The sequence below is a fragment of the Pseudomonas sp. MPR-R2A5 genome (genome assembly GCF_058793055.1).
Window position 1 is genome coordinate 71,236 of the sequence record NZ_JBXAFK010000009.1, and the last position, 86,570, is coordinate 157,805.

Consider the following 86,570-nt stretch of genomic DNA (forward strand, 5'->3'; position numbering starts at 1 on the left):
GCATTTGTTGCCGCGCATTATAGGCCGTTCAATCTCTATGTAAAGCGATTTTTTCGAGTAATTTCAACAACTTACCGATAAATCCAGATTGCAACGTACTAAGCAAATAATGGCGGAGAACGGGGGATTCGAACCCCCGACACCCTTTTGAGGTGTACTCCCTTAGCAGGGGAGCGCCTTCGGCCACTCGGCCAGCTCTCCGCAACACGGGGCGTATATTAACCACGTTCATCCCCGTTTGCAAACATAAAAAACGATAAAAATTAAAGGCTTGGTTCTTCGTCCTTCTCTTTCTTGATCCGCAGGTAGATTTCCTCGCGGTGGACCGCTACCTCTTTCGGAGCGTTAACCCCGATACGCACTTGATTGCCTTTGACGCCGAGCACGGTCACGGTGATTTCGCCATCACCAATAATCAGGCTTTCTGCGCAACGACGAGTCAGAATCAACATACCTTTCTCCTCACGCATTTCAGTTCAGGAACAACAGTCTGCAAAAAAAAGGCATTCGACCTACAACCAAAAGGCCGTAGCCCTACCTGCCTAAGTATTGTCGAGCACAGGTAAAAGAACATGGGCCCGACAAAAAAATGAAAGGCGCGGTAAACCGCGCCTTCCTGGCATTGCATCACTCGCCCTGTCGGGCCGGAGCGTCCAGCTCAAAAGCGGTATGCAGTGCGCGTACAGCCAGTTCCAGGTACTTCTCTTCAATCACCACCGAGACTTTGATTTCCGAGGTGGAGATCATCTGGATGTTGATGCTTTCCTTGGCCAGGGCCTCGAACATACGGCTGGCAACGCCGGCATGGGAACGCATGCCCACACCTACGATCGACACCTTGGCGATCTTGGTATCGCCGACCACTTCACGCGCGCCGATCTCGCTCGCGGTGTTCTGCAGGATACGTTCGGCCGCATCGTACTCGTTGCGGTGTACGGTGAAGGTGAAATCGGTGGTGTTATCGTGCGAAACGTTCTGCACGATCATATCGACTTCAATGTTCGCGCCGCTGATAGGCCCGAGGATCTTGAAAGCCACGCCCGGGGTGTCTGGCACGCCACGGATCGTCAGCTTGGCTTCATCGCGATTGAAGGCGATGCCGGAAATGATCGGCTGTTCCATGGATTCCTCTTCATCAATAGTAATAAGGGTGCCCGGACCCTCTTTGAAGCTGTGCAATACGCGCAGCGGAACGTTGTACTTGCCGGCGAATTCCACCGCGCGGATCTGCAACACCTTGGAACCGAGGCTGGCCATTTCCAGCATCTCTTCGAAGGTGATCTTGTCCAGGCGCTGGGCCACGGACACCACGCGCGGATCGGTGGTGTAGACGCCATCCACATCGGTGTAGATCTGGCATTCGTCAGCCTTCAGGGCTGCGGCCAGCGCTACGCCGGTGGTATCGGAACCGCCACGCCCGAGGGTGGTGATGTTGCCCTGCTCGTCAACGCCCTGGAAACCGGCGACAACCACGACACGCCCTTCCTTCAGATCAGCACGGATCTTCTGATCGTCGATCTGCAGGATACGCGCCTTGGTGTGCGCGCTGTCGGTGAGGATGCGCACCTGGCTACCAGTGTAGGACACCGCCGGCACGCCACGCTTGTTCAGCGCCATGGCCAGCAACGCAATGGTGACCTGCTCGCCGGTGGACACGATCACATCCAGCTCGCGCGGCAGTGGTTGTTGATCGCCACTGATTGCCTTGGCCAGATCGATCAGGCGATTGGTCTCGCCGCTCATGGCGGACAGCACCACCACCAGGTCATCGCCGGCATCGCGGAATTTCTTAACCTTGTCGGCAACCTGCTCGATTCTTTCGACAGAACCGACCGAGGTACCTCCAAATTTCTGTACGATCAAAGCCATTTCTAAGCCGCCTCAGCCCGTAAAGGGGCGCCCAATAAACCAATCTTCCAGCAACCGAGCGAGCCCATGACTAGACCATGGGCCCGTTACCAGCGCCTTAAATACCTGCCTCGACAAACGGCACGGTCAGGGCCAGGGCCGCGTCCAGGGCACCAGCGTCTACACCACCGCCTTGCGCCATGTCCGGACGACCACCGCCCTTCCCGCCCACTGCCGCAGCGGCTTGCTTCATCAAATCACCGGCCTTGAGTTGACCGGTCAGGTCCTTGGTTACACCGGCAACCAGAACGACCTTATCCTCATGGACACTGCCGAGCAGGATCACTGCGCGGCCGAGCTTGTTCTTCAACTGATCGACCAAGGCCAACAACGCCTTGCCATCCTGACCGTCCAGGCGCGCTGCCAGGACTTTCACACCCTTGACGTCCAGGGCGGAAGCAGACAAATCGTCACCTGCCGCGCTGGCAGCCTTGGCTTGCAACTGCTCCAGCTGTTTCTCCAGCACGCGGTTGCGCTCGAGCACGGCCGACAGCTTGTCGATCAGATTGTCGCGGCTGCCCTTGACGAGCGTAGCCGCTTCCTTGAGTTGTTCTTCAGCCGCATTGAGATAGGCCAGGGCCGCAGCACCGGTCACCGCTTCGATACGACGTACGCCCGATGCCACACCGCCTTCGCTGATGATTTTCAGCAGGCCGATGTCGCCCGTACGGTTGGCGTGGATACCGCCACACAGTTCCACCGAGAAGCTGCCGCCCATGCTCAGTACACGCACGTTGTCGCCATACTTCTCGCCGAACAGCGCCATGGCCCCCTTGGCCTTGGCGGTCTCGATATCGGTCTCTTCGGTTTCCACCGGGGTGTTCTTGCGCACTTCGGCGTTGACGATGTCTTCCAGGGCCTTGATTTGCTCCGGCTTGATCGCTTCGAAGTGGCTGAAGTCGAAGCGCAGGCGCTGACTGTCGACCAACGAGCCCTTCTGCTGGACGTGCTCGCCCAATACCTGGCGCAGTGCAGCATGCAGCAAGTGAGTGGCCGAGTGGTTCAGCGACGTGGCGTGACGCACATCGGCGTCTACCTGGGCGTCCACTGGCGAACCGACGATCAGGCTGCCCGACGCCAATACACCGTGGTGCAGGAAGGCGCCGCCGGTCTTGGTGGTATCGCGCACATCAAAACGACCGGAGGACGCCTTGAGGAAACCGCAGTCGCCAATCTGGCCACCGGACTCGGCGTAGAACGGCGTCCGGTCCAGGACCACCACGCCGTCGTCACCTTCGTTCAAGACGTCGACCGACTGGCCGTCCTTGTACAGCGCAACGACCTTGGCCGCACCGCTGGTGGCCTTGTAGCCGGTAAATTCGGTGGCCACGTCAACCTTGACCAGGCTGTTGTAGTCCATGCCGAACGAGCTGGCGGAACGCGCGCGCACACGCTGGGCCTCCATCTCACGCTCGAAGCCTGCCTCGTCCAGGGTCAGGTTACGCTCACGGGCGATGTCGCCGGTCAGGTCCATCGGGAAGCCGTAGGTGTCATAGAGCTTGAACACCACGTCGCCCGGCACCACGCTGCCTTGCAGGCCGGCGAGGTCTTGCTCGAGGATTTTCAGGCCCTGCTCCAGGGTCTTGGCGAACTGCTCTTCTTCAGCCTTGAGCACGCGCTCGATGTGCGCCTGGTTCTGCTTGAGTTCCGGGAATGCATCGCCCATCTCGGCAACCAGGGCCGCGACGATCTGGTAGAAGAAGCTACCGCTGGCGCCCAACTTGTTGCCGTGACGGCAAGCGCGACGAATGATACGGCGTAGCACGTAGCCACGGCCTTCGTTGGACGGCAGCACGCCGTCGGCAATCAGGAAGCCGCAGGAACGGATGTGGTCAGCCACCACTTTCAACGACGCCTGGTCTTCATTGGCACAACCAATGGCCTTCGCAGCCGCGGCCAGCAGGCTCTGGAACAGGTCGATTTCGTAGTTGGAATGAACGTGCTGCATCACCGCACTGATCCGCTCCAGGCCCATGCCGGTATCTACCGACGGCGCTGGCAACGGATGCAACACACCATCGGCGGTGCGGTTGAACTGCATGAACACGTTGTTCCAGATTTCGATGTAACGGTCACCGTCTTCTTCCGGCGAACCCGGTGGGCCCCCCCAGATATCGGCGCCGTGATCGTAGAAAATCTCGGTGCAAGGACCGCACGGGCCGGTATCGCCCATGGTCCAGAAGTTGTCGGAGGCGTACGGCGCGCCTTTGTTGTCGCCGATACGCACCATGCGCTCAGGCGGCACCCCGACTTGCTTGGTCCAGATGTCGTAAGCCTCGTCATCGCTGGCGTAGACGGTGACCCAGAGCTTTTCCTTCGGCAGTTTCAGTACGCCGGTCAGGAAGGTCCAGGCGAAGTTGATCGCATCCTGCTTGAAATAATCGCCAAAGCTGAAGTTGCCGAGCATTTCGAAAAAAGTGTGGTGACGGGCGGTGTAGCCGACGTTTTCCAGGTCGTTGTGCTTACCACCGGCGCGCACGCACTTCTGGCTGCTGACGGCACGGGTGTAGGCGCGTTTTTCCTGGCCCAGGAAGCAGTCCTTGAACTGGTTCATCCCCGCGTTGGTGAACAGCAGGGTGGGGTCGTTGCCTGGGATCAAGGAGCTGGAGGCGACACGGGTGTGACCTTGCTCTTCGAAGAAGCGAAGGAAGGCTTCACGGATTTCTGCGCTTTTCATTAGGTTCTTCCACGGAGTCTGCGGCCAAAGGCCAGTGCGCAACATCATCAGACGGAGCGACGGCAAAGGGCCGCATTATATCGGCCCTTTGCCGGTGGTACAGCGTGTTTATGTGATAGAAACAGTCAATTAGACGGTCTGCACGCTCATTTGCGCGAAAACTCGACGAATGTTTGCACGACCTGCTCGATTTGCGCCCGGCTGACATCCAGATGCGTGACCATGCGCAGACGCGGTGCGGCGCTCAATTTGACCCCGCGTTCAGCGGCAAAGGCTTTCAAGGCTTCGGCCCGCTCACCGATCTGTACGTAGACCATATTGGTCTGCACCGGCTCCACGGTATAACCGGCCTTGCGCAACTCCTCCCCCAGCCATTGCGCATTGGCGTGATCGTCGGCCAGGCGCTGCACCTGGTGGTCCAGCGCATACAGCCCCGCCGCCGCCAGGGAGCCGGCCTGGCGCATGCCACCGCCGACCATCTTGCGCAGGCGCCGCGCCTTGGCGATCAGCGCCGTGGAACCACACAGCACCGAGCCAATCGGCGCGCCGAGGCCCTTGGACAGGCACACCGACACCGAATCGAAGTGCCGCGTGATCTCCCGCGCATCCACCTCCAGCTTGACCGCTGCGTTGTAGAGCCGCGCGCCGTCCAGGTGCAGGGCCAGGCCATGTTCACGGGTAAAGGCCCGGGCTTTCGCCAGGTATTCCAGTGGCAGCACCTTGCCCTGCATCGTGTTTTCCAGGGCCAGCAGGCGGGTGCGGGCGAAGTGGAAATCGTCGGGCTTGATCGCGGCCAGCACCTGGTCCAGGTCCAGGGAGCCGTCCGCCTGGACTTCCAGCGGTTGCGGCTGGATCGAACCCAGCACCGCCGCGCCGCCGCCTTCGTATTTATAGGTGTGGGCCTGCTGGCCGACGATGTATTCCTCACCGCGCTCACAGTGCGCCATCAACGCCAGCAGGTTGCTCATGGTGCCGGTCGGGACGAACAACGCCGCAGGGAACCCCAGGCGCTTGGCCAGTTCGGCCTCCAGGCGGTTGACGCTGGGGTCTTCACCGTAGACATCATCGCCACTGACGGCGCTGGCCATCGCGTCGAGCATGCCGGGGGTGGGTTGGGTCACGGTGTCGCTGCGCAGGTCAATCACGGTCATGAAACAGGCCTCTGGCGGATTGGATAAGTCCCTTTGTGAGTGATTACTGCGGGCAAAGCCACGGAATATCAAGCCCCACTCGCATTCAATCGAATACCAACCAAACAAACCGATATAGGTTATCGATACAGCGATCGTGCAGTTTTTGAAAAACCATGTTAAAAACTCTCCGCCGCCAGGGTTCTGGTGGCAACGTTCTCAGGGCGGGGTGCAATTCCCCACCGGCGGTAATTGCGCGCAATGTGCATAGCCCGCGAGCGCTTGGCGCCTCGAACTGCTCACGCAGGACGGCGACAAGGTCAGCAGACCCGGTGTGATCCCGGGGCCGACGGTCATAGTCCGGATGAAGAGAGAACGGGATTGGCACCTAAGGGCCGCACGCTGACCGCATGCCTGCATGACTCAGCGGTTCGTACCCTTAAATCCCATTCGATTCATAACGCCCTGTTTTTTTCTTAAACAGGAGTCAGAACATGCAACCCACCGCAATCGACAGCAAAAGCAAAAACCACCACGGCGAGCGCGTCGCGTTTATCCAGGCCTGCTGGCACAAGGATATTGTCGACCAGTCCCGTAAAGGCTTCCTCGCCGAAATGATCGCCCTGGGCTACCAGGAATCGGACATCGACTTCTTCGAAGTCGGCGGCGCCTTTGAAATGCCCCTGCACGCCAAACTGCTGGCCAAGACCGGCCGTTACGCCGGTATCGTCGCCGCCGCGCTGGTGGTGGATGGCGGCATCTACCGTCACGAATTCGTCGCCCAGTCGGTGGTCAGTGGCCTGATGCAGGTACAGCTGGAAACCGAAGTGCCAGTGTTCTCGGTGTCCCTGACCCCGCATCACTTCCATGCCGGCAGTGAGCACCACACGTTCTTCTACGAGCACTTCGTACACAAAGGCCAGGAAGCTGCGCGCACGTGCGCCGACACCCTGCACAAGGTGCGTGCGATCCGTCGCAGTGAGCCGCGGGCACTAGCGGTCTAAGCAACAAATGTGGGAGGGGGCTTGCCCCCTCCCACATTTGGATCCGGATACGCCTTGAGACCTATGCCAGGCCCACGTCCGTGGTCGGCACAATCAATATCCCTGCCCGCAAGCCATTCTTCACCTTCGGGTTGGGGAAGATGATGCGTGCACCCTCCTCCTCGATCACCCAGCGGGTCTTGGCGACGTCTTCGGCCAGCAGATAACCCTTTTCCAGTTCCGAAAAGTTTTCCACGTCCGCCGGCAGGTGCAGCAGGAACGCGTCGCTGTGCTTAATGACTTCCCGCGACACGGCGAACAGTTTCAAGCCGTCCAGGCTGTCAGTCTCAGGCTCGCTGCCTTCGATGATCTGCTTGAGGCGCAGCTCCAGGCGGGAAACATTGACGCCCTGGTTCTGCCCGAACGGCCGCGCCTTGCCCAGCTCCAGGGTGAAGGCTTCGGCACCGAGTTGTTCGTAGGTAAAGGCAGTGAAGGTGATCGAGGTCTTGTTCTGCAGCAGCACCGCCTGCATGCCGGCAGCGCTCAAGCGGGCCAGTTCGCGCCGCGAGTGCTGGCGCCCGTCCTTCCATGGATAAAGGGCGAACTGCTCGATCTTCGAGCCGCGAATCGCAGTGTGCAGGTCGTAATGCAGGCGCGAACGGCCAGGCACGCTGAAAAAGCTGCGGGCCAGTTGCTCCAGCTCGGCGGCACGCATGGCCTCGGGGCCGATGTTTTGTTCATGACGGCCGTTGAACAGCCGGTTGACGTCCAGTTCGAGGTAACGTTCACCGCGACGCATGGCCTCGGGGTTGCCGAACAGGAACAGAATACGGGTGCGGGGCTTGATCTGCCCACGGGCAATGCCATGCAACAGGCGGTCGAGCAATTCGATCGGCGCGGTTTCGTTGCCATGGATACCGGACGACAGCAGCAGGTCGCCGCCGTTGTCGCGGGCTTGCGGCGGGCGTACTTCGAGTGCGCCCTCGCTGAGCCAGCGCATCTGCACGCCGTCGACAGTCAGTTGAATTTTTTGCGCCGGTTCGCGACCGGCGAGGGTCAGTTCAAGCAGTTTGCCGAGGGCGAGCATACGCAGCTTCCTTAGTGGTTGCAGCCTGGGCCGTGGACGTGATCGTCATCATCACCTTCGACGTCGGCCGGTTCCATTTCCAGTTGCAGGCTCATCAGGTTGGTAGCCAGTGGGCGCATCAGCAGGTTGGCGTATTCGGAGTCGCCTTCTTCCACATCCACACCGATCAGCAGCTGGCCACGGCCGTCGTGCTGGATCCAGATTTCCTTACCCTGCCAGACCACGGCGACGCGGGTGCAGGAGGTTTCCAGCTGGGTGCCGTCGGTGTCTTCAAGGATCAGTTGCAGGGTGTCGGTGCTCATAAATAACTCTCAGCCGTACGGCGTTAATTGATCTGGAAAGGATAAACCGAGCCCAGTTTAAGGATTTGCGTCAGTTCATCCAGTGCCGTCCGGCACTCAAGCAGCAATTGCGGGTCAGCCAGGTCGGTTTCGCGCAGGCTGTCGCGGTAGTGCTTGTCGACCCATTGGGTCAGTGTGTCGTACAACGGCGCGGTCATGATAACCCCTGGGTTCACCGCTGCCAGCTCGGTTTCGTTCAACGCCACGCGCAAACGCAGGCACGCCGGCCCACCGCCATTCTGCATGCTTTGCTTGAGGTCGAAGACCTTGACTTCGCGAATCAACCCACCGGACGCCGTCAGGCCTTGCAAGTAGTGCCATACGCGCTCGTTGGCGCGGCATTCTTCGGGCACGATCAGCAACATCGAGCCATCGGCGCGGCTCAGCAGTTGGCTGTTGAACAGGTAGGAACGCACGGCGTCCTCGACACTGACCTGGGCGCGCGGCACGCAGATGGACTGGAAATTGCCGCCCAACCGGCCCAACTTGCCCTGCAACTCGGCAAGCATCTGCTCGGTATTGAGGAACGCATCCTCGTGGTAGAACAGCACTTCGCCGTTGCCCACCGCGATCACATCGTTGTGGAACACGCCGGCATCGATCACGGCTGGGTTCTGCTGGGCGTAGACCACGCCTGCATCTTTCAAACCGTGCAGCCGCGCAACGGCTTGCGACGCTTCCAGGGTTTGACGCGCCGGGTATTTCTGCGGGGCGGGGTAACGGCTGTCGAACGCGCTGCGGCCGTACACGAAAAACTCCACACCGGCCTGGCCATAGTCGTGGCAAAAACGCGTGTGGTTGGCTGCGCCTTCGTCACCGAACTGCGCCACCGCCGGCAGTGCCGCGTGGTGGGCAAAGTGTTTCTGGTCAGCAAACATCGCCCCCAGCACGCGGCTGGTCGTGGGGTGTTCGATGCTGCGGTGGTATTTGCAATTGAGGTTGGCGGCGGTGAAATGCACGCGGCCATCCGCGGTGTCGGCGCTCGGGCTGACGGTGGCGGCATTGGCCACCCACATGCTCGATGCCGAACAACTGGCCACCAGCAGCGGCATGGCGTGCTTGGCCGCCTGCTCGATCACTTGGGCGTCGCTGCCGCTGAAGCCGAGGTTGCGCAAGGCGGCCACGTCCGGACGTTCCTGAGGCGCGAGCACCCCTTGCACGAAGCCCATGTCCATCAGCGCTTTCATCTTCTGCAAGCCCTGCAACGCGGCTTCCTTGGGGTTGGAAGACTGCTGGCTGTTGCTCTGGGACGCGACGTTGCCGTAGGACAAACCGCCGTAGTTATGGGTCGGCCCCACTAGACCGTCAAAATTGACTTCATAGGATTTCATCGGCGAGGCTCCACGAACATCTGTTTTTATAGGCTTCAAAAGTCTTCAACACACCACAAATCCAGTGTGGGAGGAGGCTTGCCTCCGATAGCTGACTGTCAGTTGATAAATCAGATGACAGACACACCGCCATCGGGGGCAAGCTCCCTCCCACAGTCAGATCAGTGTGATGCCGGGGGTTAGCGTGGCAGGCACCACCAGGCTCGGGGTCTCCAGCGACGCCACCGGGTACGCACAATAATCCGCCGCATAATAGGCACTGGCGCGATGGTTGCCCGACGCCCCTACCCCACCAAATGGCGCGGTACTGGCGGCGCCGGTCAGCTGTTTGTTCCAGTTGACGATCCCGGCACGGCTTTCCAGCCAGAATTGCTGGTAACGCGCTTCGGAATCGGACAACAAGCCAGCGGCCAGGCCGTACTGGGTGTTGTTGGCTTCGGCAATCGCCGCGGCGAAATCAGCGTAGCGGATCACCTGCAACAGTGGGCCGAACAGCTCTTCATCTTCGCGCTCGGTCACCCCGGTGACGTCGATGATGCCCGGCGTCAACAAGGCGGCCTGCTCCTGGGGCTGGGTCATTTCCAGCAGGGCCACGGCACCATTGGCCAACATCAGTTCCTGGGCTTGCATCAAGGCTTTGGCCGCCGCCAGGGAAATCACCGAACCCATGAACGGCGCGGGTTGCTGGTCGAAGGCACCGACGCTGATCGATGCGCTGACCGCCACCAGGCGCGCCAGCAACGCATCGCCCCAGGCGCCTTCGGGCACCAGCAGGCGACGGGCACAGGTGCAGCGCTGGCCGGCGGAGATAAACGCCGACTGGATAATGGTGTAGACCGCTGCGTCCACATCGGCCACTTCATCCACCACCAGCGGGTTATTGCCGCCCATTTCCAGGGCCAGGATCTTGTCCGGACGCCCGGAGAACTGCTGGTGCAGATGGTTGCCGGTGCGGCTGGAGCCGGTGAAGAACAACCCATCGATGCCTGGGTTGGCCGCCAACGCAATGCCAGTTTCCCGCGCGCCTTGCAGCAGGTTGAGTACGCCCGCCGGCAAACCGGCGTCGATCCAGCATTGCACGGTCAGCTCGGCGACTTTGGGGGTCAGCTCGCTCGGTTTGAACAATACGGTGTTACCCGCCAGCAGGGCTGGGACGATATGCCCGTTGGGCAAGTGACCCGGGAAGTTGTAAGGGCCGAACACCGCGACCACGCCGTGGGGCTTGTGGCGCAATACGGCGGTGGCGTCGCCCAGCGGGCCGCTCTTCTCGCCGGTACGCTCGCGGTAGCTTTGTACCGAGATGGCGATCTTGTTGGCCATGCTGGTGACTTCGGTGGCCGACTCCCACAGCGGCTTGCCGGTTTCTTCGCCGATGCAGCGGGCGATTTCATCGGCGCGGCTTTTCAGGGTATTGGCGAAGGCTTCCAGCACGCTGATGCGCTCCTCCAGCGGGCGCCGGGCCCAGCCCGGAAACGCCTGGCGCGCCGCCTGCACGGCGGACTCAACCTGTTCGACGCTGGCGCCATTGCCGGCCCACAGCACTTGCTGGGTCACCGGGTTGCGCGATTCGAACAGCTCACCCTGGCCTGCCAGCCAGCTACCTGCGATATACAGCGAATTCATTATTTCGACTCCCGAGCAGCAGACAACGGTACGGCACGCACTTGATCACCCACTACCAGTTGCAGGCGCTTGGCGGTCAACGGATCCACCACCAGGGTGCCCGCCGCCAGGCGCGCCGGTGCGGCGGTGATGCGGCAGTCTTCGCGCTTGCGGTTATGGATCAGGAACGGCGTGGCGTCGTCACCTGGCGTGCCAATGGCCAACACCAGGGACTGGCTGTCGCGCACCGCACGAATCTTGCTGGTTTCACACTCCACGGCCGGGCCGGCGTCGAAGATGTCGACATAGCCCTGGTAGCTGAAGCCTTCGCTCTTGAGCATGCTCAGGGCCGGCTCGGTGTCCGGGTGGACCTTGCCGATCACGTTGCGCGCGTCTTCGGAAAGGAAGCAGCTGTACAGCGGGAACTTGGGCATCAGCTCGGCGATAAAAGCCTTGTTGCCCACGCCAGTGAGGTAGTCGGCCTGGCTGAATTCCATCTTGAAGAAATGCCGGCCCAGGCTTTCCCAGAACGGCGAACGCCCGGCGTCGTTGGACACCCCGCGCATCTCGGCAATGATCTTGTTGCCAAACAGCTGCGGGAATTCAGCGATAAACAGCAGGCGCGCCTTGGCCAGCATGCGGCCATTGAGGCCAGAGCGGTAATCGGCATGCAGGAACAACGAGCACAGTTCGGAATTGCCGGTGAGGTCGTTGGCCAGGAACAGCGTCGGGATCTCACGGTAGATATTCAGTTCCTGGGAGGCGCTGACGGTCAGGCCCACACGGAAGTTGTACCAGGGCTCACGCAGGCCGACGGCGCCAGCGATGGCGGAAATCCCCACTACGCGGCCTTCGTCGTTTTCCAGCACGAACAGGTAGTCGGCATCGCCGCGCCCGGCTTCGCCACGAAAGGTTTTTTCCGCCCAGCCGACCCGGTGGGTCAGGCGCTCTTCGTTGGCCGGCAAGGTGGTCAGGCCGGTGCCGGTGCTGCGCGCCAGATCAATCAGGGCCGGTAAATCGCTGCTGCGTACGGGACGAACGATCATGCTATCTCCTCAAACGGGCCGCTTTGCAGCCACCCGCGAAACTCTATTTATACCGCTACCAGGCGCACACTCGCGCCGTCGCCGACACCCAGGGCTTCGGCCGCGGCCAAGTCCAGGGTCACCGGTTTGCCGGGGGCGTAATCCAGTTCCAGCATCACCGCGCGGTAGTCCTGCAACTGGCCGTTGCTCACCAGGTACTGGCGGCCGACGCCCTTGACCATTTCACCGATCTTCACCGGCACCACACGGCTCTGGGCGATCGAGCGAATCCCCGAGACCCGTGCGTGCAACGTCGGGCCACCGTCGAAGATGTCGATGTAATGGTCGGTCTCGAAGCCTTCGCGCATCAGGATGTCGAAGGTGATCTGCGCCCGCGGGTGCACCTGGCCCATGGCTTCCTGGGCTTCGTCCGGCAGCAGCGGTACATAGATCGGGTAATGCGGCATCAGCTCGGCGAGGAAAGTGCGGCTTTTCAGCCCGCACAGGCGCTCGGCGGCGGCATAGTTGAGGTCGAAGAAATTGCGCCCGATCGCATCCCAGAACGGCGAGTCACCGTTCTCATCGCTGTAGCCGACAATCTCGGTCACCACCGAGTCGGCAAAGCGCTCGGGGTGGCTGGCAACGAACAACAGGCGGCCACGGGAATTGAGTTCCGACCACGGCGAACCGACCAGCTCGGGCACCACGTAGAAGCTGGTGAGCAGGCTGTTGCCGGTGAGGTCGTGACACTGGGAAAGCACGTGGATCTTGTTGTGAATCTTCAGCTCACGGGAGGCGTGCACGAAGGTTTCGTTGCGAAAGCTGTAGAACGGCTCCGAGTAGCCGGCCGAAGCGACGATGGCCGAGCAGCCCGCCAGCTTGCCGGTCTCGGTGTCTTCCAACACAAAGAAATAGCTCTCTTCACCGTTGAAACTGACCTCGGCCGCGAAAGACGCTTCGCTGGCCGCGATCTTGTCACTCAGGCGTTCGACATCATCCGGCAAGGAAGTGACACCAATCGGGCTGTCCGCAGCCAGACGCTGTACCTCGCCCAGATCAGCCATTTGCGCGGGGCGCATCACCAGCATGGTGTCACTCCTTAACTCGAAAACTCATAGGAAAAAAAATACCGGACAGGTCAGGAACACCACCTATCCTCTTGTGGGGCAAATTTCAATGTGGGAGGGGGCTTGCCCCCGATAGCCGTCTTCCAGTTGTTGCATCAGTGACTGATACACCGCTATCGGGGGCAAGCCCCCTCCCACATTTTTGACCCGGTTCAGCCAGCAAAATGTGTCGCTATCAGGCTTGGGTCAGGGTTTTTACCGCACGTTCGAAGCGATCCAGGCCTTCGTTGATGTCCGCCTCGTCCACCACCAGGCTCGGCGCGAAACGCACCACGTCGGGGCCGGCTTGCAGGATCATCAGGTTTTCTTTCTCGGCCGCGTTGAACACGTCCTTGGCCTTGCCTTTCCAGGCGTCGCTCAACACGCAACCCAGCAGCAGGCCGAGGCCGCGCACTTCGGTGAAGATGCCGTACTGCTTGCCGATCTGTTCCAGGCGCGCCTTGAACAGGTCGTGCTTGGCGTTGACGCCAGCCAGCACTTCAGGCGTGTTGATCACATCGATCACCGCCCCCGCCACCGCACACGCCAGCGGGTTGCCGCCGTAGGTGGTGCCGTGGGTGCCGACCACCAGGTGCTTGGCCAAAGCTTCCGTGGTGAGCATCGCGGCAATCGGGAAACCGCCGCCCAGGCTCTTGGCACTGGTGAGAATGTCCGGCACCACACCGTAATGCTGGTAGGCGAACAGGTGGCCGCTGCGGCCCATGCCGGTCTGCACTTCGTCGAAGACCAGCAGCGCGTCGTGGGCGTCGCACAGTTCGCGGGCGCCTTGCAGGTAGGCCAGCTCGGCCGGCAGCACGCCGCCCTCGCCTTGCACCGGCTCCAGCACCACGGCGCAGGTCTTGTCCGACACGGCGGCTTTCAGCGCGGCCAGGTCATTGAACGGCACATGGGTGATGCCGGTGATCTTCGGCCCGAAGCCGTCGGAATACTTCGACTGGCCACCGACGTTCACGGTGAACAGGGTACGGCCGTGGAAGCTGTTCAGCGCGGCGATGATCTCGTACTTCTCGCTGCCGAAACGGTCGAACGCGACACGACGGGCCAGCTTGAACGCGGCCTCGTTGGCTTCGGCGCCGGAGTTGCAGAAGAACACGCGCTCGGCAAAGGTGGCGTCGATCAGCTTGTGCGCCAGGCGCAGGGCCGGCTCATTGGTGAACACGTTGGAGACGTGCCACAGCTTGTTGGCCTGTTCGGTCAAGGCACCGACCAGCGCCGGGTGGGCGTGGCCCAATACGTTGACCGCGATGCCGCCGGCAAAGTCGATCAGCTCGCGACCCGCCTGGTCCCACACGCGGGAACCTTTGCCACGCACGGGGATGAAGGCAGCAGGTGCATAGTTGGGCACCATCACCTGGTCGAAATCGGCACGTTGCACCGGGGCTTGCTCAACGGACATCGGAGTCTCCTGAAGAGGAACGCCTGCCTGGAACTGGCGGGCGATGCAGGGATTGTAAGGACAGTTTTCAGTGCGGCCTTGTCGCCAAGCGACAACTTCTTATAGCGCCAACCCGCGATTTTCGCGGGTTTACGCCAATGCGACAAATAGCATCGCAATGGCGCAGTTTAAACGCTGGCGCGTCACAACGGCAGATGGTCAAGCCGGATAGCTGCAACGTAACGGGCGGCCGGTTATCTATCTACCCCCGATGGGCCCACCGAAATTGGTCTGCTCTCACGCCTGTTCATCACACCAAGGCGTCCCCCCCATGACCCAACCGACCTCATCCCTCCAACTTCCGGACCTGGCGGTTTATCGCGACCCGCACATGGACATCCTCACGCAGGCCGTTCCCGACTGGCTGCCCAACCTCTCCCCAGCCAGACGCACCGCGCTGAGCAACGTCCAGCCGGACCTCCCCGCGTGGTACAAAACCGCCACCCCTGAAGCCCATGACACCCTCAAAACCCTGGTGAGCGCTGCCTGGAAGGCGAAGACCGCGGTCGATCAGGCCATGGGCAACCTGAAGTCGCCGCAAGACTTCGCCGCCCCATTGCTCCAAGCGCGCCTCAAGCAACGCTTTGGCGTTGAGCCAGATGTCAGCGCCACCTACTTGCGCCTGTACATTCCCCAAACCATCCCCTGGTTCCCCGTTCGCTCGGGGGCGGCAAGAACCTGGACCGTTTCACTGGTAGACGCCGCCCTGCACAACTTTGAAGCAGGCGAAGTATTCGAAGCGTCATCCGGTTTCATCACCCAGCCCACCCGTACCGGTCAATTCGACAGCCTGCCTTCTCTCGACGCGCACATCGCGGTCGATCAGTTCACTGCCCTGTGCCGGGAACTGGACATCGGCGCCCAGTACCAGCGCTACCTTGAACAATTCTTTGATTTCAAAAACCCGGTGGCCGCAACCCGCCTGCGATTGAAGCTCAAGCAAAGCCAGGTGGCGGACTTGAGCGTCGCGTTGCAGATGGCCCGGATGAAAGGCGATCTGCCTGACGATCAGTCCTTCATACGCTTGCAACGCCTGCTCAACACCGACGACAGCCACAGCACCTGCTACCCGCTGCTGTGCTACAGCCTGAGCATCATGTCGACCACGCTGACCGGCATCGTGCTGTTTGCCGAAAACATTGGCAGTCGTCACCCGGTAGGTGTGATTGCCTATATCCCGGACGACCCCTACGCACCGCTCAAACAGTACCCCACACTCGCCGACTTCATGAGCGCATTGGGCAACCACCTGCGCAACGCCGAGTACCAACAGTTCTTCAGCCGCTTCGTCAATCACGAAGAGCGCGGCCCCTTCTTCGCCGACCTCAACCGCCGGCTCTCCAAGGTCACCTGGCACCCGCACACCCACGGCGACCCGCTGCCGTCCTGGCGTGAGACCCCCATCGACCATCCACACCTGGCGTTCCGCGCCAGCGGCATCAGCGGGGACCTGTTCAGCCACCTGTTCCAGGCAACGCTCAGCAAGGTGTTCAACGATGCCCGCGCCATGGCCGTGTCCACGGCAAGCGTCGATCAGAAAGTACGCTGGGAGCGCTGGGCCATCGTGCAAAAAGTCGCGTCGGCGATCCTGCAAATCGCAGCGTTCATCGTCGCCCCATTCGTCCCTCCCGTGGGCCTGCTGATGCTCGGCTACAGCGCCTATCAAATGCTCGACGACGCCTTTGAATGGATCATCGACTGGGCGGTGGGCGACGTGACCGAGGCATTCGGGCACTTGTTATCGTTCGTGGAGCAAGGCGTGGAACTGGGCTTGTTCATCGCCGGCGCGCCCATGGCCGCCGGCGCCCTACGCGCCTTGCTGCCCTCCGAAGCGGTGAAGTTTTTCAACCGCCTCAAGCCCGTCATGCTGCCCAATGGCAAGGCACGGCTCTGGAAACCGAACCTCGCGCCCTACGCCCACGATATCCAACTGCCCAGCCACGCTTACCCCGGCCCAGAAGGGCTGCATCCCCATAACGGTAAAGATATCCTGCTGCTGTCGGACAAACCCTTCGTGGTACTGACGGATCCGAAGACCCAACAGCCCTACCTGAAACATCCCACCCGAACCAACGCCTACCGCCCGCCCCTGCTGACCAATGGCAAAGGCGCCTGGCTGAGCGAGCTGGATACCCCCTTGAGTTGGGACAGCGCCACGCTCATGACACGCCAGGGGCCGAAAACGGCCGGGCTCAACGATGAGCAACTGGCCATGGCTCGCCATATCAGCGCCATCGACGACGGCGCCTTGCGCAAGATGTACGTCAACCAGCACCGACCGCCCCCGCTGCTGACCGATACCCTTGAACGCTTCCAGATCGACCGGGCGCTGCAGGACTTCATCGACCAAATGAACAGCGATGACCCAGCGATTTACAAACGGGCCGATGCGCAAACCCAACTGCACCTGCTTGCCAACCTGAGCCTTTGGCCAAAAGCCAAGACGTTGCGCTTCCTCGATACCCAGGGCAAAACGCTCTGGGAACTGCCCGGTGAAAAAAACGCCAGCGTGGTGCAAGTACATGAAGCCCAATTGAAAAACGGCGACCTGCTGAAAACCTTGCTGGAAGCGCTGGACGAACCACAACGCAAAACCTTGTTGGGGGAAGCGTTCGGTGATCCGGTCACCTCCATGTCCAATCGGGCGCTCAAACTCAGGAAAAAACTGGGCGCACTGGCCCAATCGCATCGCCGCGAGTTGTTCGAGACCCGCTACCTGCTGCTCGATAAACCGGGCAACCCGCGCCAGCAAACATTGATCGACAACACCCCAGGCCTGCCACTCAGCGCAGCCGACGCCCTGCTGGAGAGCGCCAGCAGCACAGAACTCAAGGACGTCGACCAAGGTACCGTCCCGGCGCGCTTGACCCAGCTGGCTCAAGCGCTGCGCGACGAGGCACAGGTCAACCATGCCTATGAGGGCCTGTATCTGGATTCGACGGACGACCTGGGCACCCATCGACTGGCCTTGCACTCCCTGGAGCGACTGCCTGGCTGGTCAAAAAAAATACGCCTCGAGATACACGACCAAACCGGCATCCTCATGGATGCCATCGGCCCACCGAAGGCACGGATCAAGCGCACCCTGGTACGTTCCCCCGAAGGGCGATACACCCCCCAAGACAGCCGCGGCCCACTGTCTGGCGAAACAGACCTGTACAACGCACTCCTCCAGGCCCTCCCGGATGCCAGGCGCGACGCCCTGGGCCTGCACATCGGCCAAGGCCCGGCACTCAAGCAGGCATTGCGCAAGCATGCCTTGGAACGCCAACCCTTGCGCAGGCTGCTCGGCGCCCAGCCGGCCCACCCGCCCGCCGATAGCCGCACCCACCTGCGCTTGCTGGGCATGGATGCCTACCCACCAGCGCCTGCGGGGCCGGCCGCACAACCCGACCTGCGGGGCATGGCACGGGAACTGTTTCCCGCCCACACCGACGAACAAATCGCCGATCTGATCGAGGACCTCAACAGACGTCCGGGCGGGGCCATGCCGATCTTGACCGCGCTACGCCTGGAATACCTGCAACTCGATCTCGACCTGGCCGCCTGGGTAGCCGACACCCCCAGGTACTCCGCCGACGCGGAGGTGAATATCAGCCACCAGGCACACAACGATGCGCGGCAAAATCGCCGCCTTTTCCGACAGGCGCTGCTACGTGGCTGGCGCCGGGAAACCGAGGCTGACGCATACTTCGCCCCTCCTGCCCGTAACGGCCAGATGCTCAAACTTCCCTACCCCCTTTCCGGGGAGCTGCCGGCCTTGCGGGCAAACTTCGAACACATCTCCTACCTGGAACTCAAGGGCGATCAAACGGCCCTGAACGTCGATAGGTTTTTGCGCAGTTTCCCCAGGCTGCGTTACCTCAGCATCAGCAACGCTCAGTTGGGCGACCTACCGTTGGCCATCAACACCTCGCCCACCCTCAATACCTTGATTCTCAGCGAATGCAACATCACCCTGACGCCCGCGAGCCTGGCCAGGCTGACCGCCATGAACGCGCTTCGGACCCTGGACTTGTTCAATAATCCGCTGGAGCGGGTTCCCAGTGTCGAGAACATGGTTGACCTGCAGTTTCTGGACTTGTCCAGCACGGGCATATCCGCGATGCCTGCCGGCTTGCTCAGCCGACCGGCGCTGGAACTGGCGGTGCTCTCCAGCAACCAAATCACTCAAGTGCCGCCCGCGCTGTTTGAGCTGCCGGCCGATACCACCAAAACGTTCGACCTCTCCGACAACCCGCTGTCACGAGCGACCCTGGAGCAGGCCAAGACCTACTACCAACGCACGGGCATCTATTGGGGGATCGACGCTTCAGACGTGGATATCCGCCAAGTCAAATCGCTGTTCCCTGACTTCAGCGTGGATGAAGTCAACCGCTTTATCTTTGGCCTGCCCGGGAATCTGGAAATGGGCCAGATCGAATTGGCACGATTGGAAACTGAATACGCGGACCTGTCCGACGGGCTCGACACATGGGCCAGGCAAACCACGCTGCCCGAGGAGCAAACCCGGCGACAAGCGTTCAAACAGACACTCCAAGCCTGCTGGCGTCGGGAGGGCGAATTGGATGAGCAGAGCCTGCAGGTCATCCCCACTTACACCCTGGAAAACTCGCAACCCTTCGAGGGAGAATTCCCCCCTCTCAACAGCACGTTCAACCATGTTTCGTCGTTGCGCCTGCAAGGGTCGGGGGCGCCGTTTCCGTTGCAGTCGCCACTGTTTTTCAAAGGGTTTCCTTCGCTCAACCATCTGGCTATCGAGCACTACGGGCTCAGTGATATCCCCGATGCGGTGTTCGATCTCCCACAACTCTCGTCATTGCGCCTGCCCCACTGCCGCCTCACGCTGTCAGCCGAGAGCGCCGCATCACTCGCCACACTGGCCAACCTGGAGGAGCTGGACCTCAGTCATAACCCACTGGCTCGGTTCCCGGACTTTGCCCTGCCTCCCAGGCTTACCCACCTCAACCTTCAAAAGACGGACCTGACGCAAATCCCCTCAGGCCTGCTGACCTCCGTCGAACGCAAGCGCATCGACTTGAGCGACAACCTGATCACCCAGGTTCCCGAGGTAGCGTTCACCTTACCCGCAAACGTAACGGCGGCATTCGACCTCTCGCGCAACCCGCTGTCCAGGTCGACGCTGATGCAGATCAAACGCTATTGCCAGCGCACCGGCGAACATTTCCAGGCCGACGCGCCCACGCCAATGCGCGACAGGATCAAAGTGCTGTACCCCACCTTTGCCGAAGGTGAAGCCAATCGCTTTTTCTTTGAGCTGCCAGGCGGCCTGGACGAAGCCGCGCCGGCGCTTGAACGTCTTGAGGCCGAATATGAAAAACTGCGCGCCGATCTCCAGCAATGGGCGCTGGACACTCCCCAGCGACACCCGATTCTGGATGTGCCCCTGGATGAGCAAACACGAGCACAGGATCAACTCAATCGCATGGCCTTCAAGACATTACTTGAAGACGCCTGGCGCCGCGAAACCGAACTGGATGACAACAACGGCAGCCTTGAGGTCACCCACAGGCTGGGGTTCGACGCGCCGATCCTGGGCGAGCTGCCAGAACTGAGCGCACGCTTTGACCACATATCGTCCTTCGAGCTCGATGGAGAGGGCACGACGACCCGGGTCGATGGCCTCCTCAAGTGCTTTCCCAAACTCAAAAGCCTGACCCTCTGCAAACTCAGCCTGGGCACGATTCCACCCACGGTGTTTACACTGACCGGGTTGAATACCCTGAGCCTGACCGAGTGCGCTATCGGATTAACCCCCATCAGCGTCGACGCGCTGTCAGGGGTCACGAACCTAGTGTATCTGGACTTGAGCGAGAACATCCTGGGCATCCCCCCCGATGTCAGTCACCTGACCCAACTGGAGTCGCTGTACTTGCAAGACACCGAGATCAGCGAACTACCACGAGGACTGTCCGCCTTGCCCGAGCTGCGCACCCTGGACTTGAGCGACAACCTGATCGAAGTGCTGCCCGCCGACTTTCTGGAACTGGCCTCGCCACTCGACCATACATCCGATTTGAGCGGCAACCCCTGGTCGGCGCAAAGCCTCAGCTACCTCAGGCAGTATTACCTGCAAACCGGCAACGACTTGGCAGTTGCACAGGCCCGCCTGGACACGCAGGGCAACCCGCTGGTCAGGCCCGCTTCGCCGGATAGCATGGAGGAATGAAGCGCGCCTGATCAGCCGCGCTCGGACGGTACCGACGACAACTCGAAAGGGCTGCTGCTGCGCCGTTGGTTGCGGTCTTCGCGAGGGGTGGCGCCGAAGAAGTTGCGGTAGGCGCTGGAGAAATGCGGCCCCGAGGAGAAGCCGCAGGACAGGCCGATCTGGATGATCGACTTGCTGGTTTGCATCAACATCTGGCGGGCCTTGTTCAGGCGCAGTTCCAGGTAGTACTGGCTGGGGACGCGGTTGAGGTATTGCTTGAAGATCCGCTCCAGTTGTCGTCGCGACACGCACACATGCTGGGCGATTTCATCAGTGGTCAACGGCTCTTCGATATTGGCTTCCATCAGCAACACCGCCTGGGTCAGCTTCGGATGGCTGGAACCCAGGCGGTTTTGCAACGGGATACGCTGGCGCTCGCCACCTTCGCGAATGCGCTCCACCACCAGTTCTTCGGAGACCGCACCGGCCAGCTCGGCGCCGTGGTCGCGGGCCAGTACCGCCAGCAGCAGGTCAAGCACCGACATGCCACCGCAGGCGGTCAGGCGATCACGGTCCCAGTCGAACAGATGGCTGGTGGCGATGACCTTGGGGAAGCGCTCGGCGAAATCGTCCTGCCAGCGCCAGTGCACGGCGGCACGGTAGCCATCGAGCAGGCCCAGTTGCGCCAACGGGTAAACGCCGGCCGACAAGCCACCGATCACGCAACCGGCGCGAACGAGCTGCTTGAGCGCGGTGCTCAGTTGCGACGCGATCACGGTCGGCGGTTCGTCCGCCAGCAGGAACAGCTTCTGGAAGCCTTCGAGCTTGCCGGCCCACGGCTCGCCTGGCAATTGCCAGGCACCCTGGGTTGGCGGCTCGGCCAGCAGAAACGAGAGTTCGTAGACCACCTCCGGATGCACCCGTTGAGCAACGCGCAAAGCCTCCTCAGCCAGCGCAAGCGTGAGTGCTTTTGTGCTGGGCCAAATCAGGAAACCAATTTTGTGGGCGGTCATGGAGTGCTATCCGAAGCCTGTAACAGTAATAAAGACAAAGGCCAATGCTAGCCCGTAAACCAACACAAAGCTTAAAAACGATGAAGACCTGCTTTCCTGTAGGAGCGAGCTTGCTCGCGAAAAACCTGAGAACCCCACGGGGTATCAGGCTTCCCGCGTTACCGTTGACGATCTTCGCGAGCAAGCTCGCTCCTACAGGGGGGAGCAGCGGCCTTGATTATTTCAAGCTGCCGGACAAGAACTGCTGCAACCGCTCGGACTGCGGGTTGACCAGTACTTCCCGCGGGTTGCCGCGCTCTTCCACGATGCCTTTGTGCAAGAACACCAATTGGTTCGACACTTCACGGGCAAAGCCCATTTCGTGGGTGACCACCACCATGGTGCGGCCTTCCTGGGCCAGGTCCTGCATCACCTTGAGCACTTCGCCCACCAGTTCCGGGTCCAGCGCCGAGGTGGGTTCGTCGAACAGCATCACCTCCGGCTCCATCGCCAGGGCACGGGCAATCGCCACGCGCTGCTGCTCACCGCCAGACATATGGCCAGGGAACGCATCCTTACGATGGCCCACGCCCACCTTGGCCAGGTAGTGCTCGGCCTTTTCGCGGGCGTCTTTTTTCGACATGCCCAGCACATGCACCGGGGCTTCCATCACATTTTCAAGCGCTGTCATGTGCGACCACAGGTTGAAATGCTGGAACACCATCGACAGGCGCGAACGCATGCGTTGCAGTTGCTTGGGGTCGGCGGCCTTCATGGCGCCGTCCTTGTTGGCCACCAGTTTCAGCTCTTCGTTATTGAGCAGGATCTTGCCGGCGTGGGGTTGCTCCAGCAGGTTGATGCAGCGCAAAAAGGTACTTTTGCCCGAACCACTGGAACCGATGATGCTGATCACATCACCGGCCGCGGCGGCCAGGGACACGCCTTTGAGCACTTCATGACTGCCATAGCGTTTATGCAGGTCTTGGACTTCAAGTTTGTACATGCGGTCGGTTCTCACAAAAACAGGTGGTCAGTCGTTGAGCAAGCGCCCGTGACGCAGCGCTTCGCGCCCCGCCACCTTGGCCAGCCAGAAACCCGCTTGGGCATAACGTAGCCGTTCAACGGCAAACAACACCCCCGAGGTGCCCGCGCAGATCGTGCTCACGCGGTCTTCCAGGGGATCAATCACTTCAAAAATCGGCTCGCCCTTCTCGATCCAGTCCCCGGCTTTACGCAGGTAACTGATCACCCCGGCGTGGGGCGCGAACAGCAATTCGGTGCCTTCGAAGGGCACGCCTTCGCACGGTTCATGTTGCGGCGCCGGCCATTCGCCCTGGATCAGGCCTTGTTCGGCGAGAAACGCGAGGATGCCTTCGGCGTGGAAGATCGCCTCGTCACGCCCCGTGTCCGCCTGGCCGCCCAACTCCAGGGTGGTCGCCAGGCAGGCCAGCGGGATCTGCGCCTCGGGGAAGGCACGAGACAAGCGCAACCACGGCAACGAGCAGGCTTCATCAAACGAGCTGCCACCGGAATCTTCCGCGAGCAAACCGACTTTCACATTCAAGTGCGCCGACAACGAACGCCACTGCGGCCAGTGCTGGGGCAGCGCGTACATATGCAGCGCGGCTTCGGCGTCGCAGTGCAGGTCGAGGACGATGTCGGCGGTGCAGGCGTGGCCGAGCAGGATGCGCTGCATGCCTTGCAACTGGCTGCTCGGCTCAGGCAAGGCGTTGAGCGCATCGGTCATCGCCTGGCGAATCATGCGCACATTGGCGTGAGGATCATCCCCCAGCCTACCGGTGAGCAACTCGGCCACCGGCTCGCTCAACTCAACGAAATCGCGGTTGAAATTCTTGCCGCTGCCCACCTCGAAACGGCCCTGGTGGCTGCCTTGTAACAGTTGGCCCAAGCCCATCGGGTTGGCCACCGGCACCAGCTCGATCACGCCGTTCAAGGCACCTTGCCGTTCCAGTTCGGTGAGGCGTTTTTTCAGCTCCCAGGCGGCACGCATGCCGGGCAACTCATCGGCGTGCAGGCTGGCCTGGATATAGGCCTTGCGCTCGCCGCTGCCGAAACGGAATACGCTCAGTTGGCGCTCGCAGCCCAGGTGACCCCAGGGCAACAGGTGATCGATGCGTTCCATATCAGTGCTTCCGTGGAGCCAGGTAGCTCAGCCAGCGGCGCTCGGCCAACTTGAACAGGCGCACCAGGATAAAGGTCAGGCACAGGTAGAACGCGCCAGCGGTGATATAGGCTTCGAACGGCAGGTAGTACTGCGCGTTCACCGTGCGTGCGGCACCGGTGATGTCGATCAGGGTGACGATGGATGCCAGGCTGGTGGTCTGCAGCATCATGATCACTTCGTTGCTGTACTGCGGCAGTGCGCGACGCAGGGCCGATGGCAACAGGATGCGGCGGTACAGCTTGTAGCGCGACATGCCCATGGCCTTGGCCGCTTCAATCTCGCCATTCGGGGTGGCCTTGAGGCTACCGGCAATGATTTCGGCCGTGTAGGCACTGGTGTTGATTGCAAAGGCCAGGCACGCGCAGAAGGTGGCGCTGGACAGCAGCGGCCACAGGAAGCTCTCGCGTACGGCTTCGAATTGGGCCAGCCCGTAGTAGATCAAGAACAGCTGCACCAGCATCGGCGTGCCGCGGATCACGTAGGTGTAGAGCCAGGCAATGCCGTTGACAATCGGCTGCTTGGACACACGCATCAAGCCCAGGGGCAAGGCGGCGAGCAGGCCGAAGAACAGCGACAAAGCCAGCAATTTCAGGGTGGTCACCAGGCCGCCGAGGTACAGCGGCATGGCCTCCCAGATGACGTTGTAGTCGAAGATCATAGATCAGCCGCCCTTACGCCTACCGAGTAGCGCTTCTCAAGATGACGCAAGGCCAGCAACGACACGCTGGTGATCACCAGGTACATCGCCGCCACTGCGAGGAAGAAGGTAAAAGGCTCGCGGGTGGCATCTGCCGCCTGCTTGGCCTTGAACATCATGTCTTGCAGGCCCACCACCGAAATCAGCGCGGTAGCCTTGGTGAGTACCAGCCAGTTGTTGGTAAACCCGGGGATCGCCAGCCGGATCATCTGCGGCACCATCACCCGGAAAAACACCTGGAAGCTGCTCATGCCATACGCAAGGCCGGCTTCGGCCTGGCCCTTGGGGATGGCCATGAAGGCGCCACGGAAGGTTTCCGAGAGGTAGGCGCCAAAGATGAAACCCAGGGTGCCGATACCGGCGGCCAAGGGGTTCAAGTCGATATAGTCGTCATAGCCGAGCAACGGCGCGACGCGGTTAAGCAAGTCCTGGCCGCCGTAGAAAATCAGCAGGATCAGCACCAGGTCGGGGATCCCGCGGATCACCGTGGAGTACAAGTCACCCAGCCAGGCCAACCAGCGCACCGGCGACAGGCGTAACGCGACCCCGATCAGACCCAGAACAATGGCCAAGGCCATGGACGACAAGGCGAGCTGAAGCGTCAACCATGCGCCATCGAGGATGACGGCCCCGTAGCCTTTCAACATGATTCAGGTCCTCGAAAAGGGGGATGAAAAAATGGCGCAAACCGCAGGAATTCTGTTGCTTGCGCCATTTCGGACAGACAGCTGCGATGAATTACTTGGCGTCAGCGCCGTAAATATCGAAGTCGAAGTACTTGTCCTGGATTTGCTTGTACTTGCCATTGGCGCGGATCGCGGCAATAGCGGCGTTGATGCGCTCCAGGTTTTCCTTGTCACCCTTGCGCACGGCAATACCTACGCCGTCGCCGAAGTATTTGACGTCGGTGAAGGCTGGGCCCACGAACGCGTAGCCTTTGCCGGCGTCAGTCTTCAGGAAGCCGTCCTGCAGCAGGGTTGCGTCGGCCACGGTACCGTCGAGGCGACCGGCAGCCACGTCCAGGTAGATTTCGTTCTGGGTGCCGTAAGGAACGATGGTGGCGCCTTTAGGCTCCAGAACTTCCTTGGCGAAACGGTCATGGATCGAACCGCGCTGCACACCGATCTTCTTGCCTTTGAGTTCAACCAGGCTGTCGCTGACCGCAGTGCCTTCCTTCAACACCAGGCGCGCTGGGGTCAGGTAGTAGCGGTTGGTGAAGTCCACGGACTTCTTGCGGTCTTCGGTGATGGACATGGACGACAGGATCGCGTCGATCTTGCGCACTTTCAGCGCCGGGATCAGGCCGTCGAACTCCTGCTCGACCCAGGTGCACTTGACCTTCATCTCTTCGCACAGGGCGTTGCCGATGTCGTAGTCAAAACCGACGATGCTGCCATCCGGCGCCTTCGAGGCAAACGGAGGGTAAGCCGCTTCGATACCAATTTTCAGAGGCTTGCCTTCAGCGAAAGCCTGCATGGACAGCACGGACAGCGCCAGGGCGCCCAACAGCACGAGTTTCTTCATCTTGGGACTCCATCGGTATAGGGCAAAACAGCAGTATGAGCCATGGCCCACGATGCGACTGAGTGAAACCGAATAGCGGTGCTGCGTCCTACGCGGGCTACACCTGCGACGACGAGCGAGTGATCGGCATTCTAACGACAGGCCGGAAGCCGATATTTCCTCAATGCGACAACAATTTACAGAAGCACCGAGAAAGCGGTTCCAGCACATTGACAGCCTCTGAATTTTATGCAGAGGCAAAAGACATTAAACCTATTGATACTGCAAATTGCGGGCCTATTATTCGCAAACCCTTCTGGCACGGCAAGTCTGGCGTTTAATCTTATTTCTGGGGGTGTCTAAAACGCGGTTTTTCAGGGCATGAGCGTAGCCCTTTGCCTCATGTTCGAGCATAGGGTTACACATTTAGAGGTGACAGTAACATTCAGAAACGTCCTACCAGGGAAACCGATATTTATTTGACTGGTGGAGATCCAAATGTGGGAGGGGGCTTGCTCCCGATAGCGGTAGTCAGTCACTTATTTGTGAGCTGACCCGGCGCTATCGGGGCAAGCCCCCTCCCACATGGGATCCTCAGTGGTTTTGAGAGACCACAAAAAAAGCCCCACTCGGCATACACCGAATGGGGCTCTTTCCCACCTACCCCGCGTTACGCGGCGTTCATGGTCTTGTGCGTCTCGATCAAATGCGCCACCACACTCGGATCAGCCAAGGTGGAAATATCCCCCAGCCCGTCGTACTCGGCCGTGGCGATCTTGCGCAGGATACGCCGCATGATCTTGCCCGAGCGCGTCTTCGGCAAGCCCGGTGCCCACTGGATCACATCCGGCGAAGCGATCGGGCCGATTTCCTTGCGGACCCAGTTCTTCAGCTCCAGACGCAGCGCTTCGTTCGGCTCTTCGCCGTTTTTCAGCGTGACGTAGACATAGATGCCCTGGCCCTTGATGTCGTGCGGCACACCCACCACCGCCGCTTCCGCGACTTTCGGGTGGGCAACCATGGCACTTTCGATCTCGGCGGTGCCCATGCGGTGGCCAGACACGTTCAACACGTCATCCACACGGCCGGTGATCCACCAGTAACCATCTTCATCGCGACGGGCACCGTCACCCGTGAAGTACATGCCACGGAAGGTCTTGAAGTACGTGTCGACGAAACGGTCATGGTCGCCGTACAGGGTACGGGCCTGGCCTGGCCACGAGTCGAGAATCACCAGGTTGCCTTCGGCAGGACCTTCGATGATGTTGCCCAGGTTGTCCACCAAGGCCGGTACCACGCCGAAGAACGGCCGTGCCGCCGAACCCGGCTTGAGCGCATGGGCGCCTGGCAGCGGGCTCATCAGGGTGGCGCCGGTTTCGGTCTGCCACCAGGTATCGACGATCGGGCAACGGGATTGACCCACGTTCTTGTAGTACCAGTCCCACGCTTCCGGGTTAATCGGCTCACCCACCGAACCGAGCAGGCGCAGGCTGCTGCCATCGGCGCCTTCGCAGGCGGCGGTGCCGGAGGCCATCATTGCGCGGATCGCGGTCGGTGCGGTGTAGAGGATATTGACCTTGTGCTTGTCGACGATCTTCGCCACCCGGGTGATATCCGGGTAGTTCGGCACGCCTTCGAACAGCAGCGTGGTCGCGCCATTGGCCAACGGGCCGTAGACGATATAGGTGTGGCCAGTGACCCAGCCGACGTCGGCGGTGCACCAGAAGATTTCGCCTGGGCGATAGTCGAACACGCGCTCGTGGGTCAGGGCCGCGTACAACAGGTAGCCGCCGGTGGTGTGCTGCACGCCTTTAGGCTTGCCGGTGGAGCCGGAGGTATAAAGGATGAACAGCGCTTCTTCGGCGCCCATCTCTTTTGGCGCGCACACGGTGCCCGCAACTTTCATCAGGTCTTCGTACCAGATGTCGCGATGCTGGTTCCACTTGATGCTGCCATTGGTGCGCTTGCACACAATGACTTTCTGGATGCTGCTGGTTTCCGGGTTGGTCAGCGCGTCGTCGACGTTGGCCTTCAGCGGAATTTTCTTACCGGCGCGGATACCTTCGTCAGCAGTGATCACCACTTTCGACTTACAGTCGATGATGCGACCGGCCAGGGCCTCCGGTGAGAAGCCGCCAAATACCACCGAGTGGATCGCCCCGATGCGGGCACAAGCCAGCATGGCGACCACCGCTTCAGGGATCATTGGCATATAGATAGTCACCACGTCGCCGCGGTGCACATCCTGGCCACGCAGGGCGTTGGCGAACTTGCAGACTTCTTCATGCAGCTCGCGATAGGTGATGGTGCGGCTCTCGGCAGGGTCATCGCCCTCCCAGATGATCGCTGCCTGGTCGCCACGCTCGGCGAGGTGACGGTCCAGGCAGTTGTAGGAAACGTTCAGGGTGCCATCAGCGAACCACTTGATGTCGACATGGTGATCGTCAAAAGAGGTCTGCTTCACCGCGGTGAAAGGCTTGACCCAGTCAAGGCGCTTGGCTTGCTCACGCCAGAAACCATCGGGGTTGACCACCGACTGCTGGTACATGGCCTTGTAGGTCGCCTCGTCGGTCAGCGTGTTGGCGACTGTTTCGGGGCGAACGGGGTACAGGGAAGCCGCACTCATCTTTCTTACCTCGGTGACATAGTTGTTGTTGTATGGCCCAGTTGTAGCCGGGGTGGGCCTATAGAACCATTCGACGATGGTAGTAACAAGACCCTACAAATTGCCCTGCTATCCCTCTACGGGCCTCTGGCCCGCGGCCTGCGTGGCTTGGCTGCCTGATGAAAAAACCTTTACCACGGGATTGTTACAAAAACCGCCAATAGTGTTTATCAAAAGCACGGGTATATGAATATAACCTGCGGGCCTAAAATCAACTCCGCCAACAAGGCACTGTGATTAACAACGTAACAGCCCCCACGAAGGCACGTTAATCCGAACTTACCAACCCTAAGTTACACACGTGGCCTCACAAAGGCCCCGTGACCCCTTTCGCCCTGAAGAAGGTAAATAGAGAAATGAAAGCTTTATTAGTTATGGCCCTCAGCAGCTTGTGCGCCACCGCCGCCCTGGCCGATGAGGCCCCGACTGAGCTGGCCGGCCAGAAAGCCCCGATTGTCGAGGACTACACCTACAGCACCAAACTGGACGTGGCCAAAGTATTGTCCATGAGCACCATTCCAGAAGTTTGCGAAGTGGTACCGGTAAAAATGGAATATGAAGATTCCCAAGGTCAGCGCCACATTCTTAATTACAAGGTTATGGGCAATGGTTGCTCTAACGGATAAACACTTCGTTAGTTCAATTTGAACTTGATCTTGTTTGCCGCAAGAAATCGTTCTTGCGGCCAAGAACCGGCCTTTGACCCCCCGCAGACCAAATGTGGGAGGGGGCTTACCCCCGATAGCGTCAGCCGACGCACCTCTATTACGCTATTACCCCCTACGCCCCGCCCCCCTGCATCCGCCCCGCAAAAAGCCACTCATCGCCCCTCAAAAAAAACCAACCCCAGCAAAGCCTTGCAAACACACGCTTTGGCCGAAAACCACGCCATTGCGGCCCTCCTCCGAGACCATCCGCCGCAACACAAAGTCGAATTTTTCCCTATAATGCGCGGGTAAATCGGGCCTGCAATATCCCTTTACACTGGGATGAAGAGCCAGACCTGAGCCTGCGCTGGAGCATGCACCTGTCGCTCCGCCTCTCAAGCCTCACGCAGAGCACCCGTGACCCTATTCCGTTTAATGCCTGCGCCAGCGGTTGCAACAAACGATTCCTTAAGATCCACCGCGGCCCGAGGGTCGTGTGAACACCCAACCATCCGGTTTCACACGGGCACCTTTGAGCCCTCACGCAGGAGACGACACGTCATGCTGAGCTGGGACGAATTCGACAAAGAAGAAGACGGCGAAGTAGCCACCAAAGGCGCCAACGCCGGCCACGCCACCGAAGCCAACATGGACCGCCTCGACGGTGCCGGCGCCGCTGCCGCCATCGAAGCCCGCGCCGTCACCGCCAGTGACTCCGCCGCCATCGTGCGCGCCAAGGCGGCCCTGGACAAACTCGACGTCGCCGAAGGCCTCGCCGAACTCGAAGGCGCTTCCGCCCGCGTCGCCGTTGACGAAAAACGCATGATCAACTGCCGCGCCGACCTCAACCAACTCGTGCCCTTCAAGTATGACTGGGCCTGGCAGAAGTACCTCGACGGCTGCGCCAACCACTGGATGCCGCAAGAGGTCAACATGACCGCCGACATCGCCCTGTGGAAAAACCCCGAAGGCCTGACCGACGACGAGCGCCGCATCGTCATGCGCAACCTCGGCTTTTTCTCCACTGCCGACTCCCTGGTTGCGAACAACCTGGTCCTGGCCGTGTACCGCCTGATCACCAACCCGGAGTGCCGCCAGTACATCCTGCGCCAGGCCTTCGAAGAAGCGATCCACACCCACGCCTACCAGTACTGCATCGAATCGTTGGCCATGGATGAAGGCGAGATCTTCAACATGTACCACGAGATCCCATCGGTGGCGAAAAAAGCCGCCTGGGGCCTGAAGTACACCCGTTCGATCTCCGATCCGAAGTTCGAAACCGGCACCGTCGACACCGACAAAGAACTGCTGCGCAACCTGGTCGCCTACTACTGCGTGCTGGAAGGCATCTTCTTCTACTGCGGCTTCACCCAGATCCTGTCCATGGGCCGCCGCAACAAGATGACCGGCGTCGCCGAACAGTTCCAATACATCCTGCGCGACGAGTCGATGCACCTGAACTTCGGTATCGACGTGATCAACCAGATCAAAATCGAAAACCCACACCTGTGGGATGCCGAAATGAAGGAAGAAGCGACCCAGATGATCCTGCAAGGGACGCAGCTGGAGATCGAATATGCGCGCGATACCATGCCGCGCGGCGTGCTGGGTATGAACGCGGCGATGATGGAGGATTACCTCAAGTTCATCGCTAACCGTCGCCTGTCGCAGATTGGCTTGAAGGAAGAGTATCCAGGCACGACCAATCCGTTCCCGTGGATGAGCGAGATCATGGACTTGAAGAAAGAGAAGAATTTCTTTGAGACCCGGGTGATTGAGTATCAGACGGGTGGGGCGTTGAGCTGGGATTGATTCCTGTGTCATCTTAAGCCATAGGAATAAAAAGCCCCCGTTTTAGGGGGCTTATTTTAAAAATAAGTAAACAAAAATACATTCCCCAAAAATTACCCCCTAGAAATTCACTACCGGGCTACCAATACTCTCCAAGAATGCTGAGTACTGGTCTGGATCTTTTTCCTTAATTTTATTTAAAATAAACTGAGCGGATCGTTTCATCTCCGGAACATCAATTGGATTAATACTTCGCTCAAAAACTCCCGCCAAATGGGAGTACTCATTATGAATTCTTTCCGTAAGCATCGACGCCTTACTATCACTTCCAAAAAAACGCTCCAATTTATTATTATCCTTTTCGTTAGCATTAGGATATTTAAAGTACAAGAAAGCCTCCAAAAACTTTCTCGCATTATTCCCATAATTATAATAGCACTCATGTTCTTGCTCTACAGGCACATCTGCTGCGTTAGCGCATTTAAACACCTGATGAAAAAGATAATTAAACTCCGTAACATATGATTTCAAATAACCCGGCATAACTCTCAAACTACTTTTACCATTCGAATTCTCAATCATGAAATATCTTCTCTCCTGATTGATACCATTTACATCCAATGGAGCCAACCGCTTTAGATACTTCAAGAAGTCCAAATTATGAGTTGAAATAAATAATTGAGAGTAGTTCCCAGCAGCAACAATTTCACTACTAATCAGGCTAAATATGAAAAAGATATGATTACTATCCAAACTCGAAATCGGATCATCAATATAAATAACCGGCTTAAATCCTTTAGTTTCGATATCATGAAGCTTCGCCATAAAATAACAAAACGCTATAAGACTACATTCCCCCTCACTCAAATGATGCGCCTTAGCCCCGTTTCGTATAACCTCAAACTTAAATCCACCTTCAATCTCTTCCGACTTCAAAGACAACGCTCTATGACCAAAAAAATCATTCAAGTAAATATTTACGCGATCGGCGCCTTTACTTTCGTCCTTTAGCTCAGCTTTTAAGGAGGCAATCTCAGCTGAAACCCTGTCCATCTCAGCTTTAGCCTTAGCCAAGTCCACATTTTTCTCGTTACGATTTTTTTCAAGTCCAGCTATTTTCTCCTTCTCATCTAAAAATTTTATATCCGACACAAATCTAAAGACCTCTCTCAATTTCAACGAGGTTTGAGCACGTCTTTTTTCGCCAGCCAAATCACTGGTAAATTTATTTGAATCAGTACGATATTTCTCTAACGCATCGTAGACATCTGAAATACCGCTGCTCAAATCCTCGATAGTTGGTAGCTCTTTACCGTGAAATATATCCTTAAGTCTTTCCTTCAACGAGTCAGCTACTGCACCCAAATTTTCAACATATTGACCAAATAGTATATTCAACTTCAGCTCAGCCTCTAGCACACCTTCTCTAAAGGTAGAGTAATATTGAGAAACATCTATTTTTCCATCACCCCTAAACCTACTCTGTTCTGAATCGATGATTGATAATAACTGGTCTATCTGTCTCCGAAGCTCTTCGGACTCTTTATTAAAATGGAGATCTAATTTCTCCCACAGATCATTAGGCAATGGCGCACCACAAAACCCACAATCAGTTCGAGCTGATTGATGCAACCCCCGCCCCCTTCTAACCCAATCTTCTAAAAGATTATCTTCAAGTAAATCCCTCAACGGCTGAGTGACAGTTATTTTGACCTCAACCAACTGCTGTGCTTTAGAATACAACTTTGAAAATGTTGGCTCAAAGAACGAAAAAGATGGAATCTCAGCTTTAACCTCCTCTCTCAACAAAGACTCCAACCCCTGCACCTTGACATCTTCAACACAGGTAAATCCGTCCTTAAGAACCTCGTCAATATCCTTTATCAACTTTGGAGCATTATAGGTAGCATCACCGTACAGTCGATTATGCTTAATCCCTGTCGTTTTATTATTAGCCTTGTCCGTAACTTTGGATTCAAGGGCCGCAACCGCTGACTCAGTTTCTTTCTTAGCAACAAGAAATTCAGTCAACAGAGAGTTATAAACACCAATCTTTCCGCCAGTTTCATCACTTCCTAGCTCAGCCTCTTTTGCCTGTATCTCTAGTTCCAACCGATTATTATCATCACCCAATATTGCAAATGAATTTACACTCTGTTCATCATCCACAATAAATCTTAAGTTTTCCTTAACAAAATCCTCATTAAAAACTCGGACCTTACACTGAGAAAAAGGGATCTGAGCCTCGTTAAAAAAACCACCGGCAGAAAGCTCAAATTCAAACTTTGGCGCTTGGTATTTATCAGATAGAACTCCTAATTCAAGCGACCTAAAGATCCTAGACAGAGTAGTTTTTCCAGAATAGTTTCTACCATATAGAATATTTACTGCCTTAAAATCGCTTGGGCGTCCGCTTCCATCTTTCACCGTGGAGTCCCAATCGAAATCTGAATATACTGCCATGCCCTTAATTTTCTTTATTTTTTTGAACATTCCATGGTTACTCTTATGATTTCAGAAGCTAAATTTAATTGCTGAGTTGCCTTAATTTCGTGAGGCGGTCGTAATCAGGCCTCAGCCCAGTCATATCAAAATGCCTTCACGATATCCGGAGCATAGACCAGAAATCCCTAACTCGGAGCTCCGGCCCAGACAAACTGTTACAAAATCTGAAGCTTGACCATCTAAGGTGCTAGCTCATAACCTTCACCGTCCGGCGCCTAAGAAACGCCTCAAGTAGCGGCCTGACCGCTCCCGAAAGATGTGGTTTTTTTGCGCCTACGGTTTTTTCGTGGGCGCAGGAAAAGACTCTGCTATGTCGGGAGTGGGCGAATACAAGACCCGAAAGGGGAATATGTCCGGCCTTCTACTTGGGGTTTCTTAACTCCCGGCGCCTTAGCCCTAAGAAAGCTATCAAGTAGAGGTAATGGAAATGCCTGTATCTGTTTGTGTCACCTCACAAGCGCTTCTCCTCGCGGAGGTGTGCCATGCCTGACCCTTTTTCTCCCACCGTCTTTACTCGTTTAAACCTTCCTTTACACGCCCTCCTTCTGGAAAACCAACCCTGGTTCTGCGCTCGCGATCTTGGGCGGTTGATGGGGTGGTACCTGGATGAGCGAACGACTCGCAAGCTCGATGAAGACCAGCGAAGGACCGTAAATCTGCTGTTCCACGGCCAGCCGGAAGAAATGCTGATGATTAGCGAGTCCGGTGCATACGCGTTGCTGGTCTATCACTACACACCGGGGAATCGCCTACTCCGTAGCTGGCTCACCCATGAAGTCGTTCCGACATTGCGGGACGAACGTCAGCCGCGAACAGTGGAGCGGCCGCTGTTAAGCATGTTGGACTGGCCGGAGATGTCGTTGAACCTGCTGCACTGGCAGGATGAAGGCTGGATTCGCCTCAGAGACATGCCATATCTATTGGTTAATCGAACCTACCGGAAAGAGTCAGCAAGGACTCCGTGGTGGCGCAAGCTCACTCAACCTTTCCTAATAAATCAGCGAATCTACTCACGCAGACGACCGCCAAATCCCTCCAGCTTGTAGGAAATTTCGTAGACGCAATAATAGACACTCAGTATCGTCCGAGGGTTTTCTACCCTCGGCGGCTGTATGGATACTACGAAAGACAAAACGGACTGGAGCGACGCGGAGTTGGCAGCTGCGGTCGAGGCGTACCTGAAGATGTTGGCCTGGGAAAAGAGCGGCCAACCTTTCAACAAAGCTCTCGAAAACCGCCTTCTACGCGAAGGCCCGGTGGCAGGCCGTGCAAAGGGCTCCATCGAATTCCGCATGCAAAATATCTCCACCGTGTTTGTGCGTATGGGCTGGGATCGCATCGAAGGCTATAAGCCTGCGAAGAACGTGGGCACAGGCGTGGAGCAACGTATCCGCCAAGCGCTTGCCGCGCAGGGTGTATTCGAATCCGAAGACGCGGCCCAAACAGCAGACGAGCAAACGCTTATCCGCCGCGCGTCCAAACTGCAGCAGCAACCTTTCACTCAGCTACCGGACGGCATTGCCCAGCCGCTGAAGGTCTCGACCGTCAGCACCGCCTTTGTTCGCGATCCAAAGGTCCGCGCCTGGGTACCGAAAGAAGCCAAGGGCATCTGCGAAGGCTGCGGCTCTAACGCGCCGTTCGAGGTCGACGGCTTGCCATTTCTTGAAGTACATCACGTCAAGCACCTCGCCCAGAAGGGTTCGGATCGCATCACCAATGCTGTAGCCTTGTGCCCCAATTGCCATCAGCGTTGTCACCGGTCGACTGACCGGGAGGCTTTCACCGAGGGGCTTTACGCCAAGGTCGGAAGATTGGCACGGGAGTAAACTCCTGCTGTCACACCTGATGCACACTCAAAAAAATACTAGATAGGACCGAGGCCAACCCGTGAACCCAGACATGCTCGAAGCCGGCCCCGCTGACGCCAAAGTACTTTCCGTCTTTGACTTCGACGGCACCCTGACCCACCACGACAGTTTCGTGCCCTTCCTCAAGTTTGCCTTTGGCCCTGGCGAGTTTTATGGCCGGATGGTCAAGCTGGCGGTGCCTGGGCTGCGTTTTTTGGTGCGGCAGATCAGCCGGGATGAGTTGAAGGCGCAGTTGATCCGCACCTTTATGACCGGGGTGGAGAAGACGTGGGTGCAGCAGAAGGCCGAGGAGTATTGCCAGCGCAATTGGGCGCGGTTGATGCGCCCGGCGGGGGTGTTGTCGGTGGAGCATGAGTTGGGCTCCGGGGCGGAGGTCACGTTGTGTTCAGCGTCGCCGGCGTTGGTGCTGCAGCCGTTTGCGAATCGGCTGGGGATCAAGTTGATCGGGACTGAGCTTGAGGTGGTCGACGGGGTGTTGACCGGCAAGCTCACCGGAAATAATTGCCGCTGTGAGAATAAGGTGCTGCGGCTCGAGGCGGTGTATGGGGACCTGGGGGAGTATCGACTGCGGGCCTGGGGCGATACACGCGGGGATCGGGAGCTGCTGGCGGCGGCGCAGGATGCGCATTTTCGGCATTTTCATGCGAAGAAGAAAAAGCGGGCTCGGTTGCAGCGATGATGCGGGTAATGGGGATCGGCTGGAACACCGAGTCGATGCCATCGGTGCCTCGCTAAAGCTCGAGACCTCCCACATTTGATTTCTGTGATCCGGTAGATCGGCGTTTGTCGTGAACGTTATGTCGTGGCTTTGAGGTCTACGCCCAGGGCGGTGGCAAAGGCTTTTACCAGCGGACTTCTTGGCGCGTTGTGGCGCAGGATCAGGTTGAAGACGGTGCTCAGGTGCACGTGTTCCGGGCACAGTGCGCGTAGGCGCCCTTCCCTTACCAATGGCGCGGCGTAGTGTTCCGGCAGGAAGCCGAGGAAACGACCGGTGAGGATCAGGATAGCGACGGCTTCGACTTGCGAGGCCGAGGCGGACTGGCTGTCGTAATTGACGAAGGTGGCCTTGTCGCGATGGATCGCATACCGATGGTTGACCACTTCATATTGGCGCAGCACCTCGGGGGTAATGTCGTTCGCGGTGAAGAGCGGATGTCCTACGGCACAGTAGGCGTGGGCCTTTTCTTCGTAGAGCGGGAAGTAGTCGAACTCTTCGCGGCGCTGGTACACGGGGACGATGCCGACAATCAAGCGCCCTTCCACCACACCGCGTTCAACTTCGTCCAATTGCGAGGCATGCAGGCGTAATCTTATTTTTGGTGATTGGCTATGTAAGTTGCCAAGCGCGGCAATCAGCGGTGAATTAACGTCGGAGACAGTGTTATCAATAACGCCCACACTAAGGTCGCCGATGAGTTCATTTTGCGCCGAACTAAGCTTGTCTCTGAAACTGTCTACCGAGGTAAATAACTCGATGGACGCTTGATACACCAACTTGCCTTCTTCGGTCAGCCCGAAGCCTTCTCGGCCCCGTGTGCACAGGCGCATGCCGATGCGGATTTCCAAGTCGGAGATCTGTTTGCTGATGGCCGCCAGGCCCACGTTCAGCTCGTTTTGCGCAGCGCTGAAGCCGCCAGCTTCGACCACGGCCATAAATACCCGCAGCAGTTTGAAATCCAAACCACTGAGTTGCAGGGGCGGTCTTGTGCCGGGTTTTGGCGGTAGGTTTCCAGAAGTGGAAAGTGGAGTTTCCATAATACGCGTTGACCTCAAGTGCCATATTCAACAGGCTTCAACCCAATCCTTGAACATAGCCAGGCGGCGATAATGAACATAAACATCCGCCCTTGGCAACCTTGAATACGGCGCGCCAGACGCTGATTCAGTTTAGTTGAAAACCTTTTTTTACTGCCTCCGACTCTTCTAAAAACAAGCGTGAGGAATACCCATGTCCCAGCCCACCGACCGCCTTTGGGGCGCTCGTTTCAAGACCGGTCCGTCTGCTGCGTTGGCCGCATTGTCCCGTTGCCCTGAGCGCTATTTTCGCCTGACGCCCTACGACCTGGCCGGCTCCCGTGCCCATGCCCGTGAGTTGCAGCGCGCCGGTCTGCTGGATGAATCGGAGACCTTGCGCACCCTCGAGGCCCTGGACCGCATCGGTGAAGACTTCGCCGCCGGCCGCCTGCATCCCACCCTGGATGACGAGGACGTACACACCTTTATCGAACGCGTCTTGACCGAACGCCTGGGCGCATTGGGCGGCAAGCTGCGCGCCGGGCGTTCGCGTAATGATCAAACCGCCAACGATTTGCGCCTTTTCCTACGCGACCATGCGCGCACCATCACCACCGAGGTGTTGGGTTTGCAGCAGGCGTTGGTGGAACAGGCTGAGCAGCATGTCGAGAGCATCTGCCCCGGCTTTACCCATTTGCAGCAGGCGCAACCCATCGTGTTCGCCCATCACTTGCTGGCCCACGCGCAGTCGATGTTGCGCGATGTCCAGCGCCTGGTGGATTGGGATGCGCGTACGGCGTTGTCACCGTTGGGTGCGGCGGCGATGGCCGGCTCGGCGATTGCGCGACAGCCGGAACATTCAGCCAAGGAAATGGGCTACACCGGGCCGTGCGAAAACTCGATCGATGCCGTCGCCAGTCGCGACCATGTGGCGGAGTTCCTGTTTGTGGCGGGCATGCTCGGAGTGAATATTTCACGGCTGTCGGAGGAGTTTTGCCTGTGGTCGTCGCGCCAGTTTCGTTGGGTGGTATTGGACGATGCCTACGCCACCGGCAGTTCGATCATGCCGCAGAAAAAGAACCCGGACATTGCTGAATTGGCCCGGGGCAAGGCTGGGCGGTTGATCGGCAACCTGACCGGGCTGATGTCGACGCTCAAATCCTTGCCGCTGTCGTACAACCGCGATTTGAGCGAGGACAAACACAGCGTGTTGGACAGTGTGGACACCTTGTTGCTGGTACTGCCGGCGATGGCCGGGATGGTCGCGACCATGAAGGTCCAGGTGGAGGAGCTGCGGCGCCAGGCGCCGATGGGCTTTACCTTGGCGACGGAAGTGGCGGATTGGTTGGCCACCCGTGGCGTGCCGTTCAAGGAGGCCCATGAGATTACCGGCGCCTTGGTGCAGGCCTGCGAGAAGCATGAGATTGAGTTGTGGGAAGCCTCGCCGGCAATGCTGGCGGAGGTGGATGCGCGGTTGACGCCAGAGGTGCGCGATTGCCTGACCCTGGAAGCGGCGATTGCGGCACGCAGTGGATGGGGTGGGACGGCGCCAGAGCGGGTGCGGGAGCAGATTGGGCGGTTGAAAACGGCATTGGCTGCTCAGCAGCAATGGGCCGACACCTACACCGGTTTCAGAATTTGAACACCTTCACCTTGTAGGAGCGAGCTCGCTCGCGAAGAACCTAGGAACACCGCGGGGCATCAGGTTTCCCGCGTTATCGTTGACGATCTTCGCGAGCAAGCTGGCTCCTACAGTGGAAGGCTGTGTACAGCATTTGGAGTAGAACCATGAACCAAACCCCGGCCGAGCGCTTGGAAGCTGAGCGTAAGTTGTCCGAGAACCAGTTCGATATCACGCAGTACGAGCACGTGCCACGTCGCTATTACGGGCGGATGTTTTTTGCCACCTTGATCGTGATCGTGTTGGCCGCGCTGTTGCGCGCGTTTGCCAATGGCCAAATCGAATGGTCCTACATCGGTCAGTTCCTCACGTCTGAGGCCATCATTTGGGGCCTGGTGAATACCATCGTCATGTCGATCCTGGCGATGGCGCTGGGCGTGGTGATCGGGGTGATCACGGCGATCATGCGCATGTCGGCCAACCCGATCCTGCGTTACGTGGCCATCACCTACACCTGGCTGTTCCGCGGTACACCGCTGATTTTGCAGTTGCTGCTGTGGTTCAACCTGGCGTTGATCTTCCCGGTGATCGCGATCCCCGGCCTGTTCAGCATCGACACCGTCGACCTGATGACGCCATTCGTGGCCGCCCTGCTCGGCTTGAGCATCAACCAGGGCGCCTACACCGCCGAGGTGGTGCGCGCCGGCCTGCTGTCGGTGGATACCGGCCAGTACGAAGCGGCCAAGTCTATCGGCATGCCGAGCCTGCAGGCGCTGCGCAGGATCATTCTGCCGCAGGCCATGCGGGTGATCATTCCACCGGTAGGCAACGAGTTCATCAGCATGGTGAAAATGACCAGCCTGGCCAGTGTGATCCAGTACTCGGAGCTGCTGCACAACGCGCAAAACATCTACTACGCCAACGCCCGGGTCATGGAGCTGCTGATCGTCGCCGGCATCTGGTACCTGGCGGTGGTGACAGTTCTTTCATTTGGTCAAAGCCGCCTCGAGCGTCGTTTTGCCCGCGGCGCCGGCAAGCGTTCGTAAGTCTGGGTTGAGGAGATTTGCCCCATGAGAAGCATCGTCAAGGCCGTCAACCTGAACAAGTATTACGACCAGTATCACGCGTTGCGCGACATCAATATCGAGGTCGAGCAAGGCGAAGTCATGTGCATCATTGGCCCGTCGGGCTCGGGTAAAAGCACCCTGCTGCGCTGCGTCAACCAGCTGGAAAAAATCGACAAGGGCGGCCTGTGGGTCGACGGCGAACTGGTGGGTTACCGCGTGGTCGGCAACAAGCTGCATGAGATGAATGAAGTGCAGATCGCGCGCCAACGCCTGGCCACCGGCATGGTGTTCCAGCGCTTCAATTTGTTCCCGCACATGACCGTGTTGCAGAACATCGTCGAAGGCCCGTGCCAGGTGCTCAAGCGCTCGCCCAAGGAAGCCACGGAGGACGCCCTGGAGTTGCTCGCCCGCGTTGGCCTGGCGGACAAGCGCAATGCCTACCCGGTGGAATTGTCCGGTGGGCAACAGCAGCGTGTGGCGATTGCCCGCGCGTTGGCGATGCGCCCCAAGTTGATGTTGTTTGACGAACCCACCTCAGCCCTCGACCCGGAACTGGTAGGAGAAGTGCTGTCGGTGATGCGCGATTTGGCCACCACCGGCATGACCATGATCGTGGTCACCCATGAGTTGGGCTTCGCCCGCGAAGTGTCCAACCGCATGGTGTTTATGGATGCAGGCCAGATTGTGGAAGCCGGCAGCCCTGAAGAAATTCTAATAAGCCCACAAAACCCGCGTACCCAAAGCTTTATTTCTGCCGTTCGCACTTAACTAAAAAACTAACGAGAACGCCCCCATGAAAAAATTGTTCATCCCAACGTTGCTCGCAGGCCTGATGGCCTCCACCGGTGTATTGGCGGCATTGCCGGCGGCAATCAAGGACAAGGGTGAGATCAGCGCGGCCATCGTGCCGAACTACCCGCCGATGGATTTCAAGGACCCGGCCACCAATAAGCTCACCGGCTTCGACTTCGACCTGGGCAACGCCCTGGCCGAGCGCCTGGGTGTGAAGATCAAGTGGCAGGAAACCGGCTTCGAGCAAATGCTCAGCGGCTTGACCACCAAGCGCGTGGACATCGTGCTGTCGGGCATGAGCGACACCGCCGAGCGCCAGAAATCCGTGACCTTCATCGACTACTTCACCAGCGGCCCGCAGCTGTACACCCTGGCCAAGCGTGAAGAGATCAAGGAACTGACCGACCTGTGCGGTAAAAAAGTCGGCACCAGCCGCCGCACCACCTGGCCGTCGGAAATTGCCGCGTGGAGCAAGGAAAACTGCGAAGCCGCGGGTAAACCCGCCATCGTGGTGATCGGCACTGAAGGCTCGGCGGATGCGCGGGCGCAGTTGCAGCAGAACCGCCTGGACGCGGCGATGCAGGGCAGCGAGACGATTCCTTATTTGATGTCGTTGGACAAGGGCAAGTACAAGCCGGTGGGCCTGGCGATTTCCAAGCAGTTCACCGGGCTGGGGATCGAGAAGAGCAACACCGGGCTGGTCACGGCGATCAGTGAGGCGTTGCAGGGCATGATCGATGACGGGACCTACGGCAAGATCCTGAAGAAGTGGGATCTGGAACAGGGTGCGGTCGAGAAGATCAGCATCAACGCCGGCCAGTAACCCGTCCCCACTGTAGGAGCGAGCTTGCTCGCGAAAAACCCGAGAGCACCGCGGGCAATCAGAAAGCCCGCGCTATCGTTGACGATCTTCGCGAGCAAGCTCGCTCCTACAGAACACCAAGGCACCTGACAAGGACATCCGCCCTACCGTGGCCACCTACTCCCTGGTAATCCGCCGCCTGATGATTTGCTCGGTGACCATCGTGGTCAGCCGCGCCATGACCAGCCCACTGCTGGCGCTGCTGCTGAGCACGCGCTTGGGCCTCAACCAGCAGGACATCGGCCTGCTGATGGGCATCGCGGTGTTTATCGCCACACTGCTGGGCCTGTATGGCGGCTATATCATCGACCGCCTGGAAAAGCGCAAGCTGCTGATCCTGGCCATGCTCTCCAGCGCCATCGGCTTTCTGTTACTGACGTTTGCCAGCAACCTCTACCTCACCACCCTGACCCTGGTCATCACCGAAGCAGCGTCAGCGCTGTTCCTGATCGGCTCCAAAGCCATCATCAGCGAGAACCTGCCGGTGGGCGATCGCGCCAAGGTGTTTTCCCTGCGCTATACCCTGACCAATGTCGGCTACGCCACCGGCCCGATGGTCGGCGTGGTGATTGCCGGCCACATGCAACTGGCGCCCTTCCTGATCGCCAGCGCGATTGCCTTTGGCAGTGTGTTCCTGATGATCGGTATCCCGCCGACGCAACGGGATGACAGCCACAGACCCTTGAGTTTTCTCAGTACCCTGCGCACCTTGCGCAGCGACCGCACGTTGATTCTGTTCACCAGCGGCAGCCTGCTGAGCACCATTGTCCACGGGCGCTATACGCTGTATCTGTCGCAGTTTCTGCTGGTGGCCTACAAGCCGGCCGAGGCGCTGAAGATTCTGTCGGCGGTGCTGGCGTGTAACGCCATGACCGTCATCGCGATGCAGTACCAGATCGGGCGGTTTCTCAAGCGTGAGCAATTGCGCTACTGGATCGTGCTGGGCACTTTGCTGTTCATGCTTGGGTTGATCGGCTTCAGCCTGGCCGACAGCTTGCTCACCTGGTGCCTGGCGATGTTTGTGTTCACCCTCGGCGAGATGATCATCTACCCGTCCGAGTTCCTGTTTATCGACACCATCGCCCCGGATGCCCTGCGCGGCAGTTACTACGGGGCACAGAACCTGGCCGCGTTTGGCGGGGCGATGAGCCCGGTGATTTGCGGGTATTTGCTGATCAACGCGGCGCCCACCAGCATGTTTTATGCCCTGGGCGCACTCACTGCCCTCGGCGGCACCCTGTGCTTCCTGAGCGGACGCCGCGTGGCGGCTAGCCCCCCTTCGGCCAGCCCGCACATTTGATCGCTGCCACGGCTGATATTTGCGTAATATCCGGTTATCCCTCTCACGGACCCGAGCCTCATGAAATTCGACACGGCCTACAGCGTGAGTCTCGACGACAAGCTATCGATCTACGACGTACGAGAGCTGAATTTCGACGAAACCGCCGCGTACGACTCCGACAAGGACCGTTTCTTCTGCCCCAACGACGCCTGCCGCGCAGCCTTTGAAACGGGCAACGTGCTGGGCACGTATAACGCCAAGAACGTCAACTACCAGCGCACCCCGCATTTCAAGAACACGCCCAGCACCGAGCATATCGAGGGTTGCCGCTATGCCAGCAGCCACAAGCCGGCGGCAGGCGAAAGCGACGACGCGCGCGAGGACAACTTCCCATCGGAATTTGTCCTGACCCGGCGTACCTACGCGCGCATCACTCCGGTCGTCGACGCCGAGGGGCAAGCCCCGCAAGCACCCGCGCAAACACCTTCAGGCCGCCCCCCCGCAACCGTCAGCGCCAGCGACAGCACCCCGGATAAAACCAGCGTGTTCGCCCACCCGGTGGAATGCTATGTGTCGAATATCGACCACAAGGATAAGCTCAAGGCGATGCCGCTGAAGATCGGCGAGCACAGCGCGACCTACTGGGCGTTTTTCAAGAAAATCGAGTACCTGCAGGACAACCACGGCCTGATCTACTGGGGCAAGATCAAAGCGATCAAGGACTACACCAGCAGTTTTCGCATCGACTTTGAAAAAAAGGTCTGGCTCGACAAGAAGCCCTATTCGGTCAACGTCTACCTGAGCAAGAAACTCATCGAGAACTACCGCAAGCGCAAGGCGTTCTTGGAGCAGATCAAGGCCGCGGCCAGCAGCGAACGGCCGCTGTATTGCTTCTTCTACGGGGTGACGCCGGCGCTCAAGCAAGTGCCGAGCAAGAAAAACCCGGAACAGACGTTCGGGGTATTCAGCGCCAATATCGAGAACCTGGACCACCTGATTATTCGGGAAGTGCCGATGCTGGAATAGCAGGTGGTTAAGAATCCAGTTGATGAGCGGTCGAAACAACTGTACAAAAACACAGTATAGTTTGCCTTCCCCGTCGAACCCTGGAGACAACCCATGTCCTCTCTGGCAATGAGCTCTTTCGTAGAACAGCAGATCGTCCTGCATCAATTCACCGCCAAGCACAGCGTCCAGGCCCGCGTGATGCTGGGTTGGAGCCGCGAAGACCTGTCCCGTCAGGCCGGCGTGTCGGTGGCGGCGATTCAACAATTCGAGAACAACGGCGACGTGGACGATGAAACCCGCCTGACCCTGGCGTTTCGCCTGGAGGCGGAGGGGCTGGTGTTTTTCCCTGGGTTTGCGCCGGGATGGGGGATGAGGGCGCGCAGGTTTGAAACCGCACCCGCCGAGCCGGCCTCTAAAGGCATTATGTCGCGGCTGATGGGCTCAACTGCGGCAGCAATCGAGCCACCAACACCTCAACCGAATGGTGCGTAGAGTCCAGGCGGGTCAGCCATGGAGTCGCCCCAGTCACACAGCGATTTAGAGGCCGGCGGTTTGCTCTTGCAGCAGGCCGATACGCTCATCCCGTGGCCGGGCGACCGTGAACGCTGAATGCACCGGGCCTGCAATTGCAGCGCCCAATGCATCCTGTATCACGCGGGGGTCAGGTTCAGTGGTTGGCGGTCATCTCAACCCCGCCATCGGTCATCGGCGGTGCGGGAGAGAAAGGCGTACCGGGGGTGAAAGCCGGCTCCCTGATCGCCTGCGACACCTGCTCATAGCCATGGGCAACGGACAGTAAGGTGGCCTCGCTGTTGCCCGAACCATAGAAATACAGCGCCGTAGGCATGCCTTCATCATCCATGCCGCTAGGGACTGAAATGCCTGGGTAGCCCGCGGCAGCAGTGAAGTAATAGTTATGGGACAGGAAATTCGACACGATGGCGTCGAGCTTGTGTGCCTTCAACGGGTTATCAATCGCTTGCTGGAAAATCGGAGTAATGGCCTCCCACAGGCTGTCGAGCTCCTCCTGCGGCACCTCCAGGGTGTTGATGAGTTCCAGAAGGTTCTGGTCCGGCTCGCCCGGCAGCCCGTTGCGTTTATTGAATGCGATCAGCTCCGATAGTGATTTGACCGGCAGGCCTTGCCTTCCCGCCAAATAGTCCTCGAGCTGTTTTTTAACGTCGGTAAACAACGCTTCGTTGTAGTCCCGGTAGTTGTCATCAGATATGCCTTCGTCCATTGGCCCCACTGGCACCAGGGTAGCGCCCTCGGACTTGAGCCGTTCAATCGCGTCCTCGAAGTGTTTTCTATCCGCGCGCTTCGCGGGGTCCTTGGCCTCCTCCGGCGTCAGCTCAGGCAATGCTGTGTAGCCAATGCGCTTGCCTTTCAAGGCATCTGGCGTGAGCCCCTCGGTGTACACGGTGGTCTCAGTCATGGCGTTGAGTGCCTCCGCCGCGTCACGCACATTACGTGTAAAAGTGCCCACCGAATCCAGGCGCGTACTGGTCATGACGCCCTCCGTGCTGACCAGGCCGGCAGTGGTTTTCATGCCGAAAACACCGTTATAGGCGGCCGGAGCAATAACCGAACCATTGGTTTCAAGCCCCAATGCCAGCGGAACATGCCCTTGGGCCACAGCCACAGCCGAGCCAGAACTCGACCCTGCCACCGGGCCACCAAGCCGATGAGGGTTGAGCGTCTGTCCACCTCGGGAGCTCCACCCATCTGCCGGCGCTTCGGAGCGGAAGTTGGACAATTCGCTCATGTTGGTTTTACCCACAATGACCATGCCTGCTTTCAGCAGCTGGTCCACGACCTTGGCATTTTTAGTCGCCGGCGCGCCCACCAGGGCCTTTGAGCCAGCACTCGTCTGCATATTGCCTTGGGTTTCAAACACATCTTTGAGTGCCACGGGGACGCCATGCAGATAACTGCGCACCTGGCCGTTGGCACGCTCCTGATCGAGCGCCTTCGCCTCATTCCTGGCGTTGCGGTTGATTTCTAAAAACGCGTTTCCCCCCTGGAGCCCCTGGTCAATATTGGCGATCTGCTTCAACGAATCCTTCACCAACGACTCTGAAGTGACCCCTGAGTGCTTGGCCATATCCGCTGACATTTCATGGGCGCTCTTGTATCCCTGCCCAGGCTGTGTAAATGCCCGGTAAAGGTCGGCAGCCCATCCCCCGGACGAAGAAGGTATGAACATAAATTCCCCTCGATTGGACGGAACGTGCGAGCTATCGATTGATAACCCGGTACCAGTCTAAAAAGGGCGGTGCTTTCCTCCCCCAGGGTAAATCTTGCAGTCTCGTCCGATTACTCCACCCAAGGTGTGGGCTGTAAGGTGGCGGGTTCCTGTAACAGCAGGCGGTAGCTCTGTGCCAACGCCCTCACGTGATCACGCATCCAGTGGGCGCTATAAAACCAAAGCCTGTTGCCTTCTTCCAGCGGCTCGAAAAGCCCCGGGTAGCCACTTCTGCACGCGGCATGAAACGCGGCACTTCGCCCCTCGGACACCAGGGCATCAAGGCGATTCTCCGTCACGTGTCGATCGATTTCGTTGTGCATGCTGAATTGAAGGCTGTCGTCCACCTGCTCCGCGTCCAGCGCCACCAGTTGCGCCCCCGCCTGGCGCAACTTATCCAAGGCGCGAGCGAAGGAGGCGCTGTGTTCAGCGGGTTCGTATGCATCACCCCGTACATAGCGCCCGGCATACCCTATGCGCCACCCGGTCAATGCCGGTGCCGGGGTAAAAGCACTGTTGTTCAGTACCAGGGGGACTTCCACCATCACCGGCCCCGATGGGTCGACGCCACTTAACGCACTGAGCGATAACGCCGGGTCGCGTACGGTTTTCATCAGCGGGCCCGGCACGTCAAACCGGGGAGTGGGGACGCCGGTTCCCGCTGGCTCAGGTGTGTGAGCAGCGGCACCGAACGTGATGCCGCCCGCGCTGCCGCTCGGTGCATCAGTGGGAGGAACGGAGGGCGGGCAGGTCGCGCCCGAGGGTAACGCTTGCCCCGTTGGGCATGGCACGCATGGGCGCCAGTACTTCCTACACTTGTCTTCCATCAGAACCTGCCCCGAGAAATGAAATTCCCAGGGATCATCGCACCGTCGTCCGGCGCTTGTCGCAACCTCGAAACACCCTGAAAATTCCTTTTTCCAAGTGCGCCGACGTTCAGCCCACGGCGTGTTCCTCAACCGCTTGCGTCTCGACATCCAGCCACCACGCATGACCGCGTTCAGGCATGCTCAAACTGAACGCCTGGCCCATCGGCGGCGTGGTAATCGACACATTGCGCTCCCATGCCAGCGCCATGATGCGGTCGAAGGGTTCGTGCCAGGCATGGAACGCCAGGTCGAAGGTGCCGTTGTGAATCGGCAATAACCAACGGCCCTTGAGGTCAATGTGCGCCTGCAAGGTTTGCTCGGGTTGCATGTGCACATGGGGCCAGTCGACGTTGTAAGCACCGGTTTCCATCAGGGTCAGGTCGAACGGGCCGTAATGTTCGCCGATGCGCTTGAAGCCGTCGAAATAGCCGGTGTCGCCACTGAAAAAGATCCGACGCGCGCCGTCGATCATCACCCAAGAGCACCACAGCGTCTGGTTACTATCAAACAGGCCCCGCCCGGAAAAATGCTGTGCAGGCGTGGCGACCAAATGAATGCCGCCGACCTCTGTGCCCTCCCACCAATCGAGCTGCCGCACTTTACGCGCGTCCACGCCCCATTTGACGAGGATATCGCCTACGCCCAGCGGCGCCAGGAAGGCAGCGGTCTTGTCGGCCAACTGGATGACAGCCTTACGGTCCAGGTGGTCGTAATGGTTGTGGGAAAGAATGACCGCTTCCAAATCAGGCAGTTCTTCAAGAGTGATAGGGGGCTGATGGAAACGCTTGGGACCAGCCCAACTGAAGGGTGACGCGCGCTCAGCGAACACCGGGTCGGTCAGCCAGAACTTGCCGCGCATTTTCAGCAGTACCGTGGAATGCCCCAGGCGAAATACGCTGTGGTCGGGGGCGGCCGACAGTTGCTCGCGGGTCAGCGGTTGCACCGGGATCTGCCCTACTGGCCGCGTGGTGCGCGGCTTGTGAAAGAGCATCTTCCAGAAAATACCCAAGGTTTTGGCAAAGCCGGCGTGCTGCACGGGAGCGCCGTTGCTGAAGCTTCCCGGAGCCTGTTCGGCAGGCTTGCGGGCGACGGGCGCGGGGTCGAGACGGGTTGAGATCGTGGCCATTCCAGAGTGACTCCTACAGACCGCTCATAAGTTACACTGCACAGTGTAGTTTCAAGATTGCAACAAAACCCGGAGCAAGTAAACTACCGAGTGTAATTTTCCTCCTAGAGCCGATCACTGCCCATGACTGCCCCCCAGCGCCTCACCGACCGCAAACGCGAAGCCATCGTGGCCGCCGCCATCGCCGAGTTTCGGGTCAACGGGTTCGAGGTCACCAGCATGGACAAGATCGCCGCCACCGCCGGCGTCTCCAAACGCACCGTATACAACCATTTCCCCAGCAAGGAAGAGTTGTTCGCCGAAATTCTCCACCAACTCTGGGCCAGCAGCGTCGCCCAGCTCGACGTCAGCTACGCCAGCGACCGTCCGTTGCGCGAACAATTGCGCGAGTTGCTCGAAGCCAAGATGAAGATGATGTCGGACGCCAATTTTCTCGACCTGGCCCGGGTTGCCATCGCCGCCACCATCCATTCACCGGAACGCGCCCAGGACATGGTCAACCGCCTGAGCAAACGCGAAGAAGGCTTTACCCAGTGGGTGCGCGCCGCCCAGCAAGACGGCCGACTCAGTTGCAGCGACCCGGCCTTCGCCGCCCACCAGATCCAGAGCCTGCTCAAGGCTTTCGCGTTCTGGCCACAGATCACGCTGGGCCAACCCACCCTTGATGCAGCCAGCCAGGCCAGGGTCATCGAGTCGGCCATCGATCTTTTCCTGGCCGGTTACGAAATCACTGCACAGCGCTGAAGCACTGGCCCCTCCCCACTGTTGCATAAGCGACATCCCTGGTCGTTTTTCGACGATTCCTGCACGGTCTCTCCACAAATGGCTTGGAAGGACACTGATTATTCCCACAGGAATAACTGACAATATTCACCGGACTTATCCGATCAACGGTTAATCGGGCAAACGTGCGTAGCCGTGTCAGTGAAAAACAGCTGAACCAGGAATTTATGGAAAACAGACGAGGCAAGGGGCTTTCATTTGCCAAGCGAATCTACAAGCCAAGGATCATCGGCCTGGGCATCGGTTGCATCAGCGTCATCGGCGCGCTGTATCCACTCACGATGCCGGGCTGGGTATGGGCGTTCCTGCTGTTCAATGGGTTTGCCTGGGCCCATGTGGCATATCAGCTGTCGACCCGCTCCCAATTCCCCTACCAGGCCGAACAGCGCAACCTGCTGTATGACTCCCTATCGGGCGGCTTCTGGGCCGCGGCCACACAGTTCACGCCACTGACAGCCGTGACCATCCTGTCGATGATGACCATGAACAACGTCGCGGCCGGAGGCCTACGCCTGTTCCTGCGCGGCCTGCTGGCACAAGTGGCGGGGGCGTGTGTGGCCTGGGCGCTGTTCGGCATCCGGTTCAACCCCGATGTCAGCCTGCTGCAGGTCTACACCTGCCTGCCGATGCTGACCCTCTATCCCATGGCCATCGGCATGGTCTGTTATCAACTGGCGATCAAACTGGCGGAACACAAACGTGCCCTCAGTGCCTTGAGCCGCACCGACAGCCTGACCGGCCTGCTCAACCACGGTTCATGGAAAGACCTGCTGCACCTCAAGTTCCATAAGTGCCAGTTGCAGCAAAGCCACGCCACCATCGCCCTGATTGATATCGATCACTTCAAGCAGATCAACGACACCCACGGGCATATCATCGGCGACGCCGTGTTGCGGCAATTGGGCCTGGAGCTGCGGCGCCACCTGCGCGAAAACGACCTGGCCGGCCGTTACGGTGGCGATGAGTTCTGTGTGATTCTTCCACAGATGTCGTTGAACGAAGCCGCGAAGGTCATGGAACACATGCGCGAAACCTTCAGCCGTTATCAGAACCCGCTGATCCCCGAATTGCGCGTCAGCCTGAGCATCGGCCTGGCGGACTTCCAGCCGCTCTTCACCGATGCCGCCATGTGGCTGAATGCGGCGGACCGAGCGCTGTACACAGCCAAAGATACCGGGCGCAATCGCGTCAATGTCAGCAATTACTTGATCGCCCATTCCGCCTGAAGACCTGATGCGGCAGCCCGTCTGACTGCTGCGACACCCCCGAATAGATAGCACAATGCCTCCACCCGTCCGCTAACCCAAAAAAGGTCCTGAACTGGGTCGAACTTCTGGTCAGGCTGATCACTCTGAACCGGTTGTTCCACCCCGCTGTCGGCACAAGGAAGCTGACAATGAGCACGTCAACCGTGAGGCGAAGCGCCCTACGGAGGCAGGCGCATATTCATGGATACCCCAAGACGCTTGCTTACCCGAGCACCCGAACATGCTATTCAACGCGCATAAAAAAACCATCGACCTCCTGCAACATACCGTCGCGCAACAGGCCAGCCTGCTGAACGCCATCGAGCGCTCCATGGCAGTGATCGAATTCGACCTGCAAGGCACCGTGTTGCGAGCCAACGAGAACTTCCTCAAGACCTTGGGCTATCGCGCCGAGCAGATCGAGGGCCAACCCCACCGCCTGTTCTGCACCCCGGCATACGTCCGCAGCGCCGAGTACAACCAGTTGTGGTCGGACTTGCGCAACGGTCGATTCCAATCCGGCACCTTTGAACGGGTGGGCAACGCCGGCCAGTCGGTGTGGTTGGAAGCCAGCTACAACCCGGTACGCGACGACGCCGGCAAAGTGATCAAGGTGGTGAAGTACGCGATGGATGTCACCCCGCGCCTGCAGGCCGAGAGCGAAGCGGATGCCAAACTGGGCGCTATCGACCGCTCCATGGCAGTGATCGAGTTCAACCTCGACGGCACTATCATCACCGCCAACGACAATTTCCTGCAGCGCATGGGTTACAGCCTGGCGCAGATCCAGGGCAAGCATCACCGCCTGTTCTGCAAACCGGAGTTGGTCAACAGTTCGGCCTACAGTGAATTCTGGCAGCGCCTGAACCAGGGCCAGTTGTTCAGCGGCCAGTTTGAGCGCGTCGATAAAAACGGCCAGACCGTCTGGCTGGAAGCCAACTACAACCCGGTACATGACGCCAGTGGGCGCCTGTACAAAGTGGTGAAGTTCGCCTCCGACGTCACCGCCATGGTGCAACAGCACGCCGCCGACGCCGCCAGTGCAGCCCAGGCGTACCACATCTCCCTGAACACCCGGGACATCGCGGAAAAAGGCGCCGAAGTGATCCAGCAATCCGCCACTGGCATGCGTGAGATTGCCGCCGACATCGACGGCTCGTCGCAACTGATCGCCAAGCTGGGCCAGCGTTCGCAGCAGATCACCGCCATCGTCAACACCATCCGAGGCATCGCTGACCAGACCAACCTGCTGGCGCTCAATGCGGCAATCGAAGCGGCGCGGGCGGGTGAACAAGGCCGTGGCTTCGCGGTGGTGGCCGACGAAGTACGGCAATTGGCGGCGCGCACCAGCGGCTCGACGACCGAGATCTCCAGCATGATCGCGATGATCCAGGACGAGACCCGCCAGGCTATCGACAGCATGGACGGCACACGTGACCGCGCCGCCCAGGCTGTGGAGTTGGCCAACCGCGCCGGCACGGTGATCCTGCAAATTCGCGAAGGCACCAGTGAGGCGGTACAGGCAGTGAGCGCTTTTGCCAACGAACGCAGCGCCCACTGAATCGGCTCTGGGTTATTCATACGTCAGACAGGTCGCCAGGACTATAGTGAACGCCCGTCTTACCGTTGATGACCCGAGCCCACCATGACGCCAGATAAGCCTGAAACCACCCCCGTCGACCATCGACGTTTCCACCGGCGCCACGATCACCTGGCGCCGACCTTCGGCAACGACACCTTTGCGCTGAAGGCCGAAGCCTTCGCGCGCTTCTTTGGCACGCCGACCTTCCTCGGCGCGCAAACCGCGATCGTGATCTTGTGGGTGGCGCTCAACGTCAGCGGCATCACGCACTTTGACGTATACCCGTTCATCCTGCTCAACCTGGCGTTCAGCCTGCAATCGGCCTATGCCGCGCCGCTCATCCTGCTGGCCCAGACACGCCAGGCCGCCCGCGATAAAGCCCAGTCCGACGCCGACGCGCAGCACCGGGAAGCGCTGGCCGTGGCCAACGCCGAGCGCCAGGCCGAGGCCGCGCGGACCACCAAGCAACTGCTGGAACTGCTGGAGCAGAACACCCGCCTGACGGAAATGACCAAGCAACTGACCGAGCGTATCGAGACCCTGACCTGCGAAATGCATGAGCACTTTGTGCGGAAAACCTAGCGCCCCGGCAACCGCAGGTGCTTCCCCAGCTCATCAAACAGCGTCACCACCGAACGCAACGCCCGGCAATCGGGACGCGTGAGCAGCCATAGCGCCGTGTCGTGCCCTGCCAGCACAGGGCCCAGCGGTTGCAGGTCGCCACCCAGCAGAAAGTCCGGCAGCGCCGCCACGCCCAACCCCGCCCGCACCAGCTCGGTGACCGACAACATGCTGTTACAGCGATAACTGGGGCGCACGCCTGGCAAGTGCGCGCGGCGCCAGGCGACGGTGGGGTGATCGGGCAAAAAGTCATCCGGTGCGATCCAGGCCAGGTCGGCCAGGTCACGTCCTGCATGTCGTCGTGCAAAATCGGCGCTGGCACACACCCGATACGTCACGCTGCCAAGGCAGCGTCCTACCAGGTGTTCGGGCGGGGTCTTGGTCAAGCGCAGGGCGATGTCGGCATCGCGGCGGCTGAGGTTGGCGAAATCGTTCGAGGTGCTCAGTTCCAGGGTCAGTGCCGGGTAGTCCGGCATGAACTGCGCCAGTGCCGGCAGCAACAGGCCTTGCAGCACTGAGTCGGTGCAGGTCAGGCGCACCGTGCCGCTGATCACCTCGCCACCCTGCTCCACGCCAATCCGCGCCGCTTCCAGGGCCTGTTCGGCGCGCTCGGCCTGCTGCGCCAGGTGGCTGGCGAGGCTGGTGGGCAAGTAGCCGGCACGGCTTTTCTCGAACAAGGTCTGGCCCAGCGCGGCCTCCAGGCGCCGTACTGCGCGGAACACCGTCGACACATCCACCCGCAGCAACGCCGCCGCGCGCGCCAGCGTGGCGCCGCGCACCAAGGCAAGGATCAGCGACAGGTCGTTGTAGTCGAGTCGATAGTGCGTGGCTGCATTGAGCATATGGGGAAATGCCAATATTGATTGCGTGAGCGCCAATCTATAGTGCGCCTCAGGACACCACAAGCCATGGGATGCACCCGATGAAAACCACCGCCCTGCACCTCGCCCTGATCGGCGATTACAACCCCGACGTTATCGCCCACCAGGCGATTCCCCTCGCCTTGCAACAAGCCGCCGACACATTGGGCCTGAAGGTTCACGTGCAATGGCTGGAGACGGACACCCTTGGCCCCCATCAACCGTTGCAGGGTTTCGATGGTTTCTGGTGCGTGCCTGCCAGCCCCTACCGCGACACCGACGGTGCGCTACGGGCGATCCGGTTTGCCCGCGAGCAACGTCGGCCGTTCCTCGGTACCTGCGGCGGTTTTCAACACGCAGTGCTGGAATACGCCCGCAACGTGCTGGGCTGGGCCGACGCCGAACACGGTGAACTGGCGCCGAAGGCCCGGCGCGCAGTGATCACGCCACTGAGTTGCGCTCTGGTCGAGGCCTCTGACACGGTGCGCCTGGCGCCCTACACGCGCATCGCCCAAGCCTACGACAGCCTCGATATCGAGGAAGGCTATCGCTGCCGCTACGGCATCAACCCCGAGTTCGCCGACGCGCTGCTGGAAGGCAACTTGATTGCCAGCGGGCATGATTCGGCGGGCGACCTGCGCGCGGTCGAGTTGCTGGATCATGCGTTCTTCGTCGCCACCCTGTTCCAGCCGGAACGCGCGGCGCTCAAGGGCATCACGCCGCCCTTGGCGATTGCGTTGCTGAAGGCTTGCCAGGAGGTCTCGGCATGATCGCCAACACCCCCGCCCCACCTTATTACGCCGTGATTTTCAGCTCACTGCGCACCGATGGTGATCACGGTTACGGCGAAGCCGCCGCCCGCATGCTGGAACTGGCGCGCGAGCAACCGGGTTTTCTCGGGGTGGAATCGGCCCGGGAGGATGGCCTGGGGATCACCGTGTCGTACTGGCGCAGCGAGGCCGACATCCTCGCCTGGAAGCAGCAGGCCGAGCACCGGGCAGTGCGTGAACAAGGACGCGCCACTTGGTATTCGGCGTTTCAGACAAGGGTGTGCAAGGTGGAACGGGCCTACGCATTCCAGGGCCAGTAACCTTCGTATCGCCTGGTTCTCTGTGGGGGCGGGCTTGTTGTGGCAATCGGGGCCTTTTGTGGTGTGGAGGGCCTACTGTGGCGAGCGGGCTTGTTGTGGCGAGCGGGCTTGCCCCGCGTTGGGCTGCGCAGCAGCCCCAATTAAGAACGCTGCAGTGTGCCAGGCAGCTCCGGGGCTGTGTTTTGGGGCTGCTGTGCAGCCCAACGCGGGGCAAGCCCGCTCGCCACAACAAGCCCGCTCACCAGAGAAAGCCTGCCCACCACAACAAGCCCGCTGCCACGAAAAGCTCGCTTACCGCTTATGCCGTCTAGCTCACCAGGCTGCGTAATGCGCTGATCTGCGGAATCTCCACGCGCCGCATATACACACGCAGCGGTTCGCTGATGTTGATGCGGTCGTCGATATTCTGGTCCAACAGCAACTGGATACGTTCGCGCGACAGCGTCATGGTCTGCTCAGGGGCCGGCAACCAGACGAATTCCGCGGTAGGAATGATGCCGTCATCGGCCACGTCCATGCCGAAGGAGTCTTCGCTGAAACGTACGATGTATTGGCCGGTCTTGCGGTTCAGGCCGACAAATCCGCGGAGTTGATCGGCAGCCTGGCAGATAAGCTCGGAGGTGATGCGCATGGTAAACCTCACTGAAAAGTCCCACAGGGACTGGAAAGATGGTTTACACGCGTGGCAGAAAGGACTGCCCTCTAACGGGGCAGTTCGCAGCAAGAGTACTGCAATGTATCGCAAAAAAACCGAGAAAATTGGCGCGTGCGCACGTTAATGTCGGTTTGGTGATAGCGCCGTTCGCAATCAATTGTTAAAAAGGAGGCCTTCTCAAAGCTACCTCCACGAAAGGATTTCGCATATGCCTGTCACGTTTACCAACGGCCCGGCGCCCGCCACCCTAGGGGGCGTGCTGCTCGCCCTGATGCTCGGCATGGCCCCTGTACAGGCTGCCGACCCGATCAGCCCGGCTGAATTGGCAACTAACGAAGGCATTCCCCACCCCGCCGTGATCGCCCACCGTGGCGCCTCCTACGACGCCCCTGAATCCACCGCGGCGGCCTACAAGGTGGCGCGAGACCTGGGCGCCGACTACCTGGAAATGGACCTGCAGCGCAGCAAGGACGGCGTGCTGTTCGCCTTGCACGACAACAACCTGCAACGCACCACCGACGTGGCCACCAAGTTTCCCGAGCGCAAGGACGCCCCGGCCAACGAGTTCACCTGGAAAGAACTGCAAACCCTCGACGCCGGCAGCTGGTTCAATGCCGCCTACCCGGATCGCGCCCGTCCCGGCTTCGTCGGCCTGAAAATCCAGAGCCTGGACGACATCATCAAGATCGCCGAAGGCAACCCGCAGCACAAACCCGGCCTGTACATCGAGACCAAGGAGCCCAAGCAATTCCCCGGTATCGAAGCCGACCTGAAGAACAAGCTGCTGGACAAAGGCTGGCTGAGCTCCGCCGGCTCCAAGCTGGGCAAGAGCAACACCGGCGTCGGCCAAGGCAAGGGCCGCGTGGTGTTGCAAACGTTCGAGACCGCCAGCCTCAAAGAGCTGCAGAAAGAAATGCCGAACACCCCGAAGATCCTGCTGTTGTGGGTGGGTGAAGGCAGCATCGAGCCTAAGTCCAAAGTCACCTTCGCCGAATCCGGCGAACCGACCAAGGCGGCCTACTACGCCAAGCAAGAGCCGAAAGACTTTGCCGAGTTCGAAAAGTGGGTCGACGAAGCCAAGAGCCTGGGCGCCATCGGCACGGGCCCTTCGGCCGAACTGACGGCCCACGGCGACCAGAGTTACACCGACCTGGTCAAGCCTGAAATGAACAAGCTGACCCACGACAAGGGCCTGCTGGTGCACGTCTACACCGTGGATGAGCCCGTGGACTTCGAGAAAGTGATGAAAGCCGGTGTCGATGGCATCTTCACCAACCGCGCAGCCGAACTGCTGAAGTTCTACAAGCGCTGGCCGTCGTCCAGCGTGCAGGACCTGCTGAACGACTATAAGTACTGAGTGAGTCAGTTTGCCATTAAGGATGAGTTAAGTTGCGCTGGTTAATCTGGCGCCACTTAAACAGCTCAACGAAGAAGGACACACACGATGAAAACCCTGACTGCCCTGTTCGCCGCCACTGCCCTGACCCTGACCGCCGGCCTGGCCCAGGCGGATGTTCGCCCGGATCACATTGAAGGTCTGCTCAAGTCCGGTGCCGTGAAGCCTTTCGAGCAACTCAATGCCGCCGCGCTGGCCAAGCACGCAGGTGCCAGCATCACCGACACCGAGCTGGACCACAACAAAAGCGGTGTACTGGTCTACGAAGTCGACCTGACCGACACCGCCGGCAAGAAGTTCGAAGTGAAACTCGACGCCAAGACCGGCGCCGTGTTGGAAGACAAACTCGACACTTGAGTCAACCCTTGAAAACCGCGCCACCTTTGGGTGGCGCGGTTTTTTTATGGGCGTTCATCCATCTACCTGCTGGTCACTGCCCTTCATCGCGGCAACCATGACGGCCCGGAACCGCTCAGCGCGACGGTCAAAAAAGTGTCTTAATTATGCTCGCCCCCTTCAAACGGTCACAAAACTGTCAAATATCCTTGCAATGATTCGCCCACGCGAACCTGTGAAACGTCCTACAGGCGCTTTCTTTGCGAGCCGCCATGAACCACAGCATCGACCACAGCCACCAGGATCCTGATCTGTTTGGCTTGCTTTACGGTTTTCGTTTTCGCCCCGGTGAAAAGGGTGAGCAGATTGATTCAGCCACGGCCTTGCAAGCATTACAGCAACCGGGCGACCCGGAAGAATTCCTCTGGCTGCACCTGAACCTGGCCCACGCCGCGTGCGAGCGCTGGATGCAGGCGCATCTGGATTTACCGGAAGAGTTCTTCGAAGCCTTGCACGAAGGCTCGCGCTCCACCCGTATCGAGCACGTCGACTCGGCCTTGCTGGCGGTGGTCAACGACGTGGTGTTCAACTTCAGCAGCATGGTCTCGTCGGATATTTCCACACTGTGGGTGTGCGCCCGCAGCCGGCTGTTGATCAGCGCACGTCTGCAACCCCTGCACTCGGTGGATAAACTGCGTTCTTCGGTGAAGGCCGGCGAACGCTTTCGCTCGCCCTCGGAGCTGCTGGTACACCTGCTGCGCGACCAGGGCGAAGTGCTGACGCAGATCGTGCGCAAGACCAGCATCAGCGTCGACCATATCGAAGATCAGCTACTGTCCTCGCGCCTGTCCACCAACCGCGCCGAACTGGGGGCCGCACGCCGGGTGCTGGTGCGCCTGCAACGCTTGCTGGCGCTGGAGCCCGGCTCGTTATTGCGCCTGCTCAACCGCCCACCGCAGTGGCTGCAAAAGGAAGACGTGAAGGAGCTGCGCAAGTCCACCGAGGAGTTCGCGCTGATCATCAACGACCTGACGGCCCTGGGTGAGCGGATCAAGCTGTTGCAGGAAGAGATCGCCGCCAACCTCAACGAACAAAGCAACCGCACGCTGTTCACGCTGACCGTGGTGACCGTGCTGGCGTTACCGATCAATATCATTGCCGGTTTTTTCGGCATGAACGTCGGCGGCGTGCCGCTTTCCCAGGACCCGGAGGGCTTCTGGATCCTGGTGGCGCTGGTCGCGACCTTCACGCTGATCGCCGGGCGCTGGGCGTTCCGCAAATTTTCAAACTGAAATGCTATCAATCACGCTGAACGCCCGGCATCTAGGGCTGTTGTGGCGAGCGGGCTTGCCCTAATGCCGTTCAGTTAAGCGTACATCGCCTTCTGTAGGAGCGAGCTTGCTCGCGAAAAACGTCAACGATAACGCGTGTTTCCTGAGTGAACGCGGCGCCTGTGAGTTCTTCGCGAGCAAGCTCGCTCCTACAAAAAAGCCTTAACTGAACGGCATTAGGGCTTGTCCCGCGTTGGGCTGCGTAGCTGCCACAGTCAATAAGAACGCGGTGTATCAGCCACTCCGTGGAGGCTGGTTTTGGGGCTGCTTCGCAGCCCAACGCGGGGCAAGCCCGCTCGCCACAGGGCGATTTGTCAGGGGCTGAAAAGGTGCGTAGGTACCCATCCTTCCCACATTGGCTCCCCAGCGTTTTATAGACCAGCGGCACACCCGATTACCTAAACAATGACCTGCGGCAGCATCGCTGTAACATTCTGCAACGAACATGCACGACATCCTCACAACACTGGATGCTCCGGCATGGCCACCCCTTCCCTGACTGCCTCCACGCATACGTCATCGATTGATACCCAACCCCGGCTCGACAAGAAACCCGGCCTGCTGACGGTGATCATCTTCTTTGCCGTGCTCGCCATGGGCCTGTTGTTCACCGCCTACAGCCTGATGCGCGACATGCACGAACTGGGCACCGTCGTTACCACCTGGACCCCGTTTCTGCTGTTGGGCGTGGCACTGTTGATCGCCCTGGGTTTCGAGTTCGTCAACGGTTTCCACGACACCGCCAACGCCGTGGCCACGGTGATCTACACCAACTCGCTGCCGCCGCAATTTGCGGTGGTGTGGTCGGGCTTTTTCAACTTCCTCGGCGTGCTGCTCTCCAGCGGCGCGGTGGCGTTCGGCATCATTGCCCTGCTGCCGGTCGAGCTGATTTTGCAGGTGGGTTCCTCGGCCGGTTTCGCGATGATCTTCGCCCTGCTGATCGCGGCGATCCTGTGGAACCTCGGCACCTGGTGGCTGGGGTTGCCGGCGTCTTCATCCCACACCCTGATCGGCTCGATCATCGGTGTCGGCGTGGCCAACGCCCTGATGCACGGGCGTGACGGCACCAGCGGCGTGGATTGGAGCCAGGCGATCAAGATCGGTTATGCCCTGCTGCTCTCGCCGTTGATCGGCTTCGTCTTTGCCGCACTCTTGCTGCTGGCCCTGCGTGTCTTCGTGAAAAACCGTGCACTGTACAAGGCGCCCAAAGGCGACACCCCGCCGCCCTGGTGGATTCGCAGCATGCTGATCGTCACCTGCACCGGTGTGTCGTTCGCCCACGGCTCCAACGATGGGCAAAAAGGCATGGGCCTGATCATGCTGATCCTGGTTGGCACCTTGCCGATGGCCTATGCGCTGAACCGCACCATGCCCGCCGAACAGTCGTTGCAATTTGCGGCGGTGGCCGAAGTGACCCAAGTGGCGCTGATGAAAAGCGCGCCGCAGGCGCTGGCCGGCGACCCGCGGCCGATCCTGTCGACCTATGTGACTACCAAGCAGGCCACGCCCGAGCTGATCCCGGCCCTCGCCGCCCTCGCCGGCCAGATCGGCGATGAAGTCAAAGGCTACGGCTCCCTGGCCAAAGTCCCCGCCGAAGCCGTCGGCAACGTGCGTAACGACATGTACCTGAGCAGTGAAACCATTCGCCTGATGGACAAGGACAAGGTCGGCCATTTCGACGCCGATACCCAGGGCAAGCTGCAACTGTTCAAGCAACAGATCGACAATTCCACCCGGTTTATTCCGCTGTGGGTGAAGATCGCCGTGGCCATCGCCCTGGGGCTTGGGACCATGGTCGGCTGGAAGCGCATCGTGGTGACCGTGGGCGAGAAAATCGGCAAGACCCACCTGACGTACGCCCAGGGCGCCTCGGCCGAGACCGTGGCGATGCTGACCATCGGCGCCGCGGATATGTTCGGGTTGCCGGTATCGACCACCCATGTGTTGTCGTCCGGGGTGGCGGGGACCATGGTGGCCAATGGCGGCGGTTTGCAGATGAAGACCATCCGCAATTTGCTGATGGCCTGGGTGTTGACGTTGCCCGCGGCGATTGTGCTATCCGGTAGCCTGTACTGGCTGTTTACCAAACTCTTCTGACACACCATCGATGCACAATGTGGGAGGGGCGGTGCGACGATTCGACGTGCTCCCTCCCACATTTGGACGTGTGCGGTGTCAGCTGTTGAAGAGCCCGGCCATCGCCTTCAGCCGTTTCTTGTACATCCGCCGCGCCTCCAGCGCCTCTTCCAAGGTCACCGCCACAAACCCCGCCCGCTGGTTCGGCTGCATCTGCCCGATCAGGTCCAGGTCGGCACTGATCACCGTGCCGATCATCGCGTAACCACCGCCGGATACCGCATCGCGGTGCAGCACAATCGGCTCCAGACCGGCCGGTACCTGGATCGAGCCAATGGGGTAGCAACTGTCGACGATATTCGACGGGTCAGACCCGGCCCCAAACGGCTGCTCCCGTGGCTGGAAGCTCAAGGCACTGCCGCCCTTGAAGCGATAGCCGATGCGGTCCGCTTCGGAACCCACCGTCCACGGTTCGGCAAAAAAGCTGCTTTTTGCCCCATCGCTGAGGCGTTCGTAATACAGCCCCGGCACCACGCGCAAGGTCACATCGCCACCGACCGAACGACGCAACGCCATCGGCAAACTGTTGCCCGCCCGCCCCTGTCCGCTGGCTGGGCCGATGGGCAATTCATCGCCGGCCTGCAAGCGCCGCCCATGGAACCCACCCAGCGCGCCGAGGGTGTAAGTGGAACGGCTGCCGAGCACCACCGGCACGTCGATCCCCCCGGCGACCGCCAGGTAGGCCCGGGCGCCCGCCTTCGGAAATTCAAAGCGCAACACCTGCCCCGCGCGTACAAGGAAGGCGGTGTCCTGATGCACCACTTCGCCGTCCAGGCGTGGCGACATCAGGGCGCCGCTGATGGCCACCAGCGCGTCCTGTTGAAACGCCAGTTCGGGGCCGATCAACGTGCATTCCAGCCCCGCCGCGCCGACCGGATTGCCCACCAAGTGGTTGGCCGCGCTCAACGCGTACTGGTCCAGCGCGCCCGACGGCGGGATGCCCAGGTGGTAATAACCTTCACGGCCCAGGTCCTGTACGGAGGTGGCCAGGCCGGGTTTGAGGACCTTGATCATGCCAGCGCCTCCTGCAGGGTTTTCGGGTAGCCGATGGGGTCGGCGAGAAACGCATCGAGGGAAAATTCCACCGGGCGGATGCGCAAGTCGAAACGCCCAGCGTCCACCTCGGCGACGGCCAGGTCGTAGGCTGTGCGGTCGATGGGTTTGAACTGCACGATATCGCCGGGGCGGAAGAACACCATGTGTTCCTGAAGGTAAGCCAATTGCTGCGCCGGGTCGTAGATCGGCGCCGGGGTTACGCCGAACATCTGATAACCGCCGGCGCCGCGTACCGAGTAGATGCAACCGAAACAGCCACCGTGGCCAAGGGTCAGCTTTGGCGTGTCGGTACGCGGGCGCAGGTACTTGGGCACCTGCAATTGCCGCGCGCGCTCGACCATCTGGAACATGAACGGCAAGCCCGCGACAAAGCCGACCATCGACACAAACCACGGCGCGCCACTGTGGGCGGCGATAAATGCGTCGACATCCGCCAGGCCATTGATGCGCGCGGCGTACTCCAGGTCGGTGCCGCTGGGGTCCTGGTGGCGATCGCGAAAACGCATCAGGGTTTCATGGGTCCAGGGGTCGTTGTACAGCACCGGGATTTCGATGATGCGCGTGTGCAAGGTGCGTTCGGCCACCGCCTGGGCTTCGGCGCTTTGCACCGCGTCGAGCAGCACATGGGGCGCGATGCGGTCGGGGTCGAAGCGAATCTGGAACGAGGCATTGGCCAGGCATACATCCAGCACGCCATCCAGGGCCAGGCGCTCCACGGCGCGGGTCACGGCCATGCCCTTGAAAAAAGCCTCCAGGGACATGCTGTCGCTGACCTCGGCAAACAGGTGTTCATCCGCGCCGAAGCTGTAGCGGATTGGGGATGTTTCAGCCATGTCTGTTCCTCTTGGAATCATTGTAGAAAGGCAGGCAAAAAAAAAAATGATCTGTGGCGAGCGGGCTTGGTGTGTGAGCGAGTCAGTTGTGGCAAGCCCTAATGCCGTTCAGTTAAGCGTACATCGCCTTCTGTAGGAGCGAGGGGGACGCCTAGTTCTTGCTCGCGAAAAACGTCAACGATAACGCGTGTTTCCTGAATGAACGCGGCGCCTGTGAGTTTTTCGCGAGCAAGCTCGCTCCTACAAAAAAGCCTTAACTGAACGGCATTAGGGCAAGCCCGCTCGCCACATCAAGCCCGTTCACACACCAAGCCAACTGCCACACCCAGCCTGCTCACACCTCAAGCCTGTTCACCACAGCAAGCCCGTTCACTACCGCTATGCCAGCCTGGTCCAACGCTTCACGGGTGGCTTCCACCAATTCCAGGGCGCCGGGGGTGTCGCTGTGCAGGCAGATGGAGTCGAACTCAATAAACAGGTCTTCGCCTTCTACGGTCCGCACCAGCCCCGTCTGACACGCACGCAGGACGCGGGCTGCGACAGTGGCCGGGTCCAGCGCACGTACGTGGCGGGTAAACACAATGGAGCCCGTGAGGTCGTACTCACGGTCGGCATAAAACTCGCGCACCACCGGCTGCCCCAGCTCCTTGGCCACGCGCCAGATCACCGAATTGGGCATGCAATACAGCAGCAACGTTGGCTCGATGATTTGCAGGTTTTGTACCAGCAGCCGCGCGGCTTCTTCGTCACGGGCCAGGTGCATGTAGAGCGCGCCGTGCGGCTTGATATGTTGCAGCGTCACACCCTGGGCACGGGCGATTTCACGCAGGGCGCCCAGTTGGTAGAGCATGTCGTCGACCAGCTCCTGGGCCGGCGCCTGGATATGCCGACGGCCGAAGCCCACCAGGTCACGAAAGCCGGGGTGCGCACCAATAGCCACCCCCAGTTGCTTGGCGCGCGCGACGGTGCGACGCATGGTGCCGGGGTCTCCGGCATGGAAGCCGGTGGCGATATTGGCCGAGCTGATGTAGGCCATCAGTTCCGCGTCAACGCCGTCGCCAATGGTCCAGGGGCCGAAGCCTTCGCCCATGTCTGAATTGAAATCCACTGCCTGCATCGAGGTCGCTCCGCCAAAAGGTGATGCTCGAAAGTAGGCTGCGGCTTGACCCCTTGGGAAGATCTATTATCAGATGATCTATCTTCTGAAAATCAGATAAAGCTATGTCCCTGACCTTGCGCCAAATTCGCTATTTCGTCGCCACTGCCGAAATCGGCCAGATTTCCCAGGCGGCGATTCACTTGAACATCTCCCAGTCTGCCGTGACCACGGCGATCAAGGAGCTCGAAGCCCAGCTCGGCGTGCAGTTGTTCGTACGCTCGGCCCAGGGCATGAGCCTCACTGACGCCGGGCGGCATTTTCTCAACCGTGCCTATGTGATTGTGCGCAGTGTCGACGACGCACTGAACAGCCCCCTGCCCGACTACCGCGCCAGCGGCGTATTGCGGGTGGCGGCCAGCTACACCGTGCTGGGATATTTCCTGCCGCACCACTTGCAACGCATGGAGCACTGGCACCCGGACGTGAGCATCGAGGTGTTCGAACAAGAGCGCCAGGCCATTGAGCAGGGCCTGCTCGACGGCCGGTTTGATATGGCCGTGGTCCTGACCGCCAACCTCACCCACCCGGATATCGTCTCGGAAATTCTCTTCAATTCGGAACGCCGCCTGTGGCTGCCCAGCCATCACCCATTGTGCGAACGTGGCGCCGTGAGCCTGGCAGATGTGGCCCGCGAGCCGTACATCCTGCTCACCGTCGACGAGGCCGAACACAGCGCCATGCGCTACTGGGAACAGGCCGGGCAAACGCCCCAGGTACGGCTGCGCACCAGCTCGGTGGAGGCGGTGCGCAGCATGGTCGCCAACGGCAGCGGCGTGGCGATCCTGTCGGACCTGGTGCATCGGCCCTGGTCCCTGGAAGGCAAGCGCATCGAAACCCTGACCGTGACCGACCCGGTGACGCCCATGAGCGTCGGCCTGGCCTGGCACCGCGAACGGGCGTTTACCCCGGCGATGCAGGCGTTCCGCGATTACTTCCACGACGCGTTCCTGGCGCCGCAGCAGTTGTCGGCACGGCGTTAGAGTTGGTCTTGCAGGGTCGCGGCCAGCCAGTCCATGAACACCCGCACCCGCAGCGGTAAATGGCGCTGCCCGGCATAGAGCAGAGACACGTCCAACGGCGGCGCCGGATAGTCCGGCAACACCGCCACCAACTCCCCACTGGCCAACGCCTGCGCCATGCCCAGGGCCGGCACCTGGATGATCCCGAAGCCGCCCAGGCAGGCCGACTTGTAGGCATCGGTGCTGTTGACCGTGACCCGCCCGGCCATGGGCAGGCGGTGCACCTTGTTGCCCAGCAGGTATTCGAACCCCATCGAGCGCGAACCCAGCGGGCGCACGTAATGCACCAGGTGGTGATCGGCCAGGTCGGCCAAGGTCTTCGGCACGCCGTAGCGTTGCAGGTAGGTGGCGCTCGCACAGTTGATCATCGGCAGGCTGCACAACCGTCGCGCCACCACGGACTGGTCCGGCTGCGCGCCCACGCGCAGCACGCAATCGAAGCCCTCGGCGAGCAGGTCGACCTGACGGTCGGTGCAGCTGATTTCCAGCTCGATCAACGGGTGCGCGTCCATGAAAGGCGGCAGGCGCGGCAGGATCAGGTCACGCGCCATCACGTTGGGCAGGTCCAGCCGAATACGCCCGGCCAGTTGTGCTTCCTCCTGGCGAAACAGCCCTTCCAGTTCCTCCATGTGCGCGAGCAGATCCTTGCTGCGCTCATACAACACACGCCCGTCCTGCGTGGCTTGCACCGTGCGCGTGGTGCGTTGCAGCAACCGCGCGCCGAGCAGTTCTTCCAGCGCCTGCACATGCTCGGACACCGTCGAACGCGGCAAGCCCAGGCTCTCGCCAGCGCCGGTGAAACTCGACAGTTCGGTGACGCGTACGAAGGTGCGCAACAGTTCGAGTTTGTTCATGGGATTGTTCGCCTGATCCGACCAGTGATTCCGATTCACTGCTGTTTATCACGTTATAGGCGCACAAATACACTGTGCGCCACCATCCCATCCAGAGGCATTCATCATGACCCGCAAAATCGCATTGATCACCGGCGCCAGCCGTGGCCTGGGTAAAAACGCCGCGCTGCACCTGGCGGCGCAAGGCGTGGACATCATCGGCACTTACCACAGCAAAGCGGAGGAAGCGCAGGCTTTGGTCGCGCAGATCGAACAATTGGGTGGCCGCGCGGCCATGCTGCAACTGGATGTCAGCCAGAGCGCGAGCTTCAGTCAGTTTGTTGGCGAAGTGGCTGGCGTGCTCAAGGATGTGTTCGCACAGGAGCGCTTCGATTTTCTGATCAATAACGCGGGGATTGGCATTCACGCCAGCTTTGCCGAGACCACCGAAGCCCAGTTCGACCAACTGGTGGCGATCCAATTCAAGGGCCCGTTTTTCCTGACCCAGCAGCTGTTACCGTTAATCCGCGACGGCGGCCGCATCCTCAATGTGTCCAGCGGCCTGGCGCGCTTCAGCCTGCCGGGTTACGCCGCCTACGCGGCCATGAAAGGCGCGATGGAAGTGCTGACCCGCTACCAGGCCAAGGAGCTGGGTGCACGTGGCATCAGCGTCAACATCCTGGCCCCGGGCGCCATCGAGACCGACTTCGGCGGCGGCGCCGTGCGTGACAACGCCAGCCTCAATGCGATGGTCGCCAACAACACCGCTCTGGGCCGTGCGGGCCTACCGGATGATATCGGCGGGGCGATTGCCAGCCTGCTCGCCGACGGCAGCCACTGGATCACCGGCCAGCGCATCGAGGCGTCGGGCGGCATGTTTCTGTAGGAACTTCTCGCGCAGCACGTCATAGCCCCAGTGATACACATAGGTGTACGGCAGGAAAAACAGCAGTACACCTATGTCGAGGATAAACGCCTGCACCAGGCTGATATTCAGCCAGGCGGCAATCAGCGGCACACACACTAGAATCAAGCCCCCTTCAAACATCAAGGCATGCAGCCCCCGGGTCCAGGCGTTGTTGGCCAGGTGCCAGCGCGTCTTGAGGCGGTCGAACAGGCCATTGAAAATCACGTTCCAGGTCAGCGCCAACAGGCTGATCGCCAGGGTGACCATGCCCATTTCCAGGGCCGGTTTATCCATGATCCACGCCAGCAACGGCGTGCAAATCAACAACGCCAGGGCCTCGAAACCAATGGCCTGGCACACACGTTCAGTAATCGACTTGGTAGGGTTCATAACCCGGCTCCGTGAGTGACGATGGTTGCCATCATTACCCCTTGGCTCGATACTTCATAACCAATAACCATCGATCAAGGCGATAGTCATGGCCTCTAACGAAGTGCTGCAGGCATTTGTCCAGGCGGCGACCCAAGGTTCGTTTTCGGCGGCGGCGCGCAAGCTCGGCAAGAGCCAGTCCACCGTCAGCGCAGCGGTGGCGAGCCTGGAGATTGATTTGGATGTGGTGCTGTTTGACCGCAGCAGCCGCAAGCCGACACTGACGCCCGTAGGCCATGTGTTGTTGCAACGCGCCGAGCAGGTGCTGGAGGCCAGCAGCCGGCTGGAGTTGGCGGCGAGTCAGTTGGCCCAGGGGTTGGAGCCGAAGCTGAGTATCGCCATGTCCGATACCTACCAGTCCGACCGTTTCGAGGTCGCCCTCAGCGCGTTTGAACAACGCTACCCGGACCTTGAGCTGGAATGCCTGATCGCCGAATGCGAAGACCTGATCGCCCTGGTCCAAAGCGGGCGGGCGCAGATCGCGTTTATTGAACACCAGGACGTGTATCCGCCGGACCTGACCCGCGCGCCGGTGGACGAGCGCACCGAGATTGCCCTGTTCGTGTCACCGAAGCATCCGCTGGCGGGCCTCGATACCCTCACGGCGCACGCCCTGCAACAGCACCGCGAATTGCGCCTGGCAAGCATCATCAACCCGAACGAAACCCGCGCCAACGGCCGCTTCTGGTCGGCCCCCAGTTATCTGATGCTGCTGGAGATGGCCCAGTTGGGTTTCGGCTGGGCGCCGATTCCCCGCTGGCTGGTGGAACGCTTCGGTGGCGGGCAACTGGTCGAACTCAAGGCACGCGGCTGGCCGCGTTCGGTGGCCGTGGATGCACTGTGGTCCCGTCACCATCCTCCGGGGCCGGCGGGGAGTTGGTTGTTGGGGAAGATGTTGGAGTGATATCTCCCACATTTGAATCTTCATTGCTTGGGGGAATCGAGTTCGGCCAGGCGGTGTTCGAGGAAGCGTTTTTCAGGGATCTGCTGGGTCAGTGACAGGGCTGTTTCATAGCCCCTGCGGGCCTCTTCCACCCGTCCCAACTGCCGGCAAAACTCGCCCCGCGCCGAATGCGCCAAGTGGTAATCCTGCAACTCCCCGCGCGCCAGAATCGCCTCCACCTGCTGCAAGCCCGCCAACGGTCCATCGCGCATGGCCACCGCCACGGCGCGGTTCAATTCAATGACTGGCGAAGGCACCGCCCTGAGCAATACATCGTAGAGCCCAATAATCTGCGGCCAATCCGTTTCCCCGGCGCTGCGTGCCTCGGCATGCACCGCCGCAATCGCCGCTTGCAGGCAATACGGGCCAAAACCCCGCTGGGTCAGTGCCTGTTCCACCAGCGCGCAACCTTCAGCCATCAAGGACGTATCCCACAACGAACGGTCCTGTTCATCCAACAGCACCAGTTCGCCGCTGGCCGAGGTGCGCGCGGCGCGGCGGGATTCGTGGAGCAGCATCAACGCCAGCAAGCCCAGGACTTCCGGTTCGGGCAGCAATTGGGTCAACAAGCGACCGAGGCGGATGGCCTCACGGGTCAGGTCTTCGCGGGTCAGGTCCGCGCCCATGGACGCCGAGTAGCCTTCGTTGAACACCAGGTAAATCACGCGCAGCACACTGTCCAGGCGTTCGGGTAATTCGGCCAGGGACGGCACCTGATAGGGAATCTTCGCCTCGCGGATCTTGCCCTTGGCCCGCACGATGCGTTGGGCGATGGTGGTGGGCGTGGCCAGGAAGGCGCGGGCGATTTCTTCGGTGGTGAGGTCGCAGACCTCACGCAAGGTCAGCGCCGTCTGGGCGTCGGCCGCCAACGCAGGGTGGCAGCAGGTGAAGATCAGGCGCAGACGGTCGTCTTCCACGTCTTCCTCACTCCAGTCAGCGGCTTCCAGTGCGTCAGCCTGCGCCTGCAACAACGGGGTAAACCGGGCCTGGCGGCGCAGACGATCGATGGCCTTGAAGCGTCCGGTCGATACCAGCCAGGCGCGTGGGTTGCTCGGCACACCGTCTTGCGGCCAGCGCTCGACCGCGACGAAGAACGCCTCGTGCAAGGCTTCTTCGGCGAGGTCGAAATCCCCCAGCAAACGGATCAGCGTGGCGAGGACGCGCCGGGACTCACTGCGGTAGATCGCCTCGATGGGAGGCGTCAATCGCGCATGCCCTGGGTCACCAGCGTCACCAGGCGGTCCAGGCTCTCGCCCCAGCCGTCGTGAAAGCCCATGGCTTCGTGGGCCTGTTTGTCTTCAGCGCTCCAGTGCATGGCGCGAGCGGTGTAGAGGGTCTTGCCGTCTTGCTCCTCAAAGGTGACTTCAGCGCTCATGAACGGCTTGCCCGAAGGTATCCAGCCCGGCATGAAGGCATCGGTGAACACCAGGCGGTTGGGCGCGTCGATCTCCAGGAACACGCCCTGGGTCGGGTACTCGCTGCCATCCGGTGCGCGCATCAGGGTGCGGAACAGGCCACCGACCCACAGGTTCATTTCACACTCGGGGGTGGTCATGCCGTGGGGCCCCCACCATTGTTGCAACAGGGCAGGTTCGGTCCAGGCGCGGAACACACGGCTGCGCGGCGCATCGATCACGCGGCTGATGGACAGCTCAAATTCGGCAGGTTGCTTGGGCATGGGATAAACCTCCTGAGTCTTAGGGTTGTTGGAGTCAGAGATTCAATTCGCGCACGGGGCGCACTTCCACACTGCCGACCCGAGCGGCCGGAATGCCACCGGCCACCTGGATCGCTTCATTCAAGTCCCGCGCCTCGATCAGGTAGAACCCGGCGAGCTGCTCCTTGGTTTCGGCAAACGGCCCGTCGGTAATCGACAGCTTGCCATTGCGCATGCGCACGGTGGTGGCCGTGCTCACCGACTCCAGCGGCTCGGCGGCGAGCATGCGCCCGCTGGCCTGTATCGACTGGGCGTAGGCGAGACACTCCGGGTCTTTGGGGCTGTCTGGCGAAGTGTGCAACAGCTGTTCATTGCTGTAGATCAGGCACAGGTATTTCATGACGTTCTCCGTTTTCGCAACGACTGACTATAGTTTGCGGCGCTCAAGGTTTCAGGTCGAACAGTGCCGTGCCGCTTGCCATGTCGAACGGCGCCGACCAATGCTCATGCACCACCTTCCAGTCGCCGTTAAAACGTTGATAGCCGGCCGTCACCCGCATCCAGCAGGCCTTCACTTCACCGTCCGGCCCGGCGCCGCCGCAGTGGGCCAGCCAGTGGGCGAACGCGCTGTCCTGGGACTCGACGATACGCAGTTCGTGGAACTCGAAAATGCCGGGGCCGGGGCAGTGTTCCATGCACGCTTCCCAGTGCGCACGGTAGGCCGCCTTGCCTTTGAACTGCAGGGCGCTCACGGCATCGAACGAGACGATATCGTCGGCGTAATAGCTGACAATCTTATCGATATTCCGGGAAAGTACGGCTTGCTTCCATTCTTCGATCAGGGTGTTGATTGCGGTACTCATGGCGATACTCCTTCGGGTTGGAAAATCAAGGAAGACACCCTTAGTCGAACGGCCTCCAGGCAAATCGACAGCCCGTTGAAAAATAATTTCGTGCCGCACAAAACCGCTAGACTGCGCCCTTCTTTGCAGCCGTTCGGACGCCCCGATGCAAACCCGCCTTGTCGCCTACGAGGCGCTGAATGCTGTGCAACAACAGCAAGTCGGCGCCCTCGAAGTTCATCCTGAGCAGTTGCCGTTTTGCGGCGACATGTATTGCGCACTCAACACCCTGCTGGTCAACCCAAGCCCAGGCGTCAAAGGCTTTGCGCTGCTGGCCGACGAGCGTCCGGTGGCGTTCCTCCTGCTCAAGCGCCCGCCCTGCCTGCCGCACTGGGCGGATGAACACAGCGCCACGCTGCATGCGCTACAGGTGGATCGGCAGCAGCAGGGCCGGGGCTTTGGCAAGGCGTGTTTGCAGGCGCTGCCGGCGGCGGCGATACAGGCGTGGCCGCAGATCAAGGGGTTGGAGCTGTCGGTAGACGTGGACAACGTGGCGGCGATGGGGCTGTATCTGGGCGCCGGATGGGTGGACAGCGGGGAGGCGTATCAGGGGCGGGTCGGGTATGAGCGGAGGTTGAGGTGGGTGTTTGGTCGATGTGGTGTTGGCCTGCTTTAAATGTCACGTATAGATAACTTACCCGATAAAAAGTAATGAATATGCGACATGAATACTTCAGTTATCGCTCAGCAACCCGACAGCCAAGTTCGCGCCATGCGTCTTAACCATGGCTCTGCCGAGGGGCTGCGCAGCAGCCCTATTCAGCGCTGCCGCATTCTTCCGGGTGAACCGCAGCGGTAGGTTTTGGGGCCGCTGCGCAGCCCAACGCGGGGCGAGCCCGCTCGCCACAGAGGGACGTGTTCAGCCTGCCGGTTACCTGAGTTCCACGGGCAACCAGATCTCCACCGTCCCCGTGCCCTTGCGTACATCGAAATCCGCGCTGTAGCGCTCGAAATCCGCCCCGGCCACCTTGTAGCCCGAGTGCGGCAACCACTCGAACATGATGCGCTCGTAGGTCTGCTCCAGTGCCTGCACCGGGCCATAGTGCGGGAACACGGCGTAGTGGTGCGCAGGCAGTTCGACGAACTCGAAGTTGCTCGGCACATCGCCTTTGGACGGCACTTCCACCCCCGCCATGTAATCGAACTCACCGTGGCTGGGGTTATGGCAAACGCCGTAGGACACACCGTCGACGCGTTTCTTGATGTGTTTTACGCTGTCGTCAAACACGCCCCACAGCTTGGGGATATCGCCCGCCGTGGCCTTCGAATAACGCCCTTGCACCCCCGCGATTACCAGGGCTTTGCCGTCTTTCATGCGCGGCTCTAACGGTTGTGTTATCTGCTGATCCATCTGAACAGTCTCCTTCTTATGAGGGAACAAACCCATATCGAGTATAGGGGTATATCCGCGCTGTACTCCATGCAGAAAATTTCCCTACGCATCTGGACAACTGGCCATCATCGACCGTATTGTCTGCCCCGCAGGCCACCGCAGTGGCCAACGTCGCTCGGACGGTTCCGGGCGCTTACGTACTCCGAGGCAACAATGGCCGACCAAGGTTCGCCGCGCCGCTTTGCGCGCATCGATCGACTCCCCCCTTACGTGTTCAATATCACTGCCGAGCTGAAGATGGCTGCGCGTCGGCGCGGCGAAGACATCATCGACTTGAGCATGGGTAACCCCGACGGCGCCACGCCTCCCCATATCGTGGAGAAAATGGTCACCGTCGCCCAGCGTGAAGATACCCACGGCTACTCCACCTCCAAAGGCATTCCACGTCTGCGCCGGGCGATTTCACGCTGGTACAAAGACCGCTACGACGTGGACATCGACCCCGAGTCGGAAGCCATCGTCACCATCGGTTCCAAGGAAGGCCTGGCGCACTTGATGCTGGCCACCCTGGACCAGGGCGACACCGTACTGGTGCCCAACCCGAGCTACCCGATTCATATCTACGGTGCCGTGATTGCCGGTGCCCAGGTGCGTTCGGTGCCGCTGGTGCCCGGCGTGGACTTCTTCGCCGAGCTGGAACGGGCGATTCGCGGCTCGATCCCCAAGCCGAAGATGATGATCCTGGGCTTCCCGTCCAACCCCACCGCGCAGTGTGTGGAGTTGGATTTCTTCGAACGGGTGATTGCGCTGGCCAAACAGTACGACGTACTGGTGGTGCATGACCTGGCGTACGCGGACATTGTCTACGACGGCTGGAAAGCCCCCTCGATCATGCAGGTGCCTGGGGCAAAGGATATTGCGGTGGAGTTTTTCACCCTGTCCAAGAGCTACAACATGGCCGGCTGGCGTATTGGTTTCATGGTGGGTAACCCGGAACTGGTCAACGCGCTGGCACGGATCAAGAGCTACCACGACTACGGCACCTTTACCCCGCTGCAAGTCGCCGCGATTGCGGCGCTTGAAGGCGACCAACAGTGCGTCAAGGACATCGCCGAGCAGTACCGCCAGCGCCGCAATGTGCTGGTCAAGGGCCTGCATGAACTGGGCTGGATGGTCGAGAACCCGAAGGCGTCGATGTACGTCTGGGCGAAGATTCCCGAAGCCTATGCCGCCATGGGCTCGCTGGAATTTGCCAAGAAACTGCTGCAGGAAGCCAAGGTGTGTGTGTCGCCGGGGATCGGCTTTGGTGAGTATGGCGATGACCATGTGCGCTTTGCACTGATCGAGAACCAGGACCGGATTCGCCAGGCGGTGCGGGGGATTCGCGGGATGTTCCGGGCGGATGGGTTAGTACCGAAAACCGGCGCCTGACTCGGTCAACACGTGGGAGGGGGCTTGCCCCCGATAGCGGTGGGTCAGTCACCAGATGCAGTGATTGACTCCCTATATCGGGGGCAAGCCCCCTCCCACATTTGATTGGGTTTTCACCCTGGCCTTGTGGTGTGTCTGTTAGACCACCAACGACAGCAACATGATAAAGATCAGCGCCACCACCGACAGGATGGTTTCCATCGCCGTCCAGGTCTTGAATGTCTCGGCCACGGTCATGTTGAAGTACTGCTTGACCAGCCAGAAGCCTGCATCGTTAACGTGAGACAGGATCAACGAGCCAGCCCCGGTCGCCAGTACCAGCAGCTCGCGGTTGACCCCTGGGATCATCCCCACCACCGGCACCACAATGCCAGCACCCGTAATGGTCGCTACGGTCGCCGAACCCGTCGCCACACGAATCACCGCTGCCACCAGCCACGCCAGCAAAATCGGGTTGATCTGCGCGTTGACCGCCATATGGCCGATCACGTCACCCACACCGCTGGTCACCAGCATCTGCTTGAAGCCACCACCGGCACCGATGATCAGGATGATCGCGGCGGTCGGCGCCAGGCTGGCGTCGAGCAGCTTGAGGATTTGTTTGGCGTGGATACCCTGGCGATGGCCAAAGGTGTACAGCGACAGCAGCAAGGCCAGCAGCAAGGCGCTGATCGGGTGACCGATCATGTCCATCCAGTTGCGCACCACGTGGCCTTCGGCCAGGGCGATGTCGGCGAAGGTTTTCAGCAGCATCAGGAACACCGGCAGCAGCACGGTGATCAGGGTGATGCTGAAGCTCGGCAACGTCTTGTGCTCCGACTCGCGGGCCAATTGGTCGACCAGCTCCTGGGACGGGTTGCCGGGAATGTACTTGGCAATGAACGTACCGAAGATCGGGCCGGCAATGATGGCCGTCGGCAGTGCGACGATCAGGCCATACAGGATGGTCTTGCCGATATCCGCGCCAAACACGCCGATGGCCAGCAGCGGCCCCGGGTGCGGTGGCACCAGGCCGTGCACCGCCGACAGGCCGGCCAGCAACGGGATACCGATCTTGATCAGCGACACGCCGGTACGGCGCGCAACGATAAACACCAACGGGATCAACAGCACAAAGCCGATCTCGAAGAACAGCGGAATGCCCACCAGGAACGCGGCGAACATCATGGCCCACTGGACCTTTTCCTTGCCGAAGGCGCGGATCAAGGTCTGGGCGATCTGATCGGCACCGCCGGATTCAGCCATCATCTTGCCGAGCATCGTACCCAGCGCGAGGATGATGCCGACAAAGCCAAGCACCCCGCCGAAACCGTCCTGGAATGCCTTGATGATCTTGTCCACGGGCATACCCGAGGTCAGGCCGAGGAAGCCGGCCGCGATGATCAGCGCAATGAACGGGTGAACCTTGAACCGGGTAATCAATACGATCAGCCCGATGATGGTAACGACTGCATCTAACAGCAGGTACGACTCGTGGGACATGCCAAACATGGGGGGTCTCTCCTGTTTGTTGTTGTTATTAAAACGGGTGTTGAATTTCCTGCCGGGGATAGCGCTATCTTGTCCGGCAAAAAATTATCGGGTTGGTTCAAAACCGTGTTGCAGCCACCAGGCGTTGGTCTGCTCGGCCAGCGCCTCGACGCTGTCTTCGCTGGCGTTTAGAGCCAGGGTCAGGGGCTCGCCCTTGGGCGATTCAAGGGTGGCGAACTGGCTGTCTATGAGGCTGGCCGGCATGAAATGGCCGGGGCGATGGGACACGCGGTCGGCGGCGACTTCACGGGTCAGTTCCAGGAATACAAAGCCCAGGCCAGGCGCGGCTTCGCGCAGGTGGTCACGGTATTTCTTTTTCAGCGCGGAGCAGGTGAGTACCGGGTGTTCACCGGCTTTGAGCGAGCGGCGCAGTTCATCGCACAGGATGTCGAGCCAGCCGGCGCGGTCGTCGTCGTTGAGGGGGTGGCCGGCGCTCATCTTTTCGATGTTCGCGGCGGGGTGAAAGCTGTCGCCTTCAATGGCCGTGGCACCGTTCAGGCGGCACAGGGCCTCGCTGACGCTGGTCTTGCCACAGCCGGCAACACCCATGATGACCAGGGCGGTAACAGGTTGACTCATGGAACACCTCAGGACGCAGATAGCGCTATCTTTGCACGCTGTAAGGCGAGTGCAAAAACAGGCTTTTCCCGCGCCGTCTTGTCATTTTTATGGAGTGACGCGTGCATCCGCTCCAATCATTTGAACCGGATCAGGCAACCCAAAGTTCAATAATTTGCAGCCTTTTGGAGACAGCGCTACCTTAGTGCCTCGATTTTTGTTTGGCAAGCCGCCTGATGACCTCTAAGAACGATAAAAATACCCGCACCACCGGTCGCCCTACCCTCAATGAAGTCGCCCGCCTGGCCGGCGTCAGCCCGATTACCGCCTCGCGCGCGCTGCGCGGCATCAGCACCGTGGCCACCGAACTGGTGGAAAAAGTGCAGCGAGCCGCCGCCGAACTCAACTATGTGGTCAACCCCGCCGCCCGCGCCCTGGCTTCGGCCCAGAGCCATTCGGTGGTGGTGTTGGTGCCGTCGTTGTCCAACCTGCTGTTTATCGAAACCCTCGAAGCCATCCATCAGGTACTGCGGCCCAAGGGGTTCGAAGTACTGATCGGCAACTCCCATTACTCGCGCGATGAAGAAGAAAACCTGCTGCGCAACTACATGGCCTACCAGCCACGGGGGTTGCTGCTGACCGGGTTCGATCGCACCGAAAGCGCGCGACGGATGGTCGAGGCCAGCAATGTGCCCTGTGTGTACATGATGGATCTGGACCCTAATGCGGGCGTGAACTGCGTGGGTTTCTCACAGTTGGCCGCAGGTGAAACGGCAGCGGCGCATTTGCTCTCCCGTGGGCGCAAGCGCCTGGCCTATATCGGCGCGCAACTGGACCAACGTACCCTGCTGCGCGGCGAGGGTTTCCGCCGGGCGTTGCAACAAGCAGGGCTGTACGACCCGGCGCTGGAACTGCTGACACCGCGCCCTTCCTCGGTCGGCCTGGGTGGCGAGCTGTTCCTGCAATTGCTCGCGGCGCACCCGGATGTGGACGCAATCTTCTTCGGCAACGACGACCTGGCGCAAGGTGCGCTGCTGGAAGCCCTGCGCCATGGCATCAACGTGCCGGAGCGCGTGGCCGTGCTGGGCTTTAACGACCTGCCAGCGTCGTCTTTCATGGTGCCGCGCTTGAGCAGCATCAGCACCCCCAGGGAAGCGATCGGTCGACGTGCGGCGGAGCATTTGTTGACGATCATGGCGGGCAATAGGATCGCCAAGCCGGTAGTGGATATGGGGTTTGAATTGCAGGTGCGGGAAAGCACGTAGGACGCCTGTAGGATGAGGCTGACATTGCGGTAAGCGCCTTGCCCGGTTGCCTACGCTTACGTCAGAATCCGCCGGCTTGTGCGCTTGAGGGGTGATCTTTAAGGTTTGCCGGTCGCTGAATTTCTCGGTGATCGGGTTTAGTAGCCTGAAGCTCTCCACACATATGCATAAGCCAACCATGGTGGCTGTGCGTAGGGCGCCTTCGGGTGCGCCGGGTTTGTGTGGGATTACCGGTCTACTAACCTGCGTACAGCTGCCACCCATTCGTTTAGTAGCGATTAGGGTGTTGGCACAGCCAGGTACTTCAACCATGCAAAGCGTCAATCCCCCGACTACGCTGTTCACGCTCATCCCCGATGTCTCCACCGAAACCCTGCTGATCAACAGCTACGAAACCGTGTGCTCCGTCAGCACCTTGCTGCTCGACCTGTCTGATGACCTTACCGGCAAACACCGTGATGTTGCCCTGGCCATTCACCAATTGAGCGAACTAAGCGTGTTGCTGGTGGGCAAAGCCATGGACCAGCACGCACCACGCTGCTAAGGCCCTACTGGATAAAAATGTGGGAGGGGGCTTGCCCCCGATGGCAGTGGGTCGGCTACAGACAGGCTGACTGATTCACCGCTATCGGGGGCAAGCCCCCTCCCACATTTTTTAACCGCGCCTACTTGGCCCCTGCTAGATTAACCACTCTCCACCGCCAGGAAAGCACCATGGGACACTCACTGAAAATCTTGGGCCGTACCTCGTCGATCAACGTGCGCAAAGTCCTGTGGACCTGCCAGGAACTGGGCATAGACTACGTGCGCGAAGACTGGGGCATCGGTTTCAAACCCACCCAATCCGCCGAATTCCTGGCCCTGAACCCCAATGCCCAAATACCGGTACTGATCGATGACCACGGCGTGCTGTGGGAATCCAACACCATCTGCCGCTATTTGGTGAACCTCTACCAACGCCACGACCTGCTGCCCATCGAACCCGCACCGCGCGCGCGGGTCGAGCAGTGGATGGACTGGCAGGCGACCGAACTCAACCCGTCCTGGGGCTATGCCTTCCAGGCGCTGGTGCGCAATAGCCCCGACCATCAGGACCCGCAACGTATCGCAGCCGGCGTGCAGGCCTGGAACGACAAGATGGGGCTGCTGGAACAACAGTTGGCTAAAACCGGCGCCTACGTGGCCGGCGATGATTTCACCCTCGCCGACATCCTGATCGGCCTCTCGGTGCATCGCTGGCAGATGACGCCCATGCAGCGGCCGCCCTACCCCGCCATTGCGGCGTACTACCAGCGGCTCAGCCAGCACGCCGGCTTCAAGACCTTCGCCCTCGACGGTCACAATTAAGCACAAGGACAAGCACGTGAAAGGATTCAACGTACTGCTCACCGGCGCTTGCGGCAGAATCGGCAAGACATTTTTCGAGGCTTCGAAAGACCGCTACCGTTTCATCCTCACTGACCGCGTCGCGCCGGATTTCGACCTGGGTGACCACCGCTTCGTACACGCCGACCTTAGCGACCGCTCCACCCTCACCGCCCTGCTCGAAGGCATCGACGTGATCGTGCACCTGTCGGGCATCCCCCACGCCAGCGCGTCGTTCGAGGAGTTGCTGCCCAACAATATCCTCGCCACCACCTACCTGTTCGAAGCCGCCGTGGCCGCAGGCGTGCAGCGCCTGGTATTTGCCAGCAGCGCCCAGACCATCGAAGGCTACCCGGTAGACCGCCAGATCACCCCCGGCATGCCCGTGCTGCCTGCCAACCTGTATGGCGTGAGCAAATGCTACGGCGAGGCGTTATGCGGTTATTACGCAGCGAAAACCCCGCTATCGACCATCGCCCTGCGCATCGGCGCCTTCGAATTCCCCGAGGCCCATGACCTGCGCAACGCCCGCGACCTCAGCGCCTGGCTTAGCCCCCGTGACGCGGTGCAATTGCTGCAACGTGCAGTGGAAACAGCCGGGGTCAAACACCTGATCGCCCATGGCATCTCCAATAACCGCTTCAAGCGCCTGGATTTAAGCGAAACCACGCGCGTGCTGGGCTATCAACCGGTGGATGACGCGTTCCAGGCCTTTGAAATTCCGATCACCTTCTGAGCACACGCCATAAAAACCTTGAAACACCACGCCGACGCGCAATAAATCAGCGAATCGGCGTGCCATCGCGGGCAACTTCACAAGCGGCGATTTCCGTTAGCAGGCTAAGATTCCACTTCACTGCCCCTGGAATCTGCCCCATGTCGACACTCACTGCCTCTGCCACGGACGGCATCGACCCGGTCCGTGCCGCCCATATCAGCGCGCGCATCGACCGCCTGCCGGCTGTCGCCAGTATCTGGCGCCTGGTGGCGCTGCTGTCGATTGGCGGTTTTTTCGAGCTGTATGACCTGTTCCAGACCGCCTACATCAGCCCGGGCCTGATCAAGGACGGCATCTTTGCCACCGGCAGCGGCGGTGTATTCGGCTTCTCCGACCAGGCCGCGTTCGCCTCGGCGACCTTTCTTGGCCTGTTCCTCGGGGCCAGCCTGCTCAGCCCCATCGCCGACCGCTTCGGGCGCCGGGCGATCTTCACCTTCGCGTTGATCTGGTACACCGTCGCCACGGTGTTGATGGGTATCCAGACGTCCGCCCTGGGCATCATCTGCATGCGCTTCCTGGTGGGCATCGGTCTGGGCATCGAGCTGGTCACCATCGACGCTTACCTGTCGGAACTGGTACCCAAGCGCATGCGCAGCTCGGCGTTCGCCTTTGCGTTTTTCATCCAGTTCCTGTCGGTGCCGGCGGTGGCCTTGATGTCGTGGTGGCTGGTGCCCCAGGCGCCGTTCGGCGTCGCCGGCTGGCGCTGGGTAGTGCTGTCGAGTGCAGTGTTTGCGCTATTTATCTGGCAACTGCGCAAGCGCCTGCCGGAATCACCGCGCTGGCTGGCGCAGAAAGGTCGTTTCGGCGAAGCCAGTGCGATCATGGACAACCTCGAAGCCCGCTGTCAGAAGGATTACGGCCAGCCGCTGGATGAGCCCGAACCGGAAACCGTCAGCGTGCAAGGCAGCGGCCGCTTTGCCGATATCTGGCAACCCCCGTACCGCCGCCGTGCGTTGATGCTGATCGTGTTCCATGTGTTCCAGGCCATCGGTTTTTTCGGCTTTGGCAACTGGCTGCCGGCGTTGCTCTCGGGCCAGGGTGTCAGCGTGACCCACAGCTTGCTGTACGCCTTTATCATCACGCTCGCCTACCCCTTGGGGCCGTTGTTGTTCGTGAAGGTGGCCAACCGCTTTGAAAACAAATGGCAGATTGTCGGCTCGGCCATGGGCGCGATGATCTTCGGTAGCCTGTTCGCCCTGCAGACCACGGCGGTAGGGTTGGTGATCTGCGGGGTGATGATCACGTTCTGCAATGCCTGGTTGAGCTTCAGTTATCACTCGTACCAGAGCGAACTGTTCCCGACCAATATCCGCGCGCGGGCGGTGGGGTTCTGTTATTCGTTCAGCCGCTTGTCCACGGTGTTCAGCAGCCTGTTGATCGGTTTTATCCTCGAACACCTGGGCACCCCGGGCGTGTTGGCGTTTATCGCCAGCAGCATGTTGATCGTGATGATCACCATCAGTTGGTTCGGGCCGCGTACGCGCAATCTGGCGTTGGAAAATATCGCCCACTGACGGCAACGATTGGCCGTCGACGGGACAACTATTGCCGCGACGGCCGTGCGCGCCCCAGTAAAACCGGGGTGATGCTGCCCGGCACGCTAATTGCTCCACCTGAGGCACCGTACATTTCCCCAGGTGAACCATCATGCTGGTTAACAACAACACTCAAGCCGTATCGACCGTCCAACAGCTCAAGCGCCCCGATATGGACCCCGCCAACGCCGCCGCCAGCACGCTATACAGCGGCGCCCTGCAAGCGGCGCAGCAAAGCGTGACCGTGCCAGTTGTACAGAAGGCACTGGACAAGGCCAACGATCGCATCGACGAAGCCTTCGCCAAGACCCGCGTGCAGTTGCAAGCGAGCACGGCAGCCACTCCGGCGACCACGGATGTACCCGCCGCCGGTTCCACCACCAGCAGCGCACGCGCAGACTTCACCGATTACATGAGCAAAACCCCGGCCGAACGTATCCGCGAGCAGTTGCTCAAGGAGCAAGGGTTGACCGAGGAACAAGTGCAGGCCATGCCCCAGGAAAAACAGGATGCGATCGCCAAGCAGGTGGCTGAGCGCGTGAAAGTACAACAAGAGCAGCAGGTAGCGGCGAAGACCGCGGCGCCCCAGGCGCAGTCGGTGAAAGACACCCTCGCGGCGATCTAAGCAACCGCGCAAGGCAAACCCTGTCTGCGACTTGGCGCTGTCGTACAGCAAACCGGCCCCCTGATGGCGAGCGGGCCGGTTCCCGATCACTGGGTGTCAGTCTCAACCTTGGGCGACTGATCCATCGCCCCCTGGTGGATTCAAGCGCATCAACGTTCAGCCAGCATCTTCAACAACGCGTCGGCGGCGGCCGAAGGTGGGCGGTTGGGTGAACCGACCAGGGCAAACTCGCGGTACCGCGGCGCTGTCAGCGGCATCACGCGTAAACCCTGGCGCTCGACCGGCAGGGCCATCTCCGGCACCAGCGTCACGCCAACGCCTTCGCGTACCAGGCTGAAGGCGCTGCTCCATTCGCGGACTTCCACGCGGATATCGCGCAGGGTCAGCCCTACCGCGGCGCCCAGGCTGCGGGCATTGGCGCTGCAACCACCGGTGGCAAGCACGAAGGCTTGTTCGAACAGTTCCTCAAGACTTACGCTTGCATCGGCCGGGCGTTGTGCCAGTGGATGGTTCGTCGGCAGCACTGCCATCCAGCAGTCACGGCCCAATATGGTGGCCTGGCGCTCGGGCTTGGGGTTGAGCACCACGCCCAGGTCGATCAGGTCGGCCTCGAGCAGGGTCAGCACCTCGTTATCGGTAACATCCAGGGTGGTGACGTCGATACCGGGATATAACTGGCGGAAACGTTGCAAAAACGGCGTCAGAAAGGTCGCGAGCGCCATGGGGAAACTAGCGATGCGAATCGTCCCCCGCAGCATGGGCCTGGCCTCATCCACAGTACTGCGAATCGCCTGCAAGGCCCCGAGCATCACCCGCGCCTGCTCGATCACACTCAGCCCCAGGGCGGTGGGCAAGGTCTTGCGCGGCTCGCGGGTAAACAACTGAGCACCCAGCGTCGCCTCCATGCCAGCCATGGCCTGGCTGGCGGCGGACTGGGTCATGCCGACATGTCCGGCGGCGGCGGTGATGCTGCCGTGATCGGCCACCGCCACCAGCAGGCGCCAGTGCATCAGGTTCATCATGACAGTCGCTGTCCTTATGGCAGGGATCCGAAGGTTTAATTTTACGCAAGGTGCCACGGCGGTGAGACTGGCGCAAATTCAACGGAGCTGTCACAGATGAAACTGTATTTCTTCCCCAATGCCTGTTCCCTCGCCCCCCATATCGTGCTGCGCGAATTGGCGCTTCCGTTCGACCTGGTGCGCGTGGATAACCAGGCCAAAACCACTGCCGATGGCCAGGACTTCCTGCAGATCAACCCCAAGGGCTATGTGGCAGCGCTGCAACTGGACAACGGCCAGGTGTTGACCGAAGCCAGCGCGATCCTGCAATACCTGGCCGACCTCAAACCCGACGCGGGCCTGGCCCCGGCCAATGGCAGCTGGGAGCGCGTGCGCTTGCAGGAGTGGCTGAATTTTATTGCGACTGAAATTCATGGTGGGTTGGCAGTGTTTTTCAACAATGCGATTCAGGGCGAGGTCAAAGCCTCGTTCCAGGCCACGCTGTTCAAGCGCTTCGCGGTGCTGGTGCAGACCCTGGAGCACCAGGATTACCTGTTAGGCGCGCACTATTCAGTAGCGGATGCCTACCTGTTCGTGGTGCTGCGCTGGGCGGGGTTTCACGCCATTGATCTGGGCAAGTGGCCGGCGCTGGCGGCGTTTCAACAGCGGGTGGGCGAGCGGCCAACGGTCATCGCCGCGCTGGCCGCCGAAAATTCATGATCTGAAATAGACGCCAGTGTGGCACCGGCTCGCCTGCAATGACGGGGGGGCTGCATGCGGCACAGAGGCCGTGCGCTGTTCTGGTAGAGGGGGCGTGCGGCAGCTCAGAGCAGGTGTTTCCTGCTCTGTGCAATGAGGCGGGAAAATCTGGCAGATCATTGGGTTATAAGCTTGTCACTCAGTGACCGAACAGACCTGTGTCGGTTTTCTTGGCTTTCTTGTCGGCGCGTTTTTCGTCGGCGGTTTTTGCCGGTTTCTTCTTCGCGGCTTTCTTTGAATCCATACCTTTGGCCATGATGCGTGCTCCACTTACAGGGGATGTAACACTGGGTATACCACCTATTGCCCTACAGAAGACGCTTATAATCCTCGGCCCGTGATTACGCTGCCTGAAGACCATGCCCGAGTTGACCATCGATCTGCTGGCAGAGCCCCTGTGGCCGCTGCTGAACAAGTTTTATCGCAGCCACCAGTCGTCGATGAAGGCGCTCAAGGGCGGACGTCTGTGGGTGGCGCGCCGCCGCGAGATTGTCGCCGGCCTGTGCCTCACGCCCGTGGTTGGCGGGCAATGGTTGACGGGCGTGTTTGTCGACCCGGCGTATCGCGGCCAGGGTCTGGCAGCCCGCTTGATCGGTGCGGCGGTGGCAGATGTGGAAGGCACAGTGTGGCTGCTCTGTCATCCGGAGCTGGAAGGCGTTTATCAGCGCATGGGCTTTACCCAGGACACGCTGTTGCCGCAATCCCTCAGCGAACGACTGGTGCGCTACAAGCGTAACAAGCCGATGATTGCGATGGGCTTAGAACCTTTGGTGAGGTCGACCTCGGATAATGTGTGATCGGCCGACACTGGGCCCATGCTAGCCTCGACGGCACAGAAGCCCTCTACAGGATGATCATGAAAACGACGCTTGCAGCTCTGTCCCTCACCGCCCTCCTCGCGCCAACCTTCAGCCAGGCCGCCGACGCGCCGATTACCGCCAAGCAATACGCCAGTGTGCTGGCCGGCAGTTGGCGCGACCCGGCTAACAGCGCGCGTGACGTCTATCGCCATCCACAGCAGACACTTGAGTTCTTTGGCCTGGGCGCCCAGCAGAGGGTGATCGAAATCACCCCAGGTGGCGGCTGGTACAGCGAGATTCTCGCACCGCTGCTCAAGGACCACGGGCACTACATCGCCGCCGTGCAGGCCCCCAGTGTGAGTGCCTACGCGCGCACGTCGGAAGAAAACCTGAAAAAGAAATTCGCCGCCGACCCGGCGCGCTATGCCAAGGCTGAAGTGGTCGAGTTCGATCCCAAGGCCCCGGTGTTCGGCAAACCCGCGTCGGCGGATGCCGTGCTGACGTTCCGCAATGTGCATAACTGGGTGTTGGCCGATACCGCCGAGGCCACTTTCAGCGGGTTCTACAACGTGTTGAAACCGGGTGGCGTGCTGGGGGTGGAAGACCATCGCGCCAAGGACGGCGCAAACCTTGACGCCATCAAGGACAGTGGTTACCTGACCACGGCGCAGGTGGTGAAGCTGGCGACCGATGCCGGGTTCAAACTGGCCGGGCAGAGTGAGGTCAACGCCAACCCGAAGGACACCAAGGACTATGCCGGCGGCGTCTGGACCTTGCCGCCGACGTTGAAGCTGGGCGAGCAGGATAAGGCCAGGTATGTGGCGATTGGCGAATCGGACCGGATGACGTTGCGGTTCGTCAAACCAGCCAAATGATCTGACTCACCGCCGCCCCCATGTGGCGGGGGCAAACCAGCCCCTTCCACAGGGATTTGTGGGCATCGGCGAGGTTATTCGTCGGCCGTCGGGTCCATGTCCGGGAACATCACTTCGATAAACCCGAACTTGCTGAAGTCGGTGATCCGCGACGGGTACAGCCGGCCGATCAGGTGGTCGCATTCATGCTGCACCACGCGCGCGTGGAAGCCTTCGGCGATACGTACGATCGGCTCGCCCTTGGGGTCGAAACCTTCGTAGCGAATCTGCTGGTAACGGTCTACCGCGCCACGCAGGCCGGGTACGGAAAGGCAACCTTCGTAGCCCTCTTCCAGTATCGGGCTCAGCGGTGTGATCAGCGGGTTGATCAGGATCGTCTGTGGTACGGCCGGAGCGTCCGGGTAGCGTTCACTGCTCTCGAAACCAAAGATCACCAGTTGCAGGTCGACGCCAATCTGCGGTGCGGCCAGGCCGACGCCGCCGACGTGCTCCATGGTCTGGAACATGTCATCAATCAACTGCCACAGCTCGGGGCTGTCGAACATTTCCGGCGGGACCGGTGGCGCGATACGCAGCAGGCGTTCGTCGCCCATTTTCAGGATTTCACGGATCATCGATCAGACTTCGTCAGGGGTGGGCTTGGAATGGTCTCGGCCGAGGCCAGAGACGTGCTGTTTCTCACTCACGTGGGTGTGTGCATCGAATGCCTTTTCGCCGGGGTCCTTGCCTTCGGCGGACATGTGTTCGATCACGGCATTCATCTCCGCACCGAGCAACAACACGGCAGCAGAAATATAGAAGTACAGGAGCAGGACAATGATTGCACCGATACTGCCATACATGGCGTTGTAGTCGGCGAAGGTCTTGACGTAGTAGCCAAAGCCCAGGGACGCGACGATCCACACCACCACCGCCAGCACGGAACCTGGGGTAATAAAGCGGAATTTCTGCTCGACATCGGGCATCACGTAGTACATCAGGGCCACAGCGAACATCAGCAGGACCACGATCAGCGGCCAGCGCAGGATGGTCCACAAGGTGACCACGAATTCCTGCATACCGATTTGCCCCGCCAGCCACTCCATCACCTGCGGCCCGAGCACCATCAGCGCGGCGGCGGCCAGCAGCATGCCGGCGATGCCCACGGTGTAGAAAATCGACAACGGAAACCGCTTCCAGATCGGCCGCCCTTCGACCACGTCGTAGGCGGCGTTCATCGCGCTCATCATCAAGCGCACGCCGGCCGAGGCGGTCCATAGTGCAATCACGATACCCACCGACAGCAGGCCGCCCTTGGATTGCTGCAACTGGTCGATCACCGGGTTGACCTGCTCCAGGGCCTGGGGCGGCAACACCAGTTCCGACTGCAGGCGCAGCCAGGTGAAAAAGTCCGGCAGGTGCAGGAAACCGATCAAGGCAATGAGGAACAGCAGGAACGGAAACAAGGAAAACAGCATCTGGTAGGCCAATGCCGAGGCGTAAGTCGACATCTCGTCGTTGACGAATTCCTTGACCGTGCGCACCAGCACTGTGTGCAGCTTGAGGCCATCGAGTACCGGAAAAATCATAGCGTCTCCTTTCGCCGCAAAAAGGTTGAGTTCAGGGGCGACTCAGGGGGCGTTTTCTACATCAAAGTAGCCTATCTGGCGACTTTGAAACAATTTCAAGAATTTAGTTGCACCGCCGCACATAAAAACGGCCATCCGTGGATGGCCGTTGGGCTCAATGAACACAGCCAGCGATTCAGGTTTACTTGGTCGCTTTTTTGACGGCGTCCTTGGTGTCGCCGACGGCTTTCTGCACTTCGCCTTTCTTTTCCTGAATGACACCTTCAGCACGCAACTTATCGTTGCCGGTCACTTTGCCGACGCCTTGCTTGATGTTGCCGACAGCTTCGTTCGCGACGCCTTTTACCTTATCCGATGTGCTGCTCATGGTATGCCTCCGAAAGAACAATCAAGGGTTTTGGTCATTACCTAAAGATTGACCCGGGGCTGTTCGGCAGAGTTTCAATTATTTTTCGGTGGGCATTTCATCGCCATGCGCAGGTTTGGCTTTATGTTTTGCGGCCAACCCACGAGAATGCGCGGCACATTCAGGCTATAACGCTGAATAACAGATCCCGTAGGAAGGTTATGAAACTCAATAAAGCACAGGCCATCGCCCGCAGAAACCAGGAACTGGGCGGTGCCGTTCTCGGCGTCAACAACTGCCATTTCACCGACCTGGACCGCAAACGCAATATCTGGTGGTTCGACTTGCCGGTGGCGCGGATTGCCGTGGGCCAGTACGAGTGGATTCACCTGTTGATGCACAACGCCGAGACCGACCAGTTGCTGCACCTGAAGGTGCCGACGGTATTCCTGCGTGAAAAGCTCGAAGGGCTGGTGGTGCGCAATGCGGGCAAGCGCAAGCCGGAGATTACCCTGGAGCTGAGCGCGGACAAGGATTCGTTCCTGAAGGATGTGCGTCCGGCGGGTGCCGGTGTCAACTTCGCGCAGTTCGCCCTGTAGGAACGCGGCAAAAAAAATGTGGGAGGGGGCTTGCCCGCGATAGCAGTGTCAGTCACTGAATCTGTTGACTTCACACTGAAGTGCGCCCCAAAAGCTGGACAGCTGTTGGTTAGGCTACAGCGGACCGGGTCCTGTACGCTACAGGGCTCAGTC

Annotated in this window: 79 protein-coding genes, 1 tRNA gene, 2 pseudogenes and 1 riboswitch; of the genes and pseudogenes, 40 read left to right on the plus strand and 42 right to left on the minus strand. The window is 60.0% G+C overall.

The window, feature by feature from the left end:
- Nucleotides 1-110: 110 nt before the first annotated feature.
- The 5 genes from AC1Q6I_RS09495 to ltaE form a co-directional block, all read right to left on the minus strand.
- Nucleotides 111-201 (minus strand) — tRNA-Ser (locus AC1Q6I_RS09495).
- Between the two features lie 62 nt (nucleotides 202-263).
- Nucleotides 264-452, minus strand: coding sequence for a carbon storage regulator CsrA (gene csrA / locus AC1Q6I_RS09500; RefSeq protein ID WP_003175645.1), 189 nt, complete (start codon nucleotides 450-452; stop codon nucleotides 264-266).
- 175 nt (nucleotides 453-627) lie between these two features.
- Nucleotides 628-1,869, minus strand: coding sequence for an aspartate kinase (locus tag AC1Q6I_RS09505; protein ID WP_024076998.1), 1,242 nt, complete (start codon nucleotides 1,867-1,869; stop codon nucleotides 628-630).
- 97 nt (nucleotides 1,870-1,966) lie between these two features.
- Nucleotides 1,967-4,585, minus strand: coding sequence for an alanine--tRNA ligase (alaS, locus tag AC1Q6I_RS09510; RefSeq protein WP_069076862.1), 2,619 nt, complete (start codon nucleotides 4,583-4,585; stop codon nucleotides 1,967-1,969).
- 146 nt (nucleotides 4,586-4,731) lie between these two features.
- A complete protein-coding gene (gene ltaE / locus AC1Q6I_RS09515; protein WP_024077000.1) occupies nucleotides 4,732-5,736 on the minus strand; it encodes a low-specificity L-threonine aldolase in 1,005 nt (334 codons plus the stop codon).
- Between the two features lie 190 nt (nucleotides 5,737-5,926).
- Nucleotides 5,927-6,096: riboswitch (FMN riboswitch) on the plus strand.
- Between the two features lie 113 nt (nucleotides 6,097-6,209).
- Between ltaE and AC1Q6I_RS09520 the strand changes: the two genes are divergently transcribed.
- Nucleotides 6,210-6,719: a 6,7-dimethyl-8-ribityllumazine synthase gene (locus AC1Q6I_RS09520; RefSeq protein WP_024077001.1), complete on the plus strand. Its 510-nt coding sequence runs from the start codon at nucleotides 6,210-6,212 to the stop codon at nucleotides 6,717-6,719.
- A 61-nt stretch (nucleotides 6,720-6,780) separates the two neighbouring features.
- Here AC1Q6I_RS09520 and astE read toward each other — a convergent pair whose 3' ends face one another.
- From astE to AC1Q6I_RS09555, 7 genes are all read right to left on the minus strand, one after another.
- Entirely contained in the window at nucleotides 6,781-7,785 is a 1,005-nt protein-coding gene (gene astE, locus AC1Q6I_RS09525; RefSeq protein ID WP_102624091.1) for a succinylglutamate desuccinylase, read from the minus strand.
- Nucleotides 7,786-7,796: 11 nt separating this feature from the next.
- Nucleotides 7,797-8,087, minus strand: coding sequence for a hypothetical protein (locus AC1Q6I_RS09530; RefSeq protein WP_024077003.1), 291 nt, complete (start codon nucleotides 8,085-8,087; stop codon nucleotides 7,797-7,799).
- A 23-nt stretch (nucleotides 8,088-8,110) separates the two neighbouring features.
- Nucleotides 8,111-9,457: an N-succinylarginine dihydrolase gene (astB, locus tag AC1Q6I_RS09535; protein WP_102624092.1), complete on the minus strand. Its 1,347-nt coding sequence runs from the start codon at nucleotides 9,455-9,457 to the stop codon at nucleotides 8,111-8,113.
- Nucleotides 9,458-9,613: 156 nt separating this feature from the next.
- A complete protein-coding gene (astD, locus tag AC1Q6I_RS09540; protein ID WP_162163615.1) occupies nucleotides 9,614-11,083 on the minus strand; it encodes a succinylglutamate-semialdehyde dehydrogenase in 1,470 nt (489 codons plus the stop codon).
- On the minus strand, nucleotides 11,080-12,105 hold the full coding sequence (astA, locus tag AC1Q6I_RS09545; RefSeq protein ID WP_102624093.1) for an arginine N-succinyltransferase: 1,026 nt from the start codon (nucleotides 12,103-12,105) through the stop codon (nucleotides 11,080-11,082). Before astA ends, astD begins: the two co-directional genes overlap by 4 nt.
- A gap of 47 nt (nucleotides 12,106-12,152) precedes the next feature.
- Nucleotides 12,153-13,172 (minus strand): arginine/ornithine succinyltransferase subunit alpha, encoded by a 1,020-nt coding sequence (gene aruF, locus AC1Q6I_RS09550; RefSeq protein WP_024077007.1) that lies wholly within the window; start codon nucleotides 13,170-13,172, stop codon nucleotides 12,153-12,155.
- A 214-nt stretch (nucleotides 13,173-13,386) separates the two neighbouring features.
- Nucleotides 13,387-14,607, minus strand: a complete 1,221-nt coding sequence (locus AC1Q6I_RS09555) for an aspartate aminotransferase family protein (RefSeq protein ID WP_024077008.1) — start codon at nucleotides 14,605-14,607, stop codon at nucleotides 13,387-13,389.
- A 310-nt stretch (nucleotides 14,608-14,917) separates the two neighbouring features.
- On the opposite strand from AC1Q6I_RS09555, the gene AC1Q6I_RS09560 reads away from it, so the two are divergent.
- The gene (locus AC1Q6I_RS09560; RefSeq protein WP_102624094.1) at nucleotides 14,918-20,836 is read left to right on the plus strand and encodes a leucine-rich repeat domain-containing protein; all 5,919 of its coding nucleotides are present in this window, start codon (nucleotides 14,918-14,920) and stop codon (nucleotides 20,834-20,836) included.
- 11 nt (nucleotides 20,837-20,847) lie between these two features.
- Here the strand turns inward: AC1Q6I_RS09560 and AC1Q6I_RS09565 are convergent, their stop codons facing one another.
- The 7 genes from AC1Q6I_RS09565 to acs form a co-directional block, all read right to left on the minus strand.
- A complete protein-coding gene (locus AC1Q6I_RS09565; RefSeq protein ID WP_024077010.1) occupies nucleotides 20,848-21,828 on the minus strand; it encodes a GlxA family transcriptional regulator in 981 nt (326 codons plus the stop codon).
- A 217-nt stretch (nucleotides 21,829-22,045) separates the two neighbouring features.
- Nucleotides 22,046-22,810: an ABC transporter ATP-binding protein gene (locus AC1Q6I_RS09570; protein WP_003214336.1), complete on the minus strand. Its 765-nt coding sequence runs from the start codon at nucleotides 22,808-22,810 to the stop codon at nucleotides 22,046-22,048.
- Between the two features lie 27 nt (nucleotides 22,811-22,837).
- The gene (locus AC1Q6I_RS09575; RefSeq protein ID WP_102624095.1) at nucleotides 22,838-23,950 is read right to left on the minus strand and encodes a succinylglutamate desuccinylase/aspartoacylase family protein; all 1,113 of its coding nucleotides are present in this window, start codon (nucleotides 23,948-23,950) and stop codon (nucleotides 22,838-22,840) included.
- A 1-nt stretch (nucleotide 23,951) separates the two neighbouring features.
- Complete coding sequence (locus AC1Q6I_RS09580) at nucleotides 23,952-24,650, minus strand: ABC transporter permease (RefSeq protein ID WP_024077012.1); 699 nt, start codon at nucleotides 24,648-24,650, stop codon at nucleotides 23,952-23,954.
- Nucleotides 24,647-25,336 (minus strand): ABC transporter permease, encoded by a 690-nt coding sequence (locus AC1Q6I_RS09585; RefSeq protein ID WP_024077013.1) that lies wholly within the window; start codon nucleotides 25,334-25,336, stop codon nucleotides 24,647-24,649. The genes AC1Q6I_RS09580 and AC1Q6I_RS09585 overlap by 4 nt, the downstream gene beginning before the upstream one ends.
- A gap of 91 nt (nucleotides 25,337-25,427) precedes the next feature.
- On the minus strand, nucleotides 25,428-26,213 hold the full coding sequence (locus tag AC1Q6I_RS09590; protein WP_024077014.1) for an ABC transporter substrate-binding protein: 786 nt from the start codon (nucleotides 26,211-26,213) through the stop codon (nucleotides 25,428-25,430).
- A gap of 649 nt (nucleotides 26,214-26,862) precedes the next feature.
- The gene (acs, locus tag AC1Q6I_RS09595) at nucleotides 26,863-28,818 is read right to left on the minus strand and encodes an acetate--CoA ligase (RefSeq protein ID WP_024077015.1); all 1,956 of its coding nucleotides are present in this window, start codon (nucleotides 28,816-28,818) and stop codon (nucleotides 26,863-26,865) included.
- 395 nt (nucleotides 28,819-29,213) lie between these two features.
- Between acs and AC1Q6I_RS09600 the strand changes: the two genes are divergently transcribed.
- Together AC1Q6I_RS09600 and AC1Q6I_RS09605 are read left to right on the plus strand one after the other, a co-directional pair.
- Nucleotides 29,214-29,483, plus strand: coding sequence for a DUF2790 domain-containing protein (locus AC1Q6I_RS09600; RefSeq protein WP_069076866.1), 270 nt, complete (start codon nucleotides 29,214-29,216; stop codon nucleotides 29,481-29,483).
- Between the two features lie 582 nt (nucleotides 29,484-30,065).
- Nucleotides 30,066-31,316 carry a ribonucleotide-diphosphate reductase subunit beta gene (locus AC1Q6I_RS09605; protein WP_024077017.1) on the plus strand — a complete coding sequence of 417 codons (1,251 nt, stop codon included), beginning with the start codon at nucleotides 30,066-30,068 and terminating at the stop codon, nucleotides 31,314-31,316.
- 99 nt (nucleotides 31,317-31,415) lie between these two features.
- Here the strand turns inward: AC1Q6I_RS09605 and AC1Q6I_RS09610 are convergent, their stop codons facing one another.
- The gene (locus AC1Q6I_RS09610; RefSeq protein WP_102624545.1) at nucleotides 31,416-33,788 is read right to left on the minus strand and encodes an AAA family ATPase; all 2,373 of its coding nucleotides are present in this window, start codon (nucleotides 33,786-33,788) and stop codon (nucleotides 31,416-31,418) included.
- Between the two features lie 494 nt (nucleotides 33,789-34,282).
- On the opposite strand from AC1Q6I_RS09610, the gene AC1Q6I_RS09615 reads away from it, so the two are divergent.
- The 3 genes from AC1Q6I_RS09615 to AC1Q6I_RS09625 all read left to right on the plus strand — a co-directional run bounded on the left by AC1Q6I_RS09615 (nucleotide 34,283) and on the right by AC1Q6I_RS09625 (nucleotide 36,347).
- Nucleotides 34,283-34,846: a BRO-N domain-containing protein gene (locus AC1Q6I_RS09615; protein ID WP_102624546.1), complete on the plus strand. Its 564-nt coding sequence runs from the start codon at nucleotides 34,283-34,285 to the stop codon at nucleotides 34,844-34,846.
- Nucleotides 34,847-34,912: 66 nt separating this feature from the next.
- Nucleotides 34,913-35,626 (plus strand): HNH endonuclease, encoded by a 714-nt coding sequence (locus tag AC1Q6I_RS09620; protein WP_102624547.1) that lies wholly within the window; start codon nucleotides 34,913-34,915, stop codon nucleotides 35,624-35,626.
- A 73-nt stretch (nucleotides 35,627-35,699) separates the two neighbouring features.
- The gene (locus AC1Q6I_RS09625) at nucleotides 35,700-36,347 is read left to right on the plus strand and encodes an HAD-IB family hydrolase (protein ID WP_041161002.1); all 648 of its coding nucleotides are present in this window, start codon (nucleotides 35,700-35,702) and stop codon (nucleotides 36,345-36,347) included.
- Nucleotides 36,348-36,463: 116 nt separating this feature from the next.
- On the opposite strand, the gene AC1Q6I_RS09630 is transcribed toward AC1Q6I_RS09625, so the two are convergent.
- Nucleotides 36,464-37,423, minus strand: a complete 960-nt coding sequence (locus tag AC1Q6I_RS09630) for a LysR family transcriptional regulator (RefSeq protein WP_069076868.1) — start codon at nucleotides 37,421-37,423, stop codon at nucleotides 36,464-36,466.
- A 193-nt stretch (nucleotides 37,424-37,616) separates the two neighbouring features.
- On the opposite strand from AC1Q6I_RS09630, the gene argH reads away from it, so the two are divergent.
- The 7 genes from argH (at nucleotide 37,617) to AC1Q6I_RS09665 (ending at nucleotide 44,526) form a co-directional block, all read left to right on the plus strand.
- Nucleotides 37,617-39,044, plus strand: a complete 1,428-nt coding sequence (argH, locus tag AC1Q6I_RS09635) for an argininosuccinate lyase (protein WP_069076869.1) — start codon at nucleotides 37,617-37,619, stop codon at nucleotides 39,042-39,044.
- 146 nt (nucleotides 39,045-39,190) lie between these two features.
- On the plus strand, nucleotides 39,191-40,069 hold the full coding sequence (locus AC1Q6I_RS09640; RefSeq protein WP_024077022.1) for an amino acid ABC transporter permease: 879 nt from the start codon (nucleotides 39,191-39,193) through the stop codon (nucleotides 40,067-40,069).
- Between the two features lie 24 nt (nucleotides 40,070-40,093).
- Nucleotides 40,094-40,858 carry an amino acid ABC transporter ATP-binding protein gene (locus AC1Q6I_RS09645; protein ID WP_024077023.1) on the plus strand — a complete coding sequence of 255 codons (765 nt, stop codon included), beginning with the start codon at nucleotides 40,094-40,096 and terminating at the stop codon, nucleotides 40,856-40,858.
- Nucleotides 40,859-40,883: 25 nt separating this feature from the next.
- Nucleotides 40,884-41,705 carry an ABC transporter substrate-binding protein gene (locus AC1Q6I_RS09650; protein WP_024077024.1) on the plus strand — a complete coding sequence of 274 codons (822 nt, stop codon included), beginning with the start codon at nucleotides 40,884-40,886 and terminating at the stop codon, nucleotides 41,703-41,705.
- Between the two features lie 148 nt (nucleotides 41,706-41,853).
- On the plus strand, nucleotides 41,854-43,044 hold the full coding sequence (locus AC1Q6I_RS09655) for an MFS transporter (RefSeq protein ID WP_069076871.1): 1,191 nt from the start codon (nucleotides 41,854-41,856) through the stop codon (nucleotides 43,042-43,044).
- 60 nt (nucleotides 43,045-43,104) lie between these two features.
- Nucleotides 43,105-44,052 carry a hypothetical protein gene (locus AC1Q6I_RS09660; protein WP_102624548.1) on the plus strand — a complete coding sequence of 316 codons (948 nt, stop codon included), beginning with the start codon at nucleotides 43,105-43,107 and terminating at the stop codon, nucleotides 44,050-44,052.
- Nucleotides 44,053-44,145: 93 nt separating this feature from the next.
- Complete coding sequence (locus AC1Q6I_RS09665; protein ID WP_024077027.1) at nucleotides 44,146-44,526, plus strand: helix-turn-helix domain-containing protein; 381 nt, start codon at nucleotides 44,146-44,148, stop codon at nucleotides 44,524-44,526.
- A gap of 175 nt (nucleotides 44,527-44,701) precedes the next feature.
- Here AC1Q6I_RS09665 and AC1Q6I_RS09670 read toward each other — a convergent pair whose 3' ends face one another.
- The 3 genes from AC1Q6I_RS09670 to AC1Q6I_RS09680 all read right to left on the minus strand — a co-directional run bounded on the left by AC1Q6I_RS09670 (nucleotide 44,702) and on the right by AC1Q6I_RS09680 (nucleotide 48,274).
- Nucleotides 44,702-46,150 carry an amidase family protein gene (locus AC1Q6I_RS09670; protein ID WP_102624549.1) on the minus strand — a complete coding sequence of 483 codons (1,449 nt, stop codon included), beginning with the start codon at nucleotides 46,148-46,150 and terminating at the stop codon, nucleotides 44,702-44,704.
- A gap of 200 nt (nucleotides 46,151-46,350) precedes the next feature.
- Entirely contained in the window at nucleotides 46,351-46,893 is a 543-nt protein-coding gene (locus AC1Q6I_RS09675; protein WP_236645993.1) for a hypothetical protein, read from the minus strand.
- Nucleotides 46,894-47,215: 322 nt separating this feature from the next.
- A complete protein-coding gene (locus tag AC1Q6I_RS09680) occupies nucleotides 47,216-48,274 on the minus strand; it encodes an MBL fold metallo-hydrolase (RefSeq protein WP_024077030.1) in 1,059 nt (352 codons plus the stop codon).
- 123 nt (nucleotides 48,275-48,397) lie between these two features.
- Between AC1Q6I_RS09680 and AC1Q6I_RS09685 the strand changes: the two genes are divergently transcribed.
- From AC1Q6I_RS09685 to AC1Q6I_RS09705, 5 genes and pseudogenes are all read left to right on the plus strand, one after another.
- Nucleotides 48,398-49,018: a TetR/AcrR family transcriptional regulator gene (locus tag AC1Q6I_RS09685; protein ID WP_024077031.1), complete on the plus strand. Its 621-nt coding sequence runs from the start codon at nucleotides 48,398-48,400 to the stop codon at nucleotides 49,016-49,018.
- A 206-nt stretch (nucleotides 49,019-49,224) separates the two neighbouring features.
- Entirely contained in the window at nucleotides 49,225-50,283 is a 1,059-nt protein-coding gene (locus tag AC1Q6I_RS09690; protein ID WP_024077032.1) for a diguanylate cyclase, read from the plus strand.
- Between the two features lie 352 nt (nucleotides 50,284-50,635).
- A pseudogene (locus tag AC1Q6I_RS09695) lies at nucleotides 50,636-51,265 on the plus strand (PAS domain-containing protein); the annotation flags it as partial.
- Between the two features lie 165 nt (nucleotides 51,266-51,430).
- Nucleotides 51,431-51,865: pseudogene (locus tag AC1Q6I_RS09700) on the plus strand (methyl-accepting chemotaxis protein); the annotation flags it as partial.
- Between the two features lie 84 nt (nucleotides 51,866-51,949).
- On the plus strand, nucleotides 51,950-52,468 hold the full coding sequence (locus tag AC1Q6I_RS09705) for a DUF1003 domain-containing protein (protein WP_024077034.1): 519 nt from the start codon (nucleotides 51,950-51,952) through the stop codon (nucleotides 52,466-52,468).
- Here AC1Q6I_RS09705 and AC1Q6I_RS09710 read toward each other — a convergent pair.
- Nucleotides 52,465-53,349 carry a LysR family transcriptional regulator gene (locus tag AC1Q6I_RS09710; RefSeq protein ID WP_024077035.1) on the minus strand — a complete coding sequence of 295 codons (885 nt, stop codon included), beginning with the start codon at nucleotides 53,347-53,349 and terminating at the stop codon, nucleotides 52,465-52,467. The two genes, AC1Q6I_RS09705 and AC1Q6I_RS09710, sit on opposite strands and share 4 nt — an antisense overlap.
- An 80-nt stretch (nucleotides 53,350-53,429) precedes the next feature.
- Here AC1Q6I_RS09710 and AC1Q6I_RS09715 point away from each other — a divergent pair, with 80 nt between their 5' ends.
- Complete coding sequence (locus tag AC1Q6I_RS09715) at nucleotides 53,430-54,137, plus strand: CTP synthase C-terminal region-related (seleno)protein (protein ID WP_102624551.1); 708 nt, start codon at nucleotides 53,430-53,432, stop codon at nucleotides 54,135-54,137.
- On the plus strand, nucleotides 54,134-54,457 hold the full coding sequence (locus AC1Q6I_RS09720) for an antibiotic biosynthesis monooxygenase family protein (RefSeq protein ID WP_102624552.1): 324 nt from the start codon (nucleotides 54,134-54,136) through the stop codon (nucleotides 54,455-54,457). Before AC1Q6I_RS09715 ends, AC1Q6I_RS09720 begins: the two co-directional genes overlap by 4 nt.
- Before the next feature lie 307 nt (nucleotides 54,458-54,764).
- On the opposite strand, the gene AC1Q6I_RS09725 is transcribed toward AC1Q6I_RS09720, so the two are convergent.
- On the minus strand, nucleotides 54,765-55,088 hold the full coding sequence (locus AC1Q6I_RS09725) for a DUF2025 family protein (protein ID WP_024077038.1): 324 nt from the start codon (nucleotides 55,086-55,088) through the stop codon (nucleotides 54,765-54,767).
- A gap of 232 nt (nucleotides 55,089-55,320) precedes the next feature.
- Here AC1Q6I_RS09725 and AC1Q6I_RS09730 point away from each other — a divergent pair, with 232 nt between their 5' ends.
- The 4 genes from AC1Q6I_RS09730 to AC1Q6I_RS09745 all read left to right on the plus strand — a co-directional run bounded on the left by AC1Q6I_RS09730 (nucleotide 55,321) and on the right by AC1Q6I_RS09745 (nucleotide 60,272).
- A complete protein-coding gene (locus tag AC1Q6I_RS09730; protein ID WP_024077039.1) occupies nucleotides 55,321-56,469 on the plus strand; it encodes a glycerophosphodiester phosphodiesterase family protein in 1,149 nt (382 codons plus the stop codon).
- A gap of 87 nt (nucleotides 56,470-56,556) precedes the next feature.
- Entirely contained in the window at nucleotides 56,557-56,865 is a 309-nt protein-coding gene (locus AC1Q6I_RS09735) for a PepSY domain-containing protein (RefSeq protein WP_024077040.1), read from the plus strand.
- 251 nt (nucleotides 56,866-57,116) lie between these two features.
- On the plus strand, nucleotides 57,117-58,136 hold the full coding sequence (locus tag AC1Q6I_RS09740) for a transporter (protein ID WP_024077042.1): 1,020 nt from the start codon (nucleotides 57,117-57,119) through the stop codon (nucleotides 58,134-58,136).
- Between the two features lie 519 nt (nucleotides 58,137-58,655).
- The gene (locus AC1Q6I_RS09745) at nucleotides 58,656-60,272 is read left to right on the plus strand and encodes an inorganic phosphate transporter (RefSeq protein WP_024077043.1); all 1,617 of its coding nucleotides are present in this window, start codon (nucleotides 58,656-58,658) and stop codon (nucleotides 60,270-60,272) included.
- A gap of 78 nt (nucleotides 60,273-60,350) precedes the next feature.
- Here the strand turns inward: AC1Q6I_RS09745 and AC1Q6I_RS09750 are convergent, their stop codons facing one another.
- From AC1Q6I_RS09750 to AC1Q6I_RS09760, 3 genes are all read right to left on the minus strand, one after another.
- The gene (locus tag AC1Q6I_RS09750; protein ID WP_024077044.1) at nucleotides 60,351-61,325 is read right to left on the minus strand and encodes a 5-oxoprolinase subunit C family protein; all 975 of its coding nucleotides are present in this window, start codon (nucleotides 61,323-61,325) and stop codon (nucleotides 60,351-60,353) included.
- On the minus strand, nucleotides 61,322-62,200 hold the full coding sequence (locus tag AC1Q6I_RS09755) for a 5-oxoprolinase subunit B family protein (protein WP_024077045.1): 879 nt from the start codon (nucleotides 62,198-62,200) through the stop codon (nucleotides 61,322-61,324). The genes AC1Q6I_RS09750 and AC1Q6I_RS09755 overlap by 4 nt, the downstream gene beginning before the upstream one ends.
- 334 nt (nucleotides 62,201-62,534) lie before the next feature.
- Nucleotides 62,535-63,317 carry a 5-oxoprolinase subunit PxpA gene (locus AC1Q6I_RS09760; RefSeq protein ID WP_024077046.1) on the minus strand — a complete coding sequence of 261 codons (783 nt, stop codon included), beginning with the start codon at nucleotides 63,315-63,317 and terminating at the stop codon, nucleotides 62,535-62,537.
- 104 nt (nucleotides 63,318-63,421) lie between these two features.
- Here AC1Q6I_RS09760 and AC1Q6I_RS09765 point away from each other — a divergent pair, with 104 nt between their 5' ends.
- The gene (locus AC1Q6I_RS09765) at nucleotides 63,422-64,339 is read left to right on the plus strand and encodes a LysR family transcriptional regulator (RefSeq protein ID WP_102625293.1); all 918 of its coding nucleotides are present in this window, start codon (nucleotides 63,422-63,424) and stop codon (nucleotides 64,337-64,339) included.
- On the opposite strand, the gene AC1Q6I_RS09770 is transcribed toward AC1Q6I_RS09765, so the two are convergent.
- Complete coding sequence (locus tag AC1Q6I_RS09770; RefSeq protein WP_102625294.1) at nucleotides 64,336-65,232, minus strand: LysR family transcriptional regulator; 897 nt, start codon at nucleotides 65,230-65,232, stop codon at nucleotides 64,336-64,338. The two genes, AC1Q6I_RS09765 and AC1Q6I_RS09770, sit on opposite strands and share 4 nt — an antisense overlap.
- A 106-nt stretch (nucleotides 65,233-65,338) precedes the next feature.
- Between AC1Q6I_RS09770 and AC1Q6I_RS09775 the strand changes: the two genes are divergently transcribed.
- A complete protein-coding gene (locus tag AC1Q6I_RS09775; protein ID WP_024077049.1) occupies nucleotides 65,339-66,097 on the plus strand; it encodes an SDR family NAD(P)-dependent oxidoreductase in 759 nt (252 codons plus the stop codon).
- On the opposite strand, the gene AC1Q6I_RS09780 is transcribed toward AC1Q6I_RS09775, so the two are convergent.
- Nucleotides 65,996-66,508 (minus strand): multidrug/biocide efflux PACE transporter, encoded by a 513-nt coding sequence (locus tag AC1Q6I_RS09780; RefSeq protein ID WP_069076896.1) that lies wholly within the window; start codon nucleotides 66,506-66,508, stop codon nucleotides 65,996-65,998. The genes AC1Q6I_RS09775 and AC1Q6I_RS09780 overlap by 102 nt on opposite strands.
- 88 nt (nucleotides 66,509-66,596) lie before the next feature.
- Here AC1Q6I_RS09780 and AC1Q6I_RS09785 point away from each other — a divergent pair, with 88 nt between their 5' ends.
- Nucleotides 66,597-67,451, plus strand: a complete 855-nt coding sequence (locus tag AC1Q6I_RS09785) for a LysR family transcriptional regulator (protein WP_102625295.1) — start codon at nucleotides 66,597-66,599, stop codon at nucleotides 67,449-67,451.
- A 20-nt stretch (nucleotides 67,452-67,471) separates the two neighbouring features.
- Here AC1Q6I_RS09785 and AC1Q6I_RS09790 read toward each other — a convergent pair whose 3' ends face one another.
- Genes AC1Q6I_RS09790 through AC1Q6I_RS09805 form a run of 4 tightly spaced genes read right to left on the minus strand, consistent with a single transcriptional unit; the run spans nucleotide 67,472 to nucleotide 70,010 of the window.
- On the minus strand, nucleotides 67,472-68,695 hold the full coding sequence (locus AC1Q6I_RS09790; RefSeq protein WP_102625296.1) for an RNA polymerase sigma factor: 1,224 nt from the start codon (nucleotides 68,693-68,695) through the stop codon (nucleotides 67,472-67,474).
- A complete protein-coding gene (locus tag AC1Q6I_RS09795) occupies nucleotides 68,692-69,168 on the minus strand; it encodes an SRPBCC family protein (protein ID WP_102625297.1) in 477 nt (158 codons plus the stop codon). The genes AC1Q6I_RS09790 and AC1Q6I_RS09795 overlap by 4 nt, the downstream gene beginning before the upstream one ends.
- A 34-nt stretch (nucleotides 69,169-69,202) precedes the next feature.
- On the minus strand, nucleotides 69,203-69,547 hold the full coding sequence (locus AC1Q6I_RS09800; RefSeq protein ID WP_024077054.1) for a YciI family protein: 345 nt from the start codon (nucleotides 69,545-69,547) through the stop codon (nucleotides 69,203-69,205).
- Between the two features lie 43 nt (nucleotides 69,548-69,590).
- On the minus strand, nucleotides 69,591-70,010 hold the full coding sequence (locus tag AC1Q6I_RS09805; protein WP_024077055.1) for a YybH family protein: 420 nt from the start codon (nucleotides 70,008-70,010) through the stop codon (nucleotides 69,591-69,593).
- Between the two features lie 145 nt (nucleotides 70,011-70,155).
- On the opposite strand from AC1Q6I_RS09805, the gene AC1Q6I_RS09810 reads away from it, so the two are divergent.
- On the plus strand, nucleotides 70,156-70,665 hold the full coding sequence (locus tag AC1Q6I_RS09810) for a GNAT family N-acetyltransferase (RefSeq protein ID WP_102625298.1): 510 nt from the start codon (nucleotides 70,156-70,158) through the stop codon (nucleotides 70,663-70,665).
- Nucleotides 70,666-70,920: 255 nt separating this feature from the next.
- Here AC1Q6I_RS09810 and AC1Q6I_RS09815 read toward each other — a convergent pair whose 3' ends face one another.
- Nucleotides 70,921-71,400 (minus strand): GyrI-like domain-containing protein, encoded by a 480-nt coding sequence (locus AC1Q6I_RS09815; RefSeq protein WP_024077057.1) that lies wholly within the window; start codon nucleotides 71,398-71,400, stop codon nucleotides 70,921-70,923.
- Nucleotides 71,401-71,595: 195 nt separating this feature from the next.
- Here AC1Q6I_RS09815 and alaC point away from each other — a divergent pair, with 195 nt between their 5' ends.
- Nucleotides 71,596-72,813, plus strand: coding sequence for an alanine transaminase (gene alaC, locus AC1Q6I_RS09820; protein WP_102625299.1), 1,218 nt, complete (start codon nucleotides 71,596-71,598; stop codon nucleotides 72,811-72,813).
- A 138-nt stretch (nucleotides 72,814-72,951) separates the two neighbouring features.
- Here the strand turns inward: alaC and AC1Q6I_RS09825 are convergent, their stop codons facing one another.
- Complete coding sequence (locus tag AC1Q6I_RS09825) at nucleotides 72,952-74,304, minus strand: GntP family permease (protein ID WP_102625300.1); 1,353 nt, start codon at nucleotides 74,302-74,304, stop codon at nucleotides 72,952-72,954.
- An 84-nt stretch (nucleotides 74,305-74,388) separates the two neighbouring features.
- Nucleotides 74,389-74,922, minus strand: a complete 534-nt coding sequence (locus AC1Q6I_RS09830; RefSeq protein ID WP_024077060.1) for a gluconokinase — start codon at nucleotides 74,920-74,922, stop codon at nucleotides 74,389-74,391.
- 212 nt (nucleotides 74,923-75,134) lie between these two features.
- Between AC1Q6I_RS09830 and gntR the strand changes: the two genes are divergently transcribed.
- The 6 genes from gntR (at nucleotide 75,135) to AC1Q6I_RS09860 (ending at nucleotide 80,469) form a co-directional block, all read left to right on the plus strand.
- Nucleotides 75,135-76,166, plus strand: a complete 1,032-nt coding sequence (gntR, locus tag AC1Q6I_RS09835; protein ID WP_173903838.1) for an HTH-type transcriptional regulator GntR — start codon at nucleotides 75,135-75,137, stop codon at nucleotides 76,164-76,166.
- A 310-nt stretch (nucleotides 76,167-76,476) separates the two neighbouring features.
- Nucleotides 76,477-76,710 (plus strand): DUF6124 family protein, encoded by a 234-nt coding sequence (locus tag AC1Q6I_RS09840; RefSeq protein ID WP_102625302.1) that lies wholly within the window; start codon nucleotides 76,477-76,479, stop codon nucleotides 76,708-76,710.
- A 170-nt stretch (nucleotides 76,711-76,880) separates the two neighbouring features.
- Complete coding sequence (locus AC1Q6I_RS09845) at nucleotides 76,881-77,513, plus strand: glutathione S-transferase family protein (protein WP_024077063.1); 633 nt, start codon at nucleotides 76,881-76,883, stop codon at nucleotides 77,511-77,513.
- Between the two features lie 16 nt (nucleotides 77,514-77,529).
- Nucleotides 77,530-78,267 carry an NAD-dependent epimerase/dehydratase family protein gene (locus AC1Q6I_RS09850; protein ID WP_102625303.1) on the plus strand — a complete coding sequence of 246 codons (738 nt, stop codon included), beginning with the start codon at nucleotides 77,530-77,532 and terminating at the stop codon, nucleotides 78,265-78,267.
- 140 nt (nucleotides 78,268-78,407) lie between these two features.
- On the plus strand, nucleotides 78,408-79,823 hold the full coding sequence (locus AC1Q6I_RS09855; RefSeq protein ID WP_102625304.1) for an MFS transporter: 1,416 nt from the start codon (nucleotides 78,408-78,410) through the stop codon (nucleotides 79,821-79,823).
- A gap of 133 nt (nucleotides 79,824-79,956) precedes the next feature.
- Nucleotides 79,957-80,469, plus strand: coding sequence for a hypothetical protein (locus AC1Q6I_RS09860; protein ID WP_024077066.1), 513 nt, complete (start codon nucleotides 79,957-79,959; stop codon nucleotides 80,467-80,469).
- Nucleotides 80,470-80,618: 149 nt separating this feature from the next.
- On the opposite strand, the gene AC1Q6I_RS09865 is transcribed toward AC1Q6I_RS09860, so the two are convergent.
- On the minus strand, nucleotides 80,619-81,491 hold the full coding sequence (locus AC1Q6I_RS09865; RefSeq protein ID WP_102625305.1) for a LysR family transcriptional regulator: 873 nt from the start codon (nucleotides 81,489-81,491) through the stop codon (nucleotides 80,619-80,621).
- 96 nt (nucleotides 81,492-81,587) lie between these two features.
- Here AC1Q6I_RS09865 and gstA point away from each other — a divergent pair, with 96 nt between their 5' ends.
- The 3 genes from gstA to AC1Q6I_RS09880 all read left to right on the plus strand — a co-directional run bounded on the left by gstA (nucleotide 81,588) and on the right by AC1Q6I_RS09880 (nucleotide 83,904).
- Nucleotides 81,588-82,190, plus strand: coding sequence for a glutathione transferase GstA (gene gstA, locus AC1Q6I_RS09870; RefSeq protein WP_024077068.1), 603 nt, complete (start codon nucleotides 81,588-81,590; stop codon nucleotides 82,188-82,190).
- A 398-nt stretch (nucleotides 82,191-82,588) separates the two neighbouring features.
- Entirely contained in the window at nucleotides 82,589-83,026 is a 438-nt protein-coding gene (locus AC1Q6I_RS09875; RefSeq protein WP_024077070.1) for a GNAT family N-acetyltransferase, read from the plus strand.
- 59 nt (nucleotides 83,027-83,085) lie between these two features.
- Entirely contained in the window at nucleotides 83,086-83,904 is an 819-nt protein-coding gene (locus tag AC1Q6I_RS09880; protein ID WP_069076888.1) for a class I SAM-dependent methyltransferase, read from the plus strand.
- Between the two features lie 74 nt (nucleotides 83,905-83,978).
- Here the strand turns inward: AC1Q6I_RS09880 and def are convergent, their stop codons facing one another.
- The 3 genes from def to AC1Q6I_RS09895 all read right to left on the minus strand — a co-directional run bounded on the left by def (nucleotide 83,979) and on the right by AC1Q6I_RS09895 (nucleotide 85,839).
- Complete coding sequence (gene def, locus AC1Q6I_RS09885; protein WP_024077072.1) at nucleotides 83,979-84,518, minus strand: peptide deformylase; 540 nt, start codon at nucleotides 84,516-84,518, stop codon at nucleotides 83,979-83,981.
- Nucleotides 84,519-84,521: 3 nt separating this feature from the next.
- Entirely contained in the window at nucleotides 84,522-85,472 is a 951-nt protein-coding gene (locus AC1Q6I_RS09890; RefSeq protein WP_024077073.1) for a YihY/virulence factor BrkB family protein, read from the minus strand.
- A gap of 181 nt (nucleotides 85,473-85,653) precedes the next feature.
- The gene (locus tag AC1Q6I_RS09895) at nucleotides 85,654-85,839 is read right to left on the minus strand and encodes a CsbD family protein (protein ID WP_024077074.1); all 186 of its coding nucleotides are present in this window, start codon (nucleotides 85,837-85,839) and stop codon (nucleotides 85,654-85,656) included.
- A gap of 200 nt (nucleotides 85,840-86,039) precedes the next feature.
- Between AC1Q6I_RS09895 and AC1Q6I_RS09900 the strand changes: the two genes are divergently transcribed.
- Nucleotides 86,040-86,417: a hypothetical protein gene (locus AC1Q6I_RS09900; protein WP_024077075.1), complete on the plus strand. Its 378-nt coding sequence runs from the start codon at nucleotides 86,040-86,042 to the stop codon at nucleotides 86,415-86,417.
- The last annotated feature ends 153 nt before the right edge of the window (nucleotides 86,418-86,570 follow it).

Coding starts and splice junctions, on each gene's coding strand:
- csrA (WP_003175645.1), bottom strand. CDS start 452: ATGTTGATTCTGACTCGTCGTTGCGCAGAAAGCCTGATTATTGGTGAT.
- AC1Q6I_RS09505 (WP_024076998.1), bottom strand. CDS start 1,869: ATGGCTTTGATCGTACAGAAATTTGGAGGTACCTCGGTCGGTTCTGTC.
- alaS (WP_069076862.1), bottom strand. CDS start 4,585: ATGAAAAGCGCAGAAATCCGTGAAGCCTTCCTTCGCTTCTTCGAAGAG.
- ltaE (WP_024077000.1), bottom strand. CDS start 5,736: ATGACCGTGATTGACCTGCGCAGCGACACCGTGACCCAACCCACCCCC.
- AC1Q6I_RS09520 (WP_024077001.1), top strand. CDS start 6,210: ATGCAACCCACCGCAATCGACAGCAAAAGCAAAAACCACCACGGCGAG.
- astE (WP_102624091.1), bottom strand. CDS start 7,785: ATGCTCGCCCTCGGCAAACTGCTTGAACTGACCCTCGCCGGTCGCGAA.
- AC1Q6I_RS09530 (WP_024077003.1), bottom strand. CDS start 8,087: ATGAGCACCGACACCCTGCAACTGATCCTTGAAGACACCGACGGCACC.
- astB (WP_102624092.1), bottom strand. CDS start 9,457: ATGAAATCCTATGAAGTCAATTTTGACGGTCTAGTGGGGCCGACCCAT.
- astA (WP_102624093.1), bottom strand. CDS start 12,105: ATGATCGTTCGTCCCGTACGCAGCAGCGATTTACCGGCCCTGATTGAT.
- aruF (WP_024077007.1), bottom strand. CDS start 13,172: ATGCTGGTGATGCGCCCCGCGCAAATGGCTGATCTGGGCGAGGTACAG.
- AC1Q6I_RS09555 (WP_024077008.1), bottom strand. CDS start 14,607: ATGTCCGTTGAGCAAGCCCCGGTGCAACGTGCCGATTTCGACCAGGTG.
- AC1Q6I_RS09560 (WP_102624094.1), top strand. CDS start 14,918: ATGACCCAACCGACCTCATCCCTCCAACTTCCGGACCTGGCGGTTTAT.
- AC1Q6I_RS09565 (WP_024077010.1), bottom strand. CDS start 21,828: ATGACCGCCCACAAAATTGGTTTCCTGATTTGGCCCAGCACAAAAGCA.
- AC1Q6I_RS09570 (WP_003214336.1), bottom strand. CDS start 22,810: ATGTACAAACTTGAAGTCCAAGACCTGCATAAACGCTATGGCAGTCAT.
- AC1Q6I_RS09575 (WP_102624095.1), bottom strand. CDS start 23,950: ATGGAACGCATCGATCACCTGTTGCCCTGGGGTCACCTGGGCTGCGAG.
- AC1Q6I_RS09580 (WP_024077012.1), bottom strand. CDS start 24,650: ATGATCTTCGACTACAACGTCATCTGGGAGGCCATGCCGCTGTACCTC.
- AC1Q6I_RS09585 (WP_024077013.1), bottom strand. CDS start 25,336: ATGTTGAAAGGCTACGGGGCCGTCATCCTCGATGGCGCATGGTTGACG.
- AC1Q6I_RS09590 (WP_024077014.1), bottom strand. CDS start 26,213: ATGAAGAAACTCGTGCTGTTGGGCGCCCTGGCGCTGTCCGTGCTGTCC.
- acs (WP_024077015.1), bottom strand. CDS start 28,818: ATGAGTGCGGCTTCCCTGTACCCCGTTCGCCCCGAAACAGTCGCCAAC.
- AC1Q6I_RS09600 (WP_069076866.1), top strand. CDS start 29,214: ATGAAAGCTTTATTAGTTATGGCCCTCAGCAGCTTGTGCGCCACCGCC.
- AC1Q6I_RS09605 (WP_024077017.1), top strand. CDS start 30,066: ATGCTGAGCTGGGACGAATTCGACAAAGAAGAAGACGGCGAAGTAGCC.
- AC1Q6I_RS09610 (WP_102624545.1), bottom strand. CDS start 33,788: ATGTTCAAAAAAATAAAGAAAATTAAGGGCATGGCAGTATATTCAGAT.
- AC1Q6I_RS09615 (WP_102624546.1), top strand. CDS start 34,283: ATGCCTGACCCTTTTTCTCCCACCGTCTTTACTCGTTTAAACCTTCCT.
- AC1Q6I_RS09620 (WP_102624547.1), top strand. CDS start 34,913: ATGGATACTACGAAAGACAAAACGGACTGGAGCGACGCGGAGTTGGCA.
- AC1Q6I_RS09625 (WP_041161002.1), top strand. CDS start 35,700: ATGCTCGAAGCCGGCCCCGCTGACGCCAAAGTACTTTCCGTCTTTGAC.
- AC1Q6I_RS09630 (WP_069076868.1), bottom strand. CDS start 37,423: ATGGAAACTCCACTTTCCACTTCTGGAAACCTACCGCCAAAACCCGGC.
- argH (WP_069076869.1), top strand. CDS start 37,617: ATGTCCCAGCCCACCGACCGCCTTTGGGGCGCTCGTTTCAAGACCGGT.
- AC1Q6I_RS09640 (WP_024077022.1), top strand. CDS start 39,191: ATGAACCAAACCCCGGCCGAGCGCTTGGAAGCTGAGCGTAAGTTGTCC.
- AC1Q6I_RS09645 (WP_024077023.1), top strand. CDS start 40,094: ATGAGAAGCATCGTCAAGGCCGTCAACCTGAACAAGTATTACGACCAG.
- AC1Q6I_RS09650 (WP_024077024.1), top strand. CDS start 40,884: ATGAAAAAATTGTTCATCCCAACGTTGCTCGCAGGCCTGATGGCCTCC.
- AC1Q6I_RS09660 (WP_102624548.1), top strand. CDS start 43,105: ATGAAATTCGACACGGCCTACAGCGTGAGTCTCGACGACAAGCTATCG.
- AC1Q6I_RS09665 (WP_024077027.1), top strand. CDS start 44,146: ATGTCCTCTCTGGCAATGAGCTCTTTCGTAGAACAGCAGATCGTCCTG.
- AC1Q6I_RS09670 (WP_102624549.1), bottom strand. CDS start 46,150: ATGTCAGCGGATATGGCCAAGCACTCAGGGGTCACTTCAGAGTCGTTG.
- AC1Q6I_RS09675 (WP_236645993.1), bottom strand. CDS start 46,893: ATGAAAACCGTACGCGACCCGGCGTTATCGCTCAGTGCGTTAAGTGGC.
- AC1Q6I_RS09680 (WP_024077030.1), bottom strand. CDS start 48,274: ATGGCCACGATCTCAACCCGTCTCGACCCCGCGCCCGTCGCCCGCAAG.
- AC1Q6I_RS09685 (WP_024077031.1), top strand. CDS start 48,398: ATGACTGCCCCCCAGCGCCTCACCGACCGCAAACGCGAAGCCATCGTG.
- AC1Q6I_RS09690 (WP_024077032.1), top strand. CDS start 49,225: ATGGAAAACAGACGAGGCAAGGGGCTTTCATTTGCCAAGCGAATCTAC.
- AC1Q6I_RS09705 (WP_024077034.1), top strand. CDS start 51,950: ATGACGCCAGATAAGCCTGAAACCACCCCCGTCGACCATCGACGTTTC.
- AC1Q6I_RS09710 (WP_024077035.1), bottom strand. CDS start 53,349: ATGCTCAATGCAGCCACGCACTATCGACTCGACTACAACGACCTGTCG.
- AC1Q6I_RS09715 (WP_102624551.1), top strand. CDS start 53,430: ATGAAAACCACCGCCCTGCACCTCGCCCTGATCGGCGATTACAACCCC.
- AC1Q6I_RS09720 (WP_102624552.1), top strand. CDS start 54,134: ATGATCGCCAACACCCCCGCCCCACCTTATTACGCCGTGATTTTCAGC.
- AC1Q6I_RS09725 (WP_024077038.1), bottom strand. CDS start 55,088: ATGCGCATCACCTCCGAGCTTATCTGCCAGGCTGCCGATCAACTCCGC.
- AC1Q6I_RS09730 (WP_024077039.1), top strand. CDS start 55,321: ATGCCTGTCACGTTTACCAACGGCCCGGCGCCCGCCACCCTAGGGGGC.
- AC1Q6I_RS09735 (WP_024077040.1), top strand. CDS start 56,557: ATGAAAACCCTGACTGCCCTGTTCGCCGCCACTGCCCTGACCCTGACC.
- AC1Q6I_RS09740 (WP_024077042.1), top strand. CDS start 57,117: ATGAACCACAGCATCGACCACAGCCACCAGGATCCTGATCTGTTTGGC.
- AC1Q6I_RS09745 (WP_024077043.1), top strand. CDS start 58,656: ATGGCCACCCCTTCCCTGACTGCCTCCACGCATACGTCATCGATTGAT.
- AC1Q6I_RS09750 (WP_024077044.1), bottom strand. CDS start 61,325: ATGATCAAGGTCCTCAAACCCGGCCTGGCCACCTCCGTACAGGACCTG.
- AC1Q6I_RS09755 (WP_024077045.1), bottom strand. CDS start 62,200: ATGGCTGAAACATCCCCAATCCGCTACAGCTTCGGCGCGGATGAACAC.
- AC1Q6I_RS09760 (WP_024077046.1), bottom strand. CDS start 63,317: ATGCAGGCAGTGGATTTCAATTCAGACATGGGCGAAGGCTTCGGCCCC.
- AC1Q6I_RS09765 (WP_102625293.1), top strand. CDS start 63,422: ATGTCCCTGACCTTGCGCCAAATTCGCTATTTCGTCGCCACTGCCGAA.
- AC1Q6I_RS09770 (WP_102625294.1), bottom strand. CDS start 65,232: ATGAACAAACTCGAACTGTTGCGCACCTTCGTACGCGTCACCGAACTG.
- AC1Q6I_RS09775 (WP_024077049.1), top strand. CDS start 65,339: ATGACCCGCAAAATCGCATTGATCACCGGCGCCAGCCGTGGCCTGGGT.
- AC1Q6I_RS09780 (WP_069076896.1), bottom strand. CDS start 66,508: ATGAACCCTACCAAGTCGATTACTGAACGTGTGTGCCAGGCCATTGGT.
- AC1Q6I_RS09785 (WP_102625295.1), top strand. CDS start 66,597: ATGGCCTCTAACGAAGTGCTGCAGGCATTTGTCCAGGCGGCGACCCAA.
- AC1Q6I_RS09795 (WP_102625297.1), bottom strand. CDS start 69,168: ATGCCCAAGCAACCTGCCGAATTTGAGCTGTCCATCAGCCGCGTGATC.
- AC1Q6I_RS09800 (WP_024077054.1), bottom strand. CDS start 69,547: ATGAAATACCTGTGCCTGATCTACAGCAATGAACAGCTGTTGCACACT.
- AC1Q6I_RS09805 (WP_024077055.1), bottom strand. CDS start 70,010: ATGAGTACCGCAATCAACACCCTGATCGAAGAATGGAAGCAAGCCGTA.
- AC1Q6I_RS09810 (WP_102625298.1), top strand. CDS start 70,156: ATGCAAACCCGCCTTGTCGCCTACGAGGCGCTGAATGCTGTGCAACAA.
- AC1Q6I_RS09815 (WP_024077057.1), bottom strand. CDS start 71,400: ATGGATCAGCAGATAACACAACCGTTAGAGCCGCGCATGAAAGACGGC.
- alaC (WP_102625299.1), top strand. CDS start 71,596: ATGGCCGACCAAGGTTCGCCGCGCCGCTTTGCGCGCATCGATCGACTC.
- AC1Q6I_RS09825 (WP_102625300.1), bottom strand. CDS start 74,304: ATGTTTGGCATGTCCCACGAGTCGTACCTGCTGTTAGATGCAGTCGTT.
- AC1Q6I_RS09830 (WP_024077060.1), bottom strand. CDS start 74,922: ATGAGTCAACCTGTTACCGCCCTGGTCATCATGGGTGTTGCCGGCTGT.
- AC1Q6I_RS09840 (WP_102625302.1), top strand. CDS start 76,477: ATGCAAAGCGTCAATCCCCCGACTACGCTGTTCACGCTCATCCCCGAT.
- AC1Q6I_RS09845 (WP_024077063.1), top strand. CDS start 76,881: ATGGGACACTCACTGAAAATCTTGGGCCGTACCTCGTCGATCAACGTG.
- AC1Q6I_RS09855 (WP_102625304.1), top strand. CDS start 78,408: ATGTCGACACTCACTGCCTCTGCCACGGACGGCATCGACCCGGTCCGT.
- AC1Q6I_RS09860 (WP_024077066.1), top strand. CDS start 79,957: ATGCTGGTTAACAACAACACTCAAGCCGTATCGACCGTCCAACAGCTC.
- AC1Q6I_RS09865 (WP_102625305.1), bottom strand. CDS start 81,491: ATGATGAACCTGATGCACTGGCGCCTGCTGGTGGCGGTGGCCGATCAC.
- gstA (WP_024077068.1), top strand. CDS start 81,588: ATGAAACTGTATTTCTTCCCCAATGCCTGTTCCCTCGCCCCCCATATC.
- AC1Q6I_RS09875 (WP_024077070.1), top strand. CDS start 82,589: ATGCCCGAGTTGACCATCGATCTGCTGGCAGAGCCCCTGTGGCCGCTG.
- AC1Q6I_RS09880 (WP_069076888.1), top strand. CDS start 83,086: ATGAAAACGACGCTTGCAGCTCTGTCCCTCACCGCCCTCCTCGCGCCA.
- def (WP_024077072.1), bottom strand. CDS start 84,518: ATGATCCGTGAAATCCTGAAAATGGGCGACGAACGCCTGCTGCGTATC.
- AC1Q6I_RS09890 (WP_024077073.1), bottom strand. CDS start 85,472: ATGATTTTTCCGGTACTCGATGGCCTCAAGCTGCACACAGTGCTGGTG.
- AC1Q6I_RS09895 (WP_024077074.1), bottom strand. CDS start 85,839: ATGAGCAGCACATCGGATAAGGTAAAAGGCGTCGCGAACGAAGCTGTC.
- AC1Q6I_RS09900 (WP_024077075.1), top strand. CDS start 86,040: ATGAAACTCAATAAAGCACAGGCCATCGCCCGCAGAAACCAGGAACTG.